The sequence below is a fragment of the Pseudoalteromonas sp. R86517 genome (assembly GCF_042466295.1).
Lineage (GTDB): Bacteria > Pseudomonadota > Gammaproteobacteria > Enterobacterales > Alteromonadaceae > Pseudoalteromonas > Pseudoalteromonas atlantica.
This window is the reverse complement of record NZ_JAXHCB010000001.1, coordinates 3,297,501-3,412,843: the sequence shown is the minus strand read 5'-3', so window position 1 is coordinate 3,412,843 and position 115,343 is coordinate 3,297,501. Positions and strand designations below refer to the sequence as shown.

The 115,343-nt window shown below is 40.8% G+C and carries 85 protein-coding genes, 2 rRNA genes, 2 pseudogenes, 1 riboswitch and 1 other annotated feature (2 of these 91 cut by a window edge); of the genes and pseudogenes, 32 read left to right on the top strand and 57 right to left on the bottom strand.

Annotated elements, in window-relative coordinates; all coding sequences use genetic code 11:
- From fusA to ylqF, 8 genes are all read right to left on the bottom strand, one after another.
- On the bottom strand, nt 1-1,562 hold the 5' portion of the coding sequence (gene fusA, locus SJY38_RS15390) for an elongation factor G (RefSeq protein WP_377110136.1). 523 nt of this gene lie to the left of the window's left edge; 1,562 of the gene's 2,085 nt are visible here — the first part of the coding sequence; its start codon is at nt 1,560-1,562; the stop codon falls past the left edge of the window.
- Between the two features lie 205 nt (nt 1,563-1,767).
- Nucleotides 1,768-2,493, bottom strand: a complete 726-nt coding sequence (locus SJY38_RS15385) for a response regulator (protein WP_377110135.1) — start codon at nt 2,491-2,493, stop codon at nt 1,768-1,770.
- 16 nt (nt 2,494-2,509) lie between these two features.
- Nucleotides 2,510-4,132: an ATP-binding protein gene (locus SJY38_RS15380; protein ID WP_377110134.1), complete on the bottom strand. Its 1,623-nt coding sequence runs from the start codon at nt 4,130-4,132 to the stop codon at nt 2,510-2,512.
- Nucleotides 4,133-4,143: 11 nt separating this feature from the next.
- On the bottom strand, nt 4,144-5,685 hold the full coding sequence (locus SJY38_RS15375; RefSeq protein ID WP_273587891.1) for a tripartite tricarboxylate transporter permease: 1,542 nt from the start codon (nt 5,683-5,685) through the stop codon (nt 4,144-4,146).
- A 3-nt stretch (nt 5,686-5,688) separates the two neighbouring features.
- Nucleotides 5,689-6,156 (bottom strand): tripartite tricarboxylate transporter TctB family protein, encoded by a 468-nt coding sequence (locus SJY38_RS15370; RefSeq protein WP_004587461.1) that lies wholly within the window; start codon nt 6,154-6,156, stop codon nt 5,689-5,691.
- A gap of 11 nt (nt 6,157-6,167) precedes the next feature.
- Nucleotides 6,168-7,139: a tripartite tricarboxylate transporter substrate binding protein gene (locus tag SJY38_RS15365; protein WP_126008605.1), complete on the bottom strand. Its 972-nt coding sequence runs from the start codon at nt 7,137-7,139 to the stop codon at nt 6,168-6,170.
- An 11-nt stretch (nt 7,140-7,150) separates the two neighbouring features.
- Nucleotides 7,151-8,392, bottom strand: a complete 1,242-nt coding sequence (locus SJY38_RS15360) for an OprO/OprP family phosphate-selective porin (protein WP_377110133.1) — start codon at nt 8,390-8,392, stop codon at nt 7,151-7,153.
- Between the two features lie 564 nt (nt 8,393-8,956).
- Nucleotides 8,957-9,910 (bottom strand): ribosome biogenesis GTPase YlqF, encoded by a 954-nt coding sequence (ylqF, locus tag SJY38_RS15355; protein ID WP_282337693.1) that lies wholly within the window; start codon nt 9,908-9,910, stop codon nt 8,957-8,959.
- A 215-nt stretch (nt 9,911-10,125) separates the two neighbouring features.
- On the opposite strand from ylqF, the gene SJY38_RS15350 reads away from it, so the two are divergent.
- The 4 genes from SJY38_RS15350 to SJY38_RS15335 all read left to right on the top strand — a co-directional run bounded on the left by SJY38_RS15350 (nt 10,126) and on the right by SJY38_RS15335 (nt 14,178).
- Nucleotides 10,126-11,589 carry an ATPase gene (locus SJY38_RS15350; RefSeq protein ID WP_377110132.1) on the top strand — a complete coding sequence of 488 codons (1,464 nt, stop codon included), beginning with the start codon at nt 10,126-10,128 and terminating at the stop codon, nt 11,587-11,589.
- An 873-nt stretch (nt 11,590-12,462) separates the two neighbouring features.
- Nucleotides 12,463-13,146 carry a hypothetical protein gene (locus SJY38_RS15345; protein ID WP_377110131.1) on the top strand — a complete coding sequence of 228 codons (684 nt, stop codon included), beginning with the start codon at nt 12,463-12,465 and terminating at the stop codon, nt 13,144-13,146.
- A gap of 21 nt (nt 13,147-13,167) precedes the next feature.
- The gene (locus SJY38_RS15340; RefSeq protein WP_377110130.1) at nt 13,168-13,740 is read left to right on the top strand and encodes a hypothetical protein; all 573 of its coding nucleotides are present in this window, start codon (nt 13,168-13,170) and stop codon (nt 13,738-13,740) included.
- 180 nt (nt 13,741-13,920) lie between these two features.
- Nucleotides 13,921-14,178: a hypothetical protein gene (locus SJY38_RS15335; RefSeq protein ID WP_377110129.1), complete on the top strand. Its 258-nt coding sequence runs from the start codon at nt 13,921-13,923 to the stop codon at nt 14,176-14,178.
- Between the two features lie 183 nt (nt 14,179-14,361).
- Here the strand turns inward: SJY38_RS15335 and SJY38_RS15330 are convergent, their stop codons facing one another.
- Nucleotides 14,362-15,054, bottom strand: a complete 693-nt coding sequence (locus tag SJY38_RS15330) for a macro domain-containing protein (protein WP_377110128.1) — start codon at nt 15,052-15,054, stop codon at nt 14,362-14,364.
- Between the two features lie 34 nt (nt 15,055-15,088).
- Nucleotides 15,089-15,898: a DUF4433 domain-containing protein gene (locus tag SJY38_RS15325; protein ID WP_377110127.1), complete on the bottom strand. Its 810-nt coding sequence runs from the start codon at nt 15,896-15,898 to the stop codon at nt 15,089-15,091.
- 78 nt (nt 15,899-15,976) lie between these two features.
- Here SJY38_RS15325 and SJY38_RS15320 point away from each other — a divergent pair.
- Nucleotides 15,977-17,196, top strand: a protein-coding gene (locus SJY38_RS15320; protein WP_232510977.1) for an IS3 family transposase whose coding sequence is annotated in 2 segments (ribosomal slippage) — nt 15,977-16,265 and nt 16,265-17,196 — 1,221 coding nt in all. Because the reading frame shifts where the segments join, the coding sequence is not laid out codon by codon here.
- Nucleotides 16,255-16,371: a sequence feature (AL1L pseudoknot), on the top strand. It overlaps the preceding gene by 117 nt.
- Here SJY38_RS15320 and SJY38_RS15315 read toward each other — a convergent pair.
- The 11 genes from SJY38_RS15315 to SJY38_RS15265 form a co-directional block, all read right to left on the bottom strand.
- Nucleotides 17,160-18,113 (bottom strand): hypothetical protein, encoded by a 954-nt coding sequence (locus SJY38_RS15315; protein ID WP_377110126.1) that lies wholly within the window; start codon nt 18,111-18,113, stop codon nt 17,160-17,162. The two genes, SJY38_RS15320 and SJY38_RS15315, sit on opposite strands and share 37 nt — an antisense overlap.
- A gap of 68 nt (nt 18,114-18,181) precedes the next feature.
- Nucleotides 18,182-18,547 (bottom strand): hypothetical protein, encoded by a 366-nt coding sequence (locus SJY38_RS15310; protein WP_377110125.1) that lies wholly within the window; start codon nt 18,545-18,547, stop codon nt 18,182-18,184.
- A 460-nt stretch (nt 18,548-19,007) separates the two neighbouring features.
- Nucleotides 19,008-19,763 (bottom strand): hypothetical protein, encoded by a 756-nt coding sequence (locus tag SJY38_RS15305; RefSeq protein WP_377110124.1) that lies wholly within the window; start codon nt 19,761-19,763, stop codon nt 19,008-19,010.
- Nucleotides 19,763-22,288 carry an N-6 DNA methylase gene (locus tag SJY38_RS15300; protein ID WP_377110123.1) on the bottom strand — a complete coding sequence of 842 codons (2,526 nt, stop codon included), beginning with the start codon at nt 22,286-22,288 and terminating at the stop codon, nt 19,763-19,765. The genes SJY38_RS15305 and SJY38_RS15300 overlap by 1 nt, the downstream gene beginning before the upstream one ends.
- A gap of 147 nt (nt 22,289-22,435) precedes the next feature.
- Nucleotides 22,436-25,591 (bottom strand): HsdR family type I site-specific deoxyribonuclease, encoded by a 3,156-nt coding sequence (locus SJY38_RS15295; protein WP_377110122.1) that lies wholly within the window; start codon nt 25,589-25,591, stop codon nt 22,436-22,438.
- A gap of 12 nt (nt 25,592-25,603) precedes the next feature.
- The gene (locus SJY38_RS15290; RefSeq protein WP_377110121.1) at nt 25,604-26,869 is read right to left on the bottom strand and encodes a restriction endonuclease subunit S; all 1,266 of its coding nucleotides are present in this window, start codon (nt 26,867-26,869) and stop codon (nt 25,604-25,606) included.
- Nucleotide 26,870: 1 nt separating this feature from the next.
- Nucleotides 26,871-29,489: a type I restriction-modification system subunit M gene (locus SJY38_RS15285; RefSeq protein WP_377110120.1), complete on the bottom strand. Its 2,619-nt coding sequence runs from the start codon at nt 29,487-29,489 to the stop codon at nt 26,871-26,873.
- Nucleotides 29,490-29,540: 51 nt separating this feature from the next.
- Nucleotides 29,541-30,479, bottom strand: coding sequence for a restriction endonuclease (locus SJY38_RS15280; protein ID WP_377110118.1), 939 nt, complete (start codon nt 30,477-30,479; stop codon nt 29,541-29,543).
- The gene (locus SJY38_RS15275; RefSeq protein ID WP_273001641.1) at nt 30,476-30,652 is read right to left on the bottom strand and encodes a helix-turn-helix domain-containing protein; all 177 of its coding nucleotides are present in this window, start codon (nt 30,650-30,652) and stop codon (nt 30,476-30,478) included. Before SJY38_RS15275 ends, SJY38_RS15280 begins: the two co-directional genes overlap by 4 nt.
- A gap of 140 nt (nt 30,653-30,792) precedes the next feature.
- A complete protein-coding gene (locus tag SJY38_RS15270; protein WP_377110116.1) occupies nt 30,793-31,878 on the bottom strand; it encodes a hypothetical protein in 1,086 nt (361 codons plus the stop codon).
- A gap of 282 nt (nt 31,879-32,160) precedes the next feature.
- Nucleotides 32,161-32,340 (bottom strand): AlpA family transcriptional regulator, encoded by a 180-nt coding sequence (locus tag SJY38_RS15265; protein ID WP_377110115.1) that lies wholly within the window; start codon nt 32,338-32,340, stop codon nt 32,161-32,163.
- Nucleotides 32,341-32,483: 143 nt separating this feature from the next.
- On the opposite strand from SJY38_RS15265, the gene radC reads away from it, so the two are divergent.
- Nucleotides 32,484-33,011 carry a DNA repair protein RadC gene (gene radC, locus SJY38_RS15260; protein ID WP_377110114.1) on the top strand — a complete coding sequence of 176 codons (528 nt, stop codon included), beginning with the start codon at nt 32,484-32,486 and terminating at the stop codon, nt 33,009-33,011.
- Nucleotides 33,012-33,411: 400 nt separating this feature from the next.
- On the opposite strand, the gene SJY38_RS15255 is transcribed toward radC, so the two are convergent.
- Nucleotides 33,412-34,116, bottom strand: a complete 705-nt coding sequence (locus SJY38_RS15255; protein WP_004585985.1) for an inovirus-type Gp2 protein — start codon at nt 34,114-34,116, stop codon at nt 33,412-33,414.
- A 229-nt stretch (nt 34,117-34,345) separates the two neighbouring features.
- Entirely contained in the window at nt 34,346-35,563 is a 1,218-nt protein-coding gene (locus tag SJY38_RS15250) for a hypothetical protein (RefSeq protein ID WP_377110113.1), read from the bottom strand.
- A 145-nt stretch (nt 35,564-35,708) separates the two neighbouring features.
- Here SJY38_RS15250 and SJY38_RS15245 point away from each other — a divergent pair, with 145 nt between their 5' ends.
- Nucleotides 35,709-36,098, top strand: a complete 390-nt coding sequence (locus SJY38_RS15245) for a hypothetical protein (protein WP_004585987.1) — start codon at nt 35,709-35,711, stop codon at nt 36,096-36,098.
- A gap of 16 nt (nt 36,099-36,114) precedes the next feature.
- On the opposite strand, the gene SJY38_RS15240 is transcribed toward SJY38_RS15245, so the two are convergent.
- The gene (locus SJY38_RS15240) at nt 36,115-37,323 is read right to left on the bottom strand and encodes a tyrosine-type recombinase/integrase (RefSeq protein WP_377110112.1); all 1,209 of its coding nucleotides are present in this window, start codon (nt 37,321-37,323) and stop codon (nt 36,115-36,117) included.
- A 304-nt stretch (nt 37,324-37,627) separates the two neighbouring features.
- On the opposite strand from SJY38_RS15240, the gene SJY38_RS15235 reads away from it, so the two are divergent.
- Complete coding sequence (locus SJY38_RS15235; RefSeq protein WP_024033976.1) at nt 37,628-38,164, top strand: YaeQ family protein; 537 nt, start codon at nt 37,628-37,630, stop codon at nt 38,162-38,164.
- A 17-nt stretch (nt 38,165-38,181) separates the two neighbouring features.
- Entirely contained in the window at nt 38,182-38,787 is a 606-nt protein-coding gene (locus SJY38_RS15230) for an alpha/beta hydrolase (protein ID WP_004585990.1), read from the top strand.
- Here the strand turns inward: SJY38_RS15230 and SJY38_RS15225 are convergent.
- Nucleotides 38,784-38,993, bottom strand: coding sequence for a hypothetical protein (locus SJY38_RS15225; RefSeq protein ID WP_024033977.1), 210 nt, complete (start codon nt 38,991-38,993; stop codon nt 38,784-38,786). The genes SJY38_RS15230 and SJY38_RS15225 overlap by 4 nt on opposite strands.
- A 346-nt stretch (nt 38,994-39,339) precedes the next feature.
- Between SJY38_RS15225 and SJY38_RS15220 the strand changes: the two genes are divergently transcribed.
- On the top strand, nt 39,340-39,813 hold the full coding sequence (locus tag SJY38_RS15220) for a Dps family protein (RefSeq protein ID WP_004585992.1): 474 nt from the start codon (nt 39,340-39,342) through the stop codon (nt 39,811-39,813).
- 282 nt (nt 39,814-40,095) lie between these two features.
- On the opposite strand, the gene SJY38_RS15215 is transcribed toward SJY38_RS15220, so the two are convergent.
- Entirely contained in the window at nt 40,096-43,038 is a 2,943-nt protein-coding gene (locus tag SJY38_RS15215) for a TonB-dependent receptor domain-containing protein (protein WP_138577373.1), read from the bottom strand.
- A 240-nt stretch (nt 43,039-43,278) separates the two neighbouring features.
- Between SJY38_RS15215 and SJY38_RS15210 the strand changes: the two genes are divergently transcribed.
- The gene (locus SJY38_RS15210) at nt 43,279-44,034 is read left to right on the top strand and encodes a LytTR family DNA-binding domain-containing protein (RefSeq protein ID WP_024033980.1); all 756 of its coding nucleotides are present in this window, start codon (nt 43,279-43,281) and stop codon (nt 44,032-44,034) included.
- Nucleotides 44,035-44,050: 16 nt separating this feature from the next.
- Here SJY38_RS15210 and SJY38_RS15205 read toward each other — a convergent pair whose 3' ends face one another.
- The 5 genes from SJY38_RS15205 to SJY38_RS15185 form a co-directional block, all read right to left on the bottom strand.
- Nucleotides 44,051-44,449: a hypothetical protein gene (locus SJY38_RS15205; RefSeq protein ID WP_055255445.1), complete on the bottom strand. Its 399-nt coding sequence runs from the start codon at nt 44,447-44,449 to the stop codon at nt 44,051-44,053.
- 60 nt (nt 44,450-44,509) lie between these two features.
- Entirely contained in the window at nt 44,510-46,627 is a 2,118-nt protein-coding gene (locus SJY38_RS15200) for a S9 family peptidase (RefSeq protein WP_377110111.1), read from the bottom strand.
- Between the two features lie 119 nt (nt 46,628-46,746).
- The gene (locus SJY38_RS15195; RefSeq protein WP_029772913.1) at nt 46,747-47,313 is read right to left on the bottom strand and encodes a hypothetical protein; all 567 of its coding nucleotides are present in this window, start codon (nt 47,311-47,313) and stop codon (nt 46,747-46,749) included.
- Between the two features lie 95 nt (nt 47,314-47,408).
- Nucleotides 47,409-47,491: riboswitch (cyclic di-GMP riboswitch) on the bottom strand.
- 111 nt (nt 47,492-47,602) lie between these two features.
- Nucleotides 47,603-50,743 (bottom strand): efflux RND transporter permease subunit, encoded by a 3,141-nt coding sequence (locus tag SJY38_RS15190; protein ID WP_377110110.1) that lies wholly within the window; start codon nt 50,741-50,743, stop codon nt 47,603-47,605.
- An 11-nt stretch (nt 50,744-50,754) separates the two neighbouring features.
- Complete coding sequence (locus SJY38_RS15185; protein WP_054983590.1) at nt 50,755-51,939, bottom strand: efflux RND transporter periplasmic adaptor subunit; 1,185 nt, start codon at nt 51,937-51,939, stop codon at nt 50,755-50,757.
- Between the two features lie 290 nt (nt 51,940-52,229).
- On the opposite strand from SJY38_RS15185, the gene SJY38_RS15180 reads away from it, so the two are divergent.
- The gene (locus tag SJY38_RS15180; RefSeq protein ID WP_377110109.1) at nt 52,230-54,740 is read left to right on the top strand and encodes a zinc-dependent metalloprotease; all 2,511 of its coding nucleotides are present in this window, start codon (nt 52,230-52,232) and stop codon (nt 54,738-54,740) included.
- A 42-nt stretch (nt 54,741-54,782) separates the two neighbouring features.
- Here the strand turns inward: SJY38_RS15180 and SJY38_RS15175 are convergent, their stop codons facing one another.
- From SJY38_RS15175 to SJY38_RS15160, 4 genes are all read right to left on the bottom strand, one after another.
- The gene (locus tag SJY38_RS15175; protein ID WP_377110108.1) at nt 54,783-55,571 is read right to left on the bottom strand and encodes a PhzF family phenazine biosynthesis protein; all 789 of its coding nucleotides are present in this window, start codon (nt 55,569-55,571) and stop codon (nt 54,783-54,785) included.
- 19 nt (nt 55,572-55,590) lie between these two features.
- Entirely contained in the window at nt 55,591-56,064 is a 474-nt protein-coding gene (locus tag SJY38_RS15170) for a pilin (protein WP_377110107.1), read from the bottom strand.
- Nucleotides 56,061-56,885: a hypothetical protein gene (locus SJY38_RS15165; protein WP_377110105.1), complete on the bottom strand. Its 825-nt coding sequence runs from the start codon at nt 56,883-56,885 to the stop codon at nt 56,061-56,063. Before SJY38_RS15165 ends, SJY38_RS15170 begins: the two co-directional genes overlap by 4 nt.
- Before the next feature lie 71 nt (nt 56,886-56,956).
- Nucleotides 56,957-57,571 (bottom strand): PQ-loop domain-containing transporter, encoded by a 615-nt coding sequence (locus SJY38_RS15160; protein ID WP_138577361.1) that lies wholly within the window; start codon nt 57,569-57,571, stop codon nt 56,957-56,959.
- A 364-nt stretch (nt 57,572-57,935) separates the two neighbouring features.
- Here SJY38_RS15160 and SJY38_RS15155 point away from each other — a divergent pair, with 364 nt between their 5' ends.
- Nucleotides 57,936-59,069: a PepSY-associated TM helix domain-containing protein gene (locus tag SJY38_RS15155; protein WP_377110103.1), complete on the top strand. Its 1,134-nt coding sequence runs from the start codon at nt 57,936-57,938 to the stop codon at nt 59,067-59,069.
- Nucleotides 59,070-59,117: 48 nt separating this feature from the next.
- Nucleotides 59,118-60,263, top strand: coding sequence for a tetratricopeptide repeat protein (locus tag SJY38_RS15150; protein WP_377110101.1), 1,146 nt, complete (start codon nt 59,118-59,120; stop codon nt 60,261-60,263).
- Nucleotides 60,264-60,347: 84 nt separating this feature from the next.
- Here SJY38_RS15150 and SJY38_RS15145 read toward each other — a convergent pair whose 3' ends face one another.
- From SJY38_RS15145 to SJY38_RS15130, 4 genes are all read right to left on the bottom strand, one after another.
- The gene (locus SJY38_RS15145) at nt 60,348-63,167 is read right to left on the bottom strand and encodes a hypothetical protein (RefSeq protein ID WP_286741676.1); all 2,820 of its coding nucleotides are present in this window, start codon (nt 63,165-63,167) and stop codon (nt 60,348-60,350) included.
- Nucleotides 63,168-63,373: 206 nt separating this feature from the next.
- The gene (locus tag SJY38_RS15140; protein WP_286741677.1) at nt 63,374-64,918 is read right to left on the bottom strand and encodes a PH domain-containing protein; all 1,545 of its coding nucleotides are present in this window, start codon (nt 64,916-64,918) and stop codon (nt 63,374-63,376) included.
- A complete protein-coding gene (locus tag SJY38_RS15135; protein WP_377110099.1) occupies nt 64,911-65,444 on the bottom strand; it encodes a PH domain-containing protein in 534 nt (177 codons plus the stop codon). The genes SJY38_RS15140 and SJY38_RS15135 overlap by 8 nt, the downstream gene beginning before the upstream one ends.
- Before the next feature lie 21 nt (nt 65,445-65,465).
- Entirely contained in the window at nt 65,466-66,326 is an 861-nt protein-coding gene (locus tag SJY38_RS15130) for a D-hexose-6-phosphate mutarotase (RefSeq protein ID WP_154945253.1), read from the bottom strand.
- Nucleotides 66,327-66,869: 543 nt separating this feature from the next.
- Between SJY38_RS15130 and SJY38_RS15125 the strand changes: the two genes are divergently transcribed.
- The 9 genes from SJY38_RS15125 (at nt 66,870) to SJY38_RS15085 (ending at nt 77,698) form a co-directional block, all read left to right on the top strand.
- Nucleotides 66,870-67,352 (top strand): MarR family winged helix-turn-helix transcriptional regulator, encoded by a 483-nt coding sequence (locus SJY38_RS15125; protein ID WP_004586011.1) that lies wholly within the window; start codon nt 66,870-66,872, stop codon nt 67,350-67,352.
- Between the two features lie 102 nt (nt 67,353-67,454).
- Nucleotides 67,455-68,771: a carbohydrate porin gene (locus SJY38_RS15120; RefSeq protein ID WP_286741678.1), complete on the top strand. Its 1,317-nt coding sequence runs from the start codon at nt 67,455-67,457 to the stop codon at nt 68,769-68,771.
- 128 nt (nt 68,772-68,899) lie between these two features.
- The gene (locus SJY38_RS15115; protein ID WP_273587877.1) at nt 68,900-69,298 is read left to right on the top strand and encodes a YbaN family protein; all 399 of its coding nucleotides are present in this window, start codon (nt 68,900-68,902) and stop codon (nt 69,296-69,298) included.
- Nucleotides 69,299-69,420: 122 nt separating this feature from the next.
- Nucleotides 69,421-70,053 carry a PepSY-associated TM helix domain-containing protein gene (locus SJY38_RS15110; RefSeq protein ID WP_004586014.1) on the top strand — a complete coding sequence of 211 codons (633 nt, stop codon included), beginning with the start codon at nt 69,421-69,423 and terminating at the stop codon, nt 70,051-70,053.
- The gene (locus SJY38_RS15105) at nt 70,053-70,562 is read left to right on the top strand and encodes a DUF2271 domain-containing protein (protein WP_004586015.1); all 510 of its coding nucleotides are present in this window, start codon (nt 70,053-70,055) and stop codon (nt 70,560-70,562) included. Before SJY38_RS15110 ends, SJY38_RS15105 begins: the two co-directional genes overlap by 1 nt.
- Nucleotides 70,563-70,596: 34 nt before the next feature.
- Nucleotides 70,597-71,442, top strand: a complete 846-nt coding sequence (locus tag SJY38_RS15100; RefSeq protein WP_024033999.1) for a DUF4198 domain-containing protein — start codon at nt 70,597-70,599, stop codon at nt 71,440-71,442.
- Nucleotides 71,443-72,084: 642 nt separating this feature from the next.
- Nucleotides 72,085-74,613 (top strand): TonB-dependent receptor plug domain-containing protein, encoded by a 2,529-nt coding sequence (locus SJY38_RS15095; protein ID WP_377110096.1) that lies wholly within the window; start codon nt 72,085-72,087, stop codon nt 74,611-74,613.
- A 206-nt stretch (nt 74,614-74,819) separates the two neighbouring features.
- Nucleotides 74,820-75,713, top strand: coding sequence for a DUF4097 family beta strand repeat-containing protein (locus SJY38_RS15090; RefSeq protein ID WP_377110094.1), 894 nt, complete (start codon nt 74,820-74,822; stop codon nt 75,711-75,713).
- A 95-nt stretch (nt 75,714-75,808) separates the two neighbouring features.
- Entirely contained in the window at nt 75,809-77,698 is a 1,890-nt protein-coding gene (locus tag SJY38_RS15085) for a monovalent cation:proton antiporter-2 (CPA2) family protein (RefSeq protein ID WP_377110092.1), read from the top strand.
- 31 nt (nt 77,699-77,729) lie between these two features.
- Here SJY38_RS15085 and SJY38_RS15080 read toward each other — a convergent pair whose 3' ends face one another.
- From SJY38_RS15080 to SJY38_RS15040, 9 genes are all read right to left on the bottom strand, one after another.
- Nucleotides 77,730-78,185: a hypothetical protein gene (locus SJY38_RS15080; protein ID WP_277053821.1), complete on the bottom strand. Its 456-nt coding sequence runs from the start codon at nt 78,183-78,185 to the stop codon at nt 77,730-77,732.
- A gap of 113 nt (nt 78,186-78,298) precedes the next feature.
- The gene (locus SJY38_RS15075; protein WP_277053822.1) at nt 78,299-79,717 is read right to left on the bottom strand and encodes a hypothetical protein; all 1,419 of its coding nucleotides are present in this window, start codon (nt 79,715-79,717) and stop codon (nt 78,299-78,301) included.
- A gap of 318 nt (nt 79,718-80,035) precedes the next feature.
- The gene (locus SJY38_RS15070) at nt 80,036-80,749 is read right to left on the bottom strand and encodes a hypothetical protein (RefSeq protein ID WP_286741684.1); all 714 of its coding nucleotides are present in this window, start codon (nt 80,747-80,749) and stop codon (nt 80,036-80,038) included.
- Between the two features lie 162 nt (nt 80,750-80,911).
- Complete coding sequence (locus tag SJY38_RS15065; RefSeq protein WP_024034005.1) at nt 80,912-82,699, bottom strand: alkaline phosphatase; 1,788 nt, start codon at nt 82,697-82,699, stop codon at nt 80,912-80,914.
- A gap of 11 nt (nt 82,700-82,710) precedes the next feature.
- Nucleotides 82,711-84,294 carry an alkaline phosphatase gene (locus SJY38_RS15060; RefSeq protein ID WP_054983876.1) on the bottom strand — a complete coding sequence of 528 codons (1,584 nt, stop codon included), beginning with the start codon at nt 84,292-84,294 and terminating at the stop codon, nt 82,711-82,713.
- A gap of 210 nt (nt 84,295-84,504) precedes the next feature.
- The gene (locus SJY38_RS15055; protein ID WP_054983875.1) at nt 84,505-86,931 is read right to left on the bottom strand and encodes a TonB-dependent receptor; all 2,427 of its coding nucleotides are present in this window, start codon (nt 86,929-86,931) and stop codon (nt 84,505-84,507) included.
- 212 nt (nt 86,932-87,143) lie between these two features.
- A complete protein-coding gene (locus SJY38_RS15050) occupies nt 87,144-88,883 on the bottom strand; it encodes a solute:sodium symporter family transporter (RefSeq protein ID WP_286741687.1) in 1,740 nt (579 codons plus the stop codon).
- 101 nt (nt 88,884-88,984) lie between these two features.
- Nucleotides 88,985-91,045: an alpha-xylosidase gene (locus SJY38_RS15045; RefSeq protein ID WP_286741688.1), complete on the bottom strand. Its 2,061-nt coding sequence runs from the start codon at nt 91,043-91,045 to the stop codon at nt 88,985-88,987.
- Between the two features lie 107 nt (nt 91,046-91,152).
- Nucleotides 91,153-91,920 carry a sulfite exporter TauE/SafE family protein gene (locus SJY38_RS15040; RefSeq protein ID WP_004586028.1) on the bottom strand — a complete coding sequence of 256 codons (768 nt, stop codon included), beginning with the start codon at nt 91,918-91,920 and terminating at the stop codon, nt 91,153-91,155.
- Between the two features lie 170 nt (nt 91,921-92,090).
- On the opposite strand from SJY38_RS15040, the gene SJY38_RS15035 reads away from it, so the two are divergent.
- From SJY38_RS15035 to SJY38_RS15010, 6 genes are all read left to right on the top strand, one after another.
- On the top strand, nt 92,091-92,840 hold the full coding sequence (locus SJY38_RS15035) for a GntR family transcriptional regulator (protein WP_273606609.1): 750 nt from the start codon (nt 92,091-92,093) through the stop codon (nt 92,838-92,840).
- Nucleotides 92,841-93,056: 216 nt separating this feature from the next.
- Nucleotides 93,057-94,019 carry an aldo/keto reductase gene (locus tag SJY38_RS15030; protein WP_029773103.1) on the top strand — a complete coding sequence of 321 codons (963 nt, stop codon included), beginning with the start codon at nt 93,057-93,059 and terminating at the stop codon, nt 94,017-94,019.
- 9 nt (nt 94,020-94,028) lie between these two features.
- A complete protein-coding gene (locus SJY38_RS15025; RefSeq protein ID WP_004586031.1) occupies nt 94,029-95,024 on the top strand; it encodes a TauD/TfdA family dioxygenase in 996 nt (331 codons plus the stop codon).
- Nucleotides 95,024-96,028 carry a YeiH family protein gene (locus SJY38_RS15020; protein ID WP_377110089.1) on the top strand — a complete coding sequence of 335 codons (1,005 nt, stop codon included), beginning with the start codon at nt 95,024-95,026 and terminating at the stop codon, nt 96,026-96,028. Before SJY38_RS15025 ends, SJY38_RS15020 begins: the two co-directional genes overlap by 1 nt.
- Nucleotides 96,029-96,111: 83 nt before the next feature.
- Nucleotides 96,112-96,357, top strand: a complete 246-nt coding sequence (locus tag SJY38_RS15015) for a DUF3297 family protein (RefSeq protein ID WP_024034014.1) — start codon at nt 96,112-96,114, stop codon at nt 96,355-96,357.
- Nucleotides 96,358-96,523: 166 nt separating this feature from the next.
- Nucleotides 96,524-97,426, top strand: coding sequence for a homocysteine S-methyltransferase family protein (locus SJY38_RS15010; protein WP_377110087.1), 903 nt, complete (start codon nt 96,524-96,526; stop codon nt 97,424-97,426).
- Between the two features lie 14 nt (nt 97,427-97,440).
- Here the strand turns inward: SJY38_RS15010 and SJY38_RS15005 are convergent, their stop codons facing one another.
- Entirely contained in the window at nt 97,441-98,277 is an 837-nt protein-coding gene (locus SJY38_RS15005) for an alpha/beta hydrolase (RefSeq protein WP_377110221.1), read from the bottom strand.
- A gap of 458 nt (nt 98,278-98,735) precedes the next feature.
- A pseudogene (locus SJY38_RS15000) lies at nt 98,736-98,846 on the bottom strand (MerC domain-containing protein); the annotation flags it as partial.
- Between SJY38_RS15000 and SJY38_RS14995 the strand changes: the two are divergent.
- Both SJY38_RS14995 and SJY38_RS14990 read left to right on the top strand, forming a co-directional pair.
- Nucleotides 98,827-98,979: pseudogene (locus SJY38_RS14995) on the top strand (5-methyltetrahydrofolate--homocysteine methyltransferase); the annotation flags it as partial. The pseudogenes SJY38_RS15000 and SJY38_RS14995 sit on opposite strands and share 20 nt — an antisense overlap.
- A 155-nt stretch (nt 98,980-99,134) precedes the next feature.
- Entirely contained in the window at nt 99,135-102,356 is a 3,222-nt protein-coding gene (locus SJY38_RS14990; RefSeq protein ID WP_377110085.1) for a S41 family peptidase, read from the top strand.
- Between the two features lie 96 nt (nt 102,357-102,452).
- Here SJY38_RS14990 and SJY38_RS14985 read toward each other — a convergent pair whose 3' ends face one another.
- From SJY38_RS14985 to SJY38_RS14965, 5 genes are all read right to left on the bottom strand, one after another.
- Entirely contained in the window at nt 102,453-103,751 is a 1,299-nt protein-coding gene (locus SJY38_RS14985; RefSeq protein ID WP_377110083.1) for a DEAD/DEAH box helicase, read from the bottom strand.
- Between the two features lie 199 nt (nt 103,752-103,950).
- Complete coding sequence (locus SJY38_RS14980) at nt 103,951-105,138, bottom strand: alpha/beta hydrolase-fold protein (protein WP_377110081.1); 1,188 nt, start codon at nt 105,136-105,138, stop codon at nt 103,951-103,953.
- A 112-nt stretch (nt 105,139-105,250) separates the two neighbouring features.
- Entirely contained in the window at nt 105,251-107,071 is a 1,821-nt protein-coding gene (gene glmS, locus SJY38_RS14975) for a glutamine--fructose-6-phosphate transaminase (isomerizing) (protein WP_377110079.1), read from the bottom strand.
- Between the two features lie 46 nt (nt 107,072-107,117).
- Nucleotides 107,118-107,882 carry a DeoR/GlpR family DNA-binding transcription regulator gene (locus tag SJY38_RS14970; protein ID WP_377110077.1) on the bottom strand — a complete coding sequence of 255 codons (765 nt, stop codon included), beginning with the start codon at nt 107,880-107,882 and terminating at the stop codon, nt 107,118-107,120.
- A gap of 184 nt (nt 107,883-108,066) precedes the next feature.
- Nucleotides 108,067-111,507: a PKD domain-containing protein gene (locus tag SJY38_RS14965; RefSeq protein WP_377110075.1), complete on the bottom strand. Its 3,441-nt coding sequence runs from the start codon at nt 111,505-111,507 to the stop codon at nt 108,067-108,069.
- Nucleotides 111,508-111,700: 193 nt separating this feature from the next.
- On the opposite strand from SJY38_RS14965, the gene SJY38_RS14960 reads away from it, so the two are divergent.
- Complete coding sequence (locus SJY38_RS14960; RefSeq protein WP_377110073.1) at nt 111,701-112,228, top strand: sugar O-acetyltransferase; 528 nt, start codon at nt 111,701-111,703, stop codon at nt 112,226-112,228.
- Between the two features lie 550 nt (nt 112,229-112,778).
- Here the strand turns inward: SJY38_RS14960 and rrf are convergent.
- Together rrf and SJY38_RS14950 are read right to left on the bottom strand one after the other, a co-directional pair.
- Nucleotides 112,779-112,893: ribosomal RNA gene (gene rrf, locus SJY38_RS14955) — 5S ribosomal RNA — on the bottom strand.
- 203 nt (nt 112,894-113,096) lie between these two features.
- Nucleotides 113,097-115,343, bottom strand: a 23S ribosomal RNA gene (locus tag SJY38_RS14950) (it continues 640 nt past the right edge of the window).

Here is a 115,343-nt window from a genome sequence, read left to right as displayed (position 1 = left end):
AACGTGAAGCCTGAATTCGCTTCGCCTGGCTTGATGCGGTAATCAATTTTACCGAACTGACCAGAACCACCAGATTGTTTCTTATGCGTGTAGCTATCTTCGATTTCACGAGTGATAGTTTCACGGTAAGCAACCTGTGGTTGACCAACAATAAGGTCTACGCCGTAAGTACGCTTAAGGATATCTACTTTGATATCTAAGTGAAGCTCACCCATACCTTTAAGGATAGTTTCGCCTGAATCTTCATCAGTCTCAACTTGGAAAGACGGATCTTCTGCAACCATTTTACCGATAGCAATACCCATTTTCTCATTACCGCCTTTATCTTTAGGCTGTACAGCAATCGAGATTACTGGAGTTGGGAATACCATTGGCTCTAGAGTTACTTTGTCTTTCGGATCACATAGAGTGTGACCAGTTTGAACGTTTTTCATACCTACGATTGCAATGATGTCACCAGCTTGTGCGCTAGTTAACTCTTTACGTTCGTCAGCTTGCATCTCAACCATACGGCCAACACGCTCTGTTTTACCAGTAAACGAGTTAAGGATAGTGTCACCCTTGTTAAGTTTACCTGAGTAAATACGTACGAATGTTAATGCACCAAAACGGTCATCCATGATCTTAAATGCTAATGCTTTGAAAGACTCATCAGCAGATACGATTGCATGGTCGCCAGTTTCGTTACCTTCTTCATCCATAAGAGGTTGAGGGTCAACTTCTGTAGGAGATGGTAAGTAATCAACAACAGCGTCAAGTACTAGTTGAACACCTTTGTTTTTGAATGCAGAACCACAGAATGTAGGGAAGAAAGCAAGGTCACGAGTACCTTTACGGATACAACGCTTGATATCTTCTAAAGAAGGTACTTCACCTTCCATGTACGCTTCCATTAGGTCATCGTCTTGCTCTACAGCAGTTTCGATAAGCATTTCATGGTATTCGTCTACTTTGTCAACCATGTCTGCAGGAACGTCTGTGATTTCGTAGTTTTCAGGAAGACCAGTGTCATCCCAAACGTATGCTTTTTTAGTAAGAACGTCTACAACACCAACGAAGTCATCTTCAATACCGATTGGTAAAGTCATAACTAGTGGTACAGCACCAAGTACTTTACGTACTTGCTCAGTTACACGGTAAAAATCAGCACCCATACGGTCTAATTTGTTTACGAAGATAATACGTGCAACTTCTGATTCGTTAGCGTAACGCCAGTTAGTTTCTGATTGTGGCTCAACACCACCAGAACCACAGAATACACCAACACCGCCGTCTAATACTTTAAGTGAACGGTAAACTTCAACTGTGAAGTCAACGTGTCCAGGAGTATCGATAACGTTGAAACGGTGATCTTTCCAGAAACAGCTTACTGCCGCAGACTGGATAGTAATACCGCGCTCAGCTTCTTGATCCATGAAGTCAGTAGTAGATTCACCATCATGAACCTCACCTGTTTTATGGATAGTACCTGTAAGCTTCAGGATACGCTCAGTAGTAGTGGTTTTACCCGCATCAACGTGCGCGAAAATACCAATGTTTCTGTACTTCGATAAATCTGCCATTATTTTACTCTTAATAAAGTCGATAAATTATTCGGCGGGAGTATAGCATTACTTAAAGCGAACATCACCATACAAGTCGCTTAAAATGCAATCAATTCAATAAAATTTTTCTAGATTTACATCAAGCACTGGTTAAATAGCACTGATTATTATGTAACCCATTAAAAAGATTATGTTTTATTCTTGTAATCTGAAGGACACTCAGTTACTTAATTATTTTGTAACAACGCTCTGGCCTGCCAATACTACCGTAGCTTTGATCAGCACTTAACTTTTCAGACTCTAATAAAAACTCTAAATAGCGACGAGCAGTTGAGCGGCTTACCCCCACTAAATCGCCCATTTGCTGAGCAGTAAATGCACTTGAATCATGCTGTACGAATGCATCATGGATTTTTTGCAATGTAAGCTGGTCAACGCCTTTGGGCAACCTAATAGCACCCTGTTTTTTCTCTTTTGAGCCGAATAACACATCAACCATTGATTGGGTCACTTCGTTTGCATCAGAAAAACACTGTTGACGCGCCTCAAAGCGCGAAAGAGCTTGATCTAATCTATTTAACATTAACGGTTTAACTAAAAAATCACAGGCACCAAGTTGCATTGCTTTTTCAAGTGTTTCAACTTCTTTGGCAGCCGTTAGTAGCATCACTTCGCTCTTAATTTCACGACGCCGTAAATCTGATAATAAATCGAGTCCGTTACCATCAGGTAAATGTATATCGAGTAAAATAAGATCTGCCTCTATCGCTTGCAACAGAGCTGTTGCAGTACTTAAATTACCTGCAATTCCAACCACTTGGTACTGTCCTTGGCGTAAACTCTGTTTTGCAATTTGACTTCCCGCAGCGCCCCCCGGCAGTAATAAGTACTGGGCAATTAGCTGTGCAACTTCAACTTCGTCTTCAATTATAATTACAGAATAGATCATTGCTTAATTACTCTTATTATTTTGGAATATAAACACTTAACCGCGCCCCTAATAAATCCGACTCACCAATTTCTAAACTACCACGACAGGAGTCTAAATTGGTTTTTACTAAGTACAAACCAATACCGTGTTGCGCCCCAGACTTAGAACTAAATTGAGGCGTAAAAATGACTTCATGATCAGAGCCTAAACCAAACCCTGTATCTTCCACATCAAACAATAAAGTTTGACTGGTTTCGTCAACTGTTACCCTTACTTTAGCAGGGCGAGTATCAGATGCTCTAATAGCAGCTTCAATGGCGTTATCTATTAAATTGCCTAAAATAGAAACCACTCGTTCAAGCATATCCTTACGTTCTATAACACCAAGCAAACTATCTTGGTTAAGCTCAAGAGCAACATTAAGCTCTCGTGCTTTGTGGTATTTTCCCACCAATAAACCAGCTAATACGGGGTCTTGAATCCGCTCAAGTAAGTTGTGAATTTGTGCTTGAGAACCCTGACTTTCCTGCCCTATAAGTTCAATTGCTTGCTCGTTTTTGCCCATTTGTACTAAAGCACCAATTAGGTTTAATTTATTCGAGTAATCATGTGTTTGAACACGAAGTAACTCAGCAAATGCTTGTACTTTTGTTAGCTGCTGACTTAAATATTCCAGTTCATCAGACGGGCGCATACTGAGCAAAATACCATCACCCTGACCTTGAACTTGTAAAGAAAACCGCGACAAAATAATTCGTTTATCTGCAGCAAATAACTCAAACCCAACAATTTTGCGGCTTTGATTGCGCAGTAAAAACTCAGCATGCTCAGGCAATAGGTCTTCTAGAGTAAGGTTTTTATGGATTGTAGATGTAGGCTTATCAAGTATTTCGCAGGCACGTTGATTTAGTTTACGCACGGTTCCATCAGGCTCCAGTGCAATAATGCCGCTACGTACAGTGTTTAAAATAGCATCCTGCTCTGAAAATAATCTTGCTATCTCATCTGGTTGCAAACCAAATATAGCATTACGTACTCGTTGACCAATATAAACCGCGGCAATAATACTTAAACCAACAAGCATCAGCCCCCAAATAAGTATTTCAGCACTACGAGATAAAATAAGCGGATCAATTGATTGCACCAAAAAACCAACAGACACTAGGCCTATAATTTCATTGTTAGCATTATATACAGGTACTTTACCGCGAATTGACTCCCCCATGCTGCCATGAGCTACCGATATATAGCGCTCGCCTTGAAGGGCCTCCTGACTATCACCTCCAACCATAGGTTTGCCAACTTTGTGCTCATCAGGATGTATAATACGCAGTGCATTAATATCGCCAACCACTATAAAATCAGCGCTTGTTAGCTCCGTAAGGCTTTCTATTTGCAAATTAAATGCTGTTAAATCACCTTTTCCCTCTAACGCATTTATTACATCAGTTCGTGTTGCGACACTACTTGCTACAGCGAGTGCTTTATCACCTATGTGATTATGTAAACTTTGCGCCGTAAGCTGATACACCAACGCCCCAAACAATATTGCTTGTAAAACACATAGCCCAGTTACCCAAATAATTAAACGTGTTTCTAATCGTTTAGGTTTTTTTACCATGCTCTGCAATGGGCTTGGTTTGTTGGTGTTTGTCATTAACGTCCTTATTAAGCTTGCTCTTGCTGTAACCTAGAAGCTGTTTTATCCGCACGGCGCTGCTTCAAATAATCTTTTAATGGGAACAACAACACTAAAATAGAAAGTATAAAAATACTTAATGTGAGTGGCCTATCCCATAAAAAGCTTAATGAGCCATCCGAAATCATCATTGAGCGACGAAAGTTTCGCTCAATCATATCGCCTAAAATAAAGCCAAGTAACAAAGGAGCCATTGGAAAGGCCAATAGGCGTAATATTAACGCAACCAAGGCAACACCAACCATCATAAATAAGTCGAATGTGTTAAACGACACCAAGTACACGCCAATTAAACTAAAGAACAAAATCATAATGGTTAATACCGACTTTGGCATTGCTAATACTTTTGCAAAATAAGGAATGAGAGGTAGGTTTAAAATCAATAAAACAATGTTGCCAAAATACATGCTTACAATGACAGACCAAAATACACTTGGGTTTTCTTGCATGAGCATAGGGCCTGGCTGAATACCATATGCTATTAATGCTCCTAGCATAATGGCCGTCGTGCCAGAGCCAGGAATCCCCAATGTTAATAAAGGTACAAATGAGCCTGTGCATGCTGCATTATTTGCAGACTCAGGAGCGGCAAGACCACGTAAAGAGCCTTTTCCAAATTTTTCTTTTAGGCCTTTAGGTGCCAAATTTCGTTCAGTGGCATAGGCCATAAAGCTTGCAATAGTGGCTCCTGCGCCAGGTAAAACACCAACAATAAATCCTAAAAATGACGAACGGCCAACAACCGGCGCCATATCTTTAACTTCGCCTTTTGTTAATTTAGTTGAACCTATTTGCGGCGTATCTGAATCATTAAGACTTTTAGCGTCTTTCTTCTCTGGCTTAACAACATTAATTAATGCCTCAGCAAGTGCAAACGTTGCCATTGCAATTAATAAAAAGCTAATACCATCGAGTAAGTCGGCTTGTCCAAAGGTAAATCGCTCGGTGCCCGAGGATGGATCTATACCTACCGTTGCCAGCATTAAACCAAATACTGTCATCATCATTGCTTTTAAAAATTGGCCTTTATTTGAAAATGCAGCAATAGCTGTTAAACCTAAAAACATTAGCACAACATAATCAGGAGATTGAAAGCTCAACGACACCTTTGCTAGTAGAGGTGCGGCAACCATAAGTAGTATGGCGCCTATAGTTCCACCTATAAATGAGGAGTAAGCGGCAATAGCCAAGGCTTTACCAGCATGCCCTTGCTTTGCTAACGGATAGCCATCAAAAGATGAAGCCACCGTACCCGCCACCCCTGGCGCATTTATTAAAATGGATGATGTAGAGCCACCAAAAATAGCGCCATAATAAACCCCAGCCATTAAAATCATCCCTGAATCAGCACCTATGCTGTAAGTAATAGGGATCATCAATGCAATAGCAGTTATTGGCCCAAGCCCAGGTAACATACCAATAAAAGTACCCACCAAACAGCCTGCTATCACGTACATTAAATTATTAAAGTCGAGCACGGTCGACAAACCAAGCATAATTCCATCAAACATAACTTAACTCCATAAATCGCCCGGAACCAAGTAAATACCTAATACTTGAGTCATCAAAAACCAAAACACTACGGCAACAGGAATAGAGGCAAACAATAGAATCTTCTTGCGCCTTTCACCCATTACAAAAAAACCCGCTAATAAAAAGGCGCTGGTCGAGATTAAAAAGCCAACAGGCTCCAACATTGCACTATAAATCACCATTAAAACTAATAAGCCTAAAGTTCGTACGACATGCGACTTTTCTAGAGGCTGGTTTTCTGCCGCTTTTTCGTTTGGCTTAAGCAAAGTAGAACCGATAGAAAGCAAGCACACCACAATGCCAAAAGCTGCGTATACTTTTGGTAATGTAGCAGAAGTAACCGTTTCGTATTCTTCAAATGGTAATAGTGGAATTTGCCACGCCACAATGGCGTAGAGTGTAAATAGCGCCAAGAATAAACTTGGCCCTAGTAGTTCGCGATTCATCATAAAAACCTCGATTAATCCGCTTTACGAATAAAGCCAAGCTCTTGCATTACCACTTTAAGCTGTGCTTCTTGTTTTTCGAGTGACTGGATAAATTCATCTTTTTCTTGAAAGAGATTTAACCAGCCATTTCGTGCGCGAACAGTTTCCCACTCAGGAGTTGATTGTAATTTACGAAGTTTCTCGGTGTATTGAGCAAGTTTATCGGCAGGTAAATTAGGAGCAGCAAAAAAGCCGCGCCAATTAACAAACTCCATATCGTAACCCATCGACTTTAACGTAGGTATTTTAGGGTAATCCGCTAAAGCTTCTGGCGATGTAACTGCTAACACCCTCGCCTGCCCGCCATTTGCAACTTCTAACGCCTCGCTTAAACCGGTAGAAAGTAAGTTTACTTCACCAGAGAGTAAACCAGCTTTTGCTTTACCACCGCCATCGTAAGGAATGTAACGAATTCTGCGGCCATCAACCCCGCCTGCTTTAGCCGCTTGTGCAGCAACTAAGTGATCCATACTGCCACGGGCAGAACCACCCGCTACTTTAATTGAGCTTGGGTCTTCTTTAAGCGCTTTAATAACATCCTGCCAGGTTTTATAGGGCGAATCGTTACGAACAACAAAGGCACCAAAATCAGCAATCATATTGGCTACGGGAGTTAAATCTCGGTAGCTATAGGGAATTTTCCCCGTTAAGGCGCGCAATACAATAGGCGTTGAATTAACCATTAATATATCGCCTTTTTTAGTACCTGATTCTATTAAGTAGGCAATGGCGCGCCCGCCGCCACCGCCCGACATATTCTGAAAAGACGCATTATTATCAATGCCAGCCTTTACTAAACCTTCACCTACACCGCGCGCAGTTGTATCCCATCCGCCACCTGGGCCTGCTGGTACTAAAAAGTGAATATCGGCCAATGCCATAGGGCTGCTTAGTACTAATGATGCCGCTAATAATGTTGTTTTAACTGACTTAAATAATTTCATTGTGTGTCCCCTTAAAATAAATACTGCATACGTGCACTAAATCCCATACCAGAGTCTTCATCACCTACAAGCGCAGCGGTACCTGGGCCATCTACATCGCTATAGATAAGATTGCCCATAAATTTAATGTCACTACTAACGTAATAGCTTGTACCAAGTGTGTAGGTAGTTACTTCGCTACCTTGGTTTTTACTCGTTGCATCCATTTGCGAAACTCGAGCAACTAACTCCCATGCATTTTTAATATTTTTAGGTTGTACAAATAGTGCAGAGCCAGCTTTATACTGTCGTTGCTCACCCCCTAAAAAGTAACTTGCTGAGATATGAAAGCCGTCAAAGCGCTCGCCATCTAGATCATCGCTGCTATTGAGCGCATCTAAAGCACGGCTTGCGTATTCTGCCTCTAATGTTAAAGAGTCAGCCTGAAAAGCAAATTCAAGCCCAGACTGTGATAAGCTATCCAGTGCTACCGCTGTGCCGCCTGTAGCATAATTAACAAGGCGTACATTAGTTTCGCGCACTTCACCACGCGCAAAACGCTCGCCTAGTTCATTGCCACCCATATCACGGTATGAATGCCATGCACCTAAATGAATCACGTCACCAGGTGCTGCACTTGACCACGTAGCACGCCCTGTAATAGCAAGTGTTAGACGGTCGTTTTCATCGTTACCCGTTGCACCAAAGGCATCATTTTTATAAACCCCAACGGCATATCGAAAGCCTGAGTCTTTAAAGTATTGATAAGCAGATACGCCCCAACGGAAAAAAGGCGAGAAAGTATTAGCAAGCGTACTACGCTCAATAGTATTAATGTGCTTTGAACTAGTAAGTGCGTTTAGCGACATGTCTTCACGGATTTTACCCGCTTTAATTTTAAGACCGTTTTCAAAGGCGTAACGCACGCGGGCAAGTACAATTTCGGCATCCCCTTCGCCAAATTCTAAAAGTAATTTGTGATCCCAGTTTCCATGCTCGCTCTCTACGTAGGTACGAATACGACGAGGGAAGAAGTCGCTCCCACCTGAGCCATCATTACCTGCGTTATAGGCACCTTCAAAATAGTTGTAATCAAGTTGTACTCGTCCTCCAAACTCCAAATTAAAGCCACTTGATGTTTTTAAAGAGTTAACTTCTTTTTGCAATGCATCTAATTGTGCTTGTAGTTTTTGAGTATCGTTATCGGCTAAAGCTGATGTGCTAGCCAACGCTGCTGTAATTGTTAAAGCGAGCTGTGTGTTACTTGCTTTCATTATTTTCTCCAGCTGTGTTTGTATCTTTATTGTCAGGTAGATAAGCGACGACAAACTGCTATCTAAAGCGCAGCTTATTGTTAACGTGAAATTAACGAAATATTTTGAGGGAAAGGTGCATTGATGACGGTAAAGTACATTTTGTTCATAAAAACCATGAACAAAATAGACATAAACAAAAACTAATAAGAAGGGTCGTGAAGTACACCTATGCGATGACTAAAAAACGCACTTAATAAAATAAGAATTATTTGCATTTAGGTGTTGACAGTTTATTAGATCTAACTGATAATCAATATCAACAAGACGGGAATGCATACCCACTTGTGACGGAATGAACTAATTTGTTTCTCGACCCTGAAACAACGTGTGGCGCACGTAAACAGCTATGGTTACTTGTTATGAACCGCAACGCCCCTTGATGTTGATGATAAGTAACCGCCCTACTATTTTACTTGCTACATTGCTCATATCGGTGACGGTAGATATGAAACTAAAAAAGCCCTTACGGGCTTTTTTTATGTCTGTAATTTAGTAAGTAACATACTCACATAAATTCACAGATTAACGGCGGTTTTTACGCGCACGTGCACGGCGCTGCTTTTTCTCTTCTTCTTTAGCGGCTTTTTTGGCCTCTGCAGCGGCGCGTAAGCCAGCTACCATAATTTCTTCTTCTTCACGCATGGCTGGGGTTTCCATGGTAATACGGCCGATAATCCCATCACGTAATTCGTTAATCAGTATTTCAGACATTTTATAGGTGTCTATTTGGTTACCGCCACGAATACAACCACGCTTTTTACCGGCCATTTCTACAAACTCCCAGTCACTTTCTGGCAGTTCATCTATTTTATAGCGTGCTTTTAAAAGCTCTGGGTAGGCTTTTAATAAATACTCTGCGGTATAACTTGCCACATCTTCGTATTCAAGCGCTGTGTCACGTATTGCACCGGTGGCACCTAAACGATAACCCGAGTTCTCATTTTCTACTTTAGGCCACAGCATACCTGGCGTGTCGTAAAGCATAATGCCGTCTTCAAGCTTAATACGTTGCTGCGCTTTTGTTACCGCAGGCTCGTTACCCGTTTTTGCAACTATGCGGCCAGCTAATACGTTAATTAACGTTGATTTGCCCACATTTGGAATACCCATGATCATGGCTTTAATTTGCTTATCGGCGCCCACTTTATGTGGCACCAACTTTTTACAAAGCTCATTAATGCGGTGCACCTCAGCGGCTTTATCATGACCAAACGCAATGGCTTTAACGCCACTTTCTTGCTCAAAATAGTCTTTCCACGCTTGGGTCATTTTAGGGTCGGCTAAATCAGCCTTATTTAAAATTTTGATGACCGGCTTGCCTTCACGAAGCGTAGTTACCATAGGGTTTTCACTACTGTAAGGAATGCGTGCATCAAGCACTTCAATGATCACATCCATTTGCGGCATTATTTCTTTAATCTCATTACGGGCTTTATTCATGTGCCCAGGGAACCACTGTATTCCTGCTCTACTCATTTGATTTATATGACCTTTAGTTAAAGGCCGCAGCCTATGGGTACTAATGTGGGTACTAAAAGTAAAACTATGCTTTTGTACTTTTCGTAATAATAAGTAAGTTTACTACAGAAGAGAGGTTTAGTGCTTCTAAAAATAAAAAGAGTAATAAAACCAACGTAACCTAGTACTATAGGTAATGTAATTACTTTTAATCATAATAAAAGGAACTTAGTATGACGCTCATAACCTCTATAAAAGATCACCCTAGCTACAAAAAATATTCCGTAAATTGGGCAGATGATGTATCTCCTGCATTTTTTAAGTTGTTAGAACTTTATAATCAAAAGAGTTTAGATATATATTTTCGCGACCCCGTCAATAAATGGGAAATATGTGTAGGCAGAAGAGAACATGATGCATGTCGGGCTATTGGGAGTTATATTGTTTTTAGATTCACCAATACTGGTATTGAGTATAAGTTTAAGTTTAATGTAAACTCTTTGGTCTTGGCGCCTGATGAGGGTAAACTTACGGAGCAAACATTTTCAGAACGTAATGAGCTAGAGCATTTAAATAATTTCATAGCTAAATTTAATATCACTCGCACACCGAATATCCCTACCGATTACACCAATACAGAAGCACTACACTTTGACAGTTTTTTCAGTGCAATGATTTCTTCATGCCAAATTGATCGTAATGATTGGTACATAGGCTATAAAAAAATTGTTAGCGCAGTATCAAGCGCTAAACACGAAACTGACATAAGCGATCAACTACTATCGGATCTTTGGTATAGCCGAGACAATGATATCTCAAGCTTAAACCAAGGTGCATTATCCGAAAGTGAGTTCGAATTATCTAAAAGTACCTTAAAAAGTATTACTCAGAAAATAATCGATGACCAAACCTCGGCATCTTATGACGAATGTATCGATGCATTACAAAAACTCAAAGACGATGGCAAAGTAAGGGTATTGCATACAGCATTGCTTAATCGTGTTTTTGCAGCCATCGCCCCTAAATATTTCTCTACTACTGTTACTGATCAAAAACTTAAATATATATGCTCATATTTCACCCAAAAATGGGGGTTTAAATATCAATACTCTAACTGGTTCGACGCCAATATTCGATTAAAGGAATTTATCCGTAATAACATAGATCATGAATATGATGAGCTACTTATTAATATCGTTCTTTGGGTAGTTTACGAAGAAGAATATTTAAAGACTTTAGCATTAGAAAAAGGTGATGATGTAACACTAAAAACAGCTATAAGAAAGCAAATTGAATCTATAGAGATTCAATATCGAGAAGCTGAATTAGAGGGGCAGTTTCTTCAGTGGTTACATAACTCAGAATATAGTCACAATACGATTGCAAAGCAAAGCGAAGACTTAGGACGTGCCCACATTCGTGATGTAGTTCTAAAGAACACAGAAACGAACGCAAACATTGTTGCTGAGCTAAAATTTAAATCAAATGCTAAAGAGGATATTGAAGCCGCTATTGGTCAATTACTTCGATATGCTTTATATCCAGGCACAGAAGATTGTAGTGAAATATGGGTTGTTGGTGGTAATTATCCACTCACTGAAGACTTAGCATGGTTCAGCGAAATTAAACAACACGTAAACTTAGAATTGAAGTATTTCTACAAAGATTCGCAAAGTAACCAGTTCGTCGAAGGGTAACCTCAGTAAGTTAATATGATATTCAAAGCACGGCATAAAAGGGAAGCATTAAGCTTCCCTTTAAAATAATTTTAAGTTGTTTGTGCTTTAAGTTCAACCAGTCCTCTTATTTGAGCTTGTTCCAAGCAGCAAGAATATAGGCAAATTTCATTTAAATGCGAATCAAAATGGTGGCAACTTGTTTATTAAGAAACTAAATTACTTTGCTGTACATGGTTATTTGGACTTTTGACTGTATGTTAATATTTTTCAACAGTCTTGATTCCTACGCCTTGTATCGATAGAAGCTGATATATACGGTCTACCTCAATTGCTTCTAAAATTCTTTCAATATAATAGCTTTGTATAATTAACAAGCTAATACTTACCTTTGAACCAATTAATTAAAGTTTCCCTATCTTTAAAAAACCAATACACACAAAAAGCTATGAAATAGCATAAAGTCATCACCAAAAACACTTTCACAAAGTATTGAAGAGTTATAAGTACCAGATTTGTTAGGCTTATGTACTCATTCTCATAAAATGCAAACAGAAAACATGAGAACCCAGTAAATGACATTAAGGTTAAAGCCATTACGAGTTTACTTATACCGAAGTCAAACTGTAATTTAATAATAATTAAAGTCAAAGTTAACGCAGGCACAAGCCAAAACACATTTTCATTCATCTATTCACCCTTAAAGTAATAACGATTTCTCTATAAAGTTTAATTTATTACCTCTTCTTATAGTTATCTTGGAAACTTCCAAAAGTCAGTTTGCATATGTATTTAACTTATTAGACATTAAAATATTTCAAAAAAGCCTTGCAATTCAGATCTCAATTATTAAAGTTCCTATGCGGTTCAAACATAACTTAACTAGGAACTCTAATGAATCGCATTGCTTACAAACTACAATCTATCAAGAACAGTCTCTTATCATTTGCCTCTGAAGGCAAAGTCGAAAGCTCAAACTACTCACCCTACCTGCAACTAATTAAACCTTTCATGGATATATCTAAAAGGGCAAATTTACGAGCCTTTTCTAGAATGAAGGCCGATTGTTTGATGATTGAAGTAAAACGTAAAGGGATAAAACTAGACACCGGCATTTGTAATTGTAGTGATGATGTTGAACTAGAGATGTTAAGGGAGTCTAGTTACGCATTTTACAAAAGCATCTTTCTCAGGAACCAGGTTCATAATCTTACTGATCTCTCCGTATTTAAAGAAAAAGCTATATTAGCCTTTAAAAAACTTAAATATAAAATAACAATTATCGATGATGAGCTACTTATAGCATCAAAAGGCAAAAATACAGCAGTTGTTCAATTAGGCGTTAACTCTACTTTTAAAGGACTGCAAGATATTTCTTGGAACGCAGAAAGAGTTGGGCTTTTAGAGAAAGCAAAACAAAACCATAATGCATCGGCGGCTATTTATTTGACTCCTGGCTCGACTTCAAAACAGTTTAGACAAATTGAGAAACAATCTGATGTTTTTGTTTTAACAGGCTGGGATATTGTTCAGTTATTTGCTGAAACAAAGATCACACCTTTATCATATTCAGCATAGAAGGCTGAAGCTATGAGCCTAATGATCCAGCATATCGAACTAAACTCCAAAGCTAACACCAGTCATAAACTAAGATTTCAATTAACAATTTATTTAGCTGATACAGAAAATAATTTAAGTAAAAAAACTATATATCTTCCTTGTAAAGAGGCCACTTATCTGTGGGCTTGGCTTGATGCTAAGGGAGTGCAAAAAAGGTCGAATACAAAGGCGCTTGGTTACAATAAAGCTGGAAAGTTAGCTCGATTAATAAGTAGTAGCGACATACATAGCCTTAGCTTTAAATCTGACTTTGAGGCATATGCTTTTTTTAAAAAGCACTTTGACAGTTCATTTCTTTCTTTACTACTTGGTAAAGACCATGACGAAATAGCAACAAAGTTAGAAGAGAACAATAACTACAAGGTACTTGGAGGTTACTTAGGTGGTGAAACCGAAAGTAAAGACAAAACTAGATTTAAGACCTTCTTATTAAAAAACCTGCAAGATTCCAATTTAGTTAATCAATTACTCCCGCAGCCACTTAAAAATAGAAGTGGTAAACGAATTCAAAATCAGTTCCAGTTCACAATTTCAAACTACAAAATTTTATAAGGATTTACAGCTATGGGCAAAGTACTCGTTGGTATTTTAATATTTATTACTTCATTTTTTTTTATTGCAAAAGTCTCAGTATTAATTGGTATGTTAATACTTATATGGGGTAAGTGTTGTATTATACAGGGATTAGCTACCTGGGGAGATAGCCCTGAAGTAGATACTTACAGGCGACCAATGTCTGCCACAGAACAAAAGCATATGAGAATTGCGCGTAATAGAGCAGCAATAAATCGTAGTAAAGCACGTAGCCAATCAAGTAATAGTTACTCAGGCTCTACTACATCTAGTTTGAGTTCAAATAGCTGCACTTCTAGCGGCGATGATATCGTTATTAACCCTGCGAGTGGTCTAGTAATGAACGGGGGATACGGTGGGTTTGATTCAGAAGGGAATACTTACGGTACAGATAGCCATCACGATAGTAATTACTAATTAAAATTGTGAAATAGATCATACTAGCTGAGGCTTAAATCCAAGGCCTTACGGTCATCTATTAATAACAAAACTAGCTTAACAGCCAAATTTCATAGCTAAAGGTAATTGTGGGAGCCATAATTTCAATGGCCCCTCAAAAAACCACTGTAAAACACATCAAAAATTGTGGCAACTTGGTTATTATGAAAATAAATCACTCTGTTGCACATGATTATTAAGCTTTTGACTATATAAAAATATCTTTTCAACAGTCTTAATGCCCACACCTTGTATCGATAAAAGCTGATTTAGTTGATATATACGGCCTTCCTTAATTGCTTCTAAAATTCTTTCAATATAGATAATTTTTACTCCACTCTCTGCGGATATTTGTTCACTTGATAAAGGCGTTATTTTATTAGCAAATTCGACATACAAATCATCATTAGCTGTTTCGGAATATTCATAAATTTCGATATCTATATCAAGGCTTGATAAGTATGAGTCCATAATAGCAAGACTAACCTTGCTATCTAGCCCGCCTCGCCCCCCGCCTAACACAGGAAAAGCTATCGACTTTATATTTTTATCTTGATAGGTATCTACAAACTTTTTAAGACCCTGGTGAAGGTATGACTCTTTTGACGGATATTTCCAGCTCAACTTAGTCGGAAAATTTAAAACCGATTTAAGCTCTGATTTATATATCCACAGGAGTCCTATATCTAGTTTTTTTGCATCACATAAAGCTTCATACTTTGTAAACATCTCTGGGTAGCGTAATTTAAACTCTAAAGCTAACCCAGCCCCCATAACCCCATCACAATTAACAGGGTTTACTAGGCAACTGCATTTAGAATTAAATATATTTCCACTTATGACTTCAACACCCATATTTTATGGCCTTAATTTTTTATGTATTTTACTATTAGAAAAAAAGCATGGGATCAACAGCAACGTTGATATGTATTTTTTTGTCTTCGCATACTTTTATTATGCGCTGCTGTACTTCTATATCCTGACAGTAAATACAATGAAGCTTATCAATAGCTACCTTCTCATAAATCAAACATTCACTCATCATTTTTGATTTTAGGTCTAAATCTACAACCCCATTTATCTTCCAACTCGAACTAAAAATTGCACTCCAATTAAATGACGCTAATTCATGTATATATGGTGTAAATGTAGAAGCTATGGTAGAAGCATTACCGTTCGAAAAAATAGTTTTGGGAGATGCTATAGCTTCCTTATAAAAAGATAAAATAATAACTTCTGCTCCAAACTCTTTTTGAACCTGAAATAGCATCGCATTTCTAACGTTAAAATAAAAAGGTACGTAGTCATGTATTGAGTGTTTATGTATGGGCTCTTTTTTTGCTCTTCTTGCATTTACTAAACTATTACTGATATCAACTGTTTGTGCTTTATTATTGTGAGGCAATAAGCCTTTAGAGAGTATGCCCGGAAGATTGGCAGTATGTGTAATGTGCATTAAATAGTTAATGTTTAATCGATCAAACAAAGGACGTTTGAAATTACATAGCACAGTATGAAGGTCATCACATGACCACACAACCCACCGATCACCTTGGCCATTTGTTCGATACCTGCCACCAAACAGCTTTCCCTTATCAGTTAAGTGATATTTCTTATCTTTAAAAAAAAGTAGCTCGTATTCGATTAGGTATTTAAAAAAATCAGATGTGCTTTTTATTCCATTAGCTTTGCATAGCATTGTTGTAGATAGTAAGTCTGTAGCTACTTGAATCGCCCCGTGTTTGCCAGAGACTCAATAACTTGAGAAACTGGAACTATGAAAAAATCAAATCGCTATACATCAGAATTTCGTGAACGTGCAATTAGGCTTGTTACCACACAACAGCATGAATACCCTTCTCTTTGGGCTGCGCTAGTATCGATTTCAGATAAACTGGGATGTACCCCAGAAACACTTAGAGCATGGGTCAAGAAATCTCAAGCTCAACCGTCTAAACCCTCTTCTAATACGCAATCAACTGAAGAACGCCTTGCCGTCTTAGAGCGCGAGAATAAAGAGCTCAAGCGAACGAATGATATCCTGAGGCAAGCTGCCGCTTTTTTCGCCCAAGCGGAGCTCGACCGCAAACAGAAGTAATAGCGGATTTTATTGATGCTTGCAGAGAGCATTACGGTGTCGAGTCAATTTGCAAGGAATTGCCGATTGCACCATCAACGTATTATTCTCATAAACAGATACAAAGAGAGCCTGAGCGACTGTCTAACCGCAAAAAGCGTGATGCTGAGCTGATAATACTCATTCGCGAAGTGTGGGAGGATAATATGTCAGTTTATGGTGCAAGAAAAATATGGAAGCAGCTACAGCTTGACGACCATCAAGTCGCCCGCTGTACAGTCGAACGATTGATGCGAGTTATGGGAATTCAAGGTGTTCGTCGGGGTAAAGCACATAAGACAACGATACCTGACGAGCAACAAGATAAGCCACTTGATTTAGTTAATCGTCAATTTACTGCTGAGCAGCCAAATCAACTTTGGGTAGCTGACATCACCTATGTTGCCACATGGAGTGGGTTTGTTTATGTCGCTTTCGTGATAGATGTTTTTTCACGATACATTGTAGGTTGGCGTGTATCAACGACAATGCACACAGAGCTTATTCTTGATGCGTTAGAGCAAGCTATTTGGCATCGTGGCAACCCCGAAGGGTTAATTCACCACAGCGACAGAGGCAGCCAATATTTGTCTATACGATACACTGAGCGACTTGCTGAAGCTGGAATTCAAGCGTCTGTAGGCAGTGTGGGTGACTCTTATGACAATGCATTGGCTGAAACAATAAATGGATTATTTAAAACAGAGATTATTCGCAGAAATGGCCCGTGGAAGAATGTTGATGCTGTTGAATACGCAACGTTAGAGTGGGTCAATTGGTTTAATAATCAACGCTTATTATCTTCAATTGGGTATATTTCACCAGCTCAATATGAAACAGACTACTATGATAATTTAAACGAGTCAGGTAAAGTGGCCTGACTTAAACAAACTGGTCTCCGATGAACTCGGGGCGATTCAACTTGCTCTTTTTCATTCTTAGCTTCAACATTTTTTTTATGCTTTAGTATTGTCTGTCTTAATTTATATTTGGTATTAATATAATGCTTACTTTTGGCTAGTTGTACTCTCTGGTGTTTTTTTTGTTGTAGTAGTTCCGAAGAATCGCCTTGAGGATTAATAGCTAACCTGTTTTCACCACCTACATTTTCAAGCTTTGACAGCTCATCATTTTTTGAGATATTTAACTTGTGAAGCTCATCATTAAAATTATAGGTTAATTCTCCTACTTCTTTTCTAACAGTAGAAACACTATGAGTATTTGGTCCCTCACCTCTTTCAACATGATCATCCTGACTATTTTTATCACTGGCTATTTCATCAAATAACTCATCTTTTTTAGATTGCGGTCTAATCTGTTTAGGTTCTTTCTTGCTTTCAAGTACGTTTACTATAGGCGCCTTTGCCCTAGCCCTCAAAGCCTCTAACTTTAACCTATTAATCTCTCCTTGAGTTCTCCTCTTATAAGCCTCAGCATCTTTCTCAAACTTTGCTGCCTTTTCATCAAAAGATTCAGCAAAATTTACCAAACGATCTAAAGTAGGTATTTTGGTAGAGTTAGTACCATCTTCAGTATGAGAATATGTACTTTTAGAAGGCCTTGTATTATTTTTTGGCGCTGATTTATCAACTGATGGATTTTTTTTGAGCTTATTAATTAGAGTGCCTAAAGCAACTGTAATTAATAAAACATGAGGCATAGCTGCTATCAAGCAGATTGGGTTTAAACACAAACCAAAAAAAAGTAATTGATTAATAAACATTACAAAAATAAATGTACCAGTATATAAACTGGCAATTTTTTTAGTCTTAGCCCAAAGAGCATTTAGCCATTTCATTTAGTTACCCAGCATATCCTAGTTATATCCTTATAAAACTCTTAATCCTTCCACTATTCACATATTCCTCAAAACGGAATATCGTCATCAAAATCTATAGTCGGCAGCATTGGGTTATTTGCAGGAGCTGTTCTTTGAGTTGAGGGTTTATGGCTTTGCTCTTTAGCAAGTGATGCAGGATATCCTGTATATCGCTTAGGTGTATCTTCTCGTAGGTGTTTAGTATTTATAATGTCTGTTATATCACTCGAAAAATTAACACATCGATTTAAAGTGATATTTTCAGCAAGCTCTTCTTGAGTTTCACAACGGTACACTTCCTTTTCACAAGTTCCACAAAACCTTATTCCAGTGTTGTGCGTTAAAGATAGCTTTTCCCATTTTTGATCGCATGAATAGCCCCATGAGCAATTCCTTATAAATTCTTTTGTCATTCCCTTTCCTTGTGTTGTATTGAACTACTACTTAATAAACCGAAATACCAAAATAAAGATAAAAAACAGCTCATAGTAAAGGCAAACACCGCGCTTCAGCTACTTACACTTTTTTATACGGCTATTCATTCAACGCCACCTTGGTTTTTAGATCACTTGTATAATATACGTTGTAGCCTAATTTACTAACATTATTAAGAGCAAACTCGCCTAATCTCTCAAGGCCTATTTCAGTTTTCGGTAAGTACCCTAGAAGATAATTTAAATAGATTAATCTGAAAAAAAGCCCTGCTTAAAACACGGCATAAATGAGAAGCATTTAGTATTACTTAAAAGTAATGCTAAACTGCATGTGCTTTTGGTTTACCAGTATTCTGCTCGAGCTGGTTCAAAGATAATGCCTGAATTAATTAAAATCCCCCCTATCTTTAGGTCCTATTAATATTAGTACTATTGGTGGTTAATTTCTTTCATACTTACTTGAAATCATGCTAATGAAAGGTAGCTCATACATTTCTTTTTCATTTAGCGCTAGCCAATCTTCAACCAACTCTTCAATAGCATCCCCATCAAATTGAAAGGCTTTATCAAATTGAGTACGAAGAGAACTTGCAAGCTCTAATCTCGCATCCTTTAGCCTTTGGCTATTTAAATTCAACCTTACTATTTGGCTCTCTCCAAGCTCTGCTGATATATTTTGCCTCTTGCAAGCTTCTTTATTGAGACTAATAGAGCCGTCAGCACCATTAAATAAGAAAATTGGATCTCTATTATTTAACTCTGTAGGTTTTATAATTAGGCCTTCAGGACTTATCTCCCCTTTTTTCTGACCACATGTGAGCCTTCCCTTATTTCTCTTGTCAGCACCAGTTCTAAAATCAATATCATACTTCTCGGTGAAATGTACTACCTGAGCCGTGCCCCCTAAACAACCAGGGTATAAGTTATCCCACTCTATAGCCCAATTAGGTTTACCAACGCCAAAATTAGAATTATTGTTTCCCTTCTTTGGATGAAAGTGCTCTATCTGATAATCAGTTTTAGCTATTAGTTTATGCTCACAATAAACGCATAAGCCTGCCGTTTTTTTAATTGCTGTAACCTTCAACGCATTATTAACATCTGAATCACTCTTTAATTGATTCCATGTTGCATTTGGGTTGGCTAAGCGGAACTCTTTGAGTCGTTCAGGCTCTGGAATATTTTTAATAGACATTACTGACTCTTTCTAGACTTCATCCAGTTAACGCGTTTTATCGCTAAATCAGCCTCAACTAACATCGGCTCAGTCCCATCTGTTAATTTTGTAAGTTCTTCTCTTAAAACTAAAGCTTCCCGATCCTCTCCTTTACCTAGCTCAATTAAATCAAAATATTCTTTAAGCTTTCTTGATACATCAGTAACCGGCCTAGAGTTAACATGTAAAATTTGTTTCATTACACGACTATTTTCACCACCAAAAGGAGAGTTAACAGTTTCAGCAAATGATAATGAATTTGATACAACTCGAATACTCTCACCTCTGACTGTAGTAAGTACTTGAGGGCTGTGTGTTGTAACAACAAATTGTATATTTGGGAATAACTTAGTTATGTCTTCTAATACATCCTGTTGCCAACGGGGGTGAAGATGAAGCTCAATCTCATCTATCAAAACTACTCCAACTACAGACAATGGAGCTTTAGAGTTTGGATTTAATAGATAGGCTCTTCTAACAAGATCAATTGTGAGAGCAACCATATTGCGATAGCCTTCGCTCAACTGCTCTAAACCTAGAGAAATACTTTCGCCACTTTCATTCTCCCAAGTCACAACAACATCATTAATTGATTTGTCAAAAGTGACATTTTGAACTCTATTAACTATTTCTTTAACTGCTCTTGCTACTAATACCTTAGCTGGGTGAATAATGTCGTGATTCTTCTTTTTATCTCTAAGCTTTAGCTCATCTACTTCAATTTTTGTAAACCAGTTTTTTAAAGACCCATAATTAATTTTCGCCTCAAGCGCAGAGTCATACCCTTCACTCCTTTGAAGTTCTTCAAAAGGGCTAATAGATACTTTATTGCTAGAGTTTGATAGTGTTCGATTTGTTCCGTAATAAGCAATGAGAGGATACTCTGTATCTGTATTTACTATTTGGTTCGCAAAATCAGATAGGGCTTGAGTACCTATTTTTGCCTGTGTACTTTTTTCTGTGCCTCTAGTTACTAAATCCCAACTAAGGCTAGAATTCGTGTCTATCGATATACGGGAAAAATCAGCTACACCATCAATACCTACATGAATATCTGATTTTCGTATCAGCCTTCCTTTAGCCTCAGGCATTGCAGTTAAAAATGGACCTAAGCCACATGCAACAGCCTCTAAAATCGAAGTTTTGCCAGCTCCATTCTCACCAACCAAAACTGTTAGTGATTCATGAAGTGGTACTGTGAAGTCTTTGTACCCTCTATAGTTAGTTAGCTTCACTTTACTAACCTTTATTGTCTTATCTACATATAAGCTAGGATTAAGATTAAAGTTATTTCTAGCTAGCTTTTCACGAGCTACTCTTTTGCTAAAGCGTCCATCTGAAATGGTAGCCTCAAAAATTTTAGTTATGTTTTCGTCAGAAAGTAGATTTCTACCTCTGTGAGGTTCGTAAAACAAAGAAGCATCGACAAAACGAACAGACTTTGTATTTTTTTGAGGGGCCATGTCAAAAATTAATAAGACTGTCGGTATGTTAGTCGAGTAATGAATAGCTTTAGGTAGCAAAATAATAGTATCAACTACATTCTTATCTATAAGAAACTCTCGAATTCTGGCTTCGGAGCCAACTCGAGTTAATGAACTTAAAGACATACCTATAACTAATTTAGTTTTACTACCTAATGATGGAAACATCGAGAGGGTAGCCAACCAATCGGACCTAGTCACAGGAAGCTCTTCAGTTAAAGCCAGCCATTCGTTTGAACTATCTTTATATATAGCTTCCTTCGTAGAGGTCGGTATTTTCAAACCAAACGGCGGAAATGAAACAATTAAATCATATAGCTCACTTTTGTATTTTGGATGGCTGATGGAGTCTTCTAAAAAATCTGTTCCATCTATTCCTTTTAATATACGTGTAATGACTAATTGGAAATATATATCTGTGCTAACTTCCTGAGTGTCTATTTGAACCTTTCCATTAGTAGCTTCATAAAATGAAAAAGCAGTGCTCCCAGCCCCCGCAAAAGGATCACAAACCGATTTTGGCGAATATTGCATACCCAAAGTAGTTACTAATTTATTTATATCCTTTGGAGTATAAAATTCACTTCCTGATCTCATTTCGTTTGCTGCAAAGAGTTTATTTAGCTCATCCAATGTTTGCTTAACAATGTATTTGTCTCTATTGACTCCATTACTTTGAGCGAGTAACTTTACTAAGTCTTCTTCAATTCGATTATTCTTGCGTAAAATATCTATTGTAAACTCGCTAGCTATATACCCTAACTCTCGCTGAAAAAGTCCTAACTCAATGCAGGTGAGTACAAGCTCATCTATATATTGCCCAATAGCATCAAATGAATAGAACCTTGGTACGTTAAAGTGCTGCCCACTGTTGTCTTGCATATACCGAATGAATAGCACCATATAAGCAAGTGAACGGTAGCTTGCTATTGGCGCTGAACCTCGAATATATTCAAGTAACCTCCATATTTCCTTTGCCTGTCTTATAGCTAGACTATTAATTTCATTGTGGGTTTGCATCAGTCATATCCCTAAAAATATTCATGTACTCTATTAGCAATAATTAGTTTGTTTAAAGCTAACCAAGTAACTTTATTCTATTATCTTGACCGTATTCTTCCTTGCTTACTATAAATATTACGGCCCTAAAACTCCGAAGTTAAAAACTCACTCACCTAAAATAAAGCCTTGCAGGTGCTTATCTACTTTTATTCTTAATTTAAAAGGAGGAATAGTAATACCATCTTTATCCTCAAAGTATGCTTTGGCTTTATCAATATCAACCGTCGCTTTTAGGTTATCAAATCGGCCAAATTGGTTTATGTTTTTTTCATTAATTACACTGCTCATTAGCTCAATTAAAAGCGATTTATCAACACCTAAATTATCAACTAATTCGTTAATTTTTTTGTTTTCTTCGCTGTTTTGGTAATCGTTTATGTAATCTCTAAAACTATGGCCATCTACTAACTTAGCATCACCGCGCTGTAAGTCGTGCAAAAACAATTTAGCGTACTTTTGCTCGTGTTGAGTGAGCGATGAAAACGACTTATGTAGTTCATTAAGCGTACGCTCAACACTGGCTTTATCCTGGCCTTGATCCAGTTCTTTTAAATATTTATCAAAGCGACTGTTCATATAGTCGGTATCGATTTTACCGGTATCAATTTCCGTTAAGTAACCGCTAATATCAAAAGGTACTTCGCCGCCACCAGCGCCGCCACCACCATCTGAGCCAGCAAGTTCTCTATAACGTAGTACTAAGGTCAAGTAGGTTTGTTCGTCTACTGCTAGCGTTACTTCACGCTCATTATTGTCACCAAAAGTGTGCGTGAGTTCTTCCCAGTGTAAGCCCTGCACTTTTGATGCCTCTAAGTGTTGGTTAAAGGTTTTAAATAAATCGGCAAACTTAGCGCAAGCTTCAAGATCTTCGGGCAGCTTTTCAAAATTTTCAACGCCAGCACTTTCAAATAGCTCTGTTATGTCTGCTGCTATTGTATTCATAGCTTCAAGGTTACTTTCTAAGCGGTCAACAAATAAGCCTATAGGGCGATCACCAGAATAAAGCTTTACCGCGTCGTAAATGAGCTGTTCCATGGTGTGAGGATAACGGTAGTAACGAATAGTTCCGTGTGGTTTTTCATCTTTTTTAAACAACCGATTAGTACGTGAAAATGCTTGGATAATATTCTGGTATTTAAGCACCTTATCTAAATACAAGGTATTGACCCATTTAGAGTCAAAGCCTGTTAGCATTTGATCTACCACTATTAGTAAATCTAACTGCTTTTCCGGCTCTGTATGTATGCGCTCATAGGGCTTTTTATGGGCAAGACGTGCGGCTAAATCTTTTTTAAACTTACCATGTTTTGCAAAATCAAAATCTTGTCCGTAACGTGCATTGTAATCAGCCATAATCTCATCTAAGCCATCACCTTTAAAAGTCGGCCCACGATCGCGGCTACCGTCATTATCAATATTTGGGTCAAACAGTGCTGATATTTTAAGCTCTGGCTTAGCCGCTTTTATACGGCGGTAGTAGTCAATGGCTTCAGCAATACTATTAGTAGCTAAAATGGCATGAAATTTATTAGCCTGGCTTAGCACATCCCATTTATCTAAAATATCACTCACTACCTCTTCTTGATGAGCATCAGTTAAGTATTGGCTTTTAGGCACGTAGTCTTCAATACCTTTATGATATTTACCCATTGCATCTTTTTTGCCTGCCATAGGCACATCATTCATAAAGTGGTTAAACTTTTTCTTTTTAGCGAGGCTACTCATGGCATCAGCCACAGAATCTGCTTTTGCCTGGGCTAAAGCCACCTCTTTTTTTATGTCGCTATCTTTAAAAGTAGGTACTTTATAAGGGTCAAAGCCTAATACGTTGCCATCGCGTATTCCGTCAGCAATACTGTAGCGATGTAATTCGCTACCAAATACGGTGCTGGTGGTATTGCCGCTTTTTTCGTTCTCTTCTTGAATCGGTGTGCCCGTAAAACCAAAGAATAATGCGCTAGGAAAAGTACGCTTAATGGTAATCAACATATCGCCAAAGGTTGAGCGATGCGCTTCATCAATAATAAACACTAAGCGTTTGGCTTGTATTATTTCAATATCGGCAGAGTTAGTCGCTGTACCTTCATCATCAACTGCTTCAAAAATATTACTCATTTTTTGAATAGAGCTAACTATTAATGTTTCTGCCGGATCAGTACTTTTTAACTTAGAGATTAATACACCAGTATTTTCTGTTGCTTGTACGTCTTCACCATCGCCAGCAAAGCTACGATACTCTGCAAGTGATTGAGTACCTAACTCAATTCTGTCCATCAAAAATATAACTTTGTCGGCATCTTTAGACTGCGAGATTAACTGTGCCGATTTAAAGCTGGTCAGGGTTTTACCTGAGCCTGTGGTATGCCATATGTGGCCGCCTAGACGCTCGGTATTAGAGTTTATTTTATTCCAATGAGTTTTAGCTACTTTATCGGATATCGCATTAGCAGCGTAATATTGATAACTACGCATTACCTTAAGCACACCGTCGGTATCATCGGCCACGGTATAAAAACCAATAAGTTGGTGTGCCATAGGTATAGACAGTAAGTCAGATGCTATATCCTTCCAATAATTTTTTGGCTCATTCCTAACGTCGGCCCAGTTAAATTGGTAATCAGGGTTAAACTTGCCGTCTAAACCTGGGTTGGCAAAGTATTTGGTCTCGTTCGGCTCCATAGCTACAAATACTTGAATAAGCGAAAACAGTCCACTAAAAATACCTTCTTTACTGTATTTTTCAATTTGATTTACAGCTTGGCTTACCGCTACACCGCTACGTTTAAGCTCTACATGTATTACGGGCATACCGTTAATTAATAACAAAACATCGCCACGCCTGTCGTTACGTAAAGGGCTGCCGCGTTCAAATTTTGGTTGTTGTACTATTTGGTAACGGCTTTGACCTGCGGCTATTTCTTGGCGGTCATATATTTTTAAGCTAACCTCTTTGCCTAAACGTTCTGGGTGAGCGGGGTTGTCGCGCGTAATTGCCACCGTTTTACCGTTAATTAAACCGTTAAGTTTTAATGGGGTTTTAAGATCTTTTATTTGCTTTATGATTTGCTTCATTTCGCTATTGGTAAGCGGTACATCGTTTAAGCGGTCTTGCTGGCGGTTATTTTCAAATAAAATATCTGCCCAGTTTTTCAGTAAGTCAGCCTCAGTTTTATTTTTTAATATTTCAGCTTCCCACCCTTTATGAGTAAGTACTTCAATAAAAGCCTGCTCAAATTGTGCTTCGGTTTTAAACGTAGTCATTTACTTTCCTTGTTATACAAACATTTTACTCAAGCAAGCCAGCTTGACGTGATTTAGCTTAGTGATTTGTTGTTGATGTTGGTTTATCAGTACATCTAACTTTTGAAAATAGCGACCTATTTTTTGCTGCTCCGAAATATTCGGCATGCATATTTTTATATCCATCACTTTCGTTTTAGAGATGTTGTAACGAGAAACTCCTTGAGCCAAAAAAACAACTTGCTTTCTAAAAGCTCTAGCCCTCAAAATGTATGCCAAAAAATAGCTATCAATTTTTTGTTTAGGTCGGTAACCGAAACAAAAGCTGTTTAGGTACATATTTGGCGTATCGCCCATCCAAACAGAAGACATTCCAACTTCTTCTGGAGTTTCTGAAGAAGTAGTAAAAAAAACATCACCCTTTTCTACTTCATTTTGGCTTTTATCAATCTCTACCGGCTCTACCAAATTTTGATTTGAAATCACGTTTGAAAATACATTCATATAAGTTATAAATCTGCCTTGCCCATGGCCAAAGTCATCTTTAGTTTTTCCAGCTAGCCCTGTAAATGTATTACCAATCTCACCTAATTCTTTCTCATCCCACTCTCCACTAAACTCTTTAAAACGGATTTCTGGGATAGTTTCGCCTTGTTTCGGGAACATCTTTTCCAGCATGGCTTTTTTGATGTTGCTAAGCTTGTCATGCTTTTGTTGGTGTTGGTTGATTAGGCTGTCGAGCTTTTGGAAAATGTTGCCAATGGCGGTTTGTTCAGGGTCTTTAGGTACATAAAACTTTAAGCATAAAACTGATGGCTTTGAAATATTTTTCATTGAGCCGGATGTGCCTGTAGCCAAATTAGATAGGGCTTCTCTCCCTTTAGCTGATCCTAAAATATTCGCTAAAAACTGCAAATCACCATTAGCTGTAGGCTTTGCTGCCCAAAGCCTGTCAGGCAGAAAATAATTCGAGTAACTTTCGTCAACATATGCATTGGCACCAACTAAAGAAGGTGTATTCATTCTGCTAATGATGATCGTATTCTTTAATACAGGCTCTTTTAACCTATTAATTTCTATGGTATCAGATACAACTTTATTTTCGTTTAGTTCAAAAATACCATTTGTCACACAACTTGTTTTGAGTACCCCGAACTCATCTTCACCAGCAGGTTTATCTCCAGAGTTTACACTTACACCTGCATCTAGAGAGCTAATGAAATTAGAAAGAGGGCTCCGCTCCCAATCCCCACTAAATCCCTTAAACCGAATTTCTGGCATATTCTTTTCAACACTCATCCTATTCGCCCTTCAATAAGTTGGTGAGCTCTGCCAAACCCTGGCTATCAAATTCATTACCGGTGAGATCGTCCATCATTTTCGCCAGTTCTTGCTCTGTGCTTTGAATATCATTGGCCACTTGCGAATAGGTAACCGCATATTTATTGGCTAGAGATTGTACTTGGCTGGTGAGCTGGGTAATAACTGCACCTGGCATCGCCTCAAGCTCAGTACTTAATGGAGTAATCCATTTTAGGTGAAGCAGTTCGTTTACTTGCTCGTCAGATAAACTCTCTATCGTTGTTTTAGTTAAAAGGTGGAGCGCAATGGCGGCTTCTTTAACTGATTTTTTAAGTGTTTTTTCTTCATCTATGAGTTGGCTGGCGTTAATAATTTTCGCTTTATAGCTTTCTTCAGGGTCTGCGCTATCGGTTAAAAATTTAACTTTATGGTCTTTCTGTTCTTTTAAAAAAACTTTAGCCGCTTTGCCCACTTCGGCATTTACAAAACCGTCTTTGCCTTCTTTTACCGTCGCTTGCTCTTTATCTTCTTCAGTTAAGCTTTCTAGTACTTCTTCAAGCTGGCTCGCGATTTCTGCAAGGCGGGCCTCTTGTTCAGCCAAAGCTTGTAGCTCGTCGCTTAGGTGCGTTTGTTGTACTAAATCAAACGGCAGTATGTGGCCTTTCCAAGGTTTGTTAGCGTCTTGCACCTCAACTTCTTTGCCTTTTTGTTTTTTAATAACCATGTTTGCATCGACTTGTTTAGTAGCGGCAAAGCCTTCGGTCTGCATCATTTCTAGGTCGGCGCTAATGGTTTGCCATTGGTTATTTTGGTATTGGTAGGCTTGGTATTTGTCCACCAGCGCAATAGGCGCTAAGCGTTTAAATAATTCTTCACTAAGTTCAGCCTCTATTTGATTACGGTTAACCGTTTTCCATCCTTTGATCAGCGTAGTATTTAAGTAATCATCGTAACCATTAAACGCTTGATTATAGGTAGTGATAAATTCACGCACTTGTGGGTGGTCGCTAATGGTGACGTTCACGACTTCTTTAGCCACTCTAAGCTCGCTATAAGCGGCTGACTTAGGTGCAAACAATGCAGAATGCAACTGTGGTAGAGCTTGCCAATAAGTTTGTAGCTCGGCTATTTCATTATTAGGGATACCACCAAGCATAGTGGCGTGTAAGTCCCAACTCTCTGCTGCGGCTGAAGAATCAACGTAACGCGGAATATTTAAGTTGTAGTCATTTTCACGAAGAGTCTGCTTGCTTACTACTTTTGAAAACTTATCGATACTTTCACGGTTAATAACCGCATCGGTCACTCGTTTTATGTCACTTGCTTGTAGTTTGTTGTTTTTACCTTCTTTAATAAAGTGTTTAGAGGCATCAACCACTAGTACATCCGTGTTTTGTCGCTTTTGTTTGAGCACAATAATAACGGTTGGAATACCTGTACCAAAAAAGATGTTCGCCGGTAAACCAATAATCGCGTCGATGTGGTTGTTTTCGATTAGCTGTTTACGTATTTGGCCTTCTTGGCCACCTCGGAATAGTACACCGTGTGGCAGTACAATGGTCATAATGCCATCGGGCTTTAAGTGATAAAGATCGTGCAGTAAAAAAGCAAAGTCAGCTTTAGTTTTAGGTGCTAAACCAAAACGCGAATAGCGAGGGTCGCTGTCTTTAAAGCTTGGGTCCCAGGCTTGTGAATAAGGCGGGTTTGATACAACGGCATCTACGTATAAAGGGTTGTATGTAGCAAGCGGATCACTTTCGTCAAAGTATGGCCAATCGTCTTCTAAGGTATCGCCATTACGGGTAGTAATGTTATCGGGCAGAATACCGCGCATGATCAGGTTCATACGGGTTAAGTTGTAAGTGCTTTCTTTTAGCTCTTGAGCGTAGTATTTAATATTGTCTTTACTTTTTGCATATTTAGCAACTGAGCTACCTATGTTTATTAGTAATGAACCTGAGCCACTGGTTGGATCGTAAATTTCAATTTTATCTTTATGCTTTAATTCATGCGCTGTGATTTCTGACATGAGTAATGACACTTCGTGAGGGGTATAAAACTCACCGGCTTTTTTACCTGCATTAGCTGCAAACTTTTCAATTAAGTATTCGTAAATGTAGCCCAGTACATCGTAACCAACATTACCGCTCATAGGGATGCTTTTAATTAAGTGCAGTAAATCACTTATCGCTTTAGTACGTCTAGGCGCACTTTCACCTAGGTTCCTTAAGCCTGTTTCTAGTGTGGTGAAAATACCCTCAAATAGCTTTTTATGATTAGGGTGAATAAGGCGGCTAAAAGCAGAAAGTGCATCACGCACGTTAGACTCATCAAAGTCTGACTTTGGATCAACCCAGGTAGAAAACAGGTTATTGTACGATATAAAGTAACCTAAGTTGCTTTGCACATATTCTAAGGTTTCAGGGTCATCTTCGCCAAGGGCTTTAATTTCATCTTCGGTCATGCCTTGCTCTTTAACAAAGCTAACTAATTGATCACTTACGTATTTGTAAAAAATAAAGCCTAAAATAAAGTCTTTGTAGTCGTTCGCTTCAATTTTCGAACGCATTTGGTTGGCTGATTCCCAAATTTTAGCTGCCAGTTGTTGCTTATTCATAAATAAAACTATTTCCTAATACTTAAGTAAAACGCAAACAGGTAATGTTGCTTACGCTTCGAAAAATTCTTCGTCTATTTTTTTCAGGTGTAATACCTGCTCGTCTCTGCTGCCAATGTTGTATCGCAGCATGAGTTTTGCTAATTCTTTACCATTTATGAGGACGATACGCATACCTAGGTCTTTGGCTGTTTGCATGGCTGATGGGGTAAAGTCTGAGGTGGTAATAAATATTCCCTTTTGCGCTTTTTTAAGGTTAAGAGCGCCAAAAAAGTCTCGTATATCGCCTGAGCCAACGTTATTACCTTCTGCATACCGTTTAGCCTGAATGTAAATTTGATCCACGCCTAGTGGGTCTTGGTTAATAACGCCATCTATGCCGTTATCTCCTGACTTTCCTAGTGCATGCGCTGCGCCCTCGCCAGTACCACCGTAACCCATAGCTAGCAGTAATTCGATTAATAGGTTTTCAAAAAAGGCTGGCGTTACTTTGCGTGTGCGCTCAATGATCTCTTCGGCTAAAGCATCGTTTATTTTTCGATATGCTGAGCGAAGAGCTTCATCTGGCGTAATATCACTTTCAGCTTCGGCCGCAGGCACTACTGTAGTGCTTTGCGTTTCGGTGTACTCATTATTTTTTTGCTTAAAAGCAACAAATTCATCAAAGCGCTTTAAGTAGTCGTTATTAATATCTACATTATCTTTTAATGCTTCTATACCACGAGGCGTTATTACAAAATGCGCTCTGCGTTTAACGTCAAGTAAGCCTGCCTTTGTTAAGTAGGTTCGGGCCCATCCAACACGGTTATCTAATACAGACTGCTTACCACTAGGTAGTGTTTCGGTGCGTTCTTCATCTGTTAAGTTAAACTGCTCAGCGAGCTGGTTAATAACATCACGTAGTTTAACTTCATTAGCTTGTCCATCTTGATGAGCGTTATAGGCGATTTGAAGAAAGGGCCGCATAAAATCTTGGTAATTTGGGATCATCCGTTATCCTTTTGTTTCTCTATCCATTGTTCTATATCTTCACGCTTAAAACGCCATGAACCGCCTACTTTAAAACCAGGCAGTTTACCTTCACCGGCTAAGCGATAAGCTGTTTTTTCATTGAGCTTTAGGTATTCTGCAAGCTCTTGGATTGTTAGTATTTCATCACTCATGGATTTATCTCTGACTGTGAACAAAAGTAGGGTATGAGAAAATTGCGGAATGGTCAATTTAATGCTCTATAAACCCAAATATACAAGCACTATAAGTAACAATATTAAAATTATGCCCTCGGTACTTCGACTTTATTTTGTTACTTAACTTTTGTAAGTTGTTCCCACTTAGACCAGCCTCTACAACTTTGATAAGCCTCTTTTTCACGGCCTTTATTTGTACCTACCATGCAAAGACCTCTATTATTACTCTTAGAGTAAGTTATAAAATAGCCACCTTTCGTTTTTCTTGTTCCTTGCCAATAGGAACAAGTTAAGCAGTTTTCCCCAGTCCCATTAACAACTGAGCCAGAACTTTCTCTCTTTTTAGGTGCTTTACTTCTTTTATTTGAACCCGAGCCAAGCAACACATCAATGGCAAAACCTCCAACTGCAAGTGCCCCTAAACCAATAGTTGTTGCTATTTTACTTGTTGTTTGTAATAACCTTTCCTGCTTTTGGTTCGATAAGTCCAACCCTAAAGAGTCAGCTAGCTTTTCATAACTTGGAATCTCAATATTAAGTCGCTCTGCCACTTTTTGAATGAAGCCAAACTCTTCCTTATCAAGAAAGCCATCTGCGGCTGCCACTTTAAGTAAAAACTTTAAAGTAGCGAGATTTGATTTTTTCACTTTTTGCTCAAAACATAAATCTAAAAGATCACTGTTATGAATACGTCTAATTAGACGAGCTTTATATGCAAGAGCGAAGGCCGTCATTCCGTATTGGTTTTTGCCTGTTACATCCAAAGATAACTTTTTAATAGTTTCTTGCTCTCTATCATCTTGCGCGCCATCTGAAATTGCTAACGCACCCGCCAAAGCACCGCGCAAATAAAACAGTCTTAGCTTTTTATCTTCAAACGCCTCAGGGAAATTTTTTAACCAAAATTCATCAATCTCTTTTAACTTATCTTGATTGGATTTCTCAGACTGACAGTCGAAGCATTGTGGTGAAACACCCAACGAGAAAGTATCATCTATATCCCCATGAATAGAGCATGTAATGGGTAAGTTATTAGCACAATCTACACACAAAAAATCTTTACTTTTATCACCAGGTAATTGCTCTGGTATTACCCTTTCTGGAAATGCATGTCTGGCACTTTTCCTTATATCTAGTCCTGCGTAATTAAACGCTATTAACTTCCTTTTATTCTGACAAGTCAGACATTCATTATTTGCCATACATACCACTTAAAATATTTGTATTCATAAATGATCAAGGCTTGAAGACCCAAGCCTTAAGTAGATAATTCATCCAAACCTTACGATCATTTTTTATGATTGTAAGGTTTGGATAAAGCTTTAGAATTTTAAAACATTTCTATAAAATTTAATACCTTAGCTTAGCTATATCCACTTACTTTTATACTGACTATAAATGCCACAAATCTTAGTCGAAGCTAGTAACATTCAAAATGACCTCTTCGTATGGTAGAACTTTATTCTCATTTAATAGAAGGTATATTAACCTCTACCTCTGACCTTATCCTCAATCCAATCATCAACTTCAGACTCAAGCCAGGCTACCGACTTAGCACCAAGCGATATTTGCTTAGGGAATGTGCCCTTAGTCATAAACTCATAAATTGTTGAGCGGCCAAGTGATGTTTTTTCGATTACTTCTTTTAATTTAATTAAACGCATTAGATGACTCCTAATTTTTGTCATCTAATGAGGGAGTTGTGTAAAAAAATACTTTTAAGCTCTCTTTACTTCCCAAAACCACTACTCCAAATATTTTCAAATCTATATCACCTTTATGAGCAAACAATTCATAAGAGGTCCACATGTTAAAAAGCCAGCAATTACCAAGTACAAACAATACAATTTTGACTGATGATGAAATTGTTGATTTGGCATCAAGAATATTATTTCGACGATTAAAAAGGGAAGGCAGAATTAGCTCCCCAAGATCAACTGTAGATTTTTTAAAGCTGAAATTAGGTAGCTATGAGAGAGAGGTATTTTCAATAATTTACTTGAGCAATAACAATGAAATTATTGAATACAAAGAGCTGTTTTTTGGAACAATTAATTCAGCCTCAGTGTATCCCAGAGAGGTTGTAAAGGACGTATTAAGGGTTAATGCAGCTAGTGTAATACTCGCGCACAATCATCCTTCTGGGAGCGTAGAGGTGTCTACAGCGGATAAGCTAATAACAGGTAAGCTGATTAAAGCTCTGTCGTTAATAGATGTAGAGGTATTAGATCATTTAATAATTGGTAGCTCATACGCCTCTTTTGCTGAACTTAATTTATTAGCTCAACTAAAACAGGAGGTAGAATGCTTAGACATAATAAAACTGCACAGTTAGTCACTCATGTAATTGCAATTTTGATTATTTTACGTGATGTTATTAATGACGATTAAAATAGGGAGGCAGTACAGCCTCCCTACTTAGATAAATTTTTCTATTTAATTGATTGCATACTTGCTTTTAATCACACTCTAGTATTCACTGTGTCAGACATATCGTATTAATTAAAAGGTAAGAACATGGATCCATTAGATAAAATTTGTGATAACTGCGAACAAATGGGAAGTAATTGTGAGTGTCCTGGCTGTGAAGACTGCTTAGTAAAAAAACATGAGTGTGATTGTGAAGAAGACGACTAAAGCTTGCTAACTCAGATTCGATTTAACTATTTATTGACTTCAAAATCTTGAGTGGTTAAATCACTATCAGTAATTTTTTAGCGGTGCATAGCTACTTTTCAAGCCCTTACATTAATAGCTCTAGGCCTAATAGATTTTTTTACAATCATACAACCAGTTCCAATAGACTTTTGACAGTCTCCTCTCCAGCGCTTTGTTTCTGGTTTGGCCAAATACATTAAGCGTTTTATTGCAATTTTATATACCTCATTCCCCTCCTTATAATCGCGAGAACTAATCCAATGTACAGGTTTTTCAGTGAAATGAACGCTACTCAAAACTAAGTCAGCACTCAGACCGAAAACGCTAGCCCAAGCCTCAAATATGCAGGTTTTTAATGACTTTTTCCTTTGGGTTTTATTTTCCCTAAGCCTCGATGTGTACTCACTACTTCCTATAAAACCAAACTTATCTTGGTCCAGAAACAAACAAATATGATAGTGTTCAACCTCACTATCTTCACCAAACTCTTTTACCCAAACGTAACGTAAGCATTGTGTTCGATAAACATTATCAATAAGGTAACTAGCCTTAAATTTTGAAACTAAAGAACCAAAAAACTTCTTCATCAATCCGGTACTTTGAGTAAGTGGATTATCTTGTCCCCTGCACAGCTTAGGTATATGTAAATCAAAACGAATTATAGATACTCTTTTATTGCTATCGAATGCACTCTTAAGCTCTGTTTCAATAATTTGCTTATATGTGGTTAATACATGAAAACGTTCATCAAATGCATTTCTTTCAACTTTTCTATAGCCCATTACTTTAATTCTCCTTTGTATATTTCATACAAAGGAGAATTAAAGTAAAAAAACACATCAAATAGTTAAGTACTTTAGATACATATGCTAGATGTATATTAACTATACGAAATAATAATTTCCCGAAATAAAGGCAAACCTTTCATCAATTCAAAAAAGAGCAAAAGGCTACCTGTTAATCAACTTTTTATTCACTCTGAACTTAATGCAATATTTAAAGAAAAAGAAACTAAATTTTAAACACTTTATTTTGAAATAACAGAAAACGAGTTAACTCAATGTCCTTAGCATAACCATCAAAACGAACATTAAAAAAGGCTGGCCTTTCATCGTTAACATGAATGGTACTCAACCCATTGTCAGTAAAATCATCCAGTAACTCTCTTACCTTGCGCTCTACAAGCAACACATAAAAGGTACAAGCAGCACGAAAAAAGTAATAGCCACTCAGGTAGTGCTCTCTTTTAAAAATCAATTTCACTAAACTCTTCGCTATTTTTTCAAGGTAAGCAGCAGAATAAGTGCCTTTTTGAAGAGCAAGAATATAGTTTTGAAATTGAGTATTTTCTGCAACAGAGTATTTTTCCTTTATAATTAGCTTTAGTCGAGCTTCATCACTTATTAAGTCACTAGTTGCAGTATCAAAGCCTTTAAAATTTTCATCTAAATGTTTAATAAACTCACAATTACTTTCCACGTCACTAATAAAACCAAAAGGACCCATTTCCCTCACAATGTATTGCTTTGCCCCCTTCATTTTATACATTCGATAGAACTCAAAGTAACTCCTTATTAGAGAAGCGAGTTCATCCAGTGATGGTGGGATTGTAACTCCACAAACGTTGAATTGTTGTACCCTCCCTTCAAGTACGCCTGATTTTTTATTCGCCTTAACCAAGCTCAAAACTGCCAGCAACTTTGAACTACCTGTCTGCAACATAATCGCATAGCTGTTATTCTTTTCAATTCTGAATATACGACTGCCATTATCAAAGTCTATTTTATTTACACTACGAAAGTTAAAGCTATATTGACCGAACTTTTTATGGGCACACTTAATCTTCACATCAAATGCCTTCTTTATATACTTTTCGCTCATTGCTACCGAGTCTTTTATCAGCAAACAATAAAGTAGGAGTGCCTTTTCTTTGAGCATAAGTCTTGAGTCATTTGAGTTTTCACAAGCTAAAACTTTTTGAATATCTGCAAGTGATTTCTCATCATAATTCTGAGCTAAAAACTCTTTAACCTCACCTGATAAAGTTACTTTTTTTGGAGAGCACCCTCTTTTAATTATGCCTGCATTATGAACGAGCCTTATTAAATTTTTCTGCTCTAGCTCGTCTAAGCAGTTCTTAAAATCTTTAGAACTAACCCCTATGATTTTATTAAGCTCTGCTAAAGAAGGCTTCAACTGGAGTGCTTCAAGTTCAAATTTCGGACACATATACAGCTTAATAAAAACCCAGAAAGAGTTAGGGGGCAAATTAAAAATTTCTTCACTTAATATATATTTAATAGTACTCTCCAGTTTTGAAAAACATTACCTGTAACGACACAGGTAACATTACAGGTAATGGATTTGGTTAGCAATGAGTAGCACAAGCACCAACAAAGTAAGTATAGTTTCATCACTTTTTAATGGGTTAGATGTAAGACATAGAGAGTATTTTTCGACATGGGCAGTCGCGTATCTTTCTAAAAATTCACCAGCTCATGCAAAGGCTTTTGAGCAATATTTGGAATCTGGGAATTCAGATAAATTAGATAAATACTTGAGTAAAAATAATCATAAAGAATTATTTCAAAATGCTTGGCGACAAGCCAAAAGACGTAAATTTAATAAAGAGCAAATAACACTAAACTTGAATCGCAGTGACTATAATAAGCTTCGACTCAGTGCCACTAGAAACAAGATGAATATGACCCAATATTTGATCAAGTTGATTAATGATAATGATAATGATGAGGGTCTATTATAGTTTCAATCAAAGCAGTCTATTTTTCACGCATCCCTTCGCAAATAAACTCACTCCACCAACCCATTATAGCCCTACGCCGTTTAAGATAATCGGTACGGTTATACGCCACTCGAGTTTCATTTTCATCTGCGTGGGCTAAGCAGGCTTCTACCAAAAGGCTATCGTAACCTTTTTCATGAAGCGCTGTAGAAGCAACAGAGCGCAAGCCATGGGCTACCAACTTATCTTTGTAGCCTAAGCTTCGTTTAATCGCGGCATTGACCGTGTAAGTGCTTGCATGGCCCTTTTCATTACGCTCACTCGGGAATACATATTCATGGTGACCGCTGAGTGGTTTCATTTGTTCAAGTATTGCCAAAGTAGCAGGCGTCAAAGGCACTCTATGGGCTCTTCTTCGCTTCATTTCTTCAGCAGGAATCACCCAAACAGCCTCTTCAATATTAATGTCAGCCCACTTAGTCCCTGCGGCTTCTTTTGAACGGGTCATTGTGTGCAACTGCCACAAAATTAAAAGCTTGGTTTTTTCCTGAATGGTTTGAGAGTTATTCACAGCCGTTAAAAAATCAGGTAGCTCTTCAGGCCTTATTGTAGCCATGTGCTCAACCGTGTTTTTAGTAAATACTTTTATAATTTTTGCTAGTGGATTGGCATTGATAAAGCCATGGTTTACTGAGTAATCCATGATCTGATTTAAGCTTTGGCAAATACGCTTGATTGTGGAGTGCTTACCGTCAGTCTCAAGTGGCCTGAGAATTTCAATGGTATCAATCGCTGTAATGCTTTCTAAAGGTGTGTCTTTCAACTTGGGGAAAATATACATCTCAAGTGTTCGCCACTCCCTAGCTGCGTGATGAGCGGTCACAGTGGGCTGTTTGCGTTCAAACCAAAGCTCTGCGGCAGCTAAAAAAGTATTCGCAGCTTTACGGCTCTCGGCCTGTTTTTTAGCTAGTTCATGTGCCTTTGGATTAATACCTTGCGCTAATAGTTCTTGATACTCAATAGCTTTAGTCCTTGCGTTTGCAAGCGATAGTGCAGGATAAAGCCCAAGGGGTAATTTATTAAATTTATCACTTATTGGATCTTTAAATTTAAACTGCCATGACTTAGTGCCGCTAGGTAAAACACGCAGTTGAAGACCGCCACCGTCAGAAAGCGTTTGTTCTTTGCCTGTACTAGTAATTGATTTTATCTTTTTATCCGTTAGACGTACTACAGGCCTAGCCATAATAAGCTCCATAATGATGATTAAGACTAGTATATATAAAATACAATCTCATGGGTACTAACGTGGGTACTAAAAATAGTAGAAGCAACAAGATTAGACTGGACAAATACGGAATAAAAACAGGTTAAAACTATGCTTTTACTAGACTTTCAATATAGCTGCGGAGTGCTGCGGAAGTTAATTCAAGCGTCCAGGGAACCACTGGATAGCCATTTTTAACTCCTAACATATAATTTGACGCTATTTTAACTGGCAATTCATTTAATTGCGCTATACTGGCGCAAATTTTTTTAGATTAGATATTATGGCTCTTAAATCTACCATTATTAAAGCGCAATTATCGTTAAGCGATATGGACCGCCACGTGTACCAAGATTTTAATTTAACGTTGGCACAGCATCCCTCTGAAACCGAGCAACGCTTGATGATTCGCTTATTAGCCTATGCGCTAAATAGTTGTGATGGCTTAGAATTTACTAAAGGCTTAAGTGCCGACGATGAACCTGAGCTTTGGCATGTAAACTACAGTGAAGAGATAGAGCTGTGGATTGAGCTGGGCTTGCCAGATGAAAAGCGTCTTAAAAAAGCCTGCAATAAAGCTAAAAAAGTGGTGCTATATACCTATGGCGAAAACAACCAAGCTATTTGGTGGCAAAAACATCAACCTAAATTGTACGATTTTAAAAACTTAAGTATTTTTAGCCTTGATTACGCCGCTACTCAGGCACTTGCAGATTTAGCCGACCGCAATATAAAACTTACCATTACCGTTCAAGATGGTGATGTGTGGGTCAGTTCTGATACGGCTAATATCGAAATAAAACCGCAACAGTTAATGTAAATTGTAGGTAAGGGCGTATGAAAATAAACCACGTTATTGTATTACACGGCCTTTATATGTCGGGCTTTGTTATGCGCCCGCTATGCTCTCGTCTTGAACAGTCTGGAGTTAAAGTACTGAATCTCACTTACAATACGCTCGACCCTAACTTAAGCACCATATTTAAACAAATTGATGAGTTTATTGGTGATGAGCCCTCTGCATTAGTATGTCACTCTATGGGCGGATTAATTGCCCGCGCCTACTTAGAGGCAGGCACGCCAGCGAGTCACCATGTCACTAAAGTGATTACGCTTGGCACACCCCATCAAGGCAGCCACATAGCGCAAAAGATGAAGCAAAAAGGGTTTGAAACCTTTTTAAAAAACAGCGTCGAGTTTTTACTCACTAAAAATGGTAACTGGCCGTTTAAGGCCAAGCTTTACAGTATTGCTGGCGATTTGCCCATTGGTTTAATGCCGTTAATTGTCAAAGGCAGTCAGTCCGATGGCACCGTTTTACTAGACGAAACCAAGCTTAAAGGCATGGCTGAGCATAAAGTGTTTCATTTAAGCCATACCAGTATGATTTATTCTCGCCAGGTGCTTGAATACATTATTAAGTGCCTTAACGAAGCAGCCTAGTCTTCCCCCGCCTCTGCTATTTTATAACTGATTAAAAATATCACCCCCAAAATAAGTGGCATGGGTGCGGCAATGTAGCCAAACGTGTCGGCATTAGCAAAACTTGCGCCTGCTAAATGCGCCACCAGCCCCAATACAAATGCTATAACGGCTATACCTACCACTATTAACTCTGCTTTATTTTGTTTTACTGTTTTTGCATCCATAATCGCTCTCCAATAAATTTAAGATATTTATTTTGCTTGAGTGAATTATGCGCTACAGCCATAAGCATTTACTGATTTAGATCAATACATCAAATAGCCAATATTCAACCTTGTAGAAAACTTGTTTTAGATCATAATTTATCCATGTTTTGTCTTTATTTTATTGTTAAGGGGTAGAATTTTAATAAATTCAACCCATCTATATTGTATGAGTGATTTATTGCGCTGCACGTTATTAATAGTTAAAACCTATTGCATTGACTGGTTTAAACAATTTTACTAATTAATAGCACTGAGCAATAATGATCATCAGTTCATAAATAAACGGTTCATCAAGGAGCAAGGTATGTCACAGGTAAATGCAATTGGTTTAAACAGCGCAAAAAGCGAAGACATTGTTAAGTCACTCAATACATTATTGAGCAGCTACCAAATTCAATACATGAATGCGCGCGGTTTTCATTGGAATATTAAAGGCCGTAACTTTTTTGAATTACACATTAAATTTGAAGAGATTTACAATCTTCTGCTTGAAAAAGTAGATGAAATTGCTGAACGTATTTTAACGTTAGATGGCGCGCCACTACATGCGTTTTCTGATTACTTAGAAGTAAGTGAAATTAAAGAAGCTAAAAACATTAGCGATGGTACGGCAGCCGTAGAAAACCTATTAGCTGGCTACAGCACACTAATTAAAATGCAACGTGAAGTACTTACTCAAGCAGGTGATGCAGATGATGAAGGTACAGCGTCATTAATGGGTGATTATATTTCAGAGCAAGAAAAACTAGTATGGATGTTAAAAGCGTACTTAGACTAAGCTAAAAAATAAGCCCTCAAAAGGGGAGGGCTACAAATAGGGAGAATCGTAAATTTCTTTGCGATTCGGATACTATATTAGCGCCCCCTATTGACTAAACAACGCCACTGTTACCAGTGGCGTTGTTTTTGGTTTAAGCGGAGCATAAATAATTTTAAAGCAAACCAGCCCACCCTTTTCGCGCTTGCATTAAAAAGCCCCAGCAACGGCTGGGGCTTTTGTTAATACCAGCTCCTTAATTAAATGAGGCTGGAAAAACTACAATTGTGCAGTATTAACTGCTTAAAATTTACTTCTAAAACCAATATAGAAGGTTTGTCCGATTGGGTCATACGTACCTGCGTCGGTTTCAGTACCTGTGCTTGAGCCACTAACACCTGAAAGTATACGTGGAGGCTCTTTATCAAATAGGTTGTTAGCGCCGGCGTATAGCTCTACCGCGTCACTTATATGATAGCTTGCTTGTACATCATGGTAGGTTACTGAGCCAATACCCACGCCGCCAGCAGGTATACCAAAGCCACTTAAGAATTGATCATCAAAGTCAGCAGCCCCTATGTAGGTCATGCTCCAGTTAAAATCAAAGTCATCAAGCTTATAGCCTAAGTTCCAGTTAGCTTTGTGTTCAGATGCGCCAATTTCACCTGCAAACTCATCTTTATCCGCACCCGGTAACGGAATAGTGTAACCGTCAATCAAGTAAGTGTATGCAAGGCGAGTTCTAAATGCGCCTGGGCCAATATCGGCAGAGTAAGTTAGTGTTAAATCAACACCTTCAGTTCCTAAACCACCACTATTTGATACACCACTATCAATAAACTCAAGTGAACCTGCGCTATTATTACCAGAAGGGCCGCTACGGCGAGTTATAAAGCTACAGAAGCTATCGTCACCACCGCCATAACATTGATCTAAAATAAATTGGCGCGGTGTAGATACAATCGCATCTGTGATTTCTATATCAAAGTAATCAAGGGTAACGTCAAGGCCCGAGATTAACTCCTCTGGGGTAAATACCACACCCACAGTCACAGAGTCGCCCACTTCTTCTTTTAAGTCTGGGTTACCACGGTTAAAACCACTAATGCCCTGTAAATCAGATTGATTAAGGGTAAACTCCCCGTTTGATGCAATATTATTTGCAACACCCACATCGGCACGACATGCATCACCAACAGCGCCACCGCCACTGTTTGTAACACCTATACATGGATCATTTAAACCACTTGGGAAGGTTTGCGAAGGCGGTGAAAATAACTCATCAATATTAGGCGCACGTGTAGAGCGGGCGCGGGTAGCACGAAGGCGCAAGCTATCCATCACTTCCCAATCAACACCTACGTTCCAGCTTTCTGTATTACCCACTGTTGAGTAGTCAGATAAACGGACTGCAGCGTTCATTGTTACCGCATCCAGCACAGGAATGTTAGCCTCAACATAGTATTCAGTTACATCAAAAGAACCTTCGGTTGCAGGAATTGCATTACCGGCATTTAAGCCCGCTTGCTGTAGGGCATCAAATTCACTACGAGAAAACTCTTCGCGGTATTCAAAACCAGCCGCAATACCTACCATACCCGCTGGCAGCTCAAATAAATCACCTGAGACATTACCGCCAATAATTTCTTGCTCTACCGACGTAGAAAGCGTACTTGGCGCACTAACAAAATCAATTGCACCTTGCGATAGTGAATTAAATCCGTAAATGTTTACTGGCGCACAATTAAAACCACGCGCTGTTGCATCAATACAAATCGCTTCATCGGTAATGCCATCCGCATCTAAATCTTGGCTATCAATTACCGCCTCTAAACCTTGGCGAAAGCTTTGTACATTTACTAAGCCACCAGAGACTTGCGACTCTTTCGTTTTACCGTACACATAGTAGGTATCGTAAAACCAGCTGTCGTTAATCTCACCCTGAAAGCCCACAGCTAAGCGGAATGTATCACGCTCTGCACGGGCACCACGGTTACCTACATCACTTAAACGTTTTGCAAAAAAGATATCTCTAGCACCATCACCGTCGGTGTCTGTTGCTGCATTGTAGATATCATCTGGCACAAAGGCATTTCTGAGCATTTCGCCATTTACGTCAAACTCAATTGGCACGCGGCCATTGGCATAAATGTCATCTGAGGCAAACGGAAAAGGCTCTAACTCTGAAATAGTGGTACTAGATGCGTACGTCCCTTCAAAAAAGAAGCTGTGTTTATCTGTTAGCTCGTAACTACCATTTGAGGCAAATAAGTAGCGCTCTGTTGGTATAGCAATGGTACGTACGCCGCTTCGGTTAAAGCCGTTGGCATCTATACCGTCACCGCCATTGGTGCTAAACGAGTCTTGTAAGTTGTTGTTTGGATCGTAAGTAAAGCGTGTATCGCCTGCATCAAAACGCCCTTGTGGCGGAAATGATGAGAAAAACGGATTAACGGCTTCAAAAATAGAACCCGGATTTGCCGCCGGATCGTCTTCAAAATAAATACCTGAAAATTGGTCTACTGCAGAGCGCTCACGATCGCGTGAAAACACAGCTCCTTGGTCTGAGTAGCCTAAGTGGAACATGGCTTGACCTTTGCCATCACCCGTAGTTAAACCCGAGGTAAAAGAAAACTGGCGCGATTCATCATCGCCTTCGCTTGATTCGCCGTATTGGCCTTCAAACTCTACGCCTTCAAAGTCATCTTTTAGTACAAAGTTAACTACACCTGCAACCGCATCAGAGCCATATACTGATGATGCGCCACCGGTCATAATTTCCACGCGCTCAATAAATTGACTAGGAATGGTATTTAAATCAACTGCCGAGCTACCAGGTACACCCGATACATAACGGCGCCCATTCACAAGTACTAAAGTACGGTTTGAACCTAAGTTACGCAAATCAACAGTAGCTACACCCGCGCTTGCAGTTGAAAAGTTAGAGTTAGTACGGCTAATAGCTGGAGAACCAAATGCTGGGTTTTCTAGCAGTAGGTTTTGAATGTTTAAAGAACCCGATGCATCAATTGCCTCGCCACTTACAACCTGTATAGGTGCAGACGACATCGCCTCGGCTGAACGAATACGAGAACCCGTTACTTGCACGCGTTCTATTTTTTCTAGTTCGTCTTCTTCTGCGGCTATACCTTGAAAAGAAAAGCCAGCAAGCACTGTCGCACTAAGTGCTAAAGACAATGAAGATTTTTTAAATGTACGACTATCTAAGTTATTTATTTTTTTCATACTATAATGTCCCTGAAATGTTATTTTTGTAACTGGTTGGTTACAAACATTTCAACATTAAGTGGAATAATTTTAAGACACTATGCGCATTATTTAATAGGCATTTAGTCAGGTACAAACAGCAGGATATATGGGATGAAGGTACTTATCCCAGATTGTTATAAATTAGATTAAATTTTTTTAACATTTTTTATTAAATACACGGTCTTTATAACTACACACTCTAGAGATGGATTTTTTATGATTACTTACTTTCATGCACTAATTAGAGTTAGCACGAGCAAATTTGCAACATTCTTAACTCAGCAGGTGCAAGCTCACCGTCACTTTGATTCGCAAACGCAACTGCCCGAGCAGCGCTTAGATCAAATAGATACCTCTCGTTTTAATGTGCTTTTTTACGAATTATCTAATTTAAATGATCCTACTCAAATAGTGCACCTAACTGAATTGGCTAAAACAATGAAAGTGGTGGTGATTGCTAGGTCGGCTGAATTTGCTAATTTTGCGTTTGAAGTCGGCGCAGTCGATTTTTTAACAGTCGATGCAACCGCTTCAAGGCTTGAAAAATGCTTCGATAAGCTTATTCATTTATGCCCATTAGCCACACAAGCCGAGCGCTTGTTTAAAGCCGCATCTGAAAACGAGCAACCCATTGCTGCACATATTGTTGTTAAAGATGTAGGAAAGGTACGTTTAATAGATATTAACGATATTGTATGGATAAACGGTGCGGGTAATTATGTAGAGCTGCACTTTAATGGTAACAGCGCCCCCGTTTTACACCGTGAAACCATGAAAAACATTGAGCAACAGCTAGAGCCTGAAGGTTTTATACGTATTCACCGCTCCACGCTTGTTAGAAAACATGCCATAAAAGAGCTTATGCCAACAGACAGCGGCGACTATAAAGTGAAGCTTAAAAACAATATCTCGTTAAATTTATCAAGAAGGTACAAAAACTGCCTAGAAAGCATTATAAGCCCCGTAGCATAGGGGCTTGTAATTCTATTTACCAGTAGGTTTTAATGTATTCATCGTCTGGGTGATGATGTAGGTAACTTTCTGAGTCTTTATAAAAGTTAACTTCAATATCGCTGTTGCTCCAGACCTTCTCGAACATATTTTTAGCAATAATGTTTGCATATAAGTAATCTACGCGTTCGTAGCCACGCTCTTTTACGCTGGCAAAGTACGCCTCTAACGAGTCCATGCTATCTACAGTTATTAACTCAAATTCTTCTAAATTAACCACAACACACTTTACCGCGCCTTTGGGGTGCATACTTAGTTCGTTCACCACGCCATTAGTTAGTAAAGTAATTCCTTCATTATTAAAACTACCCATTAGCTTTAAATACATGGTGGGTGGCTGAGAGCATATATAAAACTCTCCATGTGCTCCAAACATAAATAACCTTTTATATATCAGTGCTTCATTAAAGCTTAATACATTTTGCGTATTTTGCAGTTAATTTATAAGCGCAATAAAAAAGGCCATTTCGAGGGCTTTTTCTTCAAGGCTTTTAAAACGCCCAGATGCGCCGCCATGCCCAGCATCCATATCGGTTTTAAATACCAGTATATTGTTATCGGTTTTGAGTTCTCGCATTTTTGCTACCCACTTCATAGGCTCCCAATATTGTACTTGAGAGTCGTGCAGGCCTGTGGTGACTAAAATATGCGGGTAGTCTTGGGCGCTAATATTATCGTACGGTGAGTACGCGGCTATTACATCATAAAAGTGCTCATCGTTTGGGTTGCCCCATTCATCATACTCGTTAGTGGTAAGTGGAATACTTTCATCTAGCATGGTGGTTAACACATCTAAAAATGGCACATGACACCCTACACCTAAGTAAAGCTCTGGTGCTTGGTTTAATACAGCGCCCATTAACAAACCACCTGCACTGCCGCCAGAGGCAAATACTTTGTTTTTATCACCGTAGCCTTGCTCTACAAGAGCCTTTGTAATATCAATAAAGTCGCTAAAGCTATTTTGTTTATGCTCTTTTTTACCTTGCTCGTACCAATGGCGTCCTAGCATTTCGGAGCCTCTTACATGTGCAATCGCATACACAAAACCGCGATCTAGCAAACTCAATGAGGTACTCGAAAAGCTCGGATCTATCGTGTAACCATATGCACCATAGCCATATTGAAACAGTGGGTTAGTGCCATCCTTGGTAAAGGTGTCTTTTCTATAAACTAACGAAACAGGTACTTGCACGCCATCGCGTGCTGTCACGAATAAGCGCTCAGAGGCATAAAGTGCACTATCAAACCCGCCCAGTACTTGCTGCTGTTTTAACAATGTTTTTTTGCCCGTGGCTAAATCAACATCGTACAACGTTCCAGGCGTGGTTAGACTTGAATAATAAATACGTACCGAACGCGCCTGTGGCTCGGGGTTCATCGCCACAGCGGCATAGTAGCATGGGTCGCTAAATTCAAGCGCCATGCGCTCTTGAGCTTGGTTAATAACAACAAAGCGAGCTTGACCTTGCTCGCGCTCAGTTAATACTAAAAAGTCGTCAAATATCTCTACGCCTTCAAGCAATACATGCTCACGGTGCGCGGTGTGCTCTTGCCACTGCGTTTTATCTGCAATCGTTTCGCTTGTTGCCGTCATCAGTCTGAAATTTTTAGCTTGCCAGTTGGTTACTATGTAATATGTATCGCCGTGTTTATCTATATCAAACTCATGCCCTTCTTCGCGCGGTAGTAATGCGTTAAATTCTCCTTGCGGGTTATTGGCATCAAGCACCCAGGTATCGTTTGTTTCGGTGGTGGCCAAATCTATAATAATAAGGCTCTCGTCACGGCTTTTACCCAAGCCCATAAAAAAGCTTTTATCGTGCTCTTCATACACCATGACATCTTGGCTTTGCGCTGTGCCTAGTTCATGCCTAAACACCTGAAAACCCAGTAACGTTTGTAAGTCTTTTTTAACGTAAAATACGGTTTTATTGTCGTTAGCCCAAACAATTTGCCCTTCGGTGTTTTCTAAAACATCGCTGAGCATTTCACCTGTTTGCAGGTTTTTAAAATGTACGCTGTAAATTCTGCGCCCTTCGGTATCTTCGCTGTATGCCATTAATTGCTCGCATGGGCTTAGCGCGACTTCACCTAGTTCGTAAAATTCATGGCTTTGAGCTAAAGCATTCACATCAAGAAGTAACTGCTTGTTATCGGTGTTAATACTTGTGCTTCTGTAATGGCGCGAATACTCATCGTCACCACGTACCTCTGAGTGATACCAGTACTTGCCATCTTTAACCGCCACCGTGTTGTCATCTTTTACGATGCGCCCTTTTAGTTCTTCAAAAATACTGTTTTGAAGTGGTTTTATTGCGGCTAGTTGCTCATCGCAGTATGTATTTTCGGCCGCTAAATGGGCGAGTATTTCTGGGTTTTCGCGCTCATCATCGCGCATCCAGTAGTAGTTATCGGTGCGCGTTTTATTGTGCATAGTTAATTGATGAGGTTGCTTTTTAGCAACAGGAAAACGAGCTAATGATTGAGAAGAAAATTCACTTAAAGACACAACAAAACCGTATAAAAAATAACAATGCAGGCAGTTTATCATAAAAATAAAAAAGCCCACTCATAGAGAGTGGGCTTGAGGTATAAGTCCAAATTTTAAAATTACTGCAATTTTATTCTTGTCATTACACCCATGGGAAGATGGTTTTTATTTTAAAAGCGTTAAGAGACCTTAGTCCAGGCCATTGCCCAGCTTTTTCCGATACCAGGTTCAAAGCTTGGGTCTTTATCATTATTGGTTCTGCAAAATTGGCTAAATGGCCATGCCTTACATTGGTATATATAACCGGTTTTAGGCTGCAGCACGCGAGTACCCGCGTTGTATTGCTCGCCCCCATTAGGGTATACAAAATCATATGCTTGGTTGGTGCACTTAGCGGGGGTATCGCACTTTGCAATGCAATGAAAATCAACCTTTGCCTTATTAATACCGCTACTTTCTAGGGCAAATATTTCGTTATCTCGATAGCCAACAACCAACCCTTGCTTGGTCATTCTACCTGCACTTACCAGGGGCACATGCACGTTTATATACTCAGCAACTAAGCGTGGCCAAGCATGAGGCTCACCTTGTTCTAAAGAGGTAATTTTATAATCAAACGATAAATCAACAAGCACTCCTTGCATGTCTGAAAAGGTTACACTAACCACATCCCCAATGAATAATTGAGTATGATGGTTTAAACAACCTATAGTTGACCATTTTCCACAGGCCAACGACGTATGCATAAACACAGTAACACCTTAAGAGTCACAAAATTTTATCCATATCATATGGATACACAAAAACGACACTGAGGGCAAGCAATACCGTATAAAAATTATGCAGCAGCCCCGCTATCGTAGTTTATACCTTAGACCGGAAACTTTGCGTCTTAGCCTTTCGACTAATTTGCCAACAGAAAAAAGTGATTATAAAACGTGCGCAAAGCTTATTCAAACAAAAGAATGTAACCGAGATTTTTATATAACCCTAAATAACTAAAAAGCCAACTTGTTAAAGTTGGCTTTTAATAGTTTAAGAGGTTTGGTTTATAGGGGCTTTTCGCCTAATTACTTTTCGAAAAGCCATTTTAAACACGCCGCCAATATCGCCTAAAATAATGTACAAGCACGGCACCAATATAAGGGTGATTAGTGTTGCAAACATTACCGCAAAGCCTAGCGCTACTGCCATAGGGATTACAAATTTAGCTTGTAAACTGGTTTCAAACATTATGGGCAGAACCCCTGCAAAGGTTGTAATAGAGGTTAATAATATTGCCCTAAAGCGTGCACAACCGGCTTCTATTACCGCGTTTTTAACGCTTACACCCTCTCGGCGTACTTGGTTTACGTAGTCGGTCATTACCAGCGAGTCGTTTATTACAACGCCAGCCGCGGCTATTAAACCAAAGCCCGACATTAAGCTAATGTCTAAATCAAACCAAAAGTGTCCCCAAATAGCCCCCGTTAAACTAAACGGAATAACCGACATAACAATAAGCGGCTGGGCATAACTTTTAAGTGGTACAGCAAGCAATATATAAACTAAAATCATGCCGCCTACAAAAAACAGCAGCTGCTCATTAGCTTGCGCTTGTTGCTCTTCTATTGCGCCACCTAGCTCTGATTTTACACTTGGGTATTCTTCTTTAAGTTGCGGCAGTAAGTTTTCTTTTACTTGCGAAACCACTTCGCCAGGCTCTATAGCTTCTTCATCAATACTGCCGTACACATAAACAGTACGATAACCGCCCTCACGGCGAATATAGCTAATACCCGGCGTTTCGGTTAATTCAACCACATCACCTAAAAGTACTTCACGCCCTTGCGGTGTAGTAACTACTGTGTGTTTTAGCGATGAAAACGCTTCGCGAGTCAGTTTAGGGTAACGTACCATTACTCTTACTTCTTCGCCGTTACGTATTACACGCTGTGCTTCGCCACCATAAAAACTAGCGCCTACTTGATTTGCTATGTTAGCAAGGTCGAGCCCTAAATCGTAAGCTACAGGTTTTAAGCTCATTTGCACTTCTTTGCTAGCAGGGTCAATGGTTGAACTTATATCAAACAAGCCTTTTTGTTGCTGCAATAGCTGAATAAAACGACGGCCTGCCGCATTAAGCGTTTCTATATCAGAGCCAAACAGTAAATAACCAAATTCGCCTTCGCCAGTGCCGCCACCGCCGCCAACATCATCTTCAATAGTGAGTGATTTAATACCGGCAATGGTTGGCATGGCTTCTCGCCAGCGGCGCGAAAGTTCAAACGCGTTATAAGGGCGTAAGTCTTCATCAACCAACGGCGCAAGTAACTGAGACTCCGTTCTGCCTTGGTTAAATACCAGTACATCACGAATTATTTTTTGGCCAAATTCACGCTCTGTTTCTTCATCAACTCTTAACACCATGGCTTCTACTTCACGAATAGCTGCAATAGTTTGTAAATCAGACACATTGTCATTCATTTCTATTTGAATTTGCGGAAAATCATGTGGCACTTTTGGAGTAGGTACAGTGCGTACTTTATTTGATGTGATCAGCGCAATACTTATAAAAAACATAGCAATAAAGCCAAACAATACTGTCCAACGCCAATCTACACAACGCGATATAAAACGCTTATAAGGGCCATTTACAAAGCCAAAAAAGCGGGTATTAAACCTATCGCGCCAGCCCCCTTTTTTAATAGGTGAAAAGTGCGTGTGGGCAATGTGCGCCGGTAAAATAAGTTTTGATTCAACTAAGCTAAATACTAAACACAGCATAACTACTACAGCAATACCGTAAAAGAAGGCGCTTTCTGGCCCGCTTGAAAGTGTAAACGGGGCAAACACCGCAATGGTTGTTAGTACACCAAATGTAGCAGGGGTTGCTACACGGTTAGCACCACGGACGACGTTTTCAACTCCGCCTCCGCTTTTTTCAACCTCAGTATAGGCGGCCTCTCCTATTACTATGGCGTCATCTACGACAATCCCGAGCACCATAATAAAAGCAAACAACGAAATAATATTAATGCTTATACCAAATAAAGGCATTAGCATCATGGCGCCTAAAAAACACACTGGTAAGCCAATCATTACCCAAAGCGCTAATTTAAAGCGCAAGAATAACGAAAGCATAATAGCGACTAATATTGCTCCTTGAAACAAGTTAGCTTTCATCATATCAAGGCGCGCATTTAGGTAGTACGTCATGTCCATTAATGGCTCTAACCTAACGCCCGGTGGCAGCTGGGTATTTTTTTGTTCAATAAATGCTTTAACCGAATCGGCAACGGGGATCATGTTTTGATCTTGCGTTGCCTTTACAGACATATACACCGCGTTTTCGCCATTAAATTTAAAGTAGCGCTCGCCTTCGGTAAATTGGTCTTTAATAACAGCAATGTCTTGCAACAATACTTTAGCGCCGTATTCGCCTATTTTTACCGGAATTTGTCTAAACTCATCGCCAGAGTAATACTGGTTTTCAACCCTAACAGAAATAATCCCCGCATCTGTTGTTAGTTGCCCCGCCGAAAAATTAGCAGAGTAATTACGCACAGCGGTCATTACATCGCTTAGGGTTAAGTTGTATTGGCGTAAAGTGTCTGGGTCGATTTCAATGGCTATTTCATCAAGCGGCACATCGTTTTCTACCAACGACACGTTAGATAGCTGTAATAGCTCATCTTCAATTTGATTGGCAATTGGTTTGAGTTCTGTCAGCGGCAAATCGGCAACTAAGGTCATCCCTATAACATCTTGCCTAAACTCAATCTGACTTATGGTGACCGGTTCCATACCTGCAGGAAAGGTTGCAATACCATCAACACGCAGCTTTACCTTATCAAGTACATCGGTAAGCTCTGCATCGGTGTTAATTTCAAGGCTTGCTCTACCGCCATTTCTAAAGGCGCGGTACACGCCCTTTTTAATTTCGGTCACATCCTTTAGTGATTCTTCAATTTTTATAAGAATGCTTTCTTCAATTTCTTGTGGTGAGGCACCGGGGTAATTTGCCTCAACATTAATGTAGTTAATTTCTACATTAGGAAACATTTGGCGCTGAATGGTTAAGTAGCTAATAATCCCCATGATGATGATAAAAACCATCATTAGGTTGGCTGCAACAGAGTTTTTAGCAAAATAAGCTATTAGCCCTGTTTGTTTTTTTTCAATTGATTCGCTCATTAATTTACACCTTACAACTGTTGCGCATCAGCGCTACTTTCGGTGTTTGTATTAGCGTTACTTGGCTCGCCCATGCCAGCCACTTTAACCTGCATGCCTTTTTGTGGGTACTCAGGTAACGTGGTAACCAGCTTATCATCGGCGTTAAGCCCGCTGCTAATATAAAAGTACTCGCCTTCTTCTCTCACTACGGTTACTTTGCGCGGTTCAAGCTCTTGGTTTTCGTTAACTATCCACACCGTTTGGTTATTAACCAATGATTGCGGCAAACGGTAAATATTATTAAGCATGGCGCCTGCAAAATTAACCTGCACGTAGCTGCCAAATTTAATAGCCGGTTGCTGTGTTTTTAAGCCGTATGGGTCTTCAATACGTACCACTAAGCTGCTCATGCGCGTCGCGTTATCTACAATACCTAAGTCGCGGTCAATGACGCCTTCACGTGTAAAACTGTTTAAGCCTTTTTGAATAATAGTGGCCTTAATGCCCTTAATTCGCTCCGGTAAAAATACGCTATCAAAACCAGCAATAGGAATAATAACCTCTGCTGTTTCTATATTATTTAAATCGGCCACTTGTGCGCCCATAGCCACAAACTGGCCTACCCCCACATTACGACTTATCACAAGCGCATCGTAAGGTGCTTTTATATCGCAGTTTTCTAAATCGCGTTGCGCTCTTTTTAATGCGGCTTGCGCCGATTTAACCGCTGCTTGGGCGCTTAGCACCTGCGGTTTACGTAAAAACAAGTCGGTACGTGCCTTACTCGGAAAACGCTTTGCTTCGTCTTCGGCTACTTTTGCCTGCGCTTGCTCTTCAATTAAGGCCGCTTTTGCACGCGCTAAATCGGCTTCGGCTACCAATACGGCTGCTTCGTAGTTGTCTTTTTCAATGCTAATAAGTGTATCGCCACGAGAAACCACGCCACCCGCTACAAAGTTAGGGTGCCAGCTAATTACTTCGCCCGACACCTGCGCCGCCAACTGCGTATTTTCTAATGGTTTTATTTCGCCATAGCTGTTTATTATTACTTGATGATTATTAGCTTCTACAGGCTCAACTTGCACGGTGGGGCGTGTATCTACTGCTGTTTTACTTTGATCTTCTTGTGCAATAGCGTTTATTCCCATAAAGCCCACTACACCAATGGCTAATGCTACAAATGGGAACACCCATCTCAGTGAATTTGATTGCATATCCTAATTACCTCATATTTCTACTAACACTATAATAACAGAGCGCAATAAAACATTAACCTGACATTTGTAAGCAACTGTTACAAATAAAATTGGGAACTAAATATAGCTGTGTACCCGTTAACAAACACCTGCTATTCATCGCATTTATTATATTTTGTTACAAACTTTTACTATTTAAAATCAACAAATTACAGGTTTAGGCTATTATTTCATCGAGAAGATGTGCGAACAAATTTTAATTTACGTACAGTCACATTAAATAAATAACAGCGAAAAAGATTATTACAATGAAATTAACAACCCTTGCGCTAACACTTAGTGTAGCGCTTAGCGGCCACGCACTGGCTAGCGATAAAAAAGAAGACAAAAAACCACAAACCCTAAGCGAAATGGTCGAAGGACAAACCGAATTTTCAGGTATTTTTAATTTATACCAAGACCCAAAAACCGGTGAGCACTTAATGGTGATCACCGAATCGCAGCTCAATACCCCTTTTGTATACTTTGCTCATACAGTCGACGGTGTCACTGATGCTGGGCATTATCGCGGTGCCTATAGAGAAACCAAGCTTATTGAGTTTAGAAAATACTTTGACCGCATAGATATAGTTAGCAAAACCCCTCGCTATAAATTTGATCAAAACAGTGCCATTGCCAAAGCAAGCAATGCCAATATTAGCGAAGCCGTTTTAGCCAGCATTAAAATAGAAAAAGAAGAGCAAGGAAAAGTAGCCTTTAAGGTCAACAAGCTATTTTTAAGTGAGGCGCTACACAAGGTATCGCCAACGCCAAACCCAGCCGATAAAAAAGCTAAAAAACGCTTTAAAGTGGGTAAATTAAACAGCAAAAAGTCGCGTATTGTTAAGCAGCGTCCTTACCCAAATAACTTAGATGTGGTTGTAGATTACGTATTTAGTAATGCCAGCCCCACCGTGCGTGGTACAAGCGCAGTAAGCGACCCGCGCAATGTCTCTGTAAAGGTGCAGCACTCTTTTGTTGCATTACCAAAAAACGACTATAAACCACGTAAAGATGACGCGCGCATAGGCTATTTCACCAATCAATTTGATCTAATGACCTCGACCGATTGGGCACCGTATGAAGATGTTATTAAACGCTGGGACCTACAAAAGAAAAACCCTAGTGCTGAGCTTTCTGAGCCAGTAAAGCCAATTACCTGGTGGATAGAAAATACCACCCCAGTAGAGTGGCGCGACACAATACGCGATGCCGTACTTACCTGGAATAGCGCTTTTGAAAAAGCCGGTTTTAAAAACGCACTAGAAGTTAAAGTACAACCCGATGACGCAACCTGGGATGCTGGTGATATTAACTACAACGTATTACGTTGGACTTCATCACCTAAACCGCCATTTGGTGGCTACGGGCCAGCTCTTGCCAACCCGCTAACCGGTGAAATACTTGGCTCAGACATTATGCTTGAGTTTGTGTTTATGAAAAACCGCTGGATTTACGACACGCTTTACACACAAGGCGCAATGAGCCACGGCGAAAACCTGCACACAAGTGGCGATTTAAATTGCTCACTAGGCCATGAAATTCAACAAAACCTATTACTTGCTAAAGGCTTAGCAACAGGTGCCTCGATTGATGACAATGAAATGATTCGCCAAGGTTTAACTCAGCTAATTCTTCATGAAGTAGGCCATACACTAGGCTTAAACCACAATATGAAATCGTCTATTTTGTGGGATGAAAAAGAGGTTCATGATAAAACCAAAACCCAAGGCATAGTTACAGGCTCAGTGATGGATTATGCGCCGGCCAACATAGCCCCCATTGGTGTGCAACAAGGCGATATTTTTCAAACCAAACCAGGCCCTTATGACGACTGGGCTATAAACTATGGCTACAGCACAGCCCTTGAAGATGAAGCCGCAGAGCGCGCACGCCTAAATACTATATTAGCGCGCTCTAGCGAGCATGCGCTTGCCTTTGGTAACGATGCCGACGACATGCGTGCACCAGGTCGCCATATAGACCCACGGGTAATGATAGGCGACCTTTCATCAAACCCTGCAGCCTATGCCGCCGATCGTATGGCGCTAATTAATAAGTTATTTACTGAGCTAAAAGATAAAGCCACAGTAAAAGGTGAGTCTTACCAACAGCTGGTTACCTCAGCTAATAGTTTATTTGGCCAATACCGCTCGCAAGCAGGCATTGTTTCTCGCCAAATAGGTGGCGTATATGTTGAACGTGCCGTTGTGGGCGACCAGCATGCTGATAAACCCTTTACCCCCGTACCACTTGAGCGCCAAACAGAAGCAATGAACATACTTGCTAAATATGTATTTGCGCCAGATGTACTCACTAGCATGCAACCACTGTATAACTATTTACAGCAACAACGTCGCGGCTTTAGCCATTATGGTAAAAATGAAGACCCTAAAGCGCACAAAATGATTTTAGGCATGCAAAAAACAGTACTTGCGCAATTGCTGCATCCTGCTGTTATGCTGCGTATTTCAGACACCGCGCTGTACGGTAACGAATATAGCCTAACGCAATTTATGGACGACCTAACTGCCAGTATTTTTGTTGATAACAAAGAGAGCACGTCTATTAGCCGCAATCTACAAATAGAGTATGTAAATCAGCTTATTGCTATTGCAGGCCTAGGCAAAGCCAGTAAACACGACAATTTGGCAAAAACTGCCGCGCTCTATCAGTTAACACAAATAGCTGATACAAGCGTAGGATGGGGAGCCGATACAGCAACTAAAGCGCATAAAAAGTATATTGATCACTTAATAGCTAAAGCGTTAGAAGCTTAATTAACTAAATCAAACAGGCCACGTAATACGTGGCCTGTTTATTTATAAATAAATTGTGCCTTTTAAATACCGCACAGCGTTACCGGTTAAGGTCACTGTATTTTCGCCTACTTCGCATTGTATAAAACCACCTCGGCTTGAAGCCTGATACGCGTTTAATTTATTTTTACCTAATTGGTGCGCCCAGTAAGGGGCAAGGCCGGTATGAATAGAGCCCGTAACAAAGTCTTCTTCGCCACCACTTGCTGGCCAAAAATAACGAGACACAATATCGTACTCAGCAGAACTCGCTGTGGCGACCACATCAAGTGGATATAAGGTTTTTAACAAATCAGACTCAGTGGTTAAATCATGAATTTGTTGAGCATTTTCGTATATAGCAAAATATGCTTGGCGGTTTTTAAGCACCTTAATTGGTTGTATAGACAACCCTTTCAGTAACCCATCAGGTACCGCTTGTACTTCATCTGGCGCTTGTTTAGGAAAGGTCATAGCAAAACTGCCATCGCTATTTTTATTAACAATAAGCTCCCCTACAGCCGCGGCGTTAAAGCGCACTTGGCTAAGGTTGTGCTGCTCGCACAAAACATACGCAGCAGCGAGCGTAGCGTGGCCGCAAAAATCTATTTCCATTAATGGCGAAAACCATCGTATTGCAAAACTGCCATCTGCCTGAGGGCAAGTAAACGCAGTTTCAGAAACATTATTTTCAGCGCCAATATTAAGCATTAACTCATCACTAAGCCACGACTCAAGCGGGATCACAGCCGCGTAATTGCCTTTAAATAACTCGCTGGTAAACGCATCAATTTGATGGATGGTGAGTTGCATAGGTTCCCCCCTAAATTAGTTATAAACAAGCCGAAGGTAATACATCTTTAGGTACTGTCGTTTTATTTTCACCCACAGCTTGCATCCCTACAACAGGTTCATCAAAACCACATAACCATGCAATAGGACTTGTGGGGCTATTAGTAACGACTGCGGGTCTAAAAGTTAAAACTGTATTTTGCAAAGGCTGCGAGGCTTTATTCCCCAAGCTAATGTTAATTGCACCGTTTTCTATGGAAATACCTGTCACTCGATTTCCTATTAAATATTTACTTTCAGGCACGTTTGCTTGTCTATTATTTTTAGGAAACTCTCTGTTTTCAATGTAATACGTAGTTACGTCTTCTCTAATTACTGCGGCCATAGCAAGCGGATCAACAAGTTCAGCTTTTTGCATATATTTACTGTATTGAGGTAAAGCAACGGCCGCCAAAATACCAATAATAGAAATTACGACCATCAATTCAATTAGCGTAAATCCTTTTGACTTCATAACACTTCTCCTAGCATAAAAATTGGTTGATAAGCCGCTTTCACAAATAAGTAAATTGACACAACAATGACTAATCCATACAGAATAACCAGCTTATTTATAAAGCCTTTAGCCTGCAAATTAAATTGTTCCAGCTGCTGCTCAAGTAACACTTTAAACTCTTCATGAGTTTCGTAGCCTAACGAATCACACTTAGCCAAATGTTTAGTTTCGACTATTGCGGCGTTTTCATCCTCTTTGAAATTTACCGCAAAGTTAAGTGTTGTCATTAGGCGATCGTATTTCTTAATTAAACTGCGGGGAAGTAAAGCTTTTGATAAACCAATAAAAGGCTGCGAGTCGGTTAAAGCGCATGCATTTTTAATTTTAAAAATTACTATAAAAATAATGCTTTGCAGTAAAACCAATAGAATAATTGGCACATACCAATAAGAAAAGTAATCACCTAAGGTGTGCGCGGAAGAAGCCATATGATTGCTATATATCTCTACAAATGTAGGAACAACAAAAGACTGATATAAAAGCGAAGAAAAAACATAAATAAAAAAAACAGCAGTTAAATAGCTAAAAATGCCTTTGTGCTCAAATTTATACCCGCTAACTAGCTGCGGCACACATTGATAATGCAGGGCTTGTTTTTGCAAAATACCTGCATCTTGCAGGGCAAATTTTGCTGCAAGGCAATTGGCTAATTTACTGTCTGCATATTTATTAGCATAAACGGCTAAATACGATTGTGTGGTTAGCTCTTCTTTTTGTGCGGCACTTAATGTTTTAGAACTATAGACACGGCAAATGTAGCCAAACTGATTCCAATTCATACTTTATCCTTTTATTTGATAAAGTAACTTGCCACATATTTAGCACAATATAAATAGCAGACGATTGTTTTTTAAGCCATTGCGGGGCGCATTTTATAATATTGCATACATGCAAATTGCACGGCATTTGTAAGTAGTAGCATAACAAACATTAAAATATGCGAGGTGCTGGGCATAGCACTGCTTAGCTCTACAAATAAGCCACAGGTACCTGCTACAAACTGCAAGCTAAAGTAGCGGGCGCTTAAATTGCTAATATTGCCACTGCGTAAGGTTTTATACGTTTGCGGCATAACCCGCACTGAGCTCATTACCAGCCCTACGTATGTAAGGGCGTTGAGGACCGATGATGTTTCTAGGCTTTTATTTAACAGCAATAAAAAAGGTAATAACGAAAAGCCAAGCATAGCCAAAAGCTGTATACGTTCAGCTTTTGCGGCGTTATAGCGTGCAAAGTAATATAAAATTAAACCACTTAGCGCTCCAGTTACAAAAAATGGTAAAGCAATAAAGTAGCGTTCAAAATAAATATTGTAAGTAATAAAGTAGAGGCTTTGTGCTAAACCAAAGGTCATCATTAATAGTGATAACCCCGACACACTGCGATTCTTTCTAATTTTGCTCAATAGCGGTAAAAAGCTAAAAACTAAAATAAAAGCCGACAAAATAGGTAGATAGTGCGCCAAAACAACCTCGCTCGTTACTTAAATGTTAATATAAAACCCGCCTGAAACAATAAATAAACATATGTTTTTAAAAGGGTTTTAAAGTGAGCGCGCATTGTAATGATGAATACATTTTACTCAACAAATTAGCGTAAACCTATATTAGGCACTGGCAAGATAGCTGTACAAAAAGCGTTACTTTAAGTGAACACCAGAGCCTCTTTGCATTTAAAAGTTACCAACCTTACACCACAGCTTAAACACATTTTACTCTAGAGATCGGCTCGCTCTAAAACAATTATTGTGCATTCATCGCACAACTATGAAATAGAACTGATAATTGTTATCATACGCAGGTCCGTGGCAATTACACAAAAAATAAACTATGAGAAAAACACTTTTTAAAATTCACAGCTGGGTAGCCCTTATAGCGCTTATTCCGCTGCTTGTTATCAGTATAACTGGTAGCGTTTTGGTATTTAAAAGCGAGATTGACGGCTTACTAATGCCAGACAGTCACTTTGTTGTACAACAACAAGCCAACCGCTTACCTATTGATACACTTATAACAAAAACTCAAAAAACCTACCCTGAGTATGTTGTTGGTAGCTGGGAAATATTTAACGATGATACTGCTGATCGGGTTTATTTAATTAAACGCGGTACAGAGGACTGGTATAAATTTCATTTAGATCAATACACGGGCAATATTTTATCGGAGCCAGTAGGCACTAGCCATTACTTTACCGACTGGTTTTTAGACTTACATTACACCTTTTTACTTAACGATTTAAAAAGCTTACCAGGGCAAACTGGCACTGTTTTAGGGTTCTTTTTTGCGGTGTTTTTTTTAGTACTGGGTATTACAGGTCTTATTATTTATCGTAAGTTTTGGCAGCGTTTATTTAGCGTACGCTGGCGCGCCACACTGCAAATAGTGCTTAGCGACATTCATAAAATGACCGGCGTAATTGGCTCGCCAATTATTATAATTTTAGCCATCACCGGCGGCTACTTTAACGGCGCGGTGTGGTATCACGAAGTAATTGAACACGCAGAAGAAGAGCACTTTGTATTAACTAAAAATTTATACAATGAAGAGATTTCTTTTCAGCACGTACTTGATGACAGCCAAAAGCAAATACCCACCTTTAATGGTACGTTTTTAGTAATGCCGCTTGAGCCAGACGAAAACGTAACGTTATTTGGTGAGGTTGATACCAGCAACCCGCTTGCCAGTGAATATGCCAATACCGTGACTTACAATAAGCTAACGGGCGAGCATATGGCTAACTGGGACATTCGCGAAGTGGGTGTAGGTTGGCAAGTAATTGATAGCTTTAGAAAACTACACTTTGGCTATTTTGCAGGGCTCATTAGTAAAATAATTTGGTGTGTTATTGGTTTAAGCCCTGTTTGGCTTGGCGGTACTGGCTTTTATTTATGGTTTACTCGCCGTAAGCGTAAAAAACAGTCTCAAAAAAACCGCTTAAGTAAACACCGCACTGTAAGTGCTTGATTAAAAAATCACCTCACTGTAATGTTAAAAATCACAGTGAGGTGATATATGAAAGATTTAGTTTTTACACTTAGTTTATTGCTAACTGCTTGCAGTAGCACCCCGCCTGAAGCGCCAATTAAAAAAGTACAACTTACCCATATAATAAATCACTCGCTTTTCGAGCAGGTTAAAACACCTAGCGAGCACAGTATTTTTGAGCTGTCGGAGCCTGAAAAAAGCGCGTTTTTAACCTACGCACACTCGCGTTTAAACAATGTACGCGCTGATGAAATTATTTTTAATTACCTGCAAAACCAGCTCACCAACTTTAAGTATGACGGCGCCACCCTCACAGCCCAACAATCGATTGAACGCTCAGAAGGTAACTGCATTAGTTTAGCCATACTTACGCAAAGCTATGCGCAGCTTTTAAATCTCGAAACCAGCTTTCAAGAAATGACGAGCGAACCTGTGTATGCCAAAGAAGGCAATGTAATTTATGTTGCTAACCACTTTAGAACGAAAATTTACGCCCCAAAAAAAGAAACAGATGAAGATATTATTGTAATAATTCGCGCAGGCACGTTAATTGATTACTTCCCCACCCGCGGCAGCTTTTATTCAGGCAGCGCTACGTATAACGATTTACTCTCTAATTTTTATAGCAACTTAGCGGCCACGGCACTAGCCGAAAACAACCTTAATAAGGCTTACTCTTTAATTATGCAAGCCAACCGCTTTACGCCAAACGATGCAGAGCTGTTTAATATAACCGGCGTGCTGCACCGCCGTGCAGGCGATTTAAAAAGCGCTCACATGATTTACCAAACCGCGCTTGATAGAAACGATATAAGTATAAATTTAATTAATAACTATCGAATATTAGCAAAAGAGCTGGGAGATAAAACACTAGAAAAACGCCTAACAAGCCAGCTTGTTGATAAAGAAAAAGATCCCTACGAGCTACTCGTTATTGCTAAAAATAACTTACATCAGGGCAAGGTCACTCAAGCTAAAAAACAACTCGAACTCGCCATTGCAAAAGCCCCTTATATATCGGAGCTCTATTTAGAGCTGGCTAAAATTCGCTACCAACAAGGTAATACAGCGCAAACACAAAGCTTGCTTGAAAAAGCCATCCAGTATGAGCGCAATAAAGAAAGGCTAAACGTATATCAAGCTAAGCTTGCGTCGCTAAACAAGCACAATTAACCACCTTTATTTTAAATTAGTTTAAACGCGGCTTTTGCTAATGCACTTATTACACAAGTGCATTAGCGTGTTATAGCAATTTACTTAAAGCGAGTAGTAAAAGCTAAACCAGCCGCGCATTTCATCCTCAAAGCTATCGCCCTCAACGCGCGATAATCCCATATTAAAGGTTAAATCGTTCACACCGACGGGGCCTAATCCAAAGCTAAAATTGCCTTGATATTTTAAACCATAACTTTGTGCGTATACCGCATCATCTACCTGATGCTGTTTGTAATAAAGCCACGGCATGCCTTCTTTAAAGCTAAAACCACCGCCATAACCCATGTAGCGCTCAGCAGTTGTGCTATAAAATGGCAGCTCTGATGAAAGCACAAACTCACTATTTTGATGCTCGCTAATTAGGTTTGAGCTAAATCCGCCTAGCGCTAAGCTGCTATCTTCGCGCTGCTTTTGAGTAAAATTAATATAAAGCGGCACATCAAACGCTTTACCAAATACTTTGGCCGCTAAATCATAGCCATCCCAATTATTGTTTTTACTGCTGCCATCGTAATACTGGGCATTAACACTTTGCCCTATAGCAAATGCTTGGCGGTCGTACTGCCAGCTTTGTGTAATGCCTATGCGTGCCCATTTATTATAGTCTTGCTTATAATCGGTATAGTTATAAGCCAGCTCTGGCGTTATGCTAAACGCCGCGTATTTAATCGGGTAACTTAAGGCTGCAAAACCACCTCGTGCAGATACTTCTGCATTTTCGCTCGCTTGGTACTGCTTTGCGGTATTTAAATCATAATCAAATACACTCAATTTAAGCTTAACTGGCAGTGCATTGTATTTTGCTTGGGCGTACCCACCATGCAAAGCATCATCATTTAGATCAACACTATAGCCCGCTTGAAGGTCTAACTGTTTAAGTAAGTCACTACTTTTAATATTTATATTTAAAGCACTTGAAGCGGCCGAGTAATACTGTGCGCCTAGCGCTAGGCTCGCATGCTGCTCAAGCACATCGTAGCTGCTTTGTTTACCTACATTTTCGCTATATATTTTTGCTTTAGGCAAAGTGTATTGATCAACCAAAAGCAATGGCGCGCTATTATCAAGTGCTAAATCAGTGACTATTTCACCCTCTTGCGTACTCGGTAGTTGCTTTACATTAGGCCCATCAGCAGTAATAGATAAATAAAGTAATGCCCCTTCGTTTGTTTCTAGCGGGTGGGCAACGGCTTCTTGGCCCTGAGTAAGTTTAGTTAATGTGCTACTTGTAATATGGTAGCTATAAATATCAGTTGAGCCTTTTAAGCCGGCTACAAAGTAAATTTTTTCTCCGTTTTTACTAAAGCTGGGTTGGCTTAGGTATTGATACCCGTTTGGCATAGGCACGGCTTGGCGAGTATTATTGGCAATATCTTGTATATACAACTGCCAATTCTCATTTAAATTGGCTGATACATAAGCTAATTGGGTTTCATCAGGGCTAAAAGTTGGGTAGTCGTAAGCTGTTTTTAAGCTTTTAGTAAATAAAGGGGTAATGGTTTGCGTTGCTAAGTCTACTTTTACTAATTCTGAGTAGCCACCACGTACTTGCTCGGCGTAAAGGGTTTCTCCATTATTTGTAACACTAAAGCGGCGTAAGCCAGCAAGTTTAGTTAATTGCTCAACTTTTCCGGTTTCGGTGTTATAACTAAAAATATCAGACACTTTGTTATAAATACCCGTCTCTTCACGTGTATAAGCATTAAAGTAAAGTGTGCTGTTATTTACCCATTGTGGATTTGCAATTCCCGCTCTGTTTATTTGATTTAATACGTGCTTTTTCTCACGTTTAAATACACTCGGAGCGTTATCGGGTATATCCAATGCATCGTTTTCTAATAGCGCTTTTTGTGCTTTTGTAAATTCATCTTCAGCTTTAGTATTATCCTGCGTGCTATAAATAATAAGCTTGGTTTTTTTATCTTTATCACGCTCAACAATCGCAAGTTTACTGCCATCTTTTGAAAGCGCAGGGTTGCTTGCATATAAGTTAAGCTTTAACCACAGCTCGCTGTTAAGCGCAGGCTCTGACTGCTCTTTTGCCATCGCTTTATAGGTATATTGTGCAATAAAGCGGCCATATAACTTAGCCGCACTTTGGCCAAATATCCCAGTAAAGGCCTCGTTAAAATCACGCTTTTTAACTGCCTGCATACGTGTCCAAACAGCATCGAGCATTTGCGCTGAATAAGTTTGCTCTAGCCAATTTAAAAACCGGCTGCCCATTAAATACGCCATAGAGCCAGCCATAAAACCGCCCTCTGTATCGCTTAGCTGGCTATAGCTAGGCAATGCCCCCTGCTGGGCAAACTCAATGAGCATTGACTCAGTGTAGTTATCAAATAGTCGCCCTCGGCCCGTCATTTTTGACTCAAGTAAGGTTGCATAACCTTCGGCTACCCAGCGCGGCATATCACTGTAAGTTAAGTCGTAAATATCCCACACACCCCGTATTTTTTGCTGCCACGTGTTGCGTGTTGGCTGCGCTAAATGCACTAAGTGAATATATTCGTGCAATATCAGTAATTGCTGCCAGCCACTAATATTAGAAATCACCGTGTCTGATTGCGGGGGCGTGGTAAAAAGGGCCATTAAAGGATTATTAGAAGTAGGTAAAGCAAAGCCGTTGGGCGCATTTAGGGGATCAAACACCACCACATCAACTACTTTATCGAGCGCTCGGTTTTGCTGCTCAAGCACTTTACTGCGTACTATTTCAAGTTCGACAGCTGTCGATTTAGCATAATCGGCGTTTTCGGTGCTGTAATGCACATTAAAGTGCTCGGTATGAATAGTTTGCCAATCAGCAGCTAAGGTAGGTGTGGCTAATAACAAAGAGGCAGCGATGAGTGATTTTTTCATAATAATCCTTTAAATGATTGATACCACTTAGAGTATTATTAAACCAGCCAATGTTGCAGTAAAAAAATGTAACAAAGCTTATGAAAGTGTATGTTTTATAAGCTTTAAAATTAAGCAATACCTTGTTTTACATGAAAAATCTATAACGCCGTTAACGCTTTATTTGGCAACCTAAAAAGGCTAAATATGTAAGTCGATTGGTATAATTACATCCAGTTACGCTGCGTTGACTCCGCCTGATAAAGAGTAAAATCAATTATATAATCAGCATCTTGCTGCTTTATATAAGGCATAAAGGCAAACCCTGATGCAAGTTGTATATACAGGCTTTTAAGCCCTGCGCGGCGCATAAAGTAGGTACTAATACTGCGTGCACTTTGCGCTTTATACAGTTCAAACACACGGTAATGCACACCTATCATACCTTTGCGTACCACCATGTAAAAACGGCCGTTGTCTTCATGCAAATAATAGCCATAACGCTGATAAGCAAGCGTTACTAATCCCGCTAAAATAAGTAATACTCCCAAGCTAAGCCAGGCATTAAAGTCGCCTAAATAACAACCTAACAGCACAATAGCGCTTGGAATTAAGGCATAAAAGCTCAAGTTTTTATAAAGTAAGGCCGGTTCTGCGCCGTTAAACTGCAATTTTTTGCTATTAAACCACGGGTAAATCCATTGGCAAACGCTATCTACTTGCTCGTTATTTAAAACGGGTAACACTAAGGTTTGTTTATTTTTTTTAGCAGCCACGCCCGCCGCTATACCGCCGCTACTTGCTTGTAAGCACTCAACGGTAAAACGCTTTAGTAACCGCCCCATTAGGTTTTGTTTTATAACTATAGATTGCACTTTATCCATGCTCATAGACAACTGATGACGCTCTAATAAGCCAGCAATACGTTTAAATTTTTGGCCTTTAAAGTAAAGCTCAAAGTTATAAAAACGAATAAGCGACATACCTACCGACAACATCACAGCCGTTAAAACAAGCAAAGCAATAAGCGTTATCATGGCAAAGGTTGCAGCACTTGCCAGTAAACCAAGCTCTTGCTGATAAAACCCTTCTACCTTAGCAATAATTTGCTGCTCTAAAAAATCAACCAACACATTTATAAAAGGCGCAATAGCGGCCATTGCTAATATAGCCATATTAGACATTAAGCCAAATTTAGCGATTTCTTTATTACTGATACGTAAGCTATTTTCTGCTTCAAAATGCTCGCTTGAGGGTGTTTGCTCGTCGGGTTGCTGCTGCGCTTTAAAGGCAAAAATTTGTTTACGCATTTGCTGTGCATAGGCTTTGGTAACACCTGGCAATACCGCCTCTTGGGTTACGCTGCCTGCGGCATCAAAAATACAATTAACCAAATTAACGGGCGTAAAATAAAAGGGCTCAGCAATATTAACGTTTTGCACGCGCGAAAACTTTAGCGTTAGGCGCTCTTTTTTAAACACCCCTTTGTTAAGCAAAATTTCGTGATCGTCGCTAATGCAAAACTTAAAATTTATGTAATATAAAATTGAATATATTAGCAGTGTCACTATCGCAATAGCACCTGCAACTTGCGCCCAAAACAGCTTGTTTTCTACTTGTGTTACAAACACCACAAGCATAGGCAGCAGGTTTAAAAGCCCGTCTTTTACAAAGCGCACACTAAAATACACCACAAAATACAACACCGCCCAAGGCGATACTTTTTGCCAATGTAGTGAGCTACTTTGCTCCTGGCTAATGGTATTACTCATTTGCTAATTCAACCTGCGCGGGTGTGTCGTCTTGGCGATAATTTTGTACAAATTGGCGTATGTTTTTGCACTGCTCGTGGGTTAAGCCACTTATTTGTAAATCAGCACTGACCCCGCCGGCACTAAATAACTTTAAACTGGCTAACTTTAGTTTTCGCTCAATAGGGCCTTGGTGAATTTCCATATGCTGTAAACGCGCGAGGGGCAAAATAGTTATTTGCTGCCAAATAACCCCTTTTTTAAACGCAATATCGTGATTGCGCAGCGCAAAGCCCTGCAGCTTAATACTCAGGGCGTTATAAAGCATTGAAAGCAATATTAAAATAGGCACGCCTATCAGCAAGTAGGTTTGTGCTTTGTTAGCAAACGCTTCGTTAAAGTAACAAACAGCAAACAGTACCGCGCAAAAAGGAATGTAAAACGCCAGCCAATTAAGTTGCACGTGTAGTAACGCTTTATCGGCCAAGGGGTTAAGCTGTATTTCGCTATGCTTTGGTAAATCCATTACTTGCTGATTATCAAACACGATTTTAAATACCTTTCCTATTTACTGACTGTTAGCCCAGCTGATTGTAGTAACTAACGTATGGCTTTGTTTAGGCTCAAGTGTCACGTTATCTTCTAACACATTAGCGGCTTCTAAACACACCATGCTCAGGTATTCATCGTCAGCAAAATTAGATAAACGCTTAGATTTTTCTATCCATGGGTTCCACAGCACGCACGAGCTTGAGTTCTCGCGGCTTACATTAATAATCCCATCTGGGGTGTGAATGTGTTGCTGCTTAGCGGCCTGGGTATAAACCATATCGGTTTCGCGGGTAAACTTCACTGGCGCATTTTGCGCAAACGGCCCTTCGCCAAATTCAATATATTGCGCGCCTTGTAAACCTTCTACATGGGTGTGTTTTATATCTGAGGTAGGAAAATAGCTGTGCAAAGCCTGCGTATAGCTAAAAGGGCTATTACTTAAATTAGTGGTTGTTAAACGCACCTGTAATTGCTCGCTCAATACAAACTCAACCTTTAACGCCGAGTGGTGCGGCCAATACGTTGGGTTAACTAACTTCATGGGTAAGTTTAAGCTAATTGTAATGTGCTCATCATCTTCATGCACAGCATCAGCTTGCCATAAACTGGTACGTGCAAAGCCATGCGCTGGCCAATCTTGGTTTTCATGGTTACCAAACCAAGGCCAACAAATAGGAATACCACCGCGAATGCTCACCCCTTCTTGAAACGTCTCATTTTTAGAGACCCAAATAAGTGGCTTGTTATTTTTTGGAATGAACTCGGTAATTTGCCCGCCTTGCAAAAATATTTTTGCATCACACTTCGAGCTCGCAACTTTTATAAACTCTAGGCCGGTTTCGCTTTGTTCAATGCTAACTGATGGCGATAATTTCATGTTTTTCCCTACAATGCTGATATTAAAGATTTTTAACATGTGCATACAAACAATAATGCATGTGCAAAGTATACGCTATACTTGCTAGGGCGTGTTGACCTTTGTGGATTGAAATTTGTTCATTGGCGATTAATACATACACAGCTAACTTACAAACAATTACCAATTAATAACAGCTGTTATAAATAACATTAATGCATATAAATAATGGCCATGCTTTAGGGCAGTAAAACCGCGGCTAAGCTTAGGCAAACGCATGTTAAATTTATTAAGGTATTAATGCAGGTGGGTATAATACTAAAGTCTAAACCATAAGACTTGCCAATTATTCACAACATACGTAGTGTGCGCACCACAATGCAAACAATATGCTAATAACATTTAATAAGTTTTAAACAAAATTATACTATTTTAGTTTCTGCTCAAACTAATAAAAACCAATAAACATGGGCTCAAGCTTAATTTATTATTTGAATTCAATTTATTTGATGTGTAACATTTCGCGATTACGGCACACCTTTGGCCCATCGACGAGATAAGCAAATGCAAAAATATGACGAATTATTAGTTTCTTTACGTAAAGTAATCCGCGCGATTGACTTACATTCTAAGCAGCTAAATAAAACATCAGGTTTAACAGGCCCACAATTGCTTATAATGCAAGAAGTAGCGCACACCGATGGAATAACAGCAAGCCGTATCGCTCAGAATGTTAACTTAAGCCCGGCTACTGTAACTAATATTCTTGATAGAATAGAAAGCAGAAACCTTGTAACACGCGTTCGTAGTCAAATGGATAAACGCCGAGTGAGCTTATACCTCACCGAGCAAGGGAAAGAGTTACTAGAAAAAGCACCTCAGCCACTGCAAGAACACTTTATTGAAAAGTTTTCTGCACTTGCAGAGTGGGAGCAAAGTTTATTGCTTTCATCTATGCAACGCGTTGCAGCAATGATGGATGCTGATAAGTTAGACGCATCACCTCTGTTAGAGGTAGGCGCGTTAACTCAAACACCAAATAAATAAAAAAAATAAAAAATAAATTTAAATTAGTTCTTACATCATTCGTAAGGGGCTTTTGGGCACCTTGAATTTTTTTATTTTTTAATCAAAACCTGAGCATCAACAATGACTAAACTCTCAAAATTAACGCTAGCACTAATGCTTGGCGGTGCAGCAAGCACAGCTAATGCAGCCGATCTCGACACACTGCAAAGCCAATTAAAGCAGCTTAAGCAACAAATGCAGTTGCTTGAACAGCAGCTTGCTGATGAAAAATCAAAGCAAAGCCAAATCAACAAGCAACACGAACAACAAGTTGCCGAGATCAGTAAAAAGGCCGACAACAAAGAAGTTGTTGCCGCCGCTGCGCCTGAACAAGAAGATGAAGGCATTAAAATTGGCGGTGCCGTACGTTTTAACTACAGCACAAACACCTACGATGAAGACACGCAAGACCGTGGCGGCGATTTAGACTTTGAAGTATTTCGCCTTAACTTATCGGGTGAAATTAGCGATATTTCTGTAAATGGTGATTTTCGTTTTTACGATTACATGACCATTGTTAAGTATGCATACTTAGGTTACGAATTTACAGATGGCTGGGAAGCGCAAGCCGGTATTGCACCTGTACCGTTTGGTAACGGCCCATACAACTCACACAGCTACTTTTTTAGCACCAACTACTACGTTGGCCTAGAAGATGACTTTGATTTAGGTGTAACAGTAAACCGTAAACTTAAAGACAACTGGAAACTAGACCTCGGCTTTTTCAAAAATGATGAAGTAGGCGGCGTTGATGGCAGCTCAGAAGTTAACGAACGTTACTCTTACGATATTGTTGGTAGCCGTGCAACAACCGAAGGCACCTACGACGCACCAGGTTCACGCCTTGGTGAGTACAACACTTTTGCTGGTCGTACAGTGTATCAAATTGAGCACAGTGAAAACGCTAAAACCGATATTGGCGTATCACTACTAAGCGGTGGTTTGCACGACGGTAACGACCGTGCAGGTAACTACGGCGCATGGGCGTTTCATGTAAATAGCCAAATTAACAACTGGAATATTCAATTTCAGCACGGCGAGTACGACTACGACCTAGACGACAACAGCAACCGCTTTGTAGTTGGCGCGTTTGATTACTACGATACCGTATCAAGCGAAGCAACCATGACCAACTTTAACGTAGCTTACGACCTATCGCTTGGTTGGGGCCCAGTAACAGGCGTTCAATTTTACAACGATTACGGCATTATTTACGACAAGTCTGACGACAGCCCAGATACGTGGATGAATGTAACAGGCATGAGCGTATCGGCCGGTGCATTATTTACTTACTTTGACTTTATTCAAGCACGTAACCAGCCATTTATTGGTGGCTCTGTTGCAGGTGATGGCGACACAGAACGTCGCTTTAACATCAACGTAGGTTACTACTTCTAAATAAGTAAAACATATTTAGTATTTTAAAAGGGCAAACTTAGTTTGCCCTTTTTTGCGTTTATAGGGTTCGATTTTATAACTATTTGGCCTACAATCCTAACTAACAGCCATTACTTAAAAGAGCCTAAGTGAATATAAAAGTAGTATTTATTTGTTATAAAAACTTATGGCTTAAAGCACTTGGGTTATTGTTAGTGGCTCTTGGCATTATTGGTATTGTGCTGCCGGTTATGCCCACCACCATTTTTTTTATTCTTGCGCTTACCTGCTTTACTCGCTCATCACCAGCGCTTGAACACTGGCTACTTAACCACCCTCGCTACGGCGTTACCTTACAACAATGGCAAGCGCATAAAGTAGTGCCTGTAAAAGCAAAATGCTACGCCGCGATTGGTATGCTTATTGGTTTTGTATTTTTGCTTTACTCAAACGCCCCTGTTTGGGTTATTTACCTTGTTGGCGTAATTGAAATAGCCGTTATGATTTACCTAATTTTAAGGCCCTCGCACCCACCAAGTGCTAAATAACCGCCCTTTTTTGCATGCACACACCGTTTAGCCAAAAATTTAATGTAAAGTTAAGTAAGTAAATTTGTAATAGTTAATGCAAATGATTATCATATTCTAAATTTAATTTAATTACTGTTTTTATGGCGTTTATTAATAAGCGGGCTTTGTACAGCACAAGCCGTGCGCTCCATATTTATATTTCTACAGCTTTGTTTTTTTTGCTTATTTTATTTTGCGTTAGCGGCATTGTACTTAACCATGTTGATTGGCTTAAAAACGACAAAAGCAACGGCCAAGTAAGTACCGCTATTCCTCAAGCGTTAATGGCTAAAGCAAATACTCAACTAGATACATTACCCACCCTCTACCCAGACATAGAAGCGTTTTTTGCCGAGCAATACGCGCTCACTAAAGTTAAAAGCATTGAGTGGGAAAAAGAAGACGCGCTGGTTATGCTCGACTACCCACTACCGGCAGGTTTTGCTTACGCAGAGCTTGATTTTACAACCGGTGAGCTAAACCTAGATTACCAAACCGGTGGCTTTTTAAGCCTGATTGGCGATTTACACAAAGGCCGCCACAGTGGCGCCGTGTGGAGCTGGGTTATTGATATTTCAGCGGTATTGATGATTATTTTTTCAATCACCGGGATGATTATTTTATTTCAAAACAGAAAAAAACGCTTAGCAGGAATATGGATAACCGTTTTAGGCATAGCAACGCCTTTGGTTATTTATTTATGTTGGGTGCCACAAATTAAAGGAGTGTCTTAATGTTAAAAGTAAGTACGGTACTAAGTGCAGCACTATTAATGGTTGCCGCATTATTTCAAACAACTGCGCAGGCACAAACGCCACAGCTAGAGATTGAATTAACCCTACCCGATCTTGATGTACAACCTTACCACCGCCCATACGTAGCTGTTTGGCTAGAAACGCCAAAGCGTAAACACGTAACGACGCTTGCGCTATGGGTTCAAAAAGCAGAATGGTTTAAAGATCTGCGCCAATGGTGGCGTAAAGCAGGTAAAACCGACATTAACTTTGACGGCATAAGCGGCGCCACTAAGCGCGCAGGTACTTACACCATTGACTGGCAAGGTAAAGATTTAGACGGCAATGCCGTAAAGCCTGGCAAATACCTTTTAAACATTGAGGTTGTGCGCGAAGAAGGCGGCCGTGATTACAGCCGCGTAGAGCTTGATTTATCGCAAGCTGGCAAAGTGACCATTGAAGGTAAAAAAGAATTTTCTACAAGTTTTGTAACCGTAAGCACTAAGTAGCTGCTACTTAATCATTTGAATTTAAGGAAATACAATGAAAATTAATTTATTAAAAACGGCTTTAATTGGCGCACTTAGCTTATCGGCGCTGGTATCTACATCGGCAAGTGCACATGGGCGCTGGTTATTACCTTCGCACACGTCATTATCTGGCGACAAAGCGCACTACGTAATGATTGACGCGAGTATTTCTAACGAAATATTTGCACCCGACAAAGCCTTTAAACCAAAAGAAAAAGGCGCAGAGTACGACGACACTCTACTTATGGCCCTTGCACCAAACGGCGAAGAAGTATCTGAGACCATTCGTGCTTATTACCTAAAGCGTAAAAGCTCAGCGGCGGTAAGCCTAAAAGAAGAAGGCACTTACCACATTGCCATGACGCAAAAGCCAATGTACATGACCTTCTACAAAAACGAAGAAGGTAAGCGCAAGCGCGTATTTGGTAAAAAGTCAGAAGCTAAATTACCAAGCAATGCAAAAGATGTAACCACAACTAAAGTTATATCTACAGTAGATACATTTGTAAGCCGTAACGGTACTTCTAAGCCTGCACAACTTGGTTTAGGCCTTGAGCTTAGCGGCCCAACGCATCCAAACGATTTATTTGTTGGCGAGCAAGCGCGTTTTCAGTTACTACAAGATGGCAAGCCAGCGGGCGAAGGCATTGAAGTAAGCATTTTAAAAGGCGATACACGCTACCGTAACGAACGTGGGGAAATAAAAGTAACAACCGATAAAAACGGCATGTTTAGCACAACCTGGAAAGAGCCAGGCCTATACCTAATCGAAACCTCTAACAAAGTTAAAGTAAACGAAGAAGGCGTAGATGCCGGTCGTTATGCTCTATTCACGACGTTAGAAGTAGCGCCTGAATAATTTTTTCACGCAATTTACACAATAAATTAAGGCCAAGTTTTCAGGGCGTGTTGAGCTTTGATGGTTGAATTTACAGCAGTGTGTTTGGTTTTTAGGCAAGGCAGAGCCTATGAAGTGTGGTTATTCCCCATAAATAGGCGATAACGCAGCATAAATGCCAAACATGTGCTGCCCTTCGGGTTCTGCCTAGGGGCGATAAACTCTTTGTTGCCTACATGGATGTAGGTAAGGGGCGTGATCAGGACGCGGAAGCTTTACTCGATTTTTACTTATTCTTACAGGGATGTAAGTCATTAGAATAACGCAGGAGCAGTTATCGAGCCCACTAGGTTACAAACCTCGCGCCGCGATTTAATCGCCCCTAGATTGAACAAATTTCAATCCGCAAAGTGCAACACGCCCTAACTTGGCCTTTTTTGTTTTTTCAAAAAAACCGACAACTTACCTTGAATTTGCAGCCATTCGACACAAGATTGCAACTCGAGCGATCTAAACGTCTATAGCGGGCGTAAACTGTCATTTTAGTTGTTAACAACTTAGAATAACTTAGACAGTTTTTATCTTTGCACACAGGTAGAGCCTTCTATATTATGCGCTCCTTTGAAAAATCAATAGTCAGCAGCCCTTAAGGGAATCAACATCATGTTAAAGCAATTATCAGCCAAAAAAGTAGCACTTAGCCTGGCCGTTACCTCTGCGCTTGGCGCGTCTTATTCTCCTGCATTTGCTGCAGAACAAGACACTCAAGCACAAGAAAGTATTGAAGTGATTTCGGTTACCGGTACCCGCAGAAGCCTGCGCAGTATTGCCGAAAGTACCGTACCTGTAGATATTATTACCAGCGGTGATATGCAAAGCACGGGTCAACTAGAAATTAGCCAAATACTGGCCAACCAAGTACCTAGCTTTAACTACCCAAGCGCCACCATGGGTGATGGTACAGACCACGCTAAACCGGCTGTATTACGTGGTTTAGCACCCGATCACACCCTAGTGCTTATTAATGGCAAACGCCGCCACGCTGGCGCGCTATTAAACTTAGCGGGTGTTGTTGGCCGTGGTTCTACCGCTGTTGACTTAAACATGATCCCAACTTCAGCCATTAAACGCGTAGAAGTACTACGTGATGGCGCAGCAGCGCAGTATGGCTCAGACGCCATTGCCGGTGTAATTAACATTGTACTTAAAGATGCCTCAGAAGGGGGCAGCGTAAGCGTAACCTACGGCGAGTACGACACCCAAATGGCTGGCGTACCTCAGCTAGAAAGCACCTACGCAGATGCCGATGGCAACCTTGCCTTTAATACCGGCGCCGACCGCGAAGTAAACGACGGCGCAAGTCGTACAATTAGCGCAAACTCTGGTTTTGAGCTTTTAGATAACGGCTTTGTGAACGTATCAATTGAGTATCGTGATAACGACTCTACGCAGCGCTCAGGCTTTGACCCGCGCGAGCAATACGACCGCTTAGAAGATGGCAGCCTAGACCCACGCGAATTTACCATCGACCGTTACAACCACCGCTTTGGTAAAGCAGAGCTTGAAGACTACGCACTGTTTTACAACATGGGTTACGACTTTGATAACGGCTATAACCTGTACTCGTTTGGTAGCTACTCAAAACGCGAAGGTAACTCAGGTGGTTTTTACCGCCGTGCAAAAGACAGCCGCAACGTGTTAGAAGTGTATCCGGATGGCTTTTTACCGCAAATTGAAACCGACGTACAAGATTACTCATTTGCCCTAGGCCTGCAAGGCGAAACTGGCGAATGGACATGGGATGTAAGTACCAACTACGGCCGTAACGACTTTGGTTTCGGCGTTGTAAATAGTATAAATACATCTCTAGGTGCCGACAGCCCAACCGAATTTGACAACGGTGCATTGGTTTACGATCAGTTTTTAGTAAACGCTACGGCAAATACAGTGCTAGATTTTGGCTTGCCAGATGACGTATTTTTTACTGTAGGTGCAGAATACCGCCACGAAAGCTACAAAATTGAGCAAGGCGAAGAAGCCTCTTACATTACCGCTTTAGATAGCGATGGCAATCCAATTGCTGCCGGTGGCGCACAAGTATTAGCTGGTTTTGGCCCAGAAAGCGTAACCGACGAAAGCCGCCATAACGTAGCCGTGTTTGTTGAGTTTGATACTTACCTAACAGAAGACTGGAACCTTGTTTTAGCGGGTCGCTACGAAGATTACACCGACTTTGGCGATACATTTACATCAAAGCTTGCGTCACGTTACAGCATTAACGAAAACCTATCACTACGTGGTGCAATTAGCACAGGTTTCCGTGCTCCATCACTTGCGCAAAGCTCGTACCGCCAAATCTCTACCGTACTTGAGAACAACCAACCGTTTGAAGTAGGTTTATTCCCTACCGATTCAGCGGCAGCGCAGGCACTTGGTGCTGAACAACTAGATGCCGAAGAATCAGTCAACGTAACAGCAGGATTTATGTACACGCAAGGCAGCTTTAGCCTAACTGTAGATGCCTACCGCATTGATATTGATGACCGTATTGTATTGTCTGAAAACCTAGAGGGAGATGCTGTAGTAGAAATACTGCAAAATGCCGGCGAGCTAAACACAGAAAGCGTACGTTACTTTACTAACGCTATCGACTCGCGCACGCAAGGTGTTGATATTGTTGCTACCTACAACTTAGATTTAAGCGATTTAGGTGACTTACGCTTAAACGTAGCGGCTAACTTTAACGATACCGAAGTAACGCACGTAGACGACAACCCAAGCGAGCTAAACTCACTAGGTGACGACTACGTTGTATTTGCACGCCGCGAAGTAGGCCGCTTTGAAGAAGGGACGCCAGATAGCAAATGGAACCTATCTGCAGTGTGGAACTTTAACGAATGGCAAACCACCCTTCGTGCAACGCGCTACGGTGAAGTGGCTGATATTTCTACCACTGCCGATCGCGATGAGTACATTGGCCCTAAATGGATCACCGACCTAGAAGTTGCCTACCGCCCAGACGAATACTGGAAGTTTGCAGTAGGTGCAAACAACTTGTTCGATCAGTACCCACAAGCAACGGTAGATAACATTGGTTACTCTGACTTTGGCCAAATATTCCCGTACACGCCATATGCACCGTACGGATTAGACGGGCGCTTCCTATACGGTAATATTACTTACAGCTTTTAATAAATAACCTAAAAGCAAACACTTAAAAAGGATGCCATGTGCATCCTTTTTTAATTACTTCTTAGTGTATTTAACCACTTATTAGTAAATCCACTTTTCATAAACACATCCCACCACAATAAAATCAATGACTTACAGTTGGTCTTGTTTTTGCTCTACTATGCTTATACAAAACATGCATAAATAACAAACACAAAGGACTAAACATGAGCTCATCAACTGTATCTAACATTACAAAACCACTTTCACTTATTGGCGGCATTTTATTATTAAGCGGCTGTGTGTTTCATATATCGCCAAGCGTTGCCTCAGTAAAACAAACTCAGCAGTTATCACTGCCAAGCAGTAATCTAGAATACTTAAACGTATTAAGCGGTGCAGGCTCTCTTGAAATAAAAGGCTCGCCCAATGCCACCAGCATAAGTGTAGATGCCACAATTTTTACCGCCGATATTGAAGACGAATACACGCTTACCCTTGAGCAAAATGGCAAACAAGCTACCTTAGTTGCAAACAACAATACTGCCAGCGGTATGCGTTTTTACAGCGGCCAATCGCCACACATTGATTTAGTGGTTACTGTGCCAAGTAATTTAATGCTCGATATTAATGATGGCTCTGGCGACATTGCAATAAGCGCTATGCAAAATAATATAGATATAGAAGACGGCTCAGGTAGCTTATCTATCAACAGCGCTAAAAACCTTACTATTGAAGATGGCTCAGGCGATATAACCCTTGAAAACATCACGGGCAACTTAGCGCTTACCGATGGCTCTGGCAGCGTAAATATTAATAATGTTAGCGGCAACGCAGAAGTTGATGATGGTTCGGGCGATATGCGTATTAGTAATGTGCGCGGCACCTTAACTGTTGAAGACGGCTCAGGCAGCATGGCCATTAATAACATTAATGGCGCAGTTGATGTAGACGATAACTCTGGCGATTTAGTCATTGAGCACGTGCAAGCAAGCGTAACCATTGAAGATGGCTCGGGCGACATTCGTGTAAACCACGCTATGGGGCTTACCATTACCGAGTCGGGCTCAGGCGATGTAAGCATTGATAACATTAACGGCCCTGTAAAAGTAGCCGATTAATTATGACTAAATGATCCATTTTCAGCCACATGACCCATTGTATTTTTAAAGCCACTAAGCCATGCTAAAAGCCTTGATACTATTAGGATATACGCGTGTTAGAAATAGCTTTAATTTACTTAGCGGCGGCCATAGTGGCTGTACCTATTGCCAAGCGAGTGGGACTTGGCTCGGTACTTGGTTATTTAATTGCGGGCATACTAATTGGCCCTTACGCCCTGGGTATTGTGGGGGATCAAACAGATGTAATGCACTTTGCCGAATTTGGCGTAGTGATGATGCTGTTTTTGGTTGGCCTTGAGCTACAACCAGCCCGTTTATGGAAGCTTCGCCATTCAATATTAGGGCTTGGCGGCTTACAGGTCGTACTTACCGCCGCGGCTATTTTTGCGTTTTGTTATTGGGTTTTTACCATGCATTGGCAAACCGCTTTGGCTATTGGCTTAATGCTGGCGCTGTCATCAACCGCTATTGTACTGCAAAGCCTTGAAGAAAAAGGCTGGCTAAAGCAAGAAGCCGGGCAAAATGCATTCTCGGTTTTGCTGTTTCAAGACATCGCCATTATTCCTATTTTAGCGCTCCTGCCACTACTGGCTTTTGCACCGCAAAGTAGCTCAAAAGACATTAGCGACTCCATTATTGCAAGCTGGCCGGTATGGCAACAAGTTGGCGTATCGGTAGCGGTTATCGCCGCTATTATTGCCGGCGGAAAATATGTGTCGGCCCCGTTATTTAGATACATAGCGCAAACCCACATGCGTGAAATATTTACTATTTTTGCGCTGTTTTTAGTGGTGGCTATTGCCCTTGTAATGCAAAGTATTGGTTTATCACCTGCACTCGGTACGTTTTTAGCGGGTGTAGTCCTTGCCGAAAGCGAATTTAGACACGAGTTAGAAGCCGATATAGAGCCCTTTAAAGGCCTACTTTTAGGGCTGTTTTTTATCACTGTTGGCGCATCAATCAACTTTGAATTATTAGCGGATGAATTTACAACCGTTATTGCACTCGTTGCGCTGCTTATTGTAGTAAAAGCCTGCATTTTATTTACCCTTGCCATCACCTTTAATATTAGTAAAAAGCAGCGTTTACTGTTTGCACTAGCGCTGGCACAAGGCGGCGAATTTGCCTTTGTACTTTTAAGCGTAACCACTACATTAAGTATATTAACGCCAGAGCAAACAAGCTTAGTGACGTTAGTGGTGGCTGTTTCAATGTTGGTTGCGCCACTGTTATTAATGGCTTACGAGCAACTACAAAAACGCACCAGTAACAGTGCGCCCGAGTTTGATAAGCCCGAGCAAATTAGCAGTGCTAAACACGTTATAATTGCAGGCTATGGTCGCTTTGGGCAAATTATGGGGCGCTTATTACACGCCCAAGGCTACGAAATTACTGTACTTGATCACAGCCCAAGCCAAATAGAACTCCTACGCCGCTTTGGCAATACCGTATTTTATGGTGATGCTGCCCGCCAAGAGCTGCTAAAAGCCGCAGGCGCGCACACCGCACAAATGCTAATTGTGGCAATAGACGATGCAGACAAAACCCTCGAAATTATTAAGCTTGCGCATAAAAACTACCCGCAGCTCAAAATTGTTGCCCGCGCTATCGACCGCCGCCACGCCTATCAATTACTTAATTTAAAAGTAGATGCCTTTAACCGCGAAACGGTCGACTCGGCCATTAACTTAGCGGTAGATGCACTAGAGCTGTTAGGTAACAACAAGGAAGATGCCCAGCGCGCCGGAAAACTATTTAGAGACCACGACCGCGCTGCCGTATTGCAACTAGCCGAACTGTGGGGCGACGACGCCAGCTACGGCGTAGCCGTGCGACAACGTATGGAAGATTTGAAACAAGTACTGCAACAAGACAAGCAGGCACAAAGTGATTTAAATACCTGCGACAGCGGCGACTGTGAAGACGGCCTAACAGAACTCGCTGATAGGCCTAAAAAGCCTGATGATACTCATATTGAGTAGTGTCAGGCATTATATAATGCTCTTGCTATAATTACTCAGCACTTATTTCCTTGAGTATAGCGCGTGCTGCATTTTTTCCATTTAAAGCAAAGCCAACTTTATGCCCACTTTTATCTTGAAGAATTAGCAGGTTCGAATCCGTCCACATATCGCGAACCACCTTATCATCTGAGACGGCATCAAGCTCTTTAGCTAGAAGTTTATATCTGAGGTTATACTCATAACCTCTAAAATCCCACTCAGCCATGTATGCTCCATTGTCTGTAATGAAAAAAACACCCCATTGCTGCAACTCTTTATTTTCATACATAGTTGTCCACTCTTTAAAGTGCACTTTTTCTGAGCCATCTTTTACTGTATCTAAAATTACAGGCTCAAAAGCAGACGTATTCATTGGCCCCATTGCAGTTTGCATTGGCCCAGGAGAAGCGCAGCCGCCAATAGTTAATAGGCTAGAGATTAGTAAAATAGATCTTTTATTTAGCATCCTAAATATCCTTTTAGTAAACGAAAATTCAAGTTTTTTAAATGAACTAAATTTAAGTCGTTATAATGGAATACAAATTAATCAAGCATATATTTTAGCTTATTTATATCTAGCTATGCATAGCTATGAATTAATTGTTTGTACCTTGTATCTTTACCTAAGCTAGATAGTTGATCTCCAGAAGCTTGGCCTATTGCTTGTATTGCTTGCTGTGAAACCTGATTAGTAGTTCTTGAAAATAAATAATTTGCTAACGCTTTATAATTTGTGCCACATGGAGTTAAAGTAAGACGTGAGGAAAACTCTCGGTCTTCAAGTAAAGATACAAACTCTTTAATTTCCAGCTCTCCAAACTTTTGCAGCATGCTGTCATAGTATGAAACGGACATACTTGATATTCCATACCCATTCCCTATCTTTGCCATTACAACGGTTTTTACATAATTTTTTCGAACTGAATCTGGAATAGCTCCAGTAGATGAAACATAAGAATCGAGTACTCGAGCATGTGCCGATTCATTGATAAAGTTATTAAAGCCGATATGAGCAGTATATAAATTATTAATTTTTTCTGATAATTCAACAGCTAAAGTATCACTTGGTAAAAAAGGTAGCCCACTTACTAAAGTTAAAAATTCACGAGCGGTGTCTCTTCTTTCTATTTCAGCGTTGGATGCAAATGTCGCATATTTAAAGCCGCATTCATATTTAACTTCGTCAGGGCTTATATTCCATGCTTTAACACATACGAGCTTTATGTTGCTTTTTAGTTGTATACTTGCACCTTTCGCAGTATACATACCAAATAATGTGCGAAGTAATGAAGTACCCAAATCAGAAGGGAGGCGTTCTATTCCTGCATTGATTGGTTGAGCATCAATAGTACTAAGATTATTATTTCTAATGCACCCTAGAAACCTTTTTACTTCAATCACGGGTCCCTCAGGTTCTTTGCCAATTACTTCTTTAATACATGTTTCTAACCAAGATATTAGTTGAAAGCCAGTTAAATCATTTTGATTTGGGTGAGCAGCGCTCGCCCAGTTTCTCATATCACGAATATAGTCTAAATGTTTGAAACCAATGTCTGATAGTATTCCTGTTAAATGACAACCTCTAACAAGCTCCCATTCATCAAGTTTGGTTAAATCATCTTCACCATTGATTTTTTTTCTTCTATTTTCATCAGTCACAACACTGTCATAAAAGTACTCTAGGTCAAACTGGATCACTTTCTTGCGAAGACTAAGAACTGTTTCATCCCAAATAAAATTTAGAGCAGCATCAAAAAGCCCAGCCCCACATGCTGCAATAAATTTTGATAAGTAAATCGAGGAGCTTCTTTGCCTTGAATCTACTAAGTTAATTACTTCGGGAAGGTTATTTATAACACGTGATCTTTCTGGTACAGGTACCAGTACGTTATGATTCGGGAGCCCAAGCTCAGTTAGATATGTAGATAATCCAGTTGAAAATTGATCTACTCCAATAGTTACCTGGCTTTGTGAGGTTACAATTATTCCATTACTCATCTAAGTTTATTCCTTGCGAGTGTTATTCAAAAATAACAGTTTTATCAAAGGGCATTTCCTTATTTTCACAAAGACGTCCCTATTTGTGCGAAGCTCTATTTGTATCAAATAGATTAAATATTTACCAATTTTAAATAATTTTCTTTCGGTAGGTTCTTTCAGAAATAAGGGAGGGCAGTTTGATTGGCTCGCATCTGGGGTAGTAATTTAAAGTAACGTGTTCTTCATTTAAATTTGTTGCCTATAACTGACTCTGTATTAGAGTTTAAACTAAGCCCCAATAGAGCAAGTCAGTTATGGGCTATAATAATCTAAAGCCTAATGGTGGTGCCCACCTTGAATCGCTTTACCTTGCTGATTATAAAACCCCGTTGCGCCGTGTTCTATAAAGCCTAGGTTGATCATTTTTGCTAAAAACGGGTCGTTTTCGTTATCGCCTATGTCGGCGTAGTCGGTGGTTTGAAAGCGATCCCACTTGGCAAACTGTGCGGTTATTTCTGCTTTATTGCTGTTTACATCGTTAAGGCTTAGCAAAGTATGGGTATCGCTTTTTTTATTGGTTACGCTAAAGCTTTTAACCAAGTTTGATTTGGTAAATAAAGCGAGTTTAAATTGGTTGTCGCCCTCAGAAAGTGTGTAGTTTTTTACTTCATCGCAGCCGTTGCCTTGGGTGTTAACTAGGGTCATTTTTTCGATTAAATGCGTATCCACCAGCTGACTTTTAGCGCTCCAACTTTGTACACCGCGTACCTCAGATGGCTGATACTCAATACCGCGTTGCTGAGCATTAAAATAACGAATTGGGCGAATTTGCTTGTTAGCTAAGTGCTGCCAAAGCTCAGTAATTACCTCACGCTGATGCGCAACTTGTGAGTTGTTTCGCCAAAGCGTAAGTGATTGCGTGCTTTGCTCGTTTTTATGAGTATTGGTAATTTTATAGTCGGCTTTTAAATGCGCGCTATCAATATTACATTGCTGCGCTAGGGTGCTGGTACTGGCAAGTGTTGCCATTAAAAATAATGCTAGTTTCATTAAATTATCTCTTATTTAAACGTCACTGTAATAGGCATTACCATACCCATTTACAGTGGCATTTTTATGACATAAAAAAACAACTCGCACAGCGTACGAGTTGTTTTTAAATACCTCATTTTTAATACGTACTTTATGTGCTGAGCGTACGTAGTAAATTACTTATGGCGTTACTTTTTCATCAGCGGTAGTTACTAAGTCTGCTGCAAAGTCCATTACATGGAATAAAAAGCTTTGCTCGTTAGTGCCTGTAACTAAGTGAGCGCCTGGGCCCATTGCGTATACGCCAACATCTTCACCTGCGTGAGTTTCTGAGCCAAGTGGTACAAGTGCCTCTTGGTGAAAGCCCGCTGAAGTTGTATCAACATCGGTTAAATCTACACGCCCTGTAACAGGTGCAAAAGCATAACCTGCATCGGCATCGGTTTCATCGCCTAAATCTCTAAAGCCGCCACCGTTGGTGTAGCCAACTGTGGTATATGGCATATCGTCGGCAGCTAGGCTTGGCTCGGTTTCACCTACGGCAACAACTTTACCTAATATTGGGTTACCACGTTTAGGGTAGCCTGCAATAGTAAATACGTGGCTGTGATCGGCAGTTACTACTATTAGCGTTTCTTCTGGGTTAGTGTTTTCCATTGCCACTTGCACAGCTTTTGCAAATTCTACTGTGTCGTTTAGGGCATTGTAGGCATTACCCGCATGGTGCGCGTGGTCAATACGCCCTGCTTCTACCGATAAGAAAAAGCCATTGTCGTTGTTATCGAGTACGTTAATTGCTTTTTCGGTCATTTCGCTAAGCGAAGGCTCGCCCGCTACATCGTTTGCGCGGTCGGCTTCGTATTGCATGTGCGATTCGTTAAATAAACCAAATACTTTAGTGGCATCGTCGCTAATTGCATCAAAACCAGTTTGGTCCATAACGTAAGTGCCGCTTGGGTAAGTTGTTTGCCACTCAGTTACTAGGTTGCGGCCATCAGTACGGTCGCCTTCTACTGCGCTTACTGCATCGGCTGAATTTGCTGCTTCATCTTTTGGTAAAAAGTGACGACGTCCGCCGCCCATTACAACATCAATGCCATCTACATCAATACCCGCATAACGCGACTCTAGGTTGGCTTCAAAGTTAACAAGTTGCGATGCAATATCTTCACAGGCTTCAGTACCCTCTGGCATATCTGAGTTATCTTCCCAGTTACGGTCAGCCGATTTAGCATACGTTGCTGCAGGTGTTGCATGGGTAATACGTGCTGTTGAAATAAGGCCGGTTGCTTTACCTGCTATTTCAGCAAGCTCTAACGAGGTAACTAGTTCGTTGCCTGTTACCGTGGCACAGTCGCCGCGTTCAATGTCTTCATCTACACCAATTACGCCCACATCGGTTTTAACACCTGATACCATTGCCGTCATTGTGCCTGCTGAATCGGGCGTTTGTGCATCTACGTTGTAAGTTTTAACAAAACCTGAGTACGGCATTTTTTCAAAGCTTAACTGGTAGTCTTCACCTAAACCGCCTTCAAGCTGGCCTGCTAAAATACGTGCAGCTGTTACGGTAGAAATACCCATGCCGTCGCCAACAAATAATATAACGTTTTTCGCTTTGCCCGACTCAGTAACCACTTCGCTATTAGCTTGCTGTGTTGCCGCAAGCTTTGTTTGTGCATCGCCATACCATGCGTTAGTAGTTAGGGTGGCAAGTTGCTCGCTGGTAAGTGACGTAGCAGGTGCATTACACACTAAGTTAGAAGAGGTAACTTCGTCGCTATCTAGCACGCCGTTGCCGTTTGTATCTACGCCAGTTTGGGTTTCTACGCCGCCATTAACACATTGCTCAGAGCCGACTGCAATGGTGTTATCTACCGCGAGAATATTATTTTCGTCTTTGTCGTCGTCACTACAACCTGCTAGCGCGACCATTACTGCTAAAGAAAGTACTGTTAATTTGTTCATGTTAGCCGCCATTATTGCTGAGTTAGTTCAAGAGCTTGATTAATTAAATGAAATACTACGTTTTGCTCAATTACGCCTTGAGCTAGCTGTGCACCAGGGCCTTTTGCATGCAGCGAAATATCTTCACCGGCATGGGTTTCTGAGCCAAGAGGGACAGTGGTTTCTTGGTGAAAGCCAACATTGGTAGTATCAACACCACTAAGCTCTACACGTCCAGCAACTGGGCCAGTTGTATATGCTGCATCGGCATCTGTTTCATCAACTAAATTTCTAAACCCTAAACCATTTGCATAACCTACTGTGGTGTAAGGCATATCGTCGGCAGCAAGGCTTGGTGTGGTTTCGCCTACGGCAACTACTTGGCCTAAAATTGGGTTACCGCGTTTAGGGTAGCCAGCAATAGTAAATACGTGGCTGTGATCGGCGGTTACTAAAATAAGGGTTTCTTCTGGGTTGGTATTATCTACCGCAGCTTGCACGGCTTTAGCAAATTCAATGGTGTCGTTAAGTGCGTTGTAGGCATTACCCGCGTGGTGTGCGTGGTCAATACGGCCCGACTCAACGGTTAAGAAAAAGCCATTTTCGTTTTTACCTAATACATCAATTGCTTTGCTGGTCATTTCGCTAAGCGATGGCTCGCCGGCAATATCGTTTGCGCGGTCTGCTTCGTATTGCATGTGCGATTCGTTAAATAAGCCAAACACTTTAGTGGCATCATCTGCAATGGCATCAAAGCCTGCTTGGTCCATAACATAAGTACCTTGTGGGTATTGTGTTTGCCACTCAGTAACTAGGTTACGTTCATCAGTACGATCGCCTTCTACAGCGCTAAGTGCATCTGCTGAGTTAGCTGCTTCATCTTTTGGTAAAAAGTGACGACGTCCGCCACCCATTACAAAATCAAGGCCGTCTACGTCGGTACCTACAAAACGTGCTTCTAGATTTTTTTCAAAATTAACTAATTGCGAGGCAATGTCTTCACATGCAGTTTCGGTTTCTGGCATGTCTGAGATATCTTCCCAGTTACGGTCTGCCGATTTTGCATAGGTTGCCGCTGGCGTTGCATGGGTAATACGCGCTGTTGAAATTACACCGGTTGCTAGGCCTTTAATTTCAGCAAGTTCTGTTGCTGTTAAAAGCTCATTACCCGATACAGTTGAACACACACCGCGCTCTATATCTTCGTCTACACCAATAACGCCTACATCGGTTTTAACCCCTGAGATCATCGCGGTCATTGTGCCTGCAGAATCTGGTGTTTGTGCATCTACGTTGTATGTTTTTACTTGTGCTGAGTACGGGAACTCTTCAAAGCTTAAATAACCTTCTTCACCTAAATCGCCCGCTCTTTGTCCTTTTAAGATACGTGCTGCGGTAAGGGTAGATACACCCATGCCGTCGCCTACAAATAAAATAACGTTTTTAGCTTTTGTTGTTTGCTGGCTTTGTGCAAGCGCAGTTTTTGTGGCGAGTGTGGTTTGGGCATTTGTATACCAGTCATTGTCTGTTTGGCTTTGTGGTAATACATCGGCATGACTTGCAGCACTTAACATAAACGTTAAGCCAACTGCCGCAGCAACTTTTTTAATTTTCATCCTTTATTATTCCCATTGTGTAGTGGTTATTTTTTGCTTGAAGCGTAAACCTCAAATAAGTAACCGCTGCACTATAGAAAATAGATGTGACCTCTAAGAGTACTTTTAATTAAAAAACAATGACTAAACCATGACAAAATTAAGACACAAAAAAGCGCAGCGGTTAAACGCTGCGCTTAGCACAATTTTCACAGGGATGTATTTATAAAATTAAAAACGCGCCTTAAACGATACGCCAAAGTAGCGCTCTGCATCACGCGGAATTTGGTAACGGAAGTTGTCGCCACTGTAGGTGGTTACGTAGCTTTCATCGGTTAAGTTTTTAGCAATAAGCGATACTCTAAATGCATCATCTTTAAACGATAAACCCACACTTGCGTTTAAAATACCGTAATCTGGCAGTAACGCAGCTGGGTTAAACTCGCCTACATTGTTTGGTAGGTCTGAGTATTGCTCGTCGGTGTAAATGTAAGAGCCGTTTATATGAATATTAAAGTCGTGCTCGGTTTCAATAAAGTAATCAGCACTTAGTGAGTATTTTAAATCTGGCGAAAACGGGACATCTAAGCCAGAGCGGTCAGTACATGAGCCTGCTTCTACCTCTGCCGGACAATTAAACTCGTCAATTTCGGCCTGAATGTACGCAATACCACCAGTTAACGTAAGTGAGTCGGTAGCCGCCCACATAAAGTCAACCTCAGCACCTTGTGTACTTACATCACCAGCATTGGTTAAACGGGTAATACAAGTGCCGTCTGAACAGTCAAAGTTATTGGCTTGAAAGCCTTCAATTTCGGTTCTAAACACGGCAAAGTTAAATACAAAGTCGCGGCTTGCGTATTTGTAGCCTAACTCGTACGCGTCTGACTCTTCTGGCGATATTTCGCGGCTATCGTTATCTGGATTAAAGTTGTAGTACACGTTAAAACCAGGGCCTTTATAGCCTTGCGAGTAAGTACCGTAAACCATTTGGCCATCACCTAGGTCGTATTGCATACCTAAACGACCCGACACGTTGGTTTCTTCTGCACTGCCTGATTCGTCAGTATTTAGTGCTGCTGAGCGTACACCTACACCGGTGCGGCCAAATTCGTCATTGCTTACGCGGCGGTGTGTGTACGACACTTCATCGTCGGTATAACGAATACCAAACAGTACACGTAAGTCTTCAGATAAATCGTAAGTACCATCGGCAAAGGCTGCCCAGTTGTTAAACTCGGTGCTCATGTACGCGGTTGCCGATACAATATCGTTAGCATTACAGCTTACACCTAAGCTTTGTGTGTAGCCGTCTAAGTCGGCCAATGCGGCATCAAGCTCTGCACCGGTTAAGTTATTTTGTGCGTAATACGCCATTGCAGCGTCTAGTTGGCCACCGTTATTTTGACAACTTGCGTCACGGGTAAAGTTACGTTGCGAGTCCATGTTCCAGTAAAATAAGCCAGCCACATAGTTAAACGGACCCGCTAGGTTTGAGGTGACTCTAAATTCTTGCGAAAACTGATCCCACTGCTGGGCACCTAAATCGTGTAATTGAAAGGGCGCGCCAAATACAGGTTCGTTACTGTCGCCAGCAATTGAGGTAAAGTCGCCTTCGCGGTATTCGGTGTTATCCCACGAGCGCTGCGCAGTAATAGAGGTGTATGTGTAGTCGCCAATAGTTTTATCAACCTGTACCGAAAACGCGCTGTGTTCGTCAATAGTGCGCGACTCATAGTCGTGATCAACTTTGCGCTGGTCTAGGTCAATATCGGCCACACCATCAACAATACCGTTGCTGTTGGGGGCTGCGTCTGAATCTGGGTTACGGCCACTTGGCAGGGCTTCTAAATCGGCACAACAGTCGTCGTCGGCGTTATAAAATTCGGCAATAAATTTTACGTTTAAATCATCGCTTGGCTCGTATTTAAATACAGCACGTGCGCCTTCACGGTCATAGCCGTTTACTTTTTCGTTGTTGTAAACGTTATCAATGTAGCCATCAAACTTACCTTTAAACACGGTTAAGCTTGCTGCTAAGTCGTCGGTTAAGCCGCCGCTTACCACGCCTTTAAAGCGGTATTCGTTGTCTTGATAAAACGAGGTTTCTACGCTGCCGGTGGTATCGTACGAAGGATCTTTGGTTGTAATGTTTACCACACCCGCCGAAGCATTTTTACCAAATAGTGTACCTTGTGGGCCGCGTAGTACTTCAATGCGAGATACATCGTATAAATCGGCAAAGGCTTGACCAGAGCGACCTAGCACCACGCCATCAACTACGGTTGCCACACTTGGCTCAGCAGCAATACTAAACGAAATAGTACCAATACCACGCACTGTTAGCGCAGAGTTACGGGTTGTGGTGCCTTTTCTAAAACTCACCGAAGGCACAAGTGACTGCAGGCCTTCCATATTATTAGCAAACGCCGAATCAATCTGGTCGCTATTAAGCACAGACACCGCAAGCGGTACTTCGTTTAGGCTTTGCGTTCGTTTTTGTGAGGTAACAACAATTTTTTCAAACTGGTCGTTATTGTTTTGCTCTGCTTGTTGTTCAGTTTGCTCTTGCTGCGCATGTGCTTGCGTGCTTAGTGCTAAACCCGTTGTCATTGCTAACGTGACTGCCAAGCTTAAGACGGACTTTTTAGCTCTCATGTCATTCTCCAAATTGTGCGTGTGTGCTGTTAAATTACCGCGCTAGCAAGTGTGTGGGTTGCTAAAAAGCGGTGCCAGAGTGTTGTAGTTATTTTCCTTATATCTCTTATGTCTTATATAAGAGATATAAACTTAAACAAACTTATGTTCTATTGCAAACATTATGTGAATAAAATGTGATTTAAAATTTGTATAAAGAATATAACGCCGCATTATGTCACCTTAGCAACGCCAATATGCGCCAAGCTGCTTTGGTAACGCTTATGCCATCGGCGTACGCTCCACCAGCTAAGCAAAAAGGCGCTAGTCCAAACAGCAATTAAGCTTGGTACAAAGTACATGCTGGTGCCACCCACCAATCCAAGCGGAGAAAACAGTATGTACAAGCTTATAATTAAGCTTACTAATACAATCGCGCAAGGCAGTGCGTATTTCCACGGGCTTAGGTTTACCTCGGCTTTGCGGGTAAAGTTCCATGGTGTGGCAAGAGGTTTGTAGTAGCCAATACCTAACATAATGGCCAGCTCAATAAAGAATAATATGGCGTAAATATGGATAAAGTTAATATCTACATCCCACACAAATTTAAGCAAAGTATAGGCAATAACATGAAAAACAATAGCCACTTTAGCGCCCAGTGCAGGCACTTTGCGAGTAAATAACCCCACGAGCACAATTGTGATGACCGGAATGTTGTAAAATCCGGTAAATACACGAATGATGTGCCATAAACCTTCTGGCGCAAACATCAGTAATGGCGCGGTAATAAACGATAAAACAGCAATTACAATACTGGTAATTTTGGCCACTTTAATCAGCTTTTCGTCGCTTACTTTGTCTTTTTTCATGGGTTTGTATACATCTAAACAAAACAACGTGGCGGCACTATTTAACAGCGAATTAAACGAGCTAAATACCGCACCTAGTAGCACCGCTAAAAAGAACCCAGATAAGTACTGAGGCAGTACATCTTTAACTAAATGTGGGTAAGCTAAATCTATGGTTTGTAAGCTTTCGTGCTTATAAAGGTGATACGCAATTACGCCTGGGATCATCATCATAAAGGGTACTAGCACTTTAAAGTACCCTGAAAACAACACGCCCTTTTGGCCTTCTACTAAGTTTTTAGCGCCTAGTGTACGCTGGATCACGTACTGATTGGTGCCCCAATAAAATAAATTAGCGAGGATCATACCGGTAAAAATGGTGCCAAATGGCACGGGATCGTCACTGCTACCAATGGCGTTAAGCTTTTCGGTATCAGTGTTTACCAATGTGCTTAGGCCATCGGCAAAGTTGCCATCGCCAAGGGCAATAAGGCCAAGGGTAGGCACTAAAATACCAATAATTAATAACCCAACACCGTTAATGGTATCTGATACGGCAACCGCCTTTAAACCGCCGAATACCGCGTAAATAGCGCCCACGGAGCCCACAATAATAATGGTGACAATTAGGCTTGCTTGATAGCTTAAGTTTAATAAGGTGGGCACATCAAACAACCTAAGAACGGCGATTGATCCTGAGTACAAAACAGAAGGGATCGTTATAAAACAATACCCTACCATAAATAAGATCACCGTCATACGGCGTACGGTATCGTCAAAACGATCCCGTAAAAATTCAGGCAAGGTAGAAAACGCGCCGGCTAAATACCGTGGTAAAAAGATCAGCGCCATTATAATGGTTGATATCCCAGCTGTTACTTCCCACGCCATTGAACTTAGGTTGTAACCATACGCTGAGCCATTTAGGCCAATAAGTTGCTCGGCCGATAAGTTAGTGAGGATCATCGACCCCGCTATAAATGTACCTGTTAAACCACGCCCCGCTAAAAAGTAGCCGTCTTGGGTGTTAACTTCCCCTTTGGTTTTTTGGTACGAGATATATCCTACCAGCGCCATAAACGCCAAGCACGATAGCAGTGTCATGGTAATGTTCATACCTTCCATCTTACGCCCCTTTTAGCTTACTTTACTCGGTAAAAAGTAAGCTAATATCTTTATTATTGTGTGTGTTACGTGTGTTGTGTGTGTTTGCTATTAACCGAGTTTTATTTTGGCCATGCTGTTAGCTGGCTCATGTCTTGTTCTGTGTGTTGAACCTCTGGGCCTAGCATGAGCGTATCGCCTTTACGAACAAATACGGCCATTTGTGTAAGCTCAAGTGTTTCTTCGTAATACTTGCCGCCTTGGTACGCCTGCCCATCAGGGAATCGCACCCACTCGCCTTGTGGTAAATAAAATTTAACTTTACCGTTTGGTACAACACATGGCACCACAAGGAGTTTTTCGCCGCACATAAATTGCTGATCAAAATTATGTGCCAGTACGTCATCAGGAAACGCCAATGCCATAGCACGCTGAATAGGAAGCCCTGTTTGCTGCGCTTGCTCTGCACATTCTTGTAAGTACGGAATTAACTGATAGCGTAATTTAAGCGCTGCAAATACTGCGTCACTTGCTTGCTCGGTGTATGACCACGGTTCGCGTGGGCCAATGCCATGTAAACGCATGTGCGCACTAAATACCGATGCCTGCGCCCAACGTACATAAAGCTCTGCATCGCGGGTGTCTTTGTAAAATCCGCCAATATCGGTTGCAAAAAATGGCCCGCCCGACATGCCCCACGCTAAGCTGCCGCGAATGCTCGCCGCTAAACCTTGCCAATCGGCTTGTGGGTCGCCGCCCCATTGTGCTGGGAAACGTTGGCTGCCTGTCCATGCAGATCGGCTAAACAAAAATGGCCCTGTTTTACAGTACTTTTCGGCGGCTTCATAAACGCAGCGGTTGTACAGCATGCTATAAACATTATGTAGTCTAATGCCGCTGTCGCCACTGTGCGATACCATGTTTTCGTCTTCTAGCTGTTCGCCAAAGTCTGCTTTTATCATATCAACGCCAAGCTCAAACAATGGCTTGTGCGACTCCAGCCAGTATTCGTAAGCATCGGGATGAGTAAAATCTAAAATACCCGACTCTGGTAATGGCGTAAGTACTTCGCCAAAGGGGCTTAAATCCCACTCGTATTGATACGCTTTACCTGTGCGTTTGTCTTTTATTAGCCAGCCGTTCTCGGCCGCTTTAGCAAATAATGGGTTGTTTACCGAGATCATTGGGTATTCCCACACGCAAATTTTAAAATCCATGGCTTTTAGTTCATCAAGCACAGGTTTTGGGTCGGCGTAACGTGTTGGGTCCCATTCAAAGGCAAAGCGGGTGTCGGTGTCTTGCCATGCGCGGCCATCAAGGGTAATTACATCGCACGGCATGTTTTTAGCGCGTACTTCGCGGGCGACACTTAATAGCTCGTCGGCATCTTTGTAGTACGCTTTTGATAAAATAACACCAAAACTCCACTGCGGTGGCACCGGTGCAAAACCAGTTAGCTCGCAGTAGCGATTTATACTTTGTGCAGGCGTTTGCTCTTGGTATAAAAATACATCTAGCGCGTCGTCTTCTACTAAACACACATAAGCACGTTGCGACCAAAGTGCGTAACCTACGCCATGTGTAACGGGCGCCGGCGTGTGTACAAATAAATTCCAGCCCTCTGGGCTCCAAGCGTATGGCGTATTTTTATAAGACTTTTCGGCGTTTACGCCCAGTGCATCGTGGTTGTATGAGCGAATAAGCTGGCCGCGTTTATCAAGCTTGCCCCATTTTTCGCCAAGGCCGTAAACGGCTTCGTCGTAATTAAGCTCTAGACTTAAAATCCAGCCGTTATCGGTTTTGGCCAGTGGCGGTAAACGGTGCTGGCGCACAAAATGGCCATCAGTTGCTGATTGCTGTACTAATTTATCGTTTTTATAAAGCTTAAAGTAAAAAGGGTCGCTGTAAAATTCTAAGCGGTACTCACCGGCGGTGGCTGCAAAGCCTTGGTCTAATTTATTAAGTGATAGCGGTAAGTTTGAAGGGGTGGTGGTTAATATTTTAAACGTCTCGTCATGCGTGGAGCCCGCATTTAAACGTAAACCAAACTGGCTGATGGTAACGCTGACCTCGCCAAATTGAGTTGGTAAAACTAGCACATGGCCTTGTAATTTAGGCTCTGCAGTTAAGCGTGCTGGCTCTATTGCGTTCCAGTCTGGCTCACGTAATTCAAATGCATTCATGGGAGTTCCTTAACCAATTATTAGTCTTGTATAAGACACAAGTTAAATAATTGTAATCCCCATGTCAATGTAAATAACCCTAAGATGAATTATTTACATCGTTACTTTTAAAATATGCCCGGTGCCGATGTTGCCACCAGCGAAACGCCGCTTAGGCCAAGCAATGCAATTGCTATTATACGAATCCATTTTGCATCAACGTAAGGCGTTAATTTACGAGCAAATTGCGTTACTAATAATACCAGCGGTATGGCCGCTGCAATTAAAAACATAATGTCGAGCTCGGGTAAGGTGCCAAATAAGGCAATACCAACACGGACTAAGCCGCCAATGGTAAATACCGCAAGTAAGGTGCTACGAATGGCCTCAATAGACCAAGCTTGTTTATAGCACTGAAACACCAGCGGCGGCCCCGACGTTGAAAACAGCCCACCCAGCAAGCCACTTACGCCGCCGGCAATTAAAAACGAGCCACGCCCGCTTTGCTTATTTGCTCTATCACGGCCAATTAGCATTAAGCCACAACATAGCAAAATACTAATGCCTAAAATAAAGTTTAAGAACTGCGTTAAATGCGCCGACATATATTCAAGCAGTATAAAACCTAACAGCATTAGCGGAATACCGGTATACAACATAAGTTTAAGCTCGGGCACTTTTACTGTACTGCGATTTTTAACCACCACAGTGGTTGAGTTAACTAAACCCAATAAACTCACTAAAAAGGTGGTGGCAGTGAGCGGTAAAACATCTAGCAACGTAAAGCTTGCAACCACCAGCAACCCAAAGCCAAACCCGCTAAGCGTTTGCATTATGGTGGCAAGGCTTAGGCACAACGCCATAAGCAAGATGAGTTCTAACGAAATACTGAGCACTTTAAATATCCTACGTGTGCGCTACTGTAGTGTAACGATTTGTTTTTAGGCATAATGTAAAAACAAACTACACAGCAATAGTTCACAATTAATTGAGCTTGCGCAAAACTGCGCAAAAAGTTTCACCTATGATATAAATACAGGTGGATTAAATTTAATGGTAAATAACAATGAGTAACTCTATGTTTGATCACAAATTAAGTGGCCCAAGCTTGGCTTTTCAACCACTTTACTTACAAGTGGCTGATTATATTAAACAGCTCATTGTTGAAAGACGCTGGGTACCTGGCGAAGTATTACCGAGCGAGTTTCGCCTTGCTGAAGAGTTTAACGTAAGCCAAGGCACTGTGCGTAAAGCGCTTAATTTATTAACCGACGATAAAATAGTTACTCGCCGCCAAGGTGTTGGTACGTTTGTATCTGAGCATACCGCGCAAGATGCCCTGTTTAGGTTTTTTCCGCTACAGGCCGACGGTAAAGGCGCCGACCTACCTAAAGCCGAGCTATTGTCGGTTGAGCTTTGCCCGGCACCACGAGATGTTATTGATGCGCTGCAACTTAATAAAAAAGACAAAGTCACTAAGCTTGTACGCAGACGCATTCTCGATAACGAATTTTGTATGAGCGAAACTATATATCTACCACAAAGTTTCTTTCCTGATATACATCAAAGTAGTGATATTCCGCATACATTGTATCATTACTACCAAACCAAATTTAACCAAACCGTGCATAAAACCCAAGACAGCATTAAAGCCGTTTTAGCAGATGAAACCGACGCTAAAATGCTCGCTATTAAAGCCGGTGACCCTTTATTGTTGGTATCGCGCATTACCGAGTCAATCGAAGGTAAACGCATTGAATATCGTTTAAGTAAATGCCGTAGCGATCATTACCACTACCAAATAGAACTTGATTAATTAACCGCGCTTTAGCCGCGAGTAAGTTATATTAGCGCACACTTATTAAATATTTTTTAAAGGCAGCAAACGCTGCCTTTTTGCTGCCTGTAGGTTTTTTAACACCTTTCATTTATTGCCTTGCGGTTAACACAGTGTTGACACTGTTAGATTCGTATAATAACTTATGTCTTATACAAGACCAAAGTCATTATGCAATTTTAACAGGAATTCCCAATGAGTTCATTAAATAACATCCCGCCAGTCGGGTTCGGTTTATGGAAAGTAGCACAAGAAGATTGCGCGCAAACAGTGTACCAAGCTATTAAAGCAGGTTACCGCCATCTTGATTGCGCATCAGACTACGGTAACGAAGAACAAGTAGGCGATGGCATTGCTCAAGCAATAAAAGACGGCCTATGTACCCGCGAAGAATTATGGGTAACATCAAAGCTATGGAATACCTTTCATGCGCCAGAGCATGTAGAGCTAGCCATTGATAAAACCTTGAGCGATTTAAAGCTCGACTACCTCGACTTATACTTAATTCACTTTCCGATTGCGCAAACGTTTGTACCAATCGAAACACGCTACCCACCAGAGTGGTTTGTAGACCCTGATGCACAAAACCCACAAATGGAGCTGGCAAAAGTGCCGCTACACTTAACGTGGCAAGCAATGGAAGAGCAAGTACATAACAACAAAGCAAAACGCATTGGTGTGTGTAACTACTCAAGCGCGCTTATTCACGATTTAATGACCTACGCCACCATTAAACCCGCCATGCTGCAAATTGAGTCGCACCCTTATTTAACGCAAGAGCGCTTAGTAAGGCTTGCCAAACAGTACGACATTCCGGTTACTGCGTTTTCGCCGCTCGGTGCGCTTTCGTACCTTGAGCTTGAAATGGCCGATCAAACTGAGTCGGTGCTTGAGCAAAGCGTAGTAAAAGCTGCGGCGCAAAATCATGGCAAAACACCAGCACAAGTTGTACTGCGCTGGGGTGTGCAACGCGGCACCGCCATTATTCCTAAAACCTCTAAATTTGAACGCATGAAAGAAAACCTCGCGCTGTTCGACTTTGAATTAACAGAGCAAGAAATGGCGCAAATTTCTGCGCTTAATAGCAACCGCCGTTTTAACGACCCTGGGCACTTTTGTGAAGCTGCCTTTAACCGTTTTCACCCTATTTACGATTAGGATAATAAAATGTCAGCTACCGAACTTAACTATGCCCAAGTGCCTACTCAATTAACGTTTGATGACTCGGTTTTTCCGTGCATTGTAGTTAATAACAATAACGCCAGCACCGTTGAAGAAGCGGTAGCTTTTATTCGCGCTAACAAAAGCGAGTTGGCTAAAAAACTACGCAGCTCAGGCGCTGTATTGTTTAGAGGCTTCCCTGTTGATAGCGCCGAAACCTTTGATACATTTTCAGCAGGGTTTGATTACGATAACTTTACGTACCAAGAGTCGCTATCTAACGCGGTACGTATTAACTTTACCGAGCGTGTATTTACCGCTAACGAAGCCCCCAAAGATGTAGAAATTTACCTTCATCACGAAATGGCACAAACGCCTATTTCGCCAAGTAAGCTGTTCTTTTTTTGTAAATCGGCAGCTGAGGAAGGCGGCGCGACACCGCTTTGTCGCTCAGATAAATTATTTAGCGCATTAAAGCAATTTGATAGCCAATTAGCCGATGACTTTGAGCAAAAAGGCTTAAAGTACACCACTTATATGCCCGCAGCCGACGATGCTACATCGGGCCAAGGCCGCAGCTGGAAAAGCACTCTAAGCGTTGAAACCAAAGAAGAAGCACACAGCAAACTTACCGAGCTAGGTTACGAGTGGGAATGGCTAGAAGATGGCTCTTTAAAAGCAATTACTCCGGTTTTACCTGCAGTAGTTACCCTTGAAAACGGCGTACAGGTTTTTTATAACCAACTTATTGCCGCTTACATGGGCTGGAAAGGCGTTCGCGAAAACCCATCGGTTGCTATTACCTTTGGCGATGGCAGCGCCATTCCTAAACAAGGGCTTGAAAAAATTGTTGAGCTATCAAAAGAATTTACCTTTGATTTAGCATGGCAAGATGGCGATGTAGCCTTAGTTGATAACGAAATGGCTATGCATGGCCGCCGCCCATTTACTGGCGAGCGTAAACGCCAAGTGCTTGTTGCACTGACAGCAGCTAACGCCTAATGCAAAGCTTAACCGGTGCACTAAAGGTAAAAGTTTCCCCGTTATGGCAAGGGGCCAGCATTGCTGCAATGACTGGCCTTGCAGCCTTATTTTTAAGTGAACACTATGGCGCGCCCGCTATGTTGTTTGCTTTATTATTGGGGATGGCGGTGTCGTTTTTATATCAAAGCGACAGCCCGTGCGCTAAAGGCATAGACTTTACCGGTACTACGGTTTTACGTGTAGGCATTGTATTACTTGGCACCCGTATAGCACTGGGCGATTTGGTTACACTGGGCTGGCAAACAGCGCTAATGTTAGCTGGCGCTATATTTACCACCATTATTTTAGGGGTTGTACTTGCCCGAGTATTTGGGTTACAAAAACGCTTTGGCGCACTCACCGGTGGCTCAGTTGCTATTTGTGGCGCATCGGCAGCACTGGCTATTTCATCTATTATGCCAAGCAGCGAGCATAAAGAGCGCGATACCTTACTTACCGTAATTGGCGTAACGGCCATGTCGACCATTGCAATGATTTTATACCCTATTGTGGTTAACTACCTTGAATTTGATGCACATAACGCAGGCGTATTTTTAGGTGGCACCATACACGATGTAGCCCAAGTAGTGGGTGCCGGTTATTCGGTATCGCCCGAAACTGGCGATATAGCAACACTTACCAAACTAGTACGCGTGGCTATGCTATTGCCTGTAGTACTTATTATGATGGTGGTTATTAATCGCTCAAATAAAAGTAACCATGGCGAGTTGCCAAAAGTACCGGGGTTTTTAATTGGCTTTGTAATTTTAATGATTATAAACAGCACCTTTAACCTACCCGCTATTGTGCTTGAAACCACAAATGAGCTTTCTCGGTTCTTTTTAATTGCCGCTATAGCCGCCATTGGTATGAAAACAAACCTAGGCAAACTCACCGAGGTAGGCTTAAAACCAATAATTATGATTGTTGCTGAAACCATTTGGATAGCACTGTTAATACTTGGCTTTGTATTGTGTAGCTAAGTTGGGTAGCTAAGCATTAAACCTTGAGCGTATTGAGTGGATTGCCTACAATAGCGCATCACTTTTTAATAAAGATTAAAACCATGACCGATTCAACAAAACCAGCATTACCTGACCAGCTTTCTATTAACCCACGTAGCAAGCATTACGTAGAAGAAGTGTTTGAACACGAAATTGGCGTAAGCTTAAATGGCAAAGAACGCTTTGACGTAGAAGAGTACTGCATTAGCGAAGGTTGGATTAAAATTGCCGCGCCTAAAGCGCTAGACCGCCGCGGCCAACCTTTACTTATGAAAGTAAAAGGCACGGTAGACGTATTTTATAAGTAAGGTTTAGCCTACTTAAATAAGCGACTCTCTTGCGAGATGTCGCTTTTTTTATGCCTGTAAAAAAGCATTGAGCTTTTTTCATGTTAAAGGTGACGAAGTTTCATTATGAATCTAAAAAAATTATGGTTGAATAGCGCCATATTGTTTAGTTGTATAGAAATCCTTTATGAATAAAGTAACTATTTTAGATGGCGGCATGGGACGCGAGCTTAAACGCATTGGCGCGCCATTTACACAGCCACTGTGGAGTGCACAAGCACTAATAGAAGCCCCACATTTTGTAACGCAGGCTCACCAAGGTTTTATAGATGCAGGCGCTGAAATAATTACCGTTAATAGTTATGCCTGTGTGCCCTTTCATTTAGGTGAAGCGCTATACCAAGCTCAAGGCGCAGCCCTTGCACAGCAAGCGGCCGTTATTGCAAAAGAAGTAGCTCAAAACGCTAAACAAAATGTATTAGTAGCAGGCTCATTACCACCCGCATTTGGCTCTTATCGCCCTGAACTATTTGAAAGCGAACGCGCTTTTACTATTTTAGATACGTTATATGAAGCGCAAGACGAGCACGTAGATGTATGGATTGGCGAAACCATATCGAGCATTGAAGAAGCGCACGTTATGGCAAATGTACTTAAAGGCTCAAACAAGCCATGTTATTACGCATTTACCTTAAATGATGTGGTAAGCGAGCAAGCGACACTTCGCTCTGGTGAGCTGGTAAGTGACGCTGTAGCGGCTTTGCTTGAACAAAATGTTACTGGTATTTTCTTTAACTGCTCAATCCCTGAGGTTATAGAGCAAGCCTTTAGCGATACCAACGCAGTATTAGCTAAACAAAATAAAAGCGTTGTTTTAGGCGCATTTGCTAATGGCTTTACACCTATCGCAAGCGATTACAAAGCTAACGAAGGCTCGCAGGCGTATCGTGATATTTCACCTGCAGAATACCTAGATTTTGCAAAAACGTGGTACAGCCAAGGCGCAAGTGTTATTGGCGGCTGCTGTGGTATTGGCCCAGAGTTTATTGAAGTATTAGTAAACTGGAAACAGGAACTTGAAAGCGCTTAAGCTTTTAGTGCCTTTTAGGGCTTGTTTGCTGTTACCCAATCAAGCCCTTGTATAGCTGTAGTAGGAAAAGCGGTTGCATGGCTCGCCCCTTCAATAACAACGCTTTTTAGTTCAATATTGTCACTGCTAAGTGCATTAATTTTTTGCGTTAATTGCTTTGCCCCTTCCACCATATTTTGTCCTTCACCAAAGCTTGGGGTTTCCTTTGCCCCTACCGATATATAAACCTTTGTAGGCACTTTAGGCTTATGTGCTTGTAGCGCTAAAATCGCATTGTTATTAAACCAAACCGATGGACTGCCAATAATATAATTGTTAAATAAATCAGGCATCGTAAATAAAATAGTCACGCCAAATAACCCGCCTAAAGAGTTACCTATATAAGTTTTTTGTGTGCTACTTGCTCGGTAGTTATTTTCTATATATGGCAGTACAGTATTTTTTAAAAACAGCGCATGGTTTTGAGCGTTACCTGTTTGTTTTTTCCAGCTTTGCGCCTTATTTGGTGTGTAGTCTCTAATTCGGCTATTAGACCCTCTGGAGCCTTTTTCGTAGCTAATGGCCACAATAATAGCCTGCTGCATTTTACCGCTATTCATAGGGAACCGTGTAGCACCTGCCACAATAGGAAACGTATACGGTGCATCGGTTAAATAAATAACTGGATATATTTTTTCAGGATGCTTTTTATATGACTTAGGGAGCTGAATAAAAACAGGATATACCCGATTGGTCATAGGCTCAGTGAGTTCAATAACACTACTTCTAGGGATTTGGTACGGAGTATTTGCGCTTAATTTAAAACACATTAAAGCGCAGAGTAACAGCAAGTATTTTAAAGCAGTATTCATTATATTCATTAGGGCGTGTTGATCCTTGATGGTTGAATTTGCAGCAGTATGTTTGGTTTTTAGGCAAGGCAGAGCCTATGAAGTGTGGTTACTCCCCATAAATAGGCGATAACGCAGCATAAATGCCAAACATGCGTTGCCCTTCGGGTTCTGCCTAGGGGCGATAAACTCTTTGTTGCCTACATGGATGTAGGTAAGGGGCGTGAGCAGGACGCGGAAGCTTTACTCGGTTTTTACTTAGCCCACTAGGTTGCAAACCTCGCGCCGCGATTTAATCGCCCCTAGATTGAACAAATTTCAATCCGCAAAGATCAGCACGCCCTAGCCTAAGCCAAGCGTAATAAACCAATATTGGATGATTACTTTAACTCACTTTTAGCTTTAGGCTATTAAAAAATTTAAACACTAGGGTATTAATTTAAAGTGCTACACGTTAGTTGTTTGTAGCACTAACAACGCTAAGCTACCTGATCAGATTCGGTGCCTGAACACGGGCAATTATCGTCATTTTGTTTAAGGCATTGCTTGTAATTAAACCAATGCGCTACAGCAATAAAAGCAGACCCTATTGCTCAGCACGTTGTGCAAGTACAACTTGAAGACTTAGAAATTGAAAGTGAGGTTGAGCTTACTTTTGCTCCTAGTGCAATTACTTGGCTTGGTATTGCGCAAGAGGAAGAAGACAACGATCACGACCACTAATTTCACTCTTTAAAAAGAGTACTCCCTTGAAGGTTGGCGTTTTAATGCCAACCTTTTTTTATTCACATTTTGTAACAGACCTTTTATCGCAAGTGCATCGCTATTTATAACCTTATTGTTATGATGTAACAGCTATTAATATAGGATGTAATCCCATGAAAAAATTAACAACATTGGCGCTTGCCTTGGCTGCGGTTATTGCACCGAGCGTATCGGCCTATGAAACTAAAGACACTCGCTTACTACGCTTTCCTGATATTCATAACCAAAACGTGACCTTTGTTTACAGTGGCGATATTTATATTGCTAATACACAAACCGGCGAAAGCAAACGTTTAACCGACCACATTGGTTTTGAAACATTTCCTAAATTTTCTCCTGATGGTAAGCGCATTGCGTTTTCGGCTGAGTATAACGGCAGCCGCCAAGTTTATGTAATTAACAGCGATGGTTCAGGCCTTAAGCAGCTTACATACTACAACGATGTTGGCCCAATGCCGCCGCGTGGTGGTTTTGATTACCGCGTTTTAGATTGGACCGCCGATGGTAAAAATGTGGTGTTTAGAGCAAACCGCACACCATGGGGTAAACGTATGGGTCGCCCTTATATGGTCCCTGCCGACGGTGGACTTGAGCAACCTTTAGCTATTCCAGAAACAGGCGGCGGTATGCTCTCACCTGATGGTAGCAAGTATGTTTATACGCCTATTGACCGTGAGTTTCGTACCTGGAAACGCACCCGTGGCGGGCGCGCGCAAGATGTATGGATTTACGATTTAGAAAATAACACCTCAGAGCAACTTACTACTAACCGTGCAACCGACCAACAACCTACCTGGGTTGGCGACAATATTTATTTTGTATCTGATCGTGATTACACACTAAACCTTTACCAATATCGCAAAGGCAGTGAGCCTAAAAAGCTCACCAACTTTAAAAACTTTGACGTACTTTGGCCCTCAGCAGGCCCTAATGCAGTTGTTTACGAAAACGGCGGTTACTTATATCGCTTTGACGCAAAAACACAAAAAAGCACTAAGCTGAGCATTAACATTGCCGGTGTGCGCCAATACGCTATGCCGTACAGCAAAAATGTAAGCGACTTTATTGATTCTATGTCGATTTCTCACGATGGCAAACGTGCTGTATTTACAGCCCGTGGCGAGCTATTTAGTGTACCTGTTAAACAAGGCCCTACGCGTAACTTATCGTACACAGATAAGAGCCGTGAAATAGACGCAAGTTGGTCGCCAAATGGGCGTTACATTGCTTACATGAGCGATGAAAGCGGCGAGTACGAAATTTACTTAAAAGATCGCAGTAAAAATAATGCCATTAAACAACTCACTAGTAATGGCACTATTTGGCGCTTTACGCCTATTTGGTCACCCGATAGCTCAAAATTATTATTTGCAGATAAAAACCACACACTGTGGTGGTTAGATGCAAAATCGGGTAAGCAACACAAAATTGATACCGGCATTTACGACGAAGACGGCATTACTCAGTATACGTGGTCGCCTAATAGCCAAGACATTGTGTATGTTAAAAATAACGAAAACCGTTATGCCTCACTGTGGCACTACAACCTTGAAAAAGAAAAGGTAACGCGCCTAACAGACGAAATGAGTAACGAGCAAAACCCAACCTTTTCGCCAGATGGCCAGTACCTTTACTTTAGCTCTGAGCGCGACTTTAACCTTGCGTTTAGCAGCTACGAATTTGACTACATGTTTAACCGCGCCACCCGTATTTATGCGGCTGCAGTAAACGACAGTGTTAAACCGCTTATTGCCTTACAAAGTGACGAAACCACGATTGTAAAAGACGATGACGACGAAAAAGAAGACGACAAAAAAGTTAAAAACGCACTGCAAAGCAACGACTTTATGCAGCGTGTTACCGCGCTTAATGCCCCTGCGGGCGATTACCGTGGCTTAACCGCAGTAAAAGACGGCGTACTAACACTTGCCAATGGCGGATTACAACTTATAGGCACCGAACACGATAGCGAGCTAGAAACCGTGGCTAAAGGTGTTAGCCATTACACTATATCGAGCAATAGCGAGCACCTACTTGTACATACAAGTGGCGGTTACAGCTTAATTGAGCCTAAACCCAAGCAAGACCTAGACGCCAACAAGCTCGATTTAAGCAAAATGACGCTTAAAATTAACCCGCAAGCTGAGTGGCAACAAATGTACGTAGAAGGCTGGCGCACATTGCGCGATTGGTTCTACGACGAAAACCACCACGGTCAAGATTGGGATGCTATTTTAGCTAAATACCAGCCTATGGCTGATGCTATTAGCCACCGTAGCGACCTTGATTACATACTTAGCGAAATTGCCGGCGAAATTAACTCAGGCCATATTTACGTGCAATCGGGCGATATGCCAAAAGCCGAGCGTAAAAATCACGGTTTATTAGGTGCTAAGCTTGCAAGCGATCCATCGGGTTACGTAAAAATAGAGCAAATTTTCAAAGGTGAAAACTGGCATGACGATTTCCGCTCACCGCTGGGCACTACAGGCGTAAAAGCACATAACGGCGATTATATTATTGCGGTAAATGGCCGCTCGGTTAAAGACGTGGCTAACTTTTACGAACTCCTTGAAAACACCCAAGGCGAGCAAGTGGAGCTGGTGCTAAACAGTAAACCGCGTAGCAAAGGCGCGTGGCAAGTAACTGTAAAACCTGTAGCCAGTGAGCAAGGCCTACGTTATTTAGACTGGGTTAACTCGCGTGCAGCCTACGTTAATAAGCTATCAAACGGGCGTATTGGCTACGTACACCTGCCAAATACAGCGTATGAAGGCAACCGCGCCATGTTTAAAAATTACATGCCGCAAACCACCAAAGACGCCATGATTATTGATGACCGTTACAATGGCGGTGGCTATATTCCTGAGCACATGATCACCTGGCTTGCACGTAAACCACTTAACTATTGGAAACGCCGTGGTACAGAGCCGACTAAAACGCCACAGTTTGCGCACGACGGTCCTAAAGCAATGCTAATAAACGGCTATTCAAGCTCAGGCGGTGATGCAATTCCTTACTACTTTCGCCAAGCGGGTTTAGGTAAGCTAATTGGTACGCGTACTTGGGGTGGCTTAATTGGTATTTCTGGCAACCCTGCTCTTGTAGATGGCGGGCAAGTTATTGCGGCTACTTTCCGTATTTTAGATACCCAAGGTAACTGGATTATAGAAAACGAAGGCGTTGCTCCTGATATTAAAGTGGTTGACCGCCCAGAGCTTATTTATAAAGGCCAAGATCCATCGATAGAACGTGCTGTACAGGAGTTACTAAAGGAGCTTAAAGCAAACCCTAAGCAACCTTTAGTAGTGCCACCAGCTCCGTCTAAGTTTTAATTTGCTATATAGCAATATTAGCTACTACCAAAAAAACCCTGCAAATGTGCAGGGTTTTTTAATAATTCGAGTTTAATGATTTATATGTATTAAGGCTTATCTTTTTCTCCAGCCGCTCCATACATCATCTTCTTGGTTGGATTTTTTCTTCTTTTTCTTACCTGTGCCTTCAGGCTTTGCCATTGGCTTTTCATTTTTAAGTGCTTGTGCTGCATCAAGGTTTGCTTGGTTTACCGCAAAACCGGTTACTTCTTCACGCTCTAAACGAAGTTTGTTTTTCTTTTCGATTATTTTAAAGTGATGAAAGTCTTCATAATCAATCAGTGATAACGCTAGGCCAACTTCACCGGCACGGCCGCTTCGGCCAATACGGTGCATGTAATCAGCGGGGCTACGCGGTAAGTTAAAGTTAATAACAACAGGTAGTTTGGCAATGTCTAAACCACGGGCTGCTATATCGGTGGCTATAAGTACTTCTATTTCGCCAGCTTTAAATTTTTCTATTACGCGAGTACGCTCACTTTGGCCTTTATCACCATGAAATACCTGTGCGTTAATACCACGCTTTTCAAGCTTACCTGCTAGGTGCTCACAGTCTTTTTTAGCGTTTACAAAAATAAGTGCTTGGCGCCATTTATGCGCTTTAATTAAATGCGCTAAAACCGTGGTTTTTTCGCCTTTATTAACCGTAAATACGCGCTGTACTAAGGTGCTTTCGTCTTTACTTTGAACTTGTATTTCAACAGGGTTGGTTAACAGCTCTTGCGTTAATTGTGTTACTTGCTCTGGGAAGGTTGCTGAAAACAACATAGTTTGTTTTTTAGCAGGCATAAGCGCTAATAACTCAGCAAGCTCTTCGGTAAAGCCAAGGCTTAACATGCGGTCGGCTTCATCAAGCACAAGTGTAGTTACTTTATCGAGCTTAATAGCATTGCTTGAGATTAAATCGAGCAAACGCCCTGGCGTTGCCACGATAATATCGGCGCCGCCGCGTAGAGCCTGCATTTGTGTATTAACCGACACACCACCAAATACCGCCACCGTTTTAATGGCGCCATTAAAGTTAGCAGAATACGATTTAACGCTATCGGCCACCTGCGTTGCAAGCTCGCGCGTAGGTACCAAAATAAGCCCAGTGACAAAATTACCTTTGCTCGCTGCTTTTTTAACGCCTTGCTCTAAAAATAACTTTTGTAGCATTGGTAAAGCAAACGTCGCTGTTTTACCTGAGCCAGTATTTGCCCCTGCAATTAAATCGCTACCAGCCAGTACACTTGGAATCGCCTTAGCTTGAATTGGCGTAGGTTGGTTATATTCCAAATCGGTTAAACGAGCTTGTAGCTCTGGAATAAGGCCAAGATCGTTAAAGGTGCTAGGGCTTGTTGCTGAGGTCATGAATATTACGGGCTCATTGCTAAAAAAGTAGCCTGTAATTTTAGCGTATTTAGCGCTTATTAAGTAGGGATTAGTGATTTTAATGTGGTTTAAGTAATGGCTGCGAGCTACAAGCTTCGAGGAAATTTGACTGTCACCGTGAGCACTCCAAACTTAAAGAGGCTTTCATAAAAAGCCAACAACTAAGTTAGCAATATTATTAGTTCTTGCTAAGTTCTGCTTGTAACCTAGCTTTTGTTTCTCTTAAATAATTTATATAAGGATATGATTCATTTGTAATGGCTAAAGCAGACTCCATCTGTTCAAGCGCTTGACGAGTATCACCTTGCATTTCATAACCGTAGGACAAGGCTGAAAGCGCATCGACTGATTTTGGGTGGTTTTTTATATTGTACTTAAACACTTCAATAGCACGAGTAAATTGCTTGCTGCCCGTTAAGTTATAACCGAGTGATCTAACAGCGCGATCCGGTGGCGCAATCTGCTCGCCCCATTGCTGAGATAACTTTTTATAATAAACATCAATAGACTCTATATCATCGCTTAAAGCACTCATAGGCATTTGCTTAGGTAAAAATAAGTTGTGATAGGCATTAAATGAACCAGCAACCGAAGTCAGGTTATGCGATACATTATTAAACGCGTCACTAAAGAATCGTAAATTTGGCAAGCTATTAGATTGCAAAGCTTGCTGCAGCTCATTATATCGCTCACGCATTAAGCCAGCTTCTTCACCAATATTTATATAAACATAGTTATTTAGATCTTTTGATTTATTGATAAACGACTTAGCCGCTTTTACCGGTGCGCCATAGTTCCACCAAACCGCAGGGCTGTAAGCAATGTGTGCTTGGAAAAGATCTTGGTTAGCTTGCATTGTATAAAGTGCAAACACGCCTGCCGCAGAAGCCCCAGCAATTACATTAAAGTTGTGCGAACGGTAACTTTTATTAATCAAGGGCATAAGCTCTTGCTCAATAAATGCTAAAAACTTTGCTGCACCACCGCCTTCACCTACCGGGCCTTGTGGCTCTTTATTAACTGTGGGGTATAAATCTCTTAAGCGATTGGTATTTTCAATAGCGACAATAATAACTTCAGGCGCACGATTATCATTTTGTAATCGCTCCATCACAGCACTTATAAGCGGTATGTTACCCGCGCCATCAAGGCGATAAATTACCGGATAAACTTTGCTTGGATTAGCTTGATAACTCTTTGGAAGCTGGACTACAACGGTACGTTGCTCATTTAAAACTGCTGAATTAATAGTATGTGTTTGTTGCGTATAGCTAATGGTTTGCTGTTTTAAATCAGGCTCTGCAAGTGTGCTACTAGAATAAAATATAAATAAACTACATATAAAAACAGCGGTTAATAAACGCATTACTAATCCTTTAGAAAATAGTGTGTTATTTAATCTAACAGGCTTTGAGGTACAAAAAAAGGCGCATTAAGCGCCTTTTTATCTTTAACAGGTAATTACCAACCTTTTGATTTTACTCAACAGTAACCGATTTAGCTAAGTTACGTGGTTGGTCAACGTCGGTACCTTTAATTACCGCTACGTAGTACGACAGTAACTGTAATGGCAGTGTGTAAACAATTGGCGCAATAATGTCGTCAGTGTGGTTTACGTTGATTACACGCATTGTGTCGTCTGACTCAAAGTGTGAATCTTTATCTGCGAATACGTAAATAATGCCGCCACGTGCGCGTACTTCTTCTACGTTTGATTTAAGCTTTTCTAATAGCTCATTGTTTGGTGCTACAACAATAATTGGCATGTCGGCATCTATAAGCGCAAGTGGGCCATGTTTTAGCTCGCCCGCTGCGTAGGCTTCTGCGTGAATGTACGAAATCTCTTTAAGTTTAAGTGCACCTTCCATTGCAATTGGGTATTGCGAGCCACGACCTAAAAACAGTGAGTGATGCTTGTCGGCAAATTCTTCTGCAAGGTCTGCAATGCTATCAGCAAGCAGTAATGTTTCTTCAAGCTTAGCAGGAAGTACTTTTATAGCATCTACAATAGCACTTTGATCAAGCTGTTTTTCTTGCGCTATAGACGCAGTAAGCATTAACAAACCAACTAATTGCGTTGTAAATGCTTTAGTAGAAGCTACACCAATTTCAGCGCCGGCTTTAGTCATAAAGGCTAGGTCTGATTCGCGAACAAGCGATGAACCAGGTACGTTACAAATGGTCATTGAGGCCATGTAACCTTGCTCTTTAGCTAGGCGTAACGCAGCTAGCGTATCGGCTGTTTCACCCGATTGTGAAATAGTCACAAGTAGGCTATTTTCATGTACATACGATTGGCGGTAGCGGAACTCAGAGGCAATCTCAACATTACAGCTAACGCCTGCAAATTGCTCAAGCCAATAACGTGCAACCATACCTGAATGGTAAGACGTACCACAGGCAATAATTTGTACGTGTTTTACGTCTTTAAATATTTGCTGAGCGCTGTCGCCAAAGGCATCAATTGCTACACGGTCGTCGTTTAAACGTCCTTCAAGGGTATTGCGTACCGCAAGTGGTTGCTCGTAGATTTCTTTTAGCATGTAGTGGCGGTAATCGCCTTTGCCTGATGCATCTTGTGTGATGTTTGATTCAACAACTTCACGCTCTACAGCATCGCCATTTTCATCAAAAATTTCTACTGTGTCGCGCGTAATGTGGGCTACGTCGCCTTCTTCTAAAAAGATAAAGCTACGAGTAACTGGTAATAGTGCTAACTGATCAGAGGCAATAAAGTTTTCGCCAAGGCCTAAACCTATAACAAGCGGGCTACCTGAGCGCGCTACAATGATTTCGTTGTCGTTTGCTTTATCAAATACAACGGTACCAAACGCACCTTCAAATTGCTTAACCGCTGCTTGAACAGAAGCAAGTAACGTAGTGTGTTGCTTACGAAGCTTATGAATTAAGTGCACCATAACTTCGGTGTCGGTTTCAGATAAGAACTCGTAGCCTTCTTCTTTAAGCGATGCGCGTAAGCTTGCGTGGTTTTCAATAATACCGTTATGTACAAGTGCTAGTTGGTTGTTTGATACATGCGGGTGAGCGTTTTCTTCAGTAACGCTACCGTGTGTTGCCCAGCGTGTGTGTGCAATACCTGTATGACCACTAACGCCTGCTTTCTCAAGTGCGGCTTCTACGTTCACTACTTTACCGACTGCTTTTACAGTATTTAGCGTAGAGCCTTCTAAAAGTGCTACACCGGCAGAGTCGTAGCCACGGTATTCAAGACGTTTAAGGCCTTCAACTAAAATTTTGTTTACTGGACGTTCTGCAACTGCCCCAACTATTCCACACATAGTGTCTCCATTAATTTTTTAATTCTAGTAACTCGCTTTGTAGTTACTAATTAATAATCTCTGCACAAATTAGTTTTACACCACACGCCTCAATCGCTTTGCGTTTATCATCTGCTAAGCCAGTATCGGTTATTAAAGTGGTTACTATTTTCCACGGTAATTCTAAATTTGGTATTTTTCGGCCAATCTTATCTGATTCAACCATAACGATTACTTCACGGGCGGCTTTTGCCATAACTTGGCTTAAGCCGACTAACTCATTAAAGGTAGTCGTGCCGCGTTTTACATCTATGCCGTCAGCACCAATAAATAGCTGATCAAAGTCATAAGAGCATAATACGTTTTCGGCAACTTGCCCCTGAAACGACTCAGAATGCGGATCCCAAGTACCGCCAGTCATTAAAAGTGTTGGCTCGTTTTCAAGTGATAGTAAACGGCTCGCCACTTTAATTGCGTTAGTCATTACAACTAACCCGCGCTTATTTGAAAGCTCTGGGATCATAGCGGCCGTAGTACGCCCGCTATCAATGATAATACGGTTATGATCTTTTATAAGTGCAGCAGCAGCCTTTGCTATTGCTACTTTGCGCTTAGAGTCTATTTCGTCGGTGACGATTTCTTTTGGCAGTGCGATAGCACCGCCGTAACGGCGCAGTAATAAGCCACTTTTTTCAAGCGCGGTTAAATCTTTACGAATGGTTACTTCAGATGTTTGAAACTGCTCCGCAAGCTTTTCAACAGCCACACCACCTAGCTCATTTACCTGAGTAAGTATTAAATGACGGCGTTGCTGTGTGTTTCGTTTAGTCATAAAGCTCGTAGATTAAGTTTCGTTTCGAAAGATGTGCAATTCTAAACGAAACTAGTTAAATGGCAAGTGAACGAGCAAAAAAAGCGCAATGTGCGCTTTTTAATTTAACAGTATGTAGATGTGGTGAAACATTCTAGCTTGCTCAATGAGCTAGAAACTAGATTACTGAGCACGCTATTATTTTTTAGTTCAAATATGGGTATGTTAAAAACTCACTACCTAAAATATATAAACTCCAAGAATCACGCTCATCTTTTTGAATTAGTACATCGTGGTAATTATTCGAGATTTGTGGACTCTCCCAAATAACTTGATTTGATAACTTATCCACTAGGCTAATTGTTTTTTCTATAGAGTACTGCGCCAAATAGTTACGGCCATAAACGCCACCTATAGCCTCATCGAGGATTTTCTCTTTGTGGTAAATTGTAAAGCCCTTAGTTTGTTGCCCATCCAAAATTTCTAATGCTTTCGTTTTCGTATCTAATACTATTAAACCACCTTCCTCATCGAAACTACCAAAAGTACGATAATCAATTATTAGCTCTAGTTGAGGATCTGAATCTAGCTGGGTAGCGTGTACATGCGCTACATGGCTTGTTGATTCTTGTAAGAAATCTAAAGGAACAGGCCAATTGCTACTGTCAATTGAAATGGGTGATAAGCTAGAGTTTTCGTAAAAAGCTATACCTAAATCGTAATAACCTATTATTATTTTTGACATCTCTTCAGACGGCAAGTAAGGAAAGAAGACTCTTGATACGACTTCACCTGTTTGTTTTACAATTGTGAAATATCTAGTACCACTTTTAAAACTCAAGTGTGTTTCGGACTCTGTAAAAGCAAAATCATACGAATTAGAAAAAGTCACTTCTGAAACGCTAGTTTGCCAAATTACACTGGTTGAACCTATGTTTCGTTTAACAATGAATGTCTCGTTGTTAATTTGAGTTAATGAATACTCAATTTGATTTTCATTATCTTGCGTTAACAGCATCTCTCCAGTGAAAGTAACAGGTGCATTATTGTGCGTTATCTGAGCCGAACGGCCAAAATCTGAAACGCTAACCGTATCATTAACAGCACCAACTATATGAAGATTAGGAAGTTGACCTTGAGGCACTGATGAATATTCAAGCTGCCATCGCCCATTCTCATAGCTAAAGCTTTGCATCGTATATTCTTCGTATAAATAACTTCCTTCTAAACTATCTGTTTTGCTTACTAATAAAGACTGTACTCCATCATTATCAAAATCAACAGCTCCTATTACTCTCCCAAAGGGGTTTTCATCAATAGATACAGAGAACAGTTGCCACTGCTGATCAAAGTAATGAAGCTCTTTTGAATTAGAAAAGTAAACATGACTATAAGGACTATCTACCTCAAGGCCGATTGAAATTCCATCATGGAAACTAGTCTCAAACTTTTCAATACTAACCTGCAGTTCACCATCTTCCCACCATATTAGTTCACTATAGTGATCGGAGGCTTTATACCTAGTTACACGACAATCACCACCACTGGTAAACGCCTTAAATTCATATTCAGAGTATGGCTCTATCAGGTATTTGTTCTGTTTGACATCAAATATACTTCCCCTATCAATTAACTCTTTAAAGCCGTCATTATTCAAATCACAAACTTGAATCAAGCTATTTGAATAATTAAGTGAAAGGTCCGGCGCAACAATAAGCTTAGTGATAGAAAGATCATTCCCATTAATAAGATAACTATCATACGAATGACCCGCCGAAAGGAGGATATCTTCAATATCATCGCCGTTGTAATCAAATACCATAGAGTTATAATTCTCAGCCGAAACATCATCTATGAGCAAACTACTCGAGTCCTCATTACTTAAAAATATTTGATGTTTAGCTGCCTCTTGGTTGTAAGTAATACTGAGCCAATTTAGTTGCGTCCCTGACTGATTAAGAAATGCACCTACATGCTCAGCATTTAAAGGTAAGGGAGGTATCCATTTATTGTATTCTAGAAACCCTGTCTCACTGAGATTTAAGACATAATCATCATTACTGCGTAATACACCCCTTTTATTGTTCGAAAGCTTAATTGAAGCTACACCGGATGTTGAGTTGTTCACATAACCAACTGAGTGATAATCTACGCCACCACGTGAGTGAAGGTTGATTTGATGCTTAGCTCTTGTTTGAGTATCAGAGTTTGATATATCAACAGCAAAATTTACCTTTAAATTACTACCAAAGTCAGGCGCGTTGCTTAACCAATTAACCTCTCCTTGCTCTGAAATCGAGATATTACTAGGCCCATAAGCTATTTTGTACTCAAAAGGACCATCGACTTCATCATTAGACAAATTAATAATGGCTGTATAGTGTTCACCTAATTCTATTTCATCATATGCAGTAATATCAGAAACAATTGCAGGGAGTTTTTCTAATTTGAACTCATGCTCTGCAGTATTTTCTGCGCCACTTGGGTCTACAACTGTTAACGAAATACGATAAAGACCAGGTAGATCTCCAAGAAATTCTATTTTACTCCCTGTACTAATCTGCCAGCTAGCATTTTCAGGAAAAGCTGTTAATTTCCACTCATAACCTAATGGTTCTAAATCAGGGTCTTTGGACTGCGATGCATCAAGTGTAATTATAGAGTTTCTTCTAATTGAGTCAGGGGCTAAAATATCAGCCCTAGGAGCAGAGTTGACTTCATTGTTATAAACATCGTCTAGATCTGCTAAATAAAACTCTAGTGGTATAAACTCATTAGTTAAGCGTATGCTCGAAATGTCATTGCCCTTAAGCTCAGCTAAAGCAGTATTTTGTGATACAAAGCTGTATTGCGCACCAACAATCGGAGGCAACGCTATATCATTATTGGGATAGAATTTGTCCGTTTTTACTGTTAACTTTCCTAAATCACTAAAATAAATATCACCATTAAAACCAATTCCATATCCAATATTAGTTGCATCTAAAACTGCATCAAGCCTTACATCCGAAAATAGAATATCATGCGAGCTTTCGTCTGAACCTTTGAATAGGATATTTACAATAGCGCTACTGTCACTATTTTCCTCTTCGCTACTAGCAATAGCAAAACCTTCTGTTGAGTAGACAACACCGAGCACTTCGTTACTAATTGTTAAATTGGGTACTATTCCATATTCAAGAACAAATTCAGCGTTAGAGCTTTCGATATAAATATCAGATTGCCCATTAAAAACCCACCCAGCAGCAGAGCAATTGTTATAAGTAATTATATAGTGCTGATTAGCCTCTTCCTCTTTCATTACAGTAGAGCCTGTAACACAACCGGAATGATCAGATTGGTTACTTAGCACTGGGTCGTGGAGAAATAGATTTTGATAATCCTCACCAAATACTATGGAATTAAGACTATCTAGTAAATATGAGTACTGGGTAGTTAGTTGAGTTACATTACTTGCTGTTATTTCGAATAAAGATGTTTCACCGTTATAAATAGGCGTATTTTGATAGTCAGGCTTAACAAATTCAGCTTTTCCTGAAGAGCCAGAATCATTATTAACTGGTTTACTCGTATCACCACCCCCTCCTCCACAACCACTTAAAAGAGTTATTAAACATAGTACTTGGATTGATTTATTAATTTTCATCACTTGCTCCCTGTTACATTAATTTTACATTATTATCTTTTTTTTAAAAGCTTTAAAATAAAATCTAGTATTGATCATGGAGCTTCTTCACCTCGGCCTTAGTATAAAAGTTACAACATCATCTCAGTAAACATATATAACCATGCGATAATACCTAGAACAGTAATTGGACACCCAATAAAGAGCGAAATTAATGCAGCCATTTAATAGCTTAAACAGAGAGCTTTTAGCCCTACGTAAACAAACAGGCGAAATATGCCGACTCTTCAATAAAAGCCCGAGTAAAGGTAATTTAAAACGCATTAAAGAGCTATTCGCTCAATGTGGTGAAGGCGCAATTATAGAATCAGGTTTTCATTGCGATTATGGTAATCAAATAGCAATTGGTGATCGTAGCTTCATAAACATTAACTGTACGGTATTAGATGCCCCAATTAGTGAAGGAGCTATCAGCATTGGTGATGACTGCTTAATTGGCCCTAATGTTCAGCTATTGACTGTATCCCATGCTGTTAACCCTACACAGCGACTGAATAAAGAAAACTTTGCTGCTCCTATTACAATAGGCAACAACGTGTGGATTGGCGCAGGTGCAATTATTTTAGCGGGCGTATGCATTGGGGATAACAGTATTATTGGTGCGGGATCTGTAGTTACTAAAAGTGTAGAGGCGGATACTGTTGTTGCTGGTAATCCAGCTCGTGAGATAAGAACACTATAATTATAATCGATGTTTTTTAGCGTCGGGAGTCGCTACGCTCGCCCGACCTACATTCTAGAAGTAGATGAGTGTTCATTAATTATCCGCATTTCACCTTTCTACGGACGTAAGAAAGCCCGACTCTTTCGAGTCGGGCTTTCTTGTATTTGGAGCTTGGCGATGTCGTGGTGCCCACAGCGGTAGAGAGTCACATAGCAAATGCTACATTATCATTGCGTCGGGAGTCGCTATGCTCGCCCGACCTACATTCTAGAAGTAGATGAGTGTGCATTAATTGTCCGCATTTCACTTTTCTGCATACGTAAAAAAGCCCGGCTCTTTCGAGTCGGGCTTTCTTGTATTTGGAGCCTGGCAATGTCGTAGTGCCCACAGCAGTAGAGAGTCACATAGCAAATGCGGCATTATCATTGCGTCGGGAGTCGCTACGCTCGCCCGACCTACATGATAGGTTTAAAAGTGAGCATTAATTGCTCAATGGGTCTGGTTATTTACTAAACTCCAGACAGCAAAAAACCCGTTACATCGCTGTAACGGGTTTCTCTTATTTGGAGCCTGGCAATGTCCTACTTTCACATAGCAAATGCTACACTATCATCGGCGCTGTTTCGTTTCACTACTGAGTTCGGCATGGGGTCAGGTGGGTCCAAAACGCTATGGTTACCAAGCAAATTAGGTGCAAAGGAGTAATGATAAGCACGTAGTGCTACTATTTCCTTTGCGCAAGGTGCCTCAATGTTAACGCTACGCGCTAAGAGTCACCTCATAAATCTGGAAAACTCTGATAATATTTTTTAAGTCTCAAGTATCTATCTACTTTAGCTATTAACTTCTGTCGCTTGTTTCTGTCACAAAACGCGTTTGGCGTTGTATGGTTAAGCCTCACGGGTAATTAGTACAAGTTAGCTTAATGGCTCACACCACTTCCACATCTTGCCTATCAACGTTGTAGTCTTCAACGGCCCTTCAGAGACTTTAAAAGTCTAGTGAGAAATCATCTCGAGGCCTGCTTCGCGCTTAGATGCTTTCAGCGCTTATCAGTTCCGAACGTAGCTACCGGGCAATGCCATTGGCATGACAACCCGAACACCAGCGGTTCGTTCACTCCGGTCCTCTCGTACTAGGAGCAACCCCTCTCAATTCTCAAACGCCCACGGCAGATAGGGACCGAACTGTCTCACGACGTTCTAAACCCAGCTCGCGTACCACTTTAAATGGCGAACAGCCATACCCTTGGGACCGACTTCAGCCCCAGGATGTGATGAGCCGACATCGAGGTGCCAAACACCGCCGTCGATATGAACTCTTGGGCGGTATCAGCCTGTTATCCCCGGAGTACCTTTTATCCGTTGAGCGATGGCCCTTCCATTCAGAACCACCGGATCACTATGACCTACTTTCGTACCTGCTCGACGTGTCTGTCTCGCAGTTAAGCTGGCTTCTACCATTACACTAACCGTACGATGTCCGACCGTACTTAGCCAACCTTCGTGCTCCTCCGTTACTCTTTGGGAGGAGACCGCCCCAGTCAAACTACCCACCAGGCACTGTCCGTAACCCCGATTCAGGGGCCAACGTTAGAACATCAAAACTACAAGGGTGGTATTTCAAGGACGACTCCACAACAACTAGCGTCGCTGCTTCAAAGTCTCCCACCTATCCTACACATGTAGGTTCAATGTTCAGTGCCAAGCTGTAGTAAAGGTTCACGGGGTCTTTCCGTCTAGCCGCGGGTACACAGCATCTTCACTGCGATTTCAATTTCACTGAGTCTCGGGTGGAGACAGCGTGGCCATGGTTACACCATTCGTGCAGGTCGGAACTTACCCGACAAGGAATTTCGCTACCTTAGGACCGTTATAGTTACGGCCGCCGTTTACCGGGGCTTCGATCAAGAGCTTCGTCCGAAAACTAACCCCATCAATTAACCTTCCGGCACCGGGCAGGTGTCACACCGTATACGTCATCTTGCGATTTTGCACAGTGCTGTGTTTTTAATAAACAGTCCCAGCCACCTGGTCACTGCGGCTCCCGTCCGCTTAGAGAGCAAGTCTCATCACAGATAGGAGCGTACCTTCTCCCGAAGTTACGGTACGATTTTGCCTAGTTCCTTCACCCGAGTTCTCTCAAGCGCCTTAGTATTCTCTACCTGACCACCTGTGTCGGTTTGGGGTACGATTCGGTATAATCTGAAGCTTAGAGGCTTTTCCTGGAAGTATGGCATCAGCAACTTCACACCCTTGGGTGCTCGTCTCGTGTCTCAGCCTAACAGCAACCCGGATTTACCTAAGTCACTAGCCTACTCACTTTCACATGGACAACCATCGCCATGCTTGCTTAGCCTTCTCCGTCCCCCCATCGCAATTATACCAAGTACGGAAATATTAATCCGTTTCCCATCGACTACGCCTTTCGGCCTCGCCTTAGGGGTCGACTTACCCTACCCTGATTAACATGGGATAGGAACCCTTGGTCTTCCGGCGTGCGGGTTTTTCACCCGCATTATCGTTACTCATGTCAGCATTCGCACTTCTGATACGTCCAGCATACCTCCCGGTACACCTTCAACCGCTTACAGAACGCTCCCCTACCACTCATCCTAAGATGAATCCGCAGCTTCGGTGCATAGTTTAGCCCCGTTACATCTTCCGCGCAGACCGACTCGACCAGTGAGCTATTACGCTTTCTTTAAAGGATGGCTGCTTCTAAGCCAACCTCCTGGCTGTCTGGGCCTTTCCACATCGTTTCCCACTTAACTATGACTTTGGGACCTTAGCTGGCGGTCTGGGTTGTTTCCCTCTTCACGACGGACGTTAGCACCCGCCGTGTGTCTCCCGGATATTACTTTACGGTATTCGGAGTTTGCAAAGGGTTGGTAAGTCGGGATGACCCCCTAGCCTTAACAGTGCTCTACCCCCGTAAGTATTCGTCCGAGGCTCTACCTAAATAGATTTCGGGGAGAACCAGCTATCTCCCGGTTTGATTAGCCTTTCACTCCTAGCCACAGGTCATCCCCTAACTTTTCAACGTTAGTGGGTTCGGTCCTCCAGTTGATGTTACTCAACCTTCAACCTGCCCATGGCTAGATCACCGGGTTTCGGGTCTATACCTTGCAACT

Bases quoted from the DNA above. Each gene is read 5' to 3' on its own strand.
- SJY38_RS15290 (WP_377110121.1), bottom strand. From the start codon at position 26,869: ATGAGTGTTGAAAAGAATATGCCAGAAATTCGGTTTAAGGGATTTAGT.
- SJY38_RS15305 (WP_377110124.1), bottom strand. From the start codon at position 19,763: ATGTCTATTAAAAATATTCCAGAGCCTGAACGACTCAAAGAGTTCCGC.
- SJY38_RS15240 (WP_377110112.1), bottom strand. From the start codon at position 37,323: ATGGCTAGGCCTGTAGTACGTCTAACGGATAAAAAGATAAAATCAATT.
- SJY38_RS15275 (WP_273001641.1), bottom strand. From the start codon at position 30,652: ATGAGTGATGAAATACTAACAATCCAAGAGCTTGCAGAATACCTAAAG.
- radC (WP_377110114.1), top strand. From the start codon at position 32,484: ATGTTAAAAAGCCAGCAATTACCAAGTACAAACAATACAATTTTGACT.
- SJY38_RS15145 (WP_286741676.1), bottom strand. From the start codon at position 63,167: ATGAAAAAATCACTCATCGCTGCCTCTTTGTTATTAGCCACACCTACC.
- ylqF (WP_282337693.1), bottom strand. From the start codon at position 9,910: ATGAGTAGAGCAGGAATACAGTGGTTCCCTGGGCACATGAATAAAGCC.
- SJY38_RS15170 (WP_377110107.1), bottom strand. From the start codon at position 56,064: ATGAAGTCAAAAGGATTTACGCTAATTGAATTGATGGTCGTAATTTCT.
- SJY38_RS15070 (WP_286741684.1), bottom strand. From the start codon at position 80,749: ATGAAACTAGCATTATTTTTAATGGCAACACTTGCCAGTACCAGCACC.
- SJY38_RS15075 (WP_277053822.1), bottom strand. From the start codon at position 79,717: ATGAGTAATGGAATAATTGTAACCTCACAAAGCCAGGTAACTATTGGA.
- SJY38_RS15310 (WP_377110125.1), bottom strand. From the start codon at position 18,547: ATGACAAAAGAATTTATAAGGAATTGCTCATGGGGCTATTCATGCGAT.
- SJY38_RS15025 (WP_004586031.1), top strand. From the start codon at position 94,029: ATGTCAGCTACCGAACTTAACTATGCCCAAGTGCCTACTCAATTAACG.
- SJY38_RS15210 (WP_024033980.1), top strand. From the start codon at position 43,279: ATGATTACTTACTTTCATGCACTAATTAGAGTTAGCACGAGCAAATTT.
- SJY38_RS15325 (WP_377110127.1), bottom strand. From the start codon at position 15,898: ATGCTATGCAAAGCTAATGGAATAAAAAGCACATCTGATTTTTTTAAA.
- SJY38_RS15045 (WP_286741688.1), bottom strand. From the start codon at position 91,045: ATGAATGCATTTGAATTACGTGAGCCAGACTGGAACGCAATAGAGCCA.
- SJY38_RS15030 (WP_029773103.1), top strand. From the start codon at position 93,057: ATGAGTTCATTAAATAACATCCCGCCAGTCGGGTTCGGTTTATGGAAA.
- SJY38_RS15020 (WP_377110089.1), top strand. From the start codon at position 95,024: ATGCAAAGCTTAACCGGTGCACTAAAGGTAAAAGTTTCCCCGTTATGG.
- SJY38_RS15060 (WP_054983876.1), bottom strand. From the start codon at position 84,294: ATGAAAATTAAAAAAGTTGCTGCGGCAGTTGGCTTAACGTTTATGTTA.
- SJY38_RS15110 (WP_004586014.1), top strand. From the start codon at position 69,421: ATGGCGTTTATTAATAAGCGGGCTTTGTACAGCACAAGCCGTGCGCTC.
- SJY38_RS15265 (WP_377110115.1), bottom strand. From the start codon at position 32,340: ATGCGTTTAATTAAATTAAAAGAAGTAATCGAAAAAACATCACTTGGC.
- SJY38_RS15120 (WP_286741678.1), top strand. From the start codon at position 67,455: ATGACTAAACTCTCAAAATTAACGCTAGCACTAATGCTTGGCGGTGCA.
- SJY38_RS15375 (WP_273587891.1), bottom strand. From the start codon at position 5,685: ATGTTTGATGGAATTATGCTTGGTTTGTCGACCGTGCTCGACTTTAAT.
- SJY38_RS15010 (WP_377110087.1), top strand. From the start codon at position 96,524: ATGAATAAAGTAACTATTTTAGATGGCGGCATGGGACGCGAGCTTAAA.
- SJY38_RS14985 (WP_377110083.1), bottom strand. From the start codon at position 103,751: ATGACCTCAGCAACAAGCCCTAGCACCTTTAACGATCTTGGCCTTATT.
- SJY38_RS14970 (WP_377110077.1), bottom strand. From the start codon at position 107,882: ATGACTAAACGAAACACACAGCAACGCCGTCATTTAATACTTACTCAG.
- SJY38_RS15185 (WP_054983590.1), bottom strand. From the start codon at position 51,939: ATGCAATCAAATTCACTGAGATGGGTGTTCCCATTTGTAGCATTAGCC.
- SJY38_RS15105 (WP_004586015.1), top strand. From the start codon at position 70,053: ATGTTAAAAGTAAGTACGGTACTAAGTGCAGCACTATTAATGGTTGCC.
- SJY38_RS15175 (WP_377110108.1), bottom strand. From the start codon at position 55,571: ATGCAACTCACCATCCATCAAATTGATGCGTTTACCAGCGAGTTATTT.
- SJY38_RS15335 (WP_377110129.1), top strand. From the start codon at position 13,921: ATGTCTGCCACAGAACAAAAGCATATGAGAATTGCGCGTAATAGAGCA.
- SJY38_RS15140 (WP_286741677.1), bottom strand. From the start codon at position 64,918: ATGAGTAATACCATTAGCCAGGAGCAAAGTAGCTCACTACATTGGCAA.
- SJY38_RS14980 (WP_377110081.1), bottom strand. From the start codon at position 105,138: ATGCGTTTATTAACCGCTGTTTTTATATGTAGTTTATTTATATTTTAT.
- SJY38_RS15345 (WP_377110131.1), top strand. From the start codon at position 12,463: ATGAATCGCATTGCTTACAAACTACAATCTATCAAGAACAGTCTCTTA.
- SJY38_RS15015 (WP_024034014.1), top strand. From the start codon at position 96,112: ATGACCGATTCAACAAAACCAGCATTACCTGACCAGCTTTCTATTAAC.
- SJY38_RS15250 (WP_377110113.1), bottom strand. From the start codon at position 35,563: ATGTGTCCGAAATTTGAACTTGAAGCACTCCAGTTGAAGCCTTCTTTA.
- SJY38_RS15315 (WP_377110126.1), bottom strand. From the start codon at position 18,113: ATGAAATGGCTAAATGCTCTTTGGGCTAAGACTAAAAAAATTGCCAGT.
- SJY38_RS15095 (WP_377110096.1), top strand. From the start codon at position 72,085: ATGTTAAAGCAATTATCAGCCAAAAAAGTAGCACTTAGCCTGGCCGTT.
- SJY38_RS15350 (WP_377110132.1), top strand. From the start codon at position 10,126: ATGACGCTCATAACCTCTATAAAAGATCACCCTAGCTACAAAAAATAT.
- SJY38_RS15050 (WP_286741687.1), bottom strand. From the start codon at position 88,883: ATGGAAGGTATGAACATTACCATGACACTGCTATCGTGCTTGGCGTTT.
- SJY38_RS15080 (WP_277053821.1), bottom strand. From the start codon at position 78,185: ATGCTAAATAAAAGATCTATTTTACTAATCTCTAGCCTATTAACTATT.
- SJY38_RS15130 (WP_154945253.1), bottom strand. From the start codon at position 66,326: ATGAAATTATCGCCATCAGTTAGCATTGAACAAAGCGAAACCGGCCTA.
- SJY38_RS15360 (WP_377110133.1), bottom strand. From the start codon at position 8,392: ATGAAAGCAAGTAACACACAGCTCGCTTTAACAATTACAGCAGCGTTG.
- SJY38_RS15165 (WP_377110105.1), bottom strand. From the start codon at position 56,885: ATGAATTGGAATCAGTTTGGCTACATTTGCCGTGTCTATAGTTCTAAA.
- SJY38_RS15035 (WP_273606609.1), top strand. From the start codon at position 92,091: ATGAGTAACTCTATGTTTGATCACAAATTAAGTGGCCCAAGCTTGGCT.
- SJY38_RS14965 (WP_377110075.1), bottom strand. From the start codon at position 111,507: ATGAAAATTAATAAATCAATCCAAGTACTATGTTTAATAACTCTTTTA.
- SJY38_RS15300 (WP_377110123.1), bottom strand. From the start codon at position 22,288: ATGCAAACCCACAATGAAATTAATAGTCTAGCTATAAGACAGGCAAAG.
- SJY38_RS15285 (WP_377110120.1), bottom strand. From the start codon at position 29,489: ATGAATAAGCAACAACTGGCAGCTAAAATTTGGGAATCAGCCAACCAA.
- SJY38_RS15245 (WP_004585987.1), top strand. From the start codon at position 35,709: ATGAGTAGCACAAGCACCAACAAAGTAAGTATAGTTTCATCACTTTTT.
- glmS (WP_377110079.1), bottom strand. From the start codon at position 107,071: ATGTGTGGAATAGTTGGGGCAGTTGCAGAACGTCCAGTAAACAAAATT.
- SJY38_RS15380 (WP_377110134.1), bottom strand. From the start codon at position 4,132: ATGACAAACACCAACAAACCAAGCCCATTGCAGAGCATGGTAAAAAAA.
- SJY38_RS15370 (WP_004587461.1), bottom strand. From the start codon at position 6,156: ATGATGAATCGCGAACTACTAGGGCCAAGTTTATTCTTGGCGCTATTT.
- SJY38_RS15330 (WP_377110128.1), bottom strand. From the start codon at position 15,054: ATGGGTGTTGAAGTCATAAGTGGAAATATATTTAATTCTAAATGCAGT.
- SJY38_RS15100 (WP_024033999.1), top strand. From the start codon at position 70,597: ATGAAAATTAATTTATTAAAAACGGCTTTAATTGGCGCACTTAGCTTA.
- SJY38_RS15205 (WP_055255445.1), bottom strand. From the start codon at position 44,449: ATGTTTGGAGCACATGGAGAGTTTTATATATGCTCTCAGCCACCCACC.
- SJY38_RS15220 (WP_004585992.1), top strand. From the start codon at position 39,340: ATGTCACAGGTAAATGCAATTGGTTTAAACAGCGCAAAAAGCGAAGAC.
- SJY38_RS15125 (WP_004586011.1), top strand. From the start codon at position 66,870: ATGCAAAAATATGACGAATTATTAGTTTCTTTACGTAAAGTAATCCGC.
- SJY38_RS15155 (WP_377110103.1), top strand. From the start codon at position 57,936: ATGAGAAAAACACTTTTTAAAATTCACAGCTGGGTAGCCCTTATAGCG.
- SJY38_RS15180 (WP_377110109.1), top strand. From the start codon at position 52,230: ATGAAATTAACAACCCTTGCGCTAACACTTAGTGTAGCGCTTAGCGGC.
- SJY38_RS15190 (WP_377110110.1), bottom strand. From the start codon at position 50,743: ATGAGCGAATCAATTGAAAAAAAACAAACAGGGCTAATAGCTTATTTT.
- SJY38_RS15295 (WP_377110122.1), bottom strand. From the start codon at position 25,591: ATGACTACGTTTAAAACCGAAGCACAATTTGAGCAGGCTTTTATTGAA.
- SJY38_RS15385 (WP_377110135.1), bottom strand. From the start codon at position 2,493: ATGATCTATTCTGTAATTATAATTGAAGACGAAGTTGAAGTTGCACAG.
- SJY38_RS15055 (WP_054983875.1), bottom strand. From the start codon at position 86,931: ATGAGAGCTAAAAAGTCCGTCTTAAGCTTGGCAGTCACGTTAGCAATG.
- SJY38_RS15090 (WP_377110094.1), top strand. From the start codon at position 74,820: ATGAGCTCATCAACTGTATCTAACATTACAAAACCACTTTCACTTATT.
- SJY38_RS15235 (WP_024033976.1), top strand. From the start codon at position 37,628: ATGGCTCTTAAATCTACCATTATTAAAGCGCAATTATCGTTAAGCGAT.
- SJY38_RS15215 (WP_138577373.1), bottom strand. From the start codon at position 43,038: ATGAAAAAAATAAATAACTTAGATAGTCGTACATTTAAAAAATCTTCA.
- SJY38_RS15225 (WP_024033977.1), bottom strand. From the start codon at position 38,993: ATGGATGCAAAAACAGTAAAACAAAATAAAGCAGAGTTAATAGTGGTA.
- SJY38_RS14990 (WP_377110085.1), top strand. From the start codon at position 99,135: ATGAAAAAATTAACAACATTGGCGCTTGCCTTGGCTGCGGTTATTGCA.
- SJY38_RS15150 (WP_377110101.1), top strand. From the start codon at position 59,118: ATGAAAGATTTAGTTTTTACACTTAGTTTATTGCTAACTGCTTGCAGT.
- SJY38_RS15005 (WP_377110221.1), bottom strand. From the start codon at position 98,277: ATGAATACTGCTTTAAAATACTTGCTGTTACTCTGCGCTTTAATGTGT.
- SJY38_RS14960 (WP_377110073.1), top strand. From the start codon at position 111,701: ATGCAGCCATTTAATAGCTTAAACAGAGAGCTTTTAGCCCTACGTAAA.
- SJY38_RS15230 (WP_004585990.1), top strand. From the start codon at position 38,182: ATGAAAATAAACCACGTTATTGTATTACACGGCCTTTATATGTCGGGC.
- SJY38_RS15340 (WP_377110130.1), top strand. From the start codon at position 13,168: ATGATCCAGCATATCGAACTAAACTCCAAAGCTAACACCAGTCATAAA.
- SJY38_RS15365 (WP_126008605.1), bottom strand. From the start codon at position 7,139: ATGAAATTATTTAAGTCAGTTAAAACAACATTATTAGCGGCATCATTA.
- SJY38_RS15270 (WP_377110116.1), bottom strand. From the start codon at position 31,878: ATGGCAAATAATGAATGTCTGACTTGTCAGAATAAAAGGAAGTTAATA.
- SJY38_RS15280 (WP_377110118.1), bottom strand. From the start codon at position 30,479: ATGATCCCAAATTACCAAGATTTTATGCGGCCCTTTCTTCAAATCGCC.
- SJY38_RS15195 (WP_029772913.1), bottom strand. From the start codon at position 47,313: ATGCATACGTCGTTGGCCTGTGGAAAATGGTCAACTATAGGTTGTTTA.
- SJY38_RS15200 (WP_377110111.1), bottom strand. From the start codon at position 46,627: ATGATAAACTGCCTGCATTGTTATTTTTTATACGGTTTTGTTGTGTCT.
- SJY38_RS15065 (WP_024034005.1), bottom strand. From the start codon at position 82,699: ATGAACAAATTAACAGTACTTTCTTTAGCAGTAATGGTCGCGCTAGCA.
- SJY38_RS15255 (WP_004585985.1), bottom strand. From the start codon at position 34,116: ATGGGCTATAGAAAAGTTGAAAGAAATGCATTTGATGAACGTTTTCAT.